A 93289-nucleotide genomic window follows, 5' to 3' on the forward strand; every position below is an offset into this window, starting at 1 on the left:
CGGGTGATTTTGAAGCAGTGACCAACTTTACCCTGGCTTATGAATAAGGTGAGTCCTGTTCTCATGTAGCTTTATTCGGGCTGCATTTGCAGCCCGATATTCAGGAGCACAGTCATGGTAAATATATCGCGTTCTCTGATGTTGAGTTTGTTATTAGGCATATCACCGCTGTCTCAGGCATCCGACCAGGGGCGGGGCCTGGTTACAATGAATGGTCAAATTCAGGAGTCGGCCTGTTCTATTCATACCGACGATATCTGGCAGGAGATTCCATTCGGCGTGATCTCGTATAGCGATCTTAATCAGGAAGGCAAAGCGGTCATCAAACCTTTTGCGGTTCGGCTGGTGAATTGCTCACTGGAACGGATTCGCGGCGGTTTATGGCAAAGCGTAAATATTACCTTTAGTGGCGAAACGGAGATATTCCGCCCGGATATTTTTAAAGTCAATGGCGAGGCGCAGGGGCTTGGACTGCGTATCCACAATCAGGCTGGCGATGTGGCGCGTGATGGAATACCGATGCCTGCCGTCATGATCCAAAATGAAAATAATGAATTACGTTATTTATTATCGTTAGTGCGCGGTGGAAAAACGTTGTCAGAAGGCGACTGGTACGGAATTATTCGTTTCATGGTGACCTATCAGTAGCGGGAAATATGAATGATAAAAACAGATGAGCCTCTCATCTAAATTATTTCCGGGATTGACGCTTCCCGCCGGTGAATTCTACCAGGCAATAAACGGATTTTAAAAAATGAAAAAAAGCAGACCGCCAGCTTTTTACCTGCGACGTCTGGGTATTTACATTGCTATTGCCATTTTGGGTTCTACATCACCGGTAGTGGCGGTAGAATTTAATATTGATATTCTGGACTCGGAAGACCGGGAAAATATCGACTTATCGCGCTTTTCCCGGGCCGGCTATATTATGCCCGGAACCTATACGCTCAGCATGCGTTTAAATGAGCACGGTATTTCTGACCAGGAAATTTCTTTTATTGAAAGAACCCGTGACGATGGGGTGGTTGTAGAAACCTGTCTGACGTCTGCGCAGGTCGAACTTCTCGGTCTGCGGGATGACGCGCTCAACATGATTCAATGGCTCGACGAGGGGCGTTGCGCTGATTTTTCCGCTCTTGAAGGCGTCGTCCTGCGCGGCGATCTGTCAGAATCTTCCCTGCAAATTGCGGTCCCCCAGGCCTGGCTGGAATATCAGGATGCTTCGTGGCTGCCTGTTTCCCGCTGGGAAGATGGCATCCCCGGGATGTTGGTTGACTATAACCTGAATACCAACGTCACCTGGCCTCGTCAGGGCAATCAGAGCCAGAGTGCCAGTATCAGCGGTACAACAGGTGTTAACCTGGGTGCCTGGCGCCTGAGGGGGGATTATCAGGGGAGCTATTACAATACGACCGGACGCGCGGATAAAAATTCACGTAATTTTGACTGGAGTCGTTTCTACGCCTATCGCGCGTTACCTGGAATGATGTCGAAACTCACCGTTGGTGAGGATTATCTCTCTTCCGATCTCTTTGACTCCTGGCGCTATACCGGTTTGTCGCTGGCGAGCGATGAAAGCCAGCTGCCGCCTAAACTTCGAGGCTACGCGCCTGAAGTTTCCGGCATTGCCCGTACCAACGCCAAAGTGACGGTCAGCCAACAGGGTCGAGTCATCTATGAAACGACGGTTGCCGCTGGCCCGTTTCGTATTCAGGAACTCAACAGCGCCCTGACCGGACGTCTGGATGTTCGCGTTGAAGAGCAGGATGGCTCCGTGCAGACATTCTCGGTTGAAACGGCTCAGGTTCCTTATCTGACGCGCCCCGGCCAGCTGCGTTATAAAATGACCACCGGTCGTCCGCGCGATTATAACCACAGCACTCAGGGACCATACTTCGCCACAGGTGAGCTCTCGTGGGGGCTTACCAACGCGTGGTCGCTGTACGGAGGTGGCATTTTTTCCCAGGACTACAACAGCCTGGCGGTGGGGGCGGGTCGTGATATGAACGCCTTCGGGACACTTTCTGCTGACGTGACTCATGCCAGCGCGCGTTTCCCGGGTGATAAAAACAGGCAAGGGCGATCCTGGCGCCTGAGCTACTCCAAACGTTTTGATGAAATCAACAGTGAAGTGACGTTTGCCGGCTACCGTTTTTCTGAGCGCAACTATCTCACTATGGGTGAATATCTGGATATGCGCTATCGGGAAGGCTACGTCGGGAATAGCAAAGAGCTTTATACCCTCCAGGCGACCAAAAATTTCGCAGACCTGCGCCTGTCGACGCACATCAACTGGTCGCATCAGACTTACTGGAACCGCCCGGCAACCGATCGCTACAGCGTGTCGCTGAATAAATATTTTGACCTCGGTGACTGGCGGCATCTGTCGTTGTCCCTCAACGCCGCCCGCAGTGAATTTAACGGGCGTAAGGACGACAGCGCCTATATCTCACTGACGATGCCGTTTGGATCGGGAACCGTTGGCTATAACGGCAGCATGAGCCGCGACCGCTATACACAAAATGCCAGCTGGAGCCAAAGGCTGGATAACAACGACTATTACAGCATCAACGCCGGCAACAGCGTCGGCGGTGGGGAAGGAACTCGCAGCCAGATGAGCGGGTACTACTCGCACCTGGGCAATATGGCGGATGTCACCACCAACTTTAACTGGGCGCAAAGCCAGTACTCCTCGTTTGGTATTTCCGCCAGCGGCGGTATGACCGCGACCGCTGAAGGTGTGGCGCTGCACCCTGGTGGGGTACAGGGTGGGACTCGTCTGATGGTCAGTACTGATGGGGTAAGCGGTGTTCCGGTGGGCTTTCAGGGCCATACCAATGCTTTTGGCATCGCGGTAATCCCTGGGGTGCCAAATTACTATCGAACCCGCGCTGAGATTGACGTTAATCGTCTGCCAGACGATGTCGAGTCTGGCGGAACGCCGGTTGTTGAACTCGCCCTGACTGAAGGGGCCATCGGGTTCCGTCGTTTTGATGTGCTGAAAGGCTCTAAGGTCGTGGCCATCCTCAGCCAGGAAGATGGGCGCCATCCGCCATTCGGCGCCACGGTACATAACGCAAAAGATCGCGAACTGGGGATGGTCAGCGACAGCGGACTGGCCTGGTTGACCGGCGTAAATCCGGATGAACGCTTAACCGTGCACTGGAGTGGTTCCGCTCAGTGTGAAGTCGTACTGCCACGGGTTATCCCTGCACAGCAGCTATTGCTGCCGTGCAAGCCGGTCACTCGCGGCTGAGAAAGTGAATGGTGATGTAATGAAAAGCAAAAAGATAGCGATGACGATAGTGCTGGCAAGCCTGGCGGCAGGTCTGGTTAACGAAGCCGGGGCAGCGATTGCGCTGGACAGAACGCGGGCGATTTTCCCCGGTTCGGAAAAGAGCATTTCCCTGAGTATTACTAACGACAGTACGTCAATGCCGTACCTGGCGCAGGGATGGATTGAGGATGAACACGGGAAAAAAATCAGCGGTCCTCTGGTGGTTGTTCCGCCGCTGCAGCGTCTTGAAGCGAAAGGGAAGAGCATGATGCGTATCAACGCCATGCCGGATGCCGCGATGTTACCTCAGGACAGAGAGAGCATTTTTTATTTCAACGTGCGCGAGGTGCCGCCAAAAAGCGAGCGACCCAACGTGATGCAGCTGGCGTTACACACCAAAATAAAATTGTTCTATCGCCCCAAAGCCATTCTGCCGGAGAAGTATAGCCGCTGGGATAACCAACTGGTGCTGCATAAAGTGAACGGCGGTTATCGGGTAGAAAACCCGACGCCCTATTACATGACGGTGATCGGGATTACCGCTGCGCCGAAAGTGGCGGTGGCCAGCGGATTTCAAACGGTGATGGTACCGCCGAAGTCCACCTCGATGGTCAATAGCGCGCACTATACCGTGCCGCATGTCACCACGATTAACGACTTCGGCGGTAAGCCAACCCTGCGGTTTAGCTGCAGCGGTAACATCTGCCGGGCTGCGGATACCCCGGCAAGCTGATGGACGCCGAAGCTGAACACAGGAGAAGCCTGATGAAACAAGGATTTGGTCATACCACCCTCATGTTGTGGCTTTTGATGGCTGGAGTCGTTTCCGCGGCGAGCGCCGCTAACTGGGATACCGATGGCCTGAATGGCGGCATTCGCGCAAGCGGAACGCTTGTTGCGTCACCGTGCGCGCTGCTGCCTGAGTCGGCAGAACAAGAGATCGATTTGGGCAGCACCGTTGCCTGGGGACTGGAACGGCCGGGTAGCGTTACGCCATCAGTACTGGTGTACATCAAATTAGATCGTTGCCCGGGAGAATACTCGTTTATGCGCGATCGCCAAATGATGCGCGGCGCCACGATGTTAAACGGACAGTCTGCGGTAAGACTGACTATCTATGGGGAAGCAGAACCGATGGATGACCGCTTTTTCCGGGTGCATGGTGGCGTAGAAGGGGTCGCGTTGCGCCTTAGCGACCGACAGGGAGAACTCTTACGACCCGCGATCCAGAGTCGACCGCAGATTCTCTATCCGGGATGCAACGATTTGGTGGTGCAGGCACAGCTATGGCGTCTTCCCGCGCCGCTGATGGCTAATGAATGGCGCAGCGTGGTGAATATCGGCCTGGAGTACGAATAATGAAAAAAAATATCGTGTGCGTACTCAGCCTGGCAAGCTTTCCTCTGCTGCTTTTGCTGGCTGGTGTGTCGGTCACTCATGCCGATACTGACGTTCATTTCTCCGGGAATCTGATTGCCGACCCTTGTGAATTACACGTGGATTCGGAAGATCAGATTGTCGATTTTCGTAACGTGCCTTCTAAGACATTTATGAAATATCCCCGCAGCGAACGCGAGCGTTTTTCAATCTGGTTGACGGAGTGCGATCTCTCGCTGGGCGACACGGTGACCGTAACCTTTATGGGAACTGAGGATAGCGCTCAGCCAGGGCTATTCGCCGTCAGCGGAACGGCGAGTGGTATTGCCATTGCGCTGGAAGATGAGAACGGTACGCCGGTAAAACCCAATGTCCCTATGCGGCCGGCAGCATTGAAGGCGGGAGATACTTTTTTAAATTTTCAGGCCTTTATTTCCGCACCAGTACATCATCTGGTCAGAGAAGGAGATTTTGAATGCGTCACTACTTTTCTTCTGGAATATGATTAAAACCCGGGCTGATGAGTTATTACTGCTTTACGCAAAATGTCAGTTGGTTAACTTTTCTGGGCTGCTATTTATTCATGTATCAAATAACTATTTGAATGTTCTTTATAAGAATCTGCTTGCTTCCTGTTGCTTTATTTTCAGGAAAGAAGGCATTAATAAGTCATATACTGGAGTGCATTAAATAATGTTTAAATCAGGATGTATAGCAGCGATCATCGCAGGTACATTTTTAACGGGTTGCGTCGCAAAAAACATTCCGTCACAGGTTACCTCTTCCATGGAATCCGTGGATCCCCCCACGACTTCAGACGGGGAGTTGGATATGGTGCAGTGCGAAAAAGAACTCAGGGCGCTGGAGTCGATTAACCCTATTAAACATGTCGAGCTCAAGTCTCGCTTTGAGCGAGTGATGCTCGGCGCTTCCGGCTATACCAACGTACGCAGTTCCGTTAATCCTGAAACGCGTAATGCCATTGACGCTTTGTATAAGTTTCAGGCGGTAAAATTATGCTCGGAGGTCCGCGCCGAAATGCTCAATAGTCTCGCCGTGAAGCCAACGGGTGAGAATATTTAATGGATCGTAGAGCAGGGAACGTTTTGGTCCTGATGATGGGTATCGTATTGATTTCATCTTCACGGGCGGATGTGTTGAACTATGCTCGTGAATGGACGTCACGCAATGATGAAAATAAAGCCATTACATCCCCGTCTCAGCCACAAGCGGAGGAAGACAAATCTTCTGCGCCGCGTCAAAAATCTGCTGTACAGCGATCGCTGCCCGGTGAGAAATCTAAAGCTCCGCCTCCGGCGGCAACAAGAAAAAAAAGAGTACCACCGGCTGTTGCCGCCGATAAGCGAATGACATCACCTGCGATTACGCCTTCTAAACCGACGGATAAGCAGGCGCCAACGGTAGCGGAAGACCGGGACAAGTTAGTGGCTGGGGCCAGTAAGAATCCCTCTTTACCCGATCCCCAGATTTTGGGGCGCTGGTTTAAGGCGTTAAGGCAACATGCGTCACTGAGTCCCGCAGAGATTGATTTACGCGAAAATTTCCAGCTATCGCGCAATGAGGTAGAGAGATTGAAGGCTCAACTCGCTTTGCGACACCGTGAAGTACAGCAGCAGTTCGTTGCCCTCCAGGCGGCTTCTGAACAGCTCGCCGCGGCAATGGAGAACAATGGCAAGCAACAACAGGAACTCCAGGCGCTCACCGTGCGTGCCAATCAGCTGGAAGAGAAAAATGCGCAGTGGCAAGTAGTAACCAGAAAATTGCAATCGAGCCTTAAGCAAGCACAGCATCCCGCACTGCCGGCAACCGACGATGAACTGGCCGATTTTGCCGCCGGGATGGCGATGGGGTTTGACATTTTGGGCGTACTCGAACAGCGGAATGAACAAGATGTTCATGTTGATAAGGCGGCCTTTCTGGCCGGTATTAGCGAAACGATACGCGGCGAACGCCGGCTATCTCAGGAGGAATTTGAGCGCCATCTTAACCGCGCCAATCAGCGAGTCGAGGATGCGATGCACAAGATCAAGCAGCAAAAGGAAGCGCGGGATAACGCATGGCTGGAGAAATTTCGCCAGGAGGAGGGCATACAAACTGCGGGTGAGCAGGCCTGGTATAAAGTCATCCATGCGGGAGAGCCGCTGTTCGAGGATGAGCACTCTGAAGCGGCGCTAACCATTTCGGTCAATCGCCGTCTGTCAGATGGTACCGTGATTGCGGACACCGATCTGACGGGCCTGGTATTACAGGAAAAATTGTCCGATCTTCCTGGATGGCTTCAGATTGTGGTGAAGGATATTCGTCTTCATGGTGAAGCAGAGTTAGCCGTTAAGGTTGATGAGTATGGCGATCCTCGAAAACACGGGAATTATATTGAACATTGGCGCATTCGGGTAATTGAATCGCATGCAATGTAAATAATTTCAGGCAAAATTTACGTTACTTTTAAAATATAGCTCGCATGGCCGAGAGAGTGAGTGGGGCATCAATTGTATAATTATTTTAGTGTTTATTTATGTAGAGATATTAATTGTTCGGGAAAGAGGAGAAAATATGATGGATGACACCAGAGGTACCTATTTGCCGGTTTATGTGGCAACTGAGAATAATTGTTTTTCTCAGGGGGTGGTCTTTCTCCTTGAGGAGTTATTTGAGGATGAGTTTAGCGGCAATATTACCGTATCCTTAGTCAAAAAATCGCAGGAAGCCGATCTCATTGTGCAAGTGCAATCTCCTGGGGAAAAAGCCTTTGACTGGGTCGATTGTCAACGATTTCGCGCCCACAATGACTATAAATTTAAGCTCCTCAAGAAAAAGTGGTTAAGCGTTTATCCACGTAGTGAACACTATGATAAAAACTTTCATTGCCCGGTTGTTAGTTCAGTTCTCGCGATGAGGAACTCAGTGGCGACCATCCGGCGAAAGCTGTTCATGCTGTTTTTCGCCGATCTCATGTGCGGGCCTCCGGACTTACGTAAACCAAATTGTAATAAATGTCCTGGCCCCTACCAGTTGACATGGCGTGAACAGCTAATGCTAGGCTATTTGAGCCAGGGCTTAGGCCACGATGAAATTTCTCGCAAAATGGGCTGTAGTATTAAGGCGCTCAGTGGCTATCGACGCTCGATTATGCGGAAAGTCAATATCACCAGATACAGTGATTTCGTTTCGTGGCTGGGTACCAAATCGGTTTCTGATAAATATGCTGAGGTTGTTAATAATCACGAACGTGATGCGGATGAAGATCAGCTAATATGGAAAACCACGTTGTCCGGTGATATGGAGAGACAGCTCGATGATAAAGAGCGAGCTTTACAAAGTATAAAACGCTTGACCAAAAAACGGTTACGAAAAAGCGAACTGGATGATGAGGTATGGCTGACAACGCGAGAAATAGCCAATGAGATGGATATCAGTATCTACAGCATGCGTTATTTATTATGCCAGATGGAATCAAACGGTAAAGTGATCAGTATCAAAACCGGAAAAGGGAGAAGTCATACTCTCCGCTGGAAGCTGGCAAGTTAATTCTTGTCCAGGACAACTGTCTCGGCTAATAAGCAGGGACGAAAATGAATATTAATAATGGGTGGGGTGCAAATTTAGGAATGTTCATCATGCCATTTCTGAAAATGGATCTCCCCCTTAAAAACGCATATGTACAGATAGACATAAAATGTAAATTATCTGCTAGATGAAATAACTCTGGTCCTGTAAGTGATACGACAGGTGAAAGTATGAAACTTAAATTAACGTCTTTTCTGGGTATTCTACTGTTTACCGGAAGCCAGCATTCAGCTCAGGCTGCATTATCTGTGGAACGCTCCCGGGTTATTTTCAATGAAGGGGAGAAATCTGTCGGATTGAGCGTGAAAAATAATAATACGCAGGATCCCTATCTCGCCCAGGGGTGGATGGAAAACGAGAAAGAAGAAAAAATAAACGGCCCTCTGATGGTTTTACCGCCCGTACAGCGTATTGAGCCCGACGGTAGAACGATGATCAGGGTACAGCAGGTTGCGGATGCCTCTTCACTGCCCAACGACAGAGAAAGCGTATTCTGGCTTAACTTACGCGAGATCCCGCCAAAATCCGACAAACCTAACGTTCTGATGCTGGCTATGCAGACGCGAATGAAAGTGTTCTGGCGACCAAAGGGGATTAAGGTTGATCCCCTGCTTGATGCGGTGCCCGGCGTAGAAACGCTGACCCTCGCTCGTAAGGGGGACCGCTATGAGGTTAATAATCCGACACCGTACCATTTTTCATTTGTTGAAGCGCGTGACAGCCTGAACGGAAAAGCGCTGGACGATTTCGAGCCCGTGATGGTTTCTCCAAAAGATAAAGCGGCGCTGACGCTACCCACCTTGCGGTTGGGAAATAATCCGACGCTGATGTTTATTAATGATTATGGCAGCGCGCGATTATTACCGTTTACCTGCACCGGGACGCTGTGCCGGGCGGGAAAAGTGGCACTACCAAAGGAAGGCTGATATGACGCGCCAACACTCAATAACATCCCGAGCGTATCTGATGATGGCTGGAGCCTTACTGTTTTTTTCCGGCGGACAGGCGAAGGCCGCTGAAGGAGATACCACCACTATCACCGTCAACGGCACCCTGATCGATGGGCCGCAGTGCGTTATTGACGGTAACAACACCGTAGACGTGAAGTTTGGTGATGATCTGATTACTCGTCTGGTAGACGGAGTGAATTATAAGAAAGAGATTCAATATGGCCTCACCTGTACTGGCCTGAACAGTAATGCCCTCAAACTGACGATTCGAGGGTCTCTGGCGAGTTTTGGCAGCGGTCTTTTGTTGACCAGTAAAGGGGGCCTGGGCATACGGCTGTACAGCGGAAGTGCCGGCACCACGCTCATGACTCCCGGCAATTATGTCAACTTCAATGGCACAGCCAATAAACCCAGGCTGTGGGCCGTACCCGTGGCTCAGAATAACGCCACGCTTACCGCAGGTCCGTTTTTCGGCACAGGCACCATGGTCATTGACTACCAGTGACGCGAGAGGAGAGAGACATAGTGACCCCCATAAATCTGCGTGGCCTGGTGCTTCCCCTTACGTTGTGCTTTGGCACCAGCGCGCTGGCCGACGCAACGGTTAACTTTAGCGGCACCTTAATAGAAGCGCCTCCGTGCGTGGTACATAACAATAACGTTATCACCGTCAACTTTGGCAGCGAGGTGATGACCACCCGTATCGACGGGACGCAATACCGGAAGCTGATTGATTTCGATTTAGATTGCTCCATGGCGGTATCGTCAAAACAGAAAGTGCGCATAACGGGGACAGCGGCAAGCTTTGACAGCACGGCGCTGGCGGGAGGTCAAAGCGGGCTGGGCATCGCCCTGTACAATGGTGATACCCGCCTTAACGTTGGCACCTGGCTAAATTTCACCGACCCCAATATCCCCAAGCTTTACGCCGCCCCCATCAAACAAAGCGGAGTGACTCTGAGCGGTGGGCCGTTCAGGGTCATGGCTTCGCTTGTCGTGGAGTATCAGTAAATGGCGCAGGGAAACAACATGATGAAATTGAGCGGATATGCCCCCTTGCTGTTGGTCGGCCTGATGATGACGTCATCTCTTCAGGCGGCAGACCCGGAAAACCTCGAGTTTATCGGCACTCTGGTGACGCCACCGGCTTGCTCAATAAGCGAAGGCGGCCCTGTGTATGTGGATTTCGGTGATGTCCGAATAAAAAAAATCGTGGAGGGAAAATACCGTGAAACCGTTCCACTAACCCTGAAATGTGAAGACAGCACCCTTGCATGGCAGCTGCGGCTTAGCGTACGCGGTAACGCGGCCGGGTTTGATGCCGACAATGCCACCGTGGTGACCCCTGAGCAGGCCAATCTTGGCGTGAAAATCTACCAGAACGGCCAGCCGTTTAAGCTGGGCGAGGCCATCAACATCAATAGCGTGACGCTGCCGAGTATTGAAGCTCTCCTTGTTCAGCGCAACGGGGTGGAGTTGGTGGAAGGATTATTTAGCGCCACCGCAACCCTGCGGGCCGAATACCAGTAACGCTATTTTATGCACAGGAGAGTGCAGGTGAAGAAAAAGCTATTTCAGGCAGCCTTAGCGGCAGCCATGATCGTGCCGGTTTCTGTACCCGTGTACGGTGAAAACTATCGGTGGAAAACGGTCACCGCAGTAAGGTTGGTACCTTTCGGTACGGGTACTGAGTGGATTATCACCACAGGTGATATTACCGTGAGTTCAGGTAGCGTCAGCCTGGATACACCAGCGAACTTAGGCAGTAATGGCGGGCTTTTGGTTGCAAATGCGCTGACTGCGAATGGCGACTTTTGGGGGACATCGGATGTTGCCACGAGTTATCCTCCGCCCGGCGTCCCGTATAAGGGAACCTGGCGAGAAGTGCTTAACGCGAGCGTCGATAGCGTCAGAAATCAAATTTCCATCCGAAATTATAGTGTAGTGGGAGGCTCTTCCACCGTCTGCTTTGGATACACGCTTCGTGAAGCTAATGGTAACTTCAATTTTTCCGACCTTGTTTATCCGCCGGGAGCCGGTAGCGGTATAAACTGCATGACGGCGCCACCGCTAAACGAGTGGTGCGCCATGTCTGTGCCTCAGGTAACGCTAAGTTTCGGTACGCTAATGCTTGACCAGGCGGCGGGCAAAACGGCTGATAGTACGGTGGGCGTTTCCTGCACGTCTTCCTCGGTGAGCTATGTGTTAAAGCTACAAACAGGCAATACCTATATCCCGCTCAGCAACGGCATGCGTGCCAATCTGGGACTTGGGGCAGCTAACTCAGCGCCGGGTAATACCACCTATTCCGGATCTCAGTCCTCGCTACGGTTAAGAGGAACGCTGGCTGGGACGCCAACCTCAACCGGCGCCTTCAACGGAACCGGCGTGATGATGGTGGTTTATAACTAATCATGGCCGCCTCGATACCGGTACGCTAAGGAGCACAACCCTGTACGTACCGAAGCGGTCTACACCCGCTCAATCCTTGCCGGCAGCCCCTGACGCACCGCCGCGCCGGAGACCCAGTCCAGCCAGGTATTGCTGACCTCGCGGGTTGGGTCGGCAAATCCCAAATCGTTAAGGTTAATGCCGGCTTTAATCTGCGCAGCGAACGGCATGGGCTCACCGTCGAGGGTGTGCCGCGCCGCGCCCATTTCGCGATGCCCGTAGCCGTGTTCAATCGCGATGACGCCGGGCATTACGCCACTTAACAGGCTAATGACGGCTTCAACCTCGCCGCCGGGCGTGGAAATTCGTACGCGGTCGCCGTGCGCCAGGCCGTAGCGCTGGCCGTCCAGCGGATTCAGCGCCACCAGATTGGTCGGCTTAAGATGATGCAGGCGCGGGATCACCGTCGAGGCGCTGGCCATGGTATTGGATTTAAACGAGATCAGCTTCAGCGGCCACTGCTGTCGCGGGAAAAGCGCTTCGATAGCGCGTCCGTCGGACAATCTGGCCGGATACCATGCCGGGCAGCCGCTGTAGCGCTCGCCGGTGATGGCGTGGCGGTGGGCGGCAACCTCCGCGTTCCAGATCTGCAGCGGTTTTTCCCACAATTGACCGACGCGATTCTCCGCTCGACCGCTTGTGTCCGGCGCGAAGCGCCCGCCGCGGGAGTAGACAAAGGCTACCCGGCTCACTTCGTCCGCTTTCAGGGTCTGGTTGATAACCGGCAGAATACGCTGCACCCCGGTCAGCGTCAGATCCTCGCTAATGGCTTCGGCAACCGGCGCGTTACCCATAAATGCAATGTTCGCGGCCATGCGCAGGTAATAGTCCTCAGCCCGGTGGAGTGGATAGCGGTTACCCTGAGCATCGGTAATGGCGTTTTCGCCAAATCCTGGCAGATTAAGACGCTTCGCCACCGCAATGCAAAATGCTTCCATTGACGCAGGCTCACCGTCAGCGGTTTTTGCGGTGGCGGCAGGGACGACCGGCCAGCGGGCGGTGGTGGCCTTACTGGCGACGCCGGCCCACGGCGCGCTGAATCCCCAGCTTTCGAAATTATGCGTATCCGGAACGATATAGTCGGCCAGGGCGGTGGTTTCATTCATAAATGCGTCAATGGCGATAAACAGCGGCAGCCGCTGCGGATCCTTTAGCTTTTCTTCCGCAACCGCGCGTAGCCCGGGCACGCCGTACAGCGGGTTGGTCATATTGGAAATCCACGCTTTCAGCGGATAGGGATAGCCTTCGAGCGCCGAGGTCAGCAGCTCGGTCAGCTGTCCTGCGACGAACGGATACCACGGGGCTCTGGCCGGGTAGGGGGAGACGCCCGCCGCCGCCTTGCTGCGATACTCTTCGGAGGATTCATACGCGGTTTTGCTGCGCGCGATGCTGAGCCCTTTCGGCTTCACTTTACCGGCAAAGCTCTCCAGGTTGTAACGCGGGCCGTCTGTCGCGCCGTTGAATTTGCCGCCGCCGACAAACACGCCGCCTTCCAGGCTGAGATTACCGATTAGCGCATTAAGCATCATGACCGCCCAGGCGCTGTAAAATCCGTTGCCGGCCATCATGCCGCCGTGGGTAATGACCGCGGCTTTACGGCCATGACGGGTAAAGGCATCCGCCAGCGCCGCGATCTTATCTTCCGCGACGCCGCACTGCTGGCTGTACTGTGTCAGGGTGAGCTTTTCAGCGGACTCTTTCAGCAGCTGGAAGCCGCTTTTGACCGTCACGCTGCGCCCGTCCGGCAGGGTTAGCTGGCGCGTTACAAAGAGCGCGCCGCGCGGGCAGCCGCTGGCGGCGACAACGTCACCGCTTTCGTTAACCACCACCGGTTCGCTGGCGCCCTCCGCATTCAGGTGAGCAAGGGTTAAATGCTGTCCGGCCAGCTCCGGCTGGTCATCGGTGATGACCAGGTGTGTCGCATTGGTCCAGCTCTTTTCAGCGGCCTGCCGCATCGCCTGCGCGCCCGGTAGCGCCAGGTAATCAGCGTTGTAGCGCCGGTTTTCGATAATCCAGCGAATCATCGCCATTGCCAGCGCCGAATCGCTCCCGGGGATCACCGGCAGCCAGTGCCCGCGATCGTCTGCCATCACCGTGGTGAGCGGCAGCGCCGGCGCGACCACCACATACTGAAAGCCATTGCGCAGGCGGGCGCTGGCGAGCTGCCTGGCCTGGCGTTTAAAGGGGTTGCCTGACTGGGCGGGCGACGTTCCCATAAACATGGCGAACTCAACGTTATCCCAGTCGGGCTTCACATGCGGGTTTTTATCCAGATCGCCCATTAAGGCGCCGGAGCCCGCGCGATAGGCCAGCCCGCAGTAGGAACCATGTGCGCCGAAGTTTTTACTGCCGAAGCTGTTCAGCGCAAAACGGCGTAAAAAGGTATCGCGCCCATCGTCGCTGGTGTTGGTGACCAGTCGCTGGTTGGTTTTTGGGCCGAATCCCGGATGCCGCGGGTCAACGGGGGCGATCGGATCGTGAATCGCGCGCAGACCATCAACGTGCCCCTCGCCAAACAGATCGCCGCCTTCAACCACCTCTTTCACCAGTTGTTCAAAGCTGATGCGCTGCCATTTCCCTTCGCCGCGTTTACCCGCGCGCTTCATCGGCTCAAGGAGCCGCAGCGGGCTATAGAGTCCCTCGAGCTGCGTGGCGCCGCGCGCGCAGGCGGTAGAGCGGGCATCAAGTCCGCTTTCACCCGCCAGCTGCGCCATGGCGGTTGAAAAAGGAATGGAAGAGTCGAGGTGGTGCTCATGAGAAAGCGGGTGATAAGGGTTGCCGGCAATGCGCAGTACCTCGCCTTTCTCGCTATCCACCCGCACCCGAACGCCGCACTGCGTCCAGCAGCCAAAACATTGGGTCATCGAGATAACCTGCCGAGAATTTTGTTGCCAGCCGGTATTTGCATTGGCTTCCGGGATCAGCGCATTAGCGAAAATACGATCGCGGGTCACTTTACCGGATGTACCGCTGAGCAGGCCGTCAAGGGCGCGCTTTGCCACCTCGCGATAGCTCAGGGCGAAAGACGCCAGACCGCCTGCGGCGAGGCCGACTTTGAGCCACTGACGACGGGTTAAATTAGCCATGTTGCCTTCTCCTTGCGAGTCCGTTTACGGTTTCACGGACAATAATGAGCAGCGCAATCCACAGGCCGAATGTGCCAAGGATAGCGAGCCAGCCGTCGGTACCGACCGGCAGGGTATAGGGATTAAACTGGGCATTAAATTTGGGGATGGTTTGCCCCTGAATCAGCAGCGTCCAGCGCATCAGCCAGCTCAGCGCCATGGCGCTGACGGTCAGCAGGGCGCGAACGGGCAGCGTCAGTGGATAACGCAGGGCAAGCGCGCAAAAGATCAATGAAATAAGCCAGCATGCCAGCCAGCCGATCGCGTAATGACGAGCTGAAGGCGAAATGACCAGCCACTGACGAATAGCCGAGCCGGAAAGGGTATCACCGCTGACCCAGATCGCCACGATGACGGCCAGCAGCATAAGCGCTGAGAGCTGCCATATCGCCAACTGCCTTTGGCATTGAAAATCATTGCGTACCGCGACAATCAGCAGGGCGAAAAAGGTTTGCAGCGCGCTAAAGAACATCGCCAGCACAAAGGCGTAGCTGAACCAGACCGGGCGGGCCTGAACCACGGAGACTTCGCGTCCGGTGTAAAGCAGCAGCCCCGTCGCGGTAAGCGCGCTGGCCAGCGCCAGCCATTTTGTGACACTGTCACTTTTATTGCGCAGCAGACCTAACTGCCGTACCGCAAACCACAGGCCCAGAAAGAGGGTGAATAGCGGCAGAAACAGCGCCCCCCAGGGCATCCACGACCAGGGCGTGGGATAGGCGTAAAAGTGCCAGAAGCGGGCGGTTTGATGCAGGTCCGCCGTCAGCGCCAGCGGCGCGGTAATCGCGCAGGTCAGAGCAATCAGCAGCGTCAGCCGTTCCAGCTTCGCATCGTGTCTTTTGCGCCAGTGAAGCAGGCAGCCAAACAGCGCCGCGCAGGCGGCAATGCCGATGAAAAAGAAATACTGCACCGCCCACGGCAGCCAGCTCACCTCCTGCGGACGGGCCAGCACTTCCTCAATGATCATGGTTTGGCTCATTCATACCTCCTGCCAGAGCGCGGGTTGGGCATGTCCCATCAGCGGGGTAACAAACGCCTCGTCCAGTCCGAGATAGAAAACGTGGGGGACGGTACCGTTTTCCGGCTTCAGCACCTTGATGGCGTCATGGTGCAGGGCGAGCGTCTGCGAGATACGGCTTTGACGGTCCTGGATATCGCCGACGATCCGCGCGCCGCCGACGCAGGACTCGACGCAGGCGGGGAGCAGCCCGGCTTCCAGGCGATGAACGCAGAAGGTGCACTTATCGGCGGTTTGTGTCTCATGGTTGATAAAACGCGCGTCATAGGGGCAGGCCTGGACGCAGTAGGCGCAGCCGACGCAGCGGGTGTTATCCACCACCACAATGCCATCCTGGCGCTGAAAGGTGGCCTGCACCGGGCAGACCGGCACGCAGGGCGGGTTATCACAATGGTTGCACAGCCGCGGTAGCAGGACGTTGGTGACCCGATCGCCCAACTGCACCTGATACTGATTGACGTGAGTACGAAACGCCCCCTGCGGCGTCTGATTTTCGATTGCGCAACTGACGGTGCAGGCCTGGCAGCCGATGCAGCGTCGCAGGTCAACCAGCATGGCATAGCGATGACCGGAGGCGCCTTCGCGGCGGGCCGGCGAAAAGGGAAATTTCGCCTCCGCCAGCGGCACCAGAGACGCGCCGGCGGTGAGAACGCCCAGCTGCGCCAGAAACTGTCGTTTACTGCTGTCCATATTTTTCCCTCGCGCAGCAATAACGAAACATTTGTCACGTCATTGTTTTGCATGTGATGAATAAACAATGTTGATGATTTACAGTGTAAAAATCGCGGCGGGGTCAGCTCTATTGTGGTTAACCACATACCCGGCGGGTTGTTGATCTAAAACAACATAATGAACAGGGATAATCGGGTGAGAGCGAAAAATGTGCAGCGTCTGGCGCTGCTGGTGACGGCGTTCCTGCTGAACAGCAGCGGGTGGGCGGCGTCGTGGAATATCGGCGTTCTGGCCATGCGCGGCGAGGTCTTAACCCGCAGCCACTGGCAGCCGCTGGAGGTGATGCTCAATCAGCAGCTAACGGATCAGCAGTTTCACATTCAGCCCCTCGATCTGCAGCAGATGCAGGAGGCGGTCAATAACGGCTCGGTGCAGTTTGTGGTGACCAATCCGGCGCAGTTTGTCCAGCTGAATAGTCATTCTTCGCTGCGCTGGCTGGCCTCTTTGCGCTCTTCGCTCGGGACAAGCAACGTTATCGGCAGCGTCATTTTGACTCGTCGCGACAGCGGTATTGCGTCGCCGGCCGACCTGATCGGCAAAACGGTAGGGGCCATCGATCCTCAGGCCTTCGGCGGCTATTTATTGGGATACAAGGCGCTGAGCGATGCCGGGCTGCGGCCGGAACGCGATCTGCATCTGCGTTTTAGCGGATTCCCCGCGGATGCGCTGATCTATCTGCTGCGTGAACGGGCAGTGCAGGCGGCGATTGTTCCGGTGTGCCTGCTGGAAAAAATGGCTGATGAGGGACTGGTAAATAAAGCCGATTTTACCGCGGTCATCGAGGGGCCGGCGGCGATACCTTGTTTAACCAGTACCCCGCTGTATCCCGACTGGTCGTTTGCCGCGCTGCAGGCGGTGAGCGACGCGCTGGCGGATCGCGTGACCCGCGCCTTGCTCAATGCCCCGGATAACGCCGTCTTTCACTGGGGCGCGCCCGCTTCGACCCGTCAGGTGGAAGCGTTGCTGAGCGAAGTTCAACAGCACCCTCAGCAGCGACGGCTGTGGCTGGAGGTGAAAAACTGGCTTATCCAGCACCGGTTAATCATGGGCGGCATCGGGCTGACGCTGCTGTTGCTGACGCTGAATTATATCTGGGTGATGCTGCTGGTGCGGCGGCGCGGCAGGCAGCTTGAACGCAACGCTATCCGGCTGCGCGAGCAGGAGCTGGCGCTGCAAACGGCAAGACAGATGAGCGTATTGGGTGAGATGACCTCAGGCTTTGCCCATGAGTTAAATCAGCCGCTTTCGGCCATCCGCCACTATGCGCAGGGTTGTACGATCCGTTTGCAGAAACAGGATCCGCAGCATCCCTTACTGCCCGCGCTGGGCCACATCGATCAACAGGCTCAGCGCGGGGCGGAAACGCTGCGCAATCTGCGCCATTGGGTCAGCCAGGCGCACGGGGAGCCAGGACGAGCGGAGAACTGGGAACGTATCAGCGTTCGTCAGGCTATTGACCATGTCTGGCAGTGGCTGCGAATGCCGCAGCAGTTTCCCGGGCTGTTGCTCAACAGCGATGTCGATCGCCCGTTAACGCTCGTCTTACCGCCGGTTCTGCTTGAACAGGTGCTGGCGAATCTGATCCTCAATGCGGCGCAGGCCGGGGCGAAGATGCTGTGGATTGATGCCGTTCGCGATGCCGGAGGCGTGAAGATCGTCCTGCAGGATAACGGCGGTGGTATCGCCGGGGCGCAGCTTGCTCAGGCATTCCAGCCGTTTGTGACCAGTCGACAAGAGGGGATGGGGCTTGGGCTGGTTATCTGTCAGCGGCTGGTCCGCTATGTCCGGGGGGAAATAAGCCTGGCAAATCAAACGGCGCCCGATGGACGACCCGGTGTCGCCGTGGAACTGACATTCATGCAACAAGGAGCGCGGAGCGGCAATGGCGATAATTCATCTACTGGATGACGACCTGGCGGTGACCCAGGCATGTGCTTTTTTACTGGAAAGCCTGGGTTACGAGGTAATGTGCTGGGCAGAGGGGGACGTCTTCCTCGCACAGGCCGATCTCTTCCGGACCGGCGTTGTCCTGCTGGATATGCGGATGCCGGCGCTGGACGGTCAGGCAGTACATGAGGCGCTGCGTCAGCGCGGCAGCACCCTGGCGGTGGTTTTTCTGACCGGACATGGCGACGTACCTATGGCGGTAGAACAGATGAAACGCGGCGCGGTGGATTTTCTGCAAAAGCCGGTGTCGGTGAAGCCGCTACAAACGGCGCTGGAACACGGCCTGGCGGCCTCAGGCGAGCGGTTTGCGCGGCAAAAGAACGTGGACTGCTATCAGCAGCTAACGCCCAAAGAGCGGGAGCTTGCGCTGCTGGTGGTGAAAGGGCTGATGAATCGGGAGATTGCGGAGATAATGAACATTGCCGTACGCACGGTGGAGGTCCATCGGGCGAGGGTGATGGAAAAGATGCAGGCGGGGAGTCTGGCGGAGTTAGTCAGCATCTTACAGCCGATTATCGCGTGATTTTAATGATTCCGATGAATGAAGCGTGGAGAGCTCCCGGCGGGAACAAAAAACGGCGGTTAATATCAGAACACAAAAATTGGTAGGGAAGATGGAGATGAATGCAATTGCAAATGATATTTATTTTCATTAGTGTTTGCATTCCGTAAGCTACTGTAAAGAAAAATTACATGTCTACCGCATCCCTGAAGCAGGCCGCGCGCCTCGCGCTGGTCATTTCGTTTTCCCTGCATGCTCCCTCCGCCTCGGCTAAGGATTTCACCGAGCGGGACTTCCGCGCTCAGGCTCTCGGCCACGGCGTTTACGAGCTGGCCTATGATAACGGCCAGAAGACGCTCTACGCTGCCTCCGCGCCCTCGTTTGATAAAGATAAAACCGCGGGACTGGTCTTTCGACTGGCGGCGGATTCTCTGCGGATTGATGAGAAAATCGTTACCGAACGCCGCGCCTTCGCGCTCTCCCTGGATGAAGAAAATCACATCCTGTATTTGGGTAACGCGCTGGATGGTTCGCTAACGCTTCTGGATACGCTGACCAATAAGGTGATTAACACTATTCAGCTCAGCGATGATTCAGATCCTGCGAAACAGGCCCACGTCCGCGAAGTAGTGCTGGATAAACTAAACCAGCGTTTGTATGTGTCAGGGATCGGGCGCAAAGGCCAGGGCCTGCTCTGGGTGGTCGATACCCGCAAGCAGCAGCTGATTGACACGCTGAAGAACATCGACCCCGTAGGGTTTGCCGTTGATGCATCGGGCGAAAAAGTCTATGCGGTCACCGGCAACGGGGAGTTGGCTACCCTGGACGGCAAAACGTCGACGTTAATTTCCCGCGTGAAGGTCGATCCGGCTGACGCTGAGCACTATTTCCTCAATATCGCCCTGAACAGCGCCGCCGGAGTCGGATATATCGCCGATACCAACACCCGCGATGTGCTGGTGGTGCGGCTGGACTCTGGCAAGCTGGTCGATCGTATCGCTTCGCCAAACTCGGTCGCTGTGCTCTATAACGCCAAGCGCGAAGAAATCTACGTGACCCATCGCAACGATCGCTCGATTAGCGTCATCGATGCGCGAACCCATCGTCTCAAGCACACCCTCAAAACGGCGGCGATGCCCAACAGCTTGGTCCTTTCTGCGGATGGCGGAACGCTTTACGCCAGCGTCAAACAGGACGAAAAAAGCGATCGGCCTGACTACGTTCTCAAGATCGATCTCACTCAATTCTAAGGACTTTTTGTGGCGATGAAGACACGCATAGACGTGGCGATGGCGCTCGCCTTCGTCAATCTGCCCGCGGCAGCCTACGCCGCTGATGGCGCAGGGATAAATGAAGAACAGATGGTAGTGACCGCCACGGGATTCAGCCAGGAGAGGCGCGAGGCGCCGGCGACGATCTCGGTGCTCGATGAGAAGGCGCTGAATACCCGTTCCAATCAGAACGTCACGGAAGCGTTGCGCGAGATGCCGGGCGTGCTGGTGGGCAACGGCCACGGCAGCCTGGCGACCGGCGATGTACAGATGCGCGGTATGGATTCGACCTATACCTCGTTTATGGTGAACGGTATCAAGCAGTCTACCCGCGAATCGCGACCTTATGGGCATCACATTGGGTCTGAAGCCGCTTTTATGCCGCCGCTGGCCGCCATTGAGCGGGTGGAGGTGATTCGCGGGCCTATGTCATCGCTGTACGGCTCTGACGCTATCGGCGGTGTGGTCAACGTCATCACCAAAAAGGCGTATAACCTCGAAAAATGGACGGGGGTGCTGGAGGATAATTACTTCCTGCAGGAGAAAAGCGAATACGGCAATACTAACCAGACAAACGCCTTCTTTATGGGGCCCGTCGTACCGGGCAAACTCGGCGTCAGCGTGGGGGCTGACTATCTTGACCGTCGCGATGATGACAGCCCGACTCAAGAACGTTTTGTTAAGCATCAGGCGGGGAATCTGGACGCCACAATTTCTCTTTCGCCAACCGATACCCAGCTCTGGGATCTGAACGCCGCCAAAGGCAATCAGGAGAAAACCCATAACGATAAAGCGTGGTACTGGGGCTTTGACCGCGATGCGGTCTCGCTGTCACAGCATGCCTGGTACGGTGATGACCTGGTGGAGGTGAAGAACTTTATCAGCTACGAAAAGGCCCGCACGGAGTACCGCGTGCCCGGCATGGACTCGCAGTTTATCAAGCAGAATAATTTTGAGGCCAATAGCGCGAACACCTTTACGCTGGCCGATCACAAGCTGACGCTAGGCGTAAACTTCACGCGCAATGAGCTGAATGACACCTTTGGTATTGCGGACAAGCAGGCGCCCGGCGTCACCCCGGTGAGTAAAATCACCCGTCACGGCTGGGCGGTTTTTGCTGAAGACGCGTGGATGATTGTACCGGACTTCACGTTGACCACCTCTGCGCGCCTGGATCATGACAGCTATTTTGGCTATCACGTTACGCCTAAGCTCTACGGCAACTGGACCATTGACGAAAGCTGGGCGCTGAAAGGTGGCGTATCCGCCGGCTATAAAAAACCGGACCTGCGCCAGAACAACGCCGGCTTTACCAGCGTCTACGGCGCTTATCCCTATTCTGAGATTGGTATCGGCAACGACGATCTCAAACCGGAGCAGAGCATCAACACCGAGCTGGGCGTGTACTGGCAGCAGGATGCGCTGGCGCTCGACGCCACGCTTTTTCATACCAAATTTAAAGACAAAATCAGCGACCATACCATCTGTACCGCCTCGGCTACCCGGCAATGCCAATACAACGGCTATACCGCGGATAGCGTGTCGCAATACATTAACGTCGGGGATGCGGAGATCTACGGACTGGAGCTGAACGGCGACTGGCAGGTGACCGCAGCGCTGAAAGCGAACGCCAACTATACCTATACCCACAGTGAACAAAAAAGCGGTGAGTATAAGGGTTATGCGCTTAGCGATTTCCCCAGCAGTATGGCCAACGTTTCGCTGACGTGGAACACCGCTTCCGATCTTGAACTGTGGACCAAGGCGAGCTGGCGCAGCAGATCGCCGGATATCGGCAAGTCCAGCTCAACGGATGCCTATGCGCTGGTAGATCTAGGCGTGCGTTATCGCCTGAGTAAGCACGTCACGCTGATGAGCGGTATCTACAATCTGTTTGATGTGAACCCGGTTTACACTACCGCTTACCGGCAGAAGGCGATGCTGGAAGGGCGACGCTATAATTTCGGCGGCCGCGTGGAGTTCTGAAAATCGTGCAGGGGCCGAATAGCCCCTGCGATAACATGCAAAAAAAGCTCTCAGGGCCTGAAGTCCAGAACCACATGATTGAATGTCTGATAGGTTTTTTCATCCGGCGCGGGCGGAATTTTGGCTTCTTTCAGCGCGGACATTACCGCCGCGCATAACGCCGGATCGCCGCTCTCGACCGCTGGATTATGCACCGTCCCGTCACGCTGTAGCGTTAAGCGCACCGAGCATTTTTGCCCCTGCCAGGACGCCGGCTGGTCTATTTTCGCGAAGATAGCCCTCTGAACCTGCGTCAGATAGCGTGAGACGTTGGCCTGCGGTGATTGATCTGAACCCGTTTGATAATCGCGAAACATCTTATCCACTTCTGCCGATACTTTCGCGTCTTCGGCGCTATCCGGCGCAGAAGCACTACCCGAGCAGGCGGAAAGAAGTAAAGAGAGAGTGCAAATGAGCACCGGGCGGATTTTCACGGACATGGTAATGCCTCCTTGCTGGTGATGATGCGTTTCTGACGCGAGACGGTTATCCTCTGTTATTCCGCGATATTATTCAAACGCCGATCGCCTGGTATGCGCTTTAAAGTGACAGTGTCACTCATTCTTTGCCTTTGCCGCGGGCGGCTACGCCATCCAGTCGCGGATAATGTCTCCGTATAGCTGCTCAGCCTCCTCCAGCCGGCTGAGCAGGCAGTACTCGTCGGTCTGATGGGCCATAGACGGCTCGCCGGGACCGAGAATAATACAGGGTGGATCGGCCAACGCAGGCAGCAGCAGCGAGGCGTCGGTAAAGTAGGGCACCACGCGCGGTTCAATCGGCTTAGCGTGCAGCGGCTGGCAGCGCTGATAAACCTGTTTAATCCACGCATGATCCTCCCGGCTCAGTACGGCGGGCAGGTCGACCAGCGTGGATACCGTGACGCTTTCGCCAAGCAGCGTGGTCAAGCGCTGCCGGATAGTGGCGTGCTGTAAATTGGGCGCGCTGCGGATATCGACATCAAAACGCGTGCGGTCCGGCACGGAATTAATATTGAGTCCGCCTTCGATGCGTCCGACGTTGAGGGTGGGCTGCTTCATCAGCGGGTGCGCCGCGCCAGGGGAAAAATGCTGAATCTTACCCAGCGCATCCGCCGCAAGATAGATAGCATTTATCCCCAGCTCCGGCATCGCGCCGTGGGCGGTTTTTCCCCGCGTTTCGCAGCGTAGCCAGAGCGCGCCTTTATGGCCGATCGCCGGATAGTTGGCGGTGGGCTCACCGACGATCAGCGCGCCCACGTCCGGCAACGTCGCGGAGGCGATCAGCGCCCGTGCGCCGTCGCAGCCGGTCTCTTCTCCGCCGGTAATCAGCAATACCGCGCCGCGTCCGGAGAGGATCGTTTCCCGCTGATGAACGCAGGCGACGGCAAACGCCGCTATCGCCGCTTTCATATCGCTGGACCCGCGGCCATAAAGACGCCCGTCTTCTATCTGCGAGCCGAAAGGATCGTACTGCCACCGGGCATTTCCCAGCGGCACGGTATCCAGATGACCGGTAAAGGCCAGCGGTTTACCGGTCTTCGCCCCGGGCAGCCTGGCGATAAGATTGCAGCGTCCCTCGCCGAACGACGACAGCGAAACCGCAAAACCGCGATCGTTAAGCCAGTCGGCGAAGAACCGCATGCAGTCTGCTTCGCTGCCCGGCGGGTTGATGGTGTTAAAGCCCAGCAGCTGCCGGGCGAGCTCAAGGGTGGCGGCCATCAGCGACGTTCCGTCAGCCAGTCAAGGCAGTTAATCCACAGCTGGCGATAGCCGGGCCATTGAGCAAACTCTTCCGGCAGCCAGTGTGCCGACATATCGCTGGTCCACACCAGCGAGCGACCCTGTTGATACTCGCGAATGGCCAGCAGCGGATGACCGGTACCGGCGACCGTCGCCAGCAGTTTGCCTTCCGGATGCATTTCTACTTCGTTATAGCCCAGCAGCCACGGCCATTCGCCCGGAATATCGTTGAACAGGGCGTGGGATTCCGTCACTTCGGCATAGCAACCCTCCGGGGTTTCAATGCGATCGTCCCACGCCAGACAGCGGACCGGCAGAACTTTCTCCACCGCGGTATGGCGATAGCGCGCGCCGCCGTTAATCCCCTGGAAGCTGTAATAGCCGCCAATCATCATCAGCGAGCCGCCGCCGGCCACGTAGTCATGCAGCAGCGTCAGACGGTTGGCGGTTCGGCGGCTTTTCAGCCAGGTGTCCGGATGCAGCAGCAGCGTATTGGCGCCAATATCCGAAAGAATAATCGCATCCCACTGCTGCAGCGCTTCCAGCGTCAGCGGAAAGTCTGTCGCCGCCGCGTGGGCGGGCATATAGGTAATGGCGTAGGCACTGTCAGCGAGCGCGGCCAGAAAATCCGTTGCGCCGGTGTGCCAGGTGGCGGTGGCAAACTGGTCGAAGCCTTTAACGTGCGTTGAGGTGCTGGTCCAGGATTCACCGACCAGTAAGATTTTTTTCTGCATTATGACTTTCCTTTTATCCGCCAAAGACCCGTTGGGGATTTCCAATCATCAAGGTTTCAAGCTGTTCGCCGCTGACGCCGTGGCGCCGCAGGCGGGGAACAAAATGCTTGAGTATGTAGCCGTAACCGTGGCCGCCGTAGCGGGTGAGCATGGTTTTCAGGAAGACGTCCTGCGACAGCAGTATTTGCTGGATATAGCCGTCGTCAATCAGTTCGCGAATCGCGCGGGCGTTCTCCTCGTCGGAGGGCGACTGCGCCGACTCGTCGGCGTAGTAATAGCTCATGCCGATCATGTCGTATTCGAGAAACGCCCCGCGCTGCGCCAGCTCCCGCTGGTAGCGCTTATCGGCAAAGCTGGGATTCATATGGCACAGGACGGTATGGCGTAAATCGGCGCCTTCCTGTTCGAGAATATCCAGCACCCGATGGCCCAGCCGCTCCCAGCCGGGCAGATGGACCTCGATCGGCACGCCGGTCGCGGCGCTGGCCCGGCCCGCAGCGCGCAGCGATTTCTCCTCATCCGGGGTAAAGCGGCTCGAGATCCCGATTTCGCCGATGAGCCCGGCGAGCACGTCCGGTTTCTCCTCCGCGCCGCCCAGATCGTAAATCAGCCGTTCGGTCAGCTGTTCGACGCTGCTGGTTCTTACCCACTCGGGGTGCGAAGGTTCCAGATAGAGGCCGGTGCCCATAATAACGTTCAGACCGGTCAGGCGCGCGATGCGCGCCAGCGCGTTGGGATCGCGGCCGATACCGATATTGGTCGGGTCGACCACCGTTTCTCCGCCAAGGGCGCGATATTTCGTCAGCTCTTCAATCGCGACGTCGACGTCAAACAGCTGGCAGTTATCGCGGCTCATCAGCGGATTCAGCGACAGTTCGCCGAGGTTTTCCATTTTCACCGGCATTTCGGCAAGATGGCGATCGCTACAGCAGCAGGGCGGTACCCATTTGCCGGAGGCATCCAGCAGTATATGCTCATGCATCAGGGTAACCCCCATTTCGCTAATCGGCAGCGGGCCAAGCACCGTCATCACGTAACCGCTGCTGACGCCAAGCGGCAGCGGGGTGGGGTGGCGAAAAATTGATCCTTTCATCAGCTATCCTTTTGCCGCGGAGCGCGTGGGGTTGAGAATGCGGGTGTTCAGCCAGATCGCCAGCAGGATAATGGTGCCGGTGGCTATCTGGGTGTAAAACGGCGAAATATGCGACAGGATCAGCCCGTTCTGAATGACCGCAATCGACAGCGCGCCCAGCAGCGTACCGATAATGGTACCGAAGCCGCCAAACAGGCTGGTACTGCCAAGCACAACGGCAGCAATAACCTGCAGTTCAAAGCCTTCGCCCTGGTTGGAGGAGCCGCTGCCGAGGCGCGCGGTAATGATCATCCCCGCCAGCGCGGCGGCCATCCCGCTGATGATATAGACCTTCATGGTGACCGCTTTGGTATTAATGCCGCTGCGTCGCGCGCCTTCGGCGTTAGCGCCGATAGCGGTCACGTAGCGGCCAAAGCGCATATGATTGAGAACAATATGCCCGATAACCAGAATCATAATGCCGATCAGCGCGGGCATGGGGATACCGACTACCCACGCGCGTCCTATAAAGGTAAACAGGCTGTCAGCCGGAACCGGAATCGAGTAGCCCTGGGTGACCAGCAGCGCGATGCCGCGAACCACGGCCAGGGTGGCGAGCGTGACGATAAACGCCGGAATACCTTCATAGGCGATAAAGAAGCCGTTGATGGCGCCCACCAATCCGCCGAGCAGCAGGCCGCCGAGCAGTACCACCGGCCACGGCAGCCCCCAGTTATTCAGGGCGATAGCGGAAAGCGCGCCGACCAGCGCGAGGGTGGAGCCCACCGACAGATCGATACCGCCGGTGGTAATGACCAGGGTCATCGCCGTCGCGACAATCAGCAGCGGGGCGCTCTGACGGATGATGTTGAGCCAGTTGGTGCCGGTGAGAAAGTTGCTGGTGATCAGCGAAAACACCACGCAGCAGAAGACGAAAAATAGCGCGATGCTGACCACGCCGGAGTGGTTATGCAGCAGGCGGCGCGGCAGCGAATGCTGGATCATGCGGGAGCTGCTTAAGTTCATGATACTCATCCTGTTACCTCAATGTGCAGCCGCAGAGCGGGCGGTGAATTTTTCGCCCACAATCAGGTTAACGATATCGCTCAGGCTGGTGTCGGCCACCCGTCTGTCGGCGACGTTGGTACCTTCATACATCACCATGATTCGGTCACAGACCAGGAACAGGTCCTGCAGGCGGTGGGTAATCAGAATCACGCTCACCCCGCGAGCGGAAACGCGGCGAATAAGCTCCAGCACCGCTTCGACTTCCGCGACGGCCAGCGCGGCGGTGGGTTCATCCATAATCAGCACCTTCGGGTCAAAGGCCGCCGCGCGGGCGATGGCAATGGCCTGGCGCTGGCCGCCGGAGAGATTTCGCACCAGCAGCCGGGTATCGGGAATGGAGATCCCGAGCCCTTTTAGCATCTCCCTGGCATCGGCGTGCATTCTTGCCTCATCGAGGAAGGGGATACCGAGGAGTGATTTCATCGGCTCGCGGCCCATAAACAGATTGCCCGCGACGTCGACCGTGTCGCAGAGCGACAGATCCTGATACACCATCTCGATATGGCAGCGGCGCGAATCGGCCGGATTAGTAAACTGCTGCTGTTCACCGTCGATACGAATCGTGCCGCTGGAGGGGATCACCGCGCCAGAGAGCACTTTGGTCAGGGTCGATTTCCCCGCGCCGTTATCGCCCACTAAGCCCAGCACCTCGCCCGGAGCCAGCTCAAGGTTGACTCCTCGCAATGAACGTATCGACCCGTAGGTCTTGGTGATATTAATCATCTCCACCCTTGGCGGGGTAGTTTGTGGCTGCTGCATCTGATAACTCCCATCGCTGTTGCCGGGAAAATGTTCGCCATCCTGCGGGAGAGATGCTATCCGACACGGTTTACATGCTAGTAAACCGGTTTACCTGCGGAATAGAGCACTCGCCAGCACTGTCAGGACAAACGCTATGTAAGATATTTGTTCGCCAGTAAGAACATTGCAGCATCCATGCCAGGGCAGGAACAACACAGCAGCCCTGTGATTTAACCTTATGTAATAAATAGAGTTTATTCATTACGCTCCGGTAAACCGGTTTACTGATTATAGTGAATAAAATGTTAATTGATCGTTTTTTGCGCCAAAAGCGGGCGCTTTTGCGCCATTTTGGGACGTGCTTAACAGATCTTGATCGAGTCGCGGCCAATCCACTCTACCGGCAGGCGGGTTTCCGCCGGGATGTCCCGATCGTCGTTCAGCAGACGCATCATGATGTTCACCGCGGTGCGGCCCAGTTCCCGGGCGGGCTGGCGGATAGTGGAAATCCGCGGCTGGGTAAAATCGGCATAGTTGGCGTCATCGAAGCCGACTAACGATAGCGCCTCCGGCGCCTGGAGCCCGCTGGCGCGCAGACCGTCGAGCAGGCCGAGCACCAGATAGTCGCTGGCGGCGAAGACGGCGGTCGGGCGAACCGGCTGGCTGAACAGGGTCCGCAGCGCCTGCTGGCCAAACTCGCGCTGGTAGTCACCGTACATGACCCATTCGGGCGGCCAGCTCAGGCCGGCCTGCTCCATCGCGGTGCAGAAGCCCTGATAGCGCTCGCGTACGCTCATCAGCTTGTCCGGGCCGCCGACGAAAGCGATATGGCGATGCCCGGCGGCGATCAGCTTTTCGGTGGCGATCCGCCCGCCCTGGACGTTATCGGCAAACACTTTCGGCACCTTACTGCCGGGAATATCTTCATCCAGCAGGACAATGCGTTCGTGACGCTGGACTTCTTTGCGCAGCAGGCCGTTATCGGGGCGGTTGGTGGTGAACAGCAGGCCGTCGACCTGGCAGGTATCCAGCCAGCGGATAAACTGGCACTCTTTTTCCGGGTTGTTGCGGGTGATACACAGTACCAGGCTGTAACCGCTGGCAGAAGCGGCCTCTTCGGCGGCATCGGCCAGTTCGGCAAAGAAGGGGTTGGTAATATCGGGGAGCACCAGGCCGAGCGTTTCGCTGCCGCCTTTGCTAAGACGGCGTGCCAGGCTATTGCCGCGATAGTCCAGTTCGCGAATGGCGGTTTCGATGCGATCGATGGTGTCCTGCGGTAGCACAATACTGTTGTTCATATAGCGCGACAGGGTTGCCTTCGACAGCCCCGCCAGCTTTGCCACATCGGATAACAATACGCGTTTTATACTCATTTCCTGCGCCATTTCTGCCAGAATCGGCTATCTGTAACATAGTTAAGCGCGGTGGATACAGCAATTTCTCTGCTAACAATAACCGGAAATAAATGCTTGACAAAATTTAATCTGCGGAGAATTGTATAGGCAGTTTACCGCATCATCCGGGAAGTCATTCCCAAACCCGTTTAACTCATTCCAGTCGCGCACCGACACGGACCGGTTGCCGGAATGAAATTAAGCAGGTATCCGCCGAACGGTCGATGATTGTTCTGGCCATATAGACGATATTTGCCCGCCAAAAAATAATCCTTCTGCGTTCGCATGCGGCGCGGAACTCTGCTGGCTATCAACTATTCCCGACGAGGATACTGATGATGTTATTTCACACCGGAAAACTGCGTTTACTTGCTGTTGCCACCACGATGCTGGCATCAATGAGTTTTATTTCTGCCGCCGGCGCCGCCGGTCCGACTTATGCGCTGGTACAAATCAATCAGCAGGCCCTGTTCTTTAATCTGATGAATAAAGGCGCGCAGGATGCGGCCAAAGCCAGCGGCAAGGATCTAGTTATTTTTAACTCTAACGATAATCCCGTGGCGCAAAACGACGCGATAGAAAACTATATTCAGCAAGGCGTTAAAGGCATTCTGGTTGCCGCTATCGACGTTAACGGAATTATGCCCGCGGTAAAAGAAGCGGCCGCCGCTAACATTCCAGTGATTGCGATTGATGCCGTATTACCGGCCGGGCCGCAGGCGGCTCAGGTTGGCGTTGATAATATCGAAGGTGGCAGAATTATTGGTCAATACTTCGTGGACTACGTGCAGAAAGAGATGGGCGGCCAGGCGCGGCTGGGTATTGTCGGCGCGCTGAACTCGGCCATTCAGAACCAGCGGCAGAAAGGGTTTGAAGAGACGCTGAAAAGCAATCCGAAAATTACCATCGCTAACGTCGTCGACGGCCAGAACGTACAGGATAAAGCAATGACCGCAGCGGAGAACCTGATTACCGGCAACCCCGATCTGACGGCGATCTATGCCACTGGCGAACCCGCTCTGCTGGGTGCTATCGCCGCCGTGGAAAACCAGGGGCGCCAGAAAGATATTAAAGTCTTTGGCTGGGATCTGACGGCGAAGGCGATTTCCGGTATTGACGGCGGCTACGTCACCGCCGTTCTGCAGCAGGACCCGGAAAAGATGGGGGCTGAAGCCCTGAATGCGCTGAACGCTATCACTGCAGGTAAAACCGTGCCGAAAACCATTCTGGTTCCGGCCACGGTGGTAACCAAAGCGAACGTCGATACCTATCGTTCGCTGTTCAAGTAGGTCAGCGCGCGCCGTTCACGGCTAACAGAGCGGTGAGTTCGTGGCCGTCGGGAAACGCGCTGAGCGTCCCCCGACGGCTAACGGTAATGGCGGCAGCGCGGCTGGCGTGCGCCAGCGCCAGCGCATCCGGCTCGACGCCGCGCAGGATCGCGGACGCCAGCATCACCGCGAGGAACGTGTCGCCAGCGCCGGTGGTGTCTAGCGCCTCTGCGGGGACGGCGGGGCAAAACTGGCGCTGACCCGCCTGAACCAGCCAGGCGCCTGCCGCGCCCTGGGTTACCACTAAGGTTTTCACGCCGTAAGGCTTAAGCTGCTCGGCCTCGGATTCATTGACCACCGCGATGTCGATGAGCGGCCACAGATGGCAAAAGTCAGGATTGACAGGCGAGGGGTTGAATACCGTTGTCATACCGCGGGCTTTGGCGTACTGGAATAGCGCCCGGGTTTTATCCAGGGAGAAATTGCCCTGCTGTAGCAGAATATCGCCCGCGGCGGCCTCCGCCATATGCGGAATAATATCATCAAGGTTGAACGTATCGGCTGCGGCCGTCGTGGTAATGATGGCATTGTCGCCATCAGCGCTATTTAAAATAATCGAGGTGTCGCTATGTTGATTGAAATGGCCGTCGGGTAGTAGCGTCAGTGGTTCATTTTTTATCTGCTGACGGATCCACTCGCCGTTGCTGTCATTTCCCGTGGCGGCAATTAATCGTGTGTCGATTCCGCAGCGGGATAATATAATCGCCTGATTCGCGCCTTTACCGCCGATATCCTGCGAAACTTTAATGCCGTGAATGGACGCGCCTTTTTTCGGTATATCCGGAATGGACCAGGTTTCATCTACGGTAATATTACCAGTAACGTAAACACGCATAGTGTTCCCTTAACAGGATGGATAAGATGGTTTCTATCTCAGCAGAAAAAACGAATGCAATACAAGCTATTTTTTCACGTAATAAAGTTGTTATTGGTGTTATTCATTGCGATCCTTTTCCCGGCACGCCGAAATATCGAGGGAAATCAGTCTCCGGTATTGTTGAACGTGCGCTTCGCGATGCCGAAAATTATATTTCGGGCGGCGTTCACGGCCTGATTATTGAAAACCATGGTGATATTCCTTTTTCCAAACCTGAGGATATCGGTCATGAAACCTCTGCGCTGATGGCGGTGATTACCGAGAAAGTTCGCGAGCGTTTTGGTGTGCCGCTGGGCATTAATGTCCTGGCGAACGCGGCGATCCCGGCGATGGCGATCGCCCTGGCGGGCGGGGCCGATTTCGTCCGCGTAAACCAGTGGGCCAACGCCTATATCGCCAACGAAGGATTTATTGAAGGAGCGGCCGCTAAGGCGCTGCGCTACCGCAGCATGCTGCGCGCTGAACATATTCGCGTCTTTGCCGATAGCCACGTCAAGCACGGTAGCCACGCCATCGTTGCCGATCGTTCGATTCAGGAGCTCACGCGCGACGTGGATTTCTTCGAGGCCGACGCGGTAATTGCGACCGGCCAGCGCACGGGCGATAGCGCAACGATGGAGGAAATTGACGAGATCCGCGCGGCGACGGAGCTACCGCTGCTGGTGGGCTCCGGGGTGACGCCCGCCAACGTGAGTCAGATCCTCGGGCGGACCCAGGGGGTCATTGTGGCCAGTACGATGAAGGTCGATGGCGTCTGGTGGAACGATGTTGAGCTGGCCCGGGTGAAGCATTTTATGTCGGTCGCTCAGGCCGCGCTGGAGGATGCGTAATGGAAGCGTTTAGCGAACGCCTGCTGCGTGAACATCAACCGGCGTGGCAGGCGATGCAGCAGCACCGTTTTGTGACTGATATCGAACAGGATCGTCTGCCGACAGCCGTCTTTAACCGCTATCTGGTGTTTGAGGGCAACTTTGTCGCGACGGCAATCGCGATTTTTGCTCTCGGGGTTAGCAAGGCGCCGGGTATTCATCAGCAGCGCTGGCTTATTGGCGTCCTGAATGCCCTCGTTGACACGCAGATTGCATGGTTTGAACAGGTGTTATCAGAACGGCGGATAGCTCCCGCTGATTATCCGGACGATCTGCCCGGCGTGCAGCGCTTTCGCGACGGCATGCTGCGGACGGCCCGGCAGGGAAGCTATGAGCAGATCGTTACCCTGATGTTCGGTGCGGAGTGGATGTATTATTTCTGGTGCCGACGGGCGAGCGAACATCGCCAGAGCGATGCTGACGTGCGTCGCTGGGTGGAAATGCACGCGGAGGACGAATTTTATCAGCAGGCGCTCTGGCTGAAGAACGAACTCGACCGCTGCGCCATGGCGCTGAGTGAAAGCGAAAAGCAGGCGCTGTCGGCGCTTTACGGTGATGTGCTGCAGTGGGAAATTGATTTCCATCACGCTGCGTACGAGGAGTAGTCGTGCGCTAAACAAAGGGGTCGCCGAAGCGGCGCCCCCTGAACATTGATACTATGATTGGACGCATACTCAGGTTAATCACCGTTTCAGGGAAATCATGAACTATCAGGATGAATTGCAGAGATTATTGTTAAACGACCCGATAAGAATGAACGCGCTTTACGCCGTTCAGGCGCTGGAACTCAGCGATGGCTGGATTGGCGCCGGCTTTGTCAGAGATGCGGTCTGGGATCATCTGCACGGCTACGGGCAAAGGCCAGTTTCGGGTGATGTGGATGTTGTCTGGTTCGACGCGAAAAGCGGCAGCGCCGCCGACGATAGGGCGCTGGAAGAGAGGCTGAGCCAGCAATCATCCGCCTTTAACTGGTCGGTGAAGAATCAGGCCAGAATGCATCAACGTAACGGTAATAAACCTTATCACTCCACGGAGAATGCGTTGTTGTACTGGCCTGAAACGGCGACGGCTATCGCGGTCAGAATGGGACGTTCAGGGCTTATTGAGGTTATCGCGCCCTACGGGCTGGACGATCTGTTTGCACTCCGTCTGCGGCCCACGCCGGTATTTGCGCAGCATAAGCTGGCTATTTTCCGCCAGCGCGTCGCGGAAAAACGCTGGCTGCAGCGCTATCCAGGCCTGCAGCTGATTGTCCCGACCTGAGCCGTTTTCGCCATCACTGCGGGTTAACGCCTGATTTTATGTCATGCCCACTGGGCAGAGTACCGATTTTCCTGCCGTATCCGGGCAAATATCCTGCACGTTGACGCTTATTGATTATACTTTGATGGCAGGTTGTGCTGCTTCAGGCGGTTGCCGCTCTTGGGTAGCAGAACCGACATCCTGGAAATGGGCTTAGCCGGTCTGATGAATATTTGATCGTGAAACAGTAATGGAGGTATGGAACGATGGGATTATTAAATTTTGTCAAAGAAGCGGGCGAGAAAATATGGGACGCCGTCTCCGGCGGCAGCAAGGAAGATAAGGCCGACAAGCTGAAAAAACATATTGATGGTCTTAATCTGCCCGGTGCCGAAAAGGTCAATATTGATGTTGCGGACGACGGCACCGCGACGGTTACCGGCGATGTCGGTTCGCAAGAAGATAAGGAAAAAATTCTGGTGGCGGTAGGTAACGTCACCGGCGTTGGTCAGGTTAATGACAGCGTGAAGGTGGCGCAAAGCGGGGCGGAAAGTCGTTATTATACGGTGAAATCCGGCGACACCCTGAGCGCCATTTCAAAAGCGATGTATGGCTCCGCCAATGAGTATCAACGTATTTTTGAAGCCAACAAACCGATGCTGACGCATCCCGATAAAATCTATCCGGGCCAGGTGCTGATTATTCCGGCGAAGTAAGCGCTGAATTCCTTCGGCAGTAGCAGGCCGATGGAATTATCTTCAAGGCCGGCCAGTGACAATATAGGTTTTGTTGCTGGCTGGGGTTGTCCCAGGCGTTTTCCGGACGTCAACGAGTTAAATTCGGTGATGACAGGGATGCGATTATTGCATCCCTGGATCGTTGGATCAGAAGAAATCAATTCGCGTATTGATACCGACGGTGCGGCCCATATTAACCTGCGCGACGGCGCTGCTGCCGTTCATATATCCATAGGTACGGTAACGACGGTCGAACAGGTTATCGACATAGACGGAAATATTCATCCGTTCCGTCGCCTGCCAGCCAATGCTGCTGTCCAGGGTGGCGTAGGCGCCTTGCCGCAGCTGGTTGTCGCCATCGAAATAGTGCGGCCCCACCAGATTAACCGCCAGCCGGGGCATCAGTGCGCCATAGCGCGTATCAATCACGCCATTCACGCTGCTTCCCGCGCCGTAACGCGGTACGAACGGCACCCGGTTGCCGTGGTACAGCTCGCTGTCGTTGGTGAATTCGGAACGGATCATGTTGCCATTGATATCCCATGACCAGCCGGGGGCAAACCGCCATTTCGCTTCCAGCTCAACGCCGGTGGCGTCGGCTCTCCCCGCATTGCTTAAGGTCTGCATTCCGACCGGGCCAGAGTAGAGCTGCATATCTTTGGTGTGGGTATAAAAGGTGGCGGCTTGCAGCGTGACATCGGCGGTTTCGTAACGGGTGCCAATTTCATAATTGATGGATTTTTCCGCGTTGAACGGTTTGGCATCAAGACCTGCGGTAGGCACGATATTGTATCCGGAAGGTTTATATCCCTGGGCTACGCGGGTATACACCCGCCAGTCGTCGGTCAGCAGATAGCCTGCGGAGAGCTGTCCGAGCACCCGGTCGTCATTGCTTTTACCCTGGTCGCCAAATGGGTTTCCCAGCATGCTGCCGTGATACTGCGTGCTGGCTTTATCATGCGAGAAACGCACGCCGCCGCCGATGTCAAAACGTTCGGTTAAATGCCAGGTCAGATCGCTGTAGGCGGCAAGGGTTTCAGCGGTGGTATAGCCGGTGCTGCTTAAATAGGGCATCGTCGGCATATCGTAGGAGGAATTTAGCTTTTCGCGGGTGTTCTGCCGGTACAACCCAAATACCATATCCACGGTACGCGTATCGCCGAGGGTGGCGGCGCGTAGCTCCTGCACATCCTGGTTCCAGCGCTGAGGCATATTGACGATCAACGAGCCGGAAGGGAAGGTCCGGGAATAATTCTGCTGCTGCCAGGCGCCGATCAGATTGAAAACCCAGTCATCGGTAGCGTATTTACCGCTTAGCGTCTGGCTGTCAGTACAGCGCCGTAGGTACGGGTCCGGTGAACCCTCGCCGAGAGACAGCGTACGGCTCTTGAGATCATTCCATGCCACGTAGGCATCCTGTGTAGCGCGAGTGCATTCGCGCGAGGCGGAAAACCCCATTTCCCAGGGCTGGTCGTCCGGCGCCAGACGCAGTTTCACATTCCCGATACTGGCGCGGGTACCGCCTAAATCATCGCTACCGGTCGAGGGGTTAATCATCTCGCCGTCATCAACCTGGCGTAAAAGGGTCACGCTGCCGTATAACAGGCCATCCTGAATCGGGCCGCTCAGGTTGAGTTTGCTTCGATAACTGTCACGACTGCTGACGCCGCCTTCAATATAGCCGCGCGGCGTGCTGTCCGGCTGCTGGGTGACGATGTTAATGATCCCGCCCTGGGCGCTTTTGCCATATAAGGTGCCCTGCGGTCCTCGCAGCAGCTCCACGCTTTGCACATCGGTCAGCGCCTGGATGGTGTTGGTCGAAAGCTGCGGGACGCCATCGACATACAGGGTAACGGCGGGGTTATAAAAGTCCTGGGCCGAAGAGATGCCGCGTAGCGAGATCGTTGAAAAAAGCATGTTGCCGCTATTTTCAATATTCAGCCCTGGCAACACTCTGGGGAGTTTGTCACTGGCGGTAACGCCCGCGTCGCTTAACTCCGTCGCGCTGATAACGGTAGAAGAGACATTATTGGCTGATGCCGAGCGGGAAGACTGTTTGCTGGCGGTGACCACCAACGTGCTTTCGTCTTGCTGTGAGGTTTGGCTATGAGCAGCGGCCGGGAGTAAAAATCCCCCCAGAACCAGAGGATAAAACCGTGTCATTTTCATTGTTATGAATCCCTGAAAAACGGCGAGACGCCAAAATACCGATAATGGTGAATTGAAAATGATAACTATTTCTAATTGCACTGCTACCCGAAACGGGTTTATTTCCACCTGTTTCGGGTAGCGGGGCGCTTATTGGGCTGAATGGCGATAACGCTCAATGGCGAGCGCCGTCAGGCGCTTTTTATCTACCTTGCCGACGGCGGTGAGCGGCCAGTGGGTCAGAAACTCAATTTGATCGGGAATCTTCCACGCGCTGATTCCCATTCGGACCAGCTTTTGACGCAGCTGTTGATAGTCAGAGGGAGTGCGTTGCGCGATGATAAACGCGCATATCCGCTCGCCAAGCAGCGTGTCCGGCGCGGCGACCACGGCGCAATCCTTTACGTCTTCCAGACGCATCAGCACCGATTCCACTTCCGCAGCGGCTATTTTCTCTCCGGCGCGGTTGATCTGCTCTTTTATACGCCCCTCAACGTACAGATTTCCCGCCTCATCGAGCCTGACATTGTCGCCCGTACGGTAAAATCCTTGCGCGGTAAAGGCCCGCGCATTGTGCTCGGGAGCGCGATAATAGCCCGTAATAGTATAAGGACCGCGCGTTAATAACTGTCCCGTTTCGCCGGGCGCAACGTCGTTCTCCTCTTCGTCAACGACGTGAATTTCATCCAGGGGAGACATAGGGCGCCCCTGGCTGTGGAGAACGGTGGCCAGAGGATCGTCCAACCGGGTAAAGCAGAGCAGGCCTTCCGCCATACCGAATACCTGTTGCAGGGGACAATCAAACGTCGAGATAACCTGCTCAGCAAGCGTTGGGTCAAGCCGGGCGCCGCCCACCTGAATGACGCGTAGCGAAGAGAGATCGCTGTCTTCCCACTCTCTGGCCTGCACCCAGAGCTGCGCCAGCGCCGGTACCAGGGCGACGTGGGTCACGCCTTGTTCAGCGATTAAAGGCATCACCTCATCGCAGCTGGCGCTGTCGGTCAATACCACCTTTCCGCCGCAGGCAAGGGTTCCCAGAATACCGGGGCAGGCCAGCGGAAAGTTATGCGCCACGGGGAGGACGGCGAGATACACGCTCTGTGGCTTAAGGCCGCACAGTTCGGCGGAGGCGCTGAAGTTATAGCTATAGTCAGCGTGCCGTCGCGGGATAAGCTTTGGCGTCCCGGTGGTGCCGCCTGAGAGCAGCAGCAGCGCGGTGCCGGCAGCATCGGGCTGCGGCCACGCCTGCCGTTCGCCGCGCAGCGAGAAGAGCGGCGTAAAATCGTCGCCTTCGGTCTCACCTGCGACCAGAACTTGCCGCAGGCAGACGTGTTTGCGCGCCATCTGGCGGGCCAGGTCCGCGTGGCTTTCTCCGTGAATCACATAAGCGGCCGGTTGCGCCAGCGCGATCAGCGCGTCAATATCCAGCGCCCGCTGCGAGGGCATCGCCAGAACAGGGATAACGCCCAGTCTTAACAGCGCGAACAGCAGGATCACAAATGCGTTGCCGTTGGGGAGCTGGATAAGCACATGTTCTCCCGGACGCAAACCCAGCGAGTATAACCCTGCAGCAAGCTCATCGACCCGAAGATCGAGCGCGCTGTAGGTCAGCGAGCCTTTGGCATCAACGACAGCAGTTCGCGAGGGATAGCGAGCCGCCCAGTGGCGCAGCTGTTCAGCAATGGGGAAGGGATACTGTTTTATCAGAGAATCAAAAGAAGAATGCATGCGTCACCTTTCTGAAGTGCAGGACCGATTTTGCAAAGCGGTCGTCGCAGAAAATACGTGGGGAAAATGGTGAATAATCTGCGTAAAAAAGGCCCTGGATTGTTGCAGCAGATAAAAATGGTCGCCGTCAATCACCACCTCGCCTGCGATATGGTTCAGCCACGGACGCCAGGCCTCCATCTCCGGCCGGGAGGCTTCACGATCGCGGCTGCCGCACACGAGCAGAGCAGGCGTGCGCAGCGGCGGAAAATCGTCGAGCGAGTCGTAGTGATAGTGCTCAGTAGCGTAAAAATCAGCGCGCAGAAGAGGAAGAAATAGCGACAGTAGCTCCTTGTTTTCCTGTAGTTCAGGCGAACATCCGCCGATATCGATCAGTTCAGCGATAAAGTCGGCATCATCGCGGTCGCTGAGCCTGCGCCGGGAATGCAGATGAGGGGCATGGCAGCCGGAAATAATCAGCCCTTGCGGGGGAAGCCCCCGTTGTTCCAGAAGCCGGCAGGTTTCAAACGCCACCTGCGCGCCCATGCTGTGCCCGGCAAGTAAAAGCGGGGCGTCAGGCGATACGCTCTCTTCCAGTTCGTCCGCCAGCAGCGACGCCAGTTGCGTAATGCTGCTGAGCGGCGCCAGATGGCGCAGGCGATCGCGCCCCGGCCAGGTCACCAGGGAAAGCGCGATCTCCGCCATGGGGTGGTCTCGCCAGCGGCGAAACGCGCTACTGCTGCCGCCCGCGAAGGGGCACATCACCAGATGCGCCGTACTGGCGTTGCGGGCGGGCCATAACGGTATACACATGGCAGATTGCATCACCGGGACTCCTCATCGTGGCGGTAGAAAGCCGTTAACCGGTCGTGACGCGGCGGCGTCAGATGTCGGATCTCCGCATGGCCGGTCTTACGTAAAATCTGCTGCCATAAATGTGATAACGCGAGCTGATGAGCGGAGTGGCAGGCCGCCGGCAGATTTCCACCCGCCAGATGGCAGCGCAGCAGCTGTAGCAACCTGCCGACCCCCTCCGGTCCGGCGGTTTCACAGCAATCACGCCAGCTCAGGGGAGCCGCGCTGCGCGTCTGACCCGGCGGGTCGCGCAGGATCTCCGGCCTGCGGTAGAGACTACGAACATTCGCCTGATGTTCTGTGACAAACAGGCTGGATGACCAGACCACGGGGCCGTAGCTTGCCTCCAGCGAAAGATGACCTTCCGGCCAGCCCAGCAGCAAACGGTGCATAATCAGGCTGTGCATATCAGGATCGTCAGGATCGAGATAGCGCTGAAGTAGCAGACAGGCTTCTCCCGCCGGCCAGAAAAGTCTCAGACAGTGAAAGTCGCTAAAGCTACCGACCACTTCGCACGCCACGCTGGCGGCATCAACCTCTAGCGCCAGCAACAACAAATCCAGCGTGGAGTAGAGCAATTGTCGGCTGGTGGTTGCGTGAGCAACCGACGGCGCCTGATCCAGGCTGCGACGTAACCGCTGCGCATCCCCGAGCCAGGCGCGACCCGCACGCGCGTGCGGATAAAACGTGTTGACCCAATAGCAGCGGCCCCGTTCCTGCGCCAGCGCTTGTAAAGAACGGACGTCATCCGGGTGGAGGGGATGTTCCTGAATCACATGCACGCCGCGGGTCAAAAAGTGCCGGGCAAGCTTGGTTCCGCTCCCGCCGGCGACGGTTGAGCGCACGACGATACAGGCGATATCCGGCATCTCGGCGATCTGTTCCGGCGAGGTATACAGCGGGATTCCAAACGCACAGGCCAGCTCTCTCGATCGCGCGCTTCCCTGGGACAGAAGACCAACCAGTTCCAGCCCCTCCTGGGGCTGCATAAAGGCGTTGAGGTACATTTCGCCAAATTTAGCGCCCACAATCAGTACGCGTTGCTTAGGGGCGGCGGACGGCATCATAACGTGTTCTCCGGTTGCGTTGAGGTTGCGCCGAGCCAGCGCTTGATATGCTGCGCACAGGTCTGAACGTGGGGGGGATCCAGCATGATTTGCCAATGGCTGGCTTTAATCGCATAGCTGTCGGCGCGGTCTATCCAGGTTTGCCATTCGGTTTCCGCTGGCGTCCAGCGCGCGGGTCTCATCGCGGCATGCACGATGAGACAGGGGAGCGGAACGGTTTCGTCCGGCGTATGCTCGGTCAGTAAGCGCAGCAGATGCGCGATGTTGTCGATCCACGCTTCCGCCGCCTGTAGCGTCAGGTTTTGCGCCATCATTCCCGCCGTTCTGGCAAGGTCGATAAAATCGGCAAGCTGGCGGTCGGGCGTCAGCCGATCGAAATGTTCCGGCAGCGCCAGCGGCGTATCGCCTTCGGCTAACAGCCGCAGCAGGGCCGTCCGGTTTGCGCAACGAAAATCCTGTCGACACACGGGATCGATTAACGCCAGCCGTACCTGCTCGCCTTTGGCATCCAGGCGCTGCGCGGCGCCCGCCGCAAGAAAAGCGCCATACGACCAGCCCGCCAGAACATAAGGGCCGTGCGGCTGCTGGCGGCGGATACTCGCGACATACTCATCGATCATCCGATCAAGCGTGGCAAAACGCTGCGGCGATTTTGCCTGCAGGCCGAAAACGGGCATATTCAGCGCGCTGGCGAGCGGCAGCCAGGCGCTGATATCGCCGTCTGAAGCATGGAAAACAAACAACGTTTCGCCGCCACCGCCCTGGCAAATGGGCACAGGATTCTCCTCTGCCGACGAACAGGCCTGCAGATGGGCGCAGAAGTCGCTGAGCGTTGAATGGGTGAACAGATCCTGAAGGCTGGCGCTGGCAATTCCTCTGCGGTTCAGCTGCGCGACCATCCTTGTCGCCATCAGGCTGTCGCCGCCCAGCGCGAAAAAGTCGTGATGTCTGGACACGGGGCGAGACAGCAGCGTTTGCCAGAGTTCAGCGACCTGTTTTTCCAGCGCCGGATCTCCCCCGGAGCTCGGTGTCGATTCAGCTGGCGCAATCTGTGCGTCAGGTGGGGCCGATAGCGGAGTAAATAACGTTTCTCGCTGCCGGATCTGCAACGCGGGCAGGGTGGCGCCAAAACGCTGCTGCAGATAGCGGCTCACGGCTGCTTTATCCGGGCGATTCACCCCAGGCGAACGTGCGACCAGCAGATGCTGGCGCAGCGGCGACGATTCCTGCGGCGGCCAGGCCAGTTCGTTGGCAAAACCGGCCTGCACAAGCACTTCCTGCCATGCCGAACGGGTGAGCATAGGTTTTTCATCCCGGCGGCGGAAATCGCGGTATCCGCTTAACCCTTCGATAAAGCCGACGCTCGCCAGCTGGAATACGCTGTTTCGTTCCGTCGCTTCAACGATCAGCAGACGTCCGCCGGCTTTCAGCAACCGCTTTAATCGGCGCAACGACTGTACGACATGGCTGGCGTCGTGAAGCACGTTGACGGCAATAATCAGGTCGTAACCCGCCTCGGGGTGGGCGGTAAAATCCAGCGGCTGGTTGATATCGAATAAGGCGTAAGACACCCGCGATTCATCGTGGAAACGGGTTCGGGCGTCGTTGAGGAACTGCGCGGAGACATCCGTGAAGTGGTATGACAGCCGCGTGTTTCGCGTGGCCTTCAGCACCGGTTCCGCGGTGGCTGCGGTTCCGGCGCCCACCTCGAGGATCCGTTCTGCGCCGCAAAGGGCGGCAATCTGCGCGGTATAGCGATTCAGACAAGCGCTGGCGGGGTTTTCGCGATACAGCGCGTCGGTTACGCGCAACGACTCGTTGAACAGCAGTTCCAGCGGCGAACACTGCCCGGAGAAGAGGTCGTCGTGCCGGGCGATGCAGGCGTCAAGATACTGCGCCAGCGCCTGGCTCCAGTGGGTTTGCGGGCAAGCTTCGTGAGGTTCGGGAATTTCGCTGAGCGGAATGCGGCAGCGCCAGCTATCCCCCTCGCGCACTAACCATTCTCTTTCCGCCAGACACTGCAGCCACTGGCGTAGCAGGCGCCGGTGTGACGCTTGCGCGCCCAGCGCCTGTACTATTTCGCCAAATGGGTGGGCAACCTCCGGGGTGGTGAACAGACGGTGGCGATGTAGCGTTGCGGCAATCCCCTGCAGCGCACGCGCCTCCAGCCAGCGCCAGGTCGCTTCCAGCTCGTCAAGTTGCGTCTGTTCAGGCAACGGCAGCGCCAGTGAGGCGAGATCGTGCTCATCATGTAACGGCGCTGAGGGCGGTGGATCCTCGGTCATAACGATATCCAGGGTTAACGCGCCATTTTCGCTTAATTCCGCTCTGGCCTGTTGGATGCAGGGGTATTCCTGCGCCGCTTGCTCAATATCCCGCAGATCGTAGTCTGTCTGCGCGTTCAGCGGCCAGCGGCGGCGGGGAATGTGTTCGGCAATCCCGCTGTCCATGGTCTCCAGGACTTCAGGGGTGGCAATGGCGGCCTGCAGGATGGCGCAGTAGTCATTAAACATCGCTTCAGCCGCGCCCGGTTCCAGCACGTTATCCATGCAGTACCAGCTAAACGTCAACGCGCCATCGCTCTCCATCACCTGATGATCCAGCCAGACCTGCGGCGTTTGCGTAAAGACATAGCAGGGTTCGCCGAACAGATGACTCATTGCCCGGTCGATAGCCATTCCTTCCAGCGTCATCCCCAGCATGCTGGTAAACACCACCGGCATCAGCGGTTGACGCTGGGATCCGCGCTGGCGCCCCAGCTCGCGGATCGCCTCAACGCCGTTCACTTCGCTGTGCGCCATGTTTTGCCAGAGACGCTGCTGGGTCCGTTGCATCTGCTCCTGCAGCGTTAGCGGCGTTGAGAAGTTAAAATCAACCAGCGTGACGGAGGTAAAATCCCCGATCAACTGATTGATTTGCGGGTGGATCGGCTGGCGATTGAAGAACGTCAGGTTCAGCGTAAATGCCGTGGTACGGCTCCAGCGCTCAAGGGTGGCGGCAAACAGCGTGAGCAGCGCGGCGGAGGGGGTGACGCCCTGCTGCTGCCAGCGTTGTTTCGCCGCCTGCCACTCTTGTCTATCAAGCGTCGAAGTGAACGTGGTGAAGTGCGGGGTTTCCGGCGGAGTCTCCACCACCGGCAGTTCCGGAGCTGAAGGCAGTTGCGGCAGTTTTTCCTGCCAGTAATCCCAGGCATCGTGCCATGCTGTTGTTTGTCGGCGCGCCTGTTCAGCCATCACGTAATCGCGGAAGGTGATATCGAGCGGCGGCAGCGTTTCTCCGCGCCATACCTGGGCCAAATCGTCCATCATGACTTTAAAGCTCTGCACATCGAACTGCAGAAGATCGAGGTTCATGTGCAGGCGGTAGCGGCAATCGTCGATTTCGCTGACCACCAGCTCAAAGAGCGGCCACTGGTCGGCAGGTAAAACGCGATAGCTCAGTTCATGGCGCCGTTTTTCCAGCGCCTGGCACTGCTCTTGCGGGGAAAGCGCGCGCAGATCGTCGCGCGGGATACGATACGTCGGGGTTGTCGCCAGAACGCGCTGTTGTCCATCTGCATCCACCACCATCCGCAGCATATCGTGGCGGGCAATGAGCTGGTTCCATGCTTTCTCCAGTACGGCGAGATCGAACTCATCGTGGCGTTTATCCCATTCAAACAGCACGTGACAGGCAACGCCGCCATAGCCAATAAGATGGGTTCTGCCCAACCAGTAGGCATGCTGAATCGGCGTCAACGGGAAGGGCGCGTAACGCTCAGCGGCATCGTGCTGCAACGCTTCCGGCGGCGATACGGCAGGCGCCGTCTCTGCCTGAGAACAGATAAGCTGTGTGAGCCCGTGCGGCGAGAGATCCTGCCACGCCCGTTCCGCGTTGATGCGTACACCCAGGTCATGTTGAATATCGCTGCTGAGTTCAAGAAAGAGCAGCGAGTCCATTCCCAGCTGTAACAGATCCTGATCTGCGTTCAGCGAAGCAGGATCGTTCAGTCTTAGCTGCACCGCAATGCGATTTTTCAGCCATGTCATCACCGCCGCTTTATCGCTGATGCTACCGTGAAAAGCATGGTTATCAGCGGGAGTCGCGGCCGGAATCGCGGCGTGTTCTGTTGCTGCGGCGTTAAACAGAGCCTGCTGCAGCGGGGGCATTTTGTCGGTGAAAACGCGCATGGCCAGTCGCCAGGCGGCGCCGCGCATCACCGCTTGTTCAAGGTGCCAGCGCCCCTCGGCATCGCTTAACGCGCCCATGCCACGATCGGCAAGGGTCGTCAGCATCTCTGTCGTAGCCGCCCGGCCGCTTTCTCCCCATGCGCCCCAGGCGATGGAGAGCACTTTCGGCGTATCAAGGGAGGAGAACTGCTGGGCGAGCCCGTCAAGATAACCGCAGGCCAGCGCATGGGCGCTCTGGCCTGGCGCGCCGAGGGCGGCGGCAGCGGACGAGTAGAGAATCAGATAACGGGCGTCGTGGTTGCCCAGCGTTTGTAATAGCTGGCTTGCCGCCTGCGCTTTGACCGCGAAAACGGCGGCCAGCTGGTGGTCATCGAGTTCCTGCAAGGGCCCATCAGCCAATACGCCAGCGGTATGAATCGCTCCGGCAATGCCGCCGCTGGTCGCCAGCTCATCAAGAACACGGGCCAGCTCTCCGGCATCACCCACATCACAACGGCAGACGCGAATCTCCACGTCCGCTATGTCGCCTGGCCATGACGCATCCACGCGCGGCGCCAGTAGCGCGATGCGGCGCGCCCCTTTTTCTCTGAGCCAGTTCACGGCAAGGCGGCCCAGTCCGCCAAACGCCCCGGTCACCAGATGCCAGCGGTTATCGCCGGCAAACACCTTCGCCGGTAATTCGGCGGCGCATCCCGCGTTGGGCGCCAGCGAAGGGAGCCAGAAGCCGTTATCCCGGGCTGCAAGCCAGCGTTGTGACAATGAAACAGCGCTTAATCCTTGACGCAGCGTTTCCCACGAGGCGTTTTCAGCCATATCGATAGCGGCGATTAACCGTTCCGGCTGTTCGTTGGCCGCGACGCGAAGCATAGCCCACAGCGCGTGATGGGCCGCTGATAGCGCCTCATTTTCATCGATTTGCCACGCGCGGCGGGTGACGACAATCAAGCCGCCTGGGCTGGCGGTGAGGGCCTCTTTCACCTGCTTCGCTAACGCCAGCGTCTCCTCGCTCTCGTCGACAATCATCAGGACAGAAGGGGCCTGCGGATCGTGAAGAATGCCGTATTGCGCCAGCGCCTCTTCGTAGGCAAGGGTACCGGCGCTGAGGCGGAATACCAGCGGGCGGCTATTACTGTCGATGCTGAGGGGCCTCCAGCGCCAATGATAATGCGTCTGCGGCGCAGGAAGAGGCGCGTCGGGCGCCAGCGGCAGCCACTTGCCGTCTGGATGACGGGCTTCCACGCGCATCTCGCCGCGGGAAAAGGCTGCGTTTCGCCAGCTTAAGCGCACCTCCCCCAGCCATTGCGGGGCGGTAACGAGGGGCGGTTTCACGGGGGAATCGTCGCCGTGCCGCGCGGAGAGGCGCCGCCAGGCCTCCTGCCAGCGGGCGGTAAACCGTTCCGGCTGACCTGCGCAATCGGACCAGTCGGCGAGATAATCAGGGTTATCCGGCAACGTCTGTTCCAGCGCGGATTCTGATGACGTGGACATCTCCTGGCCGGGCAGGGTGGCGAGAATGATATGTTCGCTCATACCGGCGGTCGGGCTGTCGTCCTGCGGTAGCCACGCTACTTTGCTGAATCCGGCGCTTCGGCACTGCTGCTGCCACTGATGGGGGGTGAGGAAGAGCTCGCCTTCGCGGGCGTCGATATCCTGTAGCGGGAGGACCAGCGGGCCGAAAACGAAATCAAACAGACGCATTGGCTGGGTGATTTCGCGCATCAGCAGGCGCCCGCCCGGCTTGAGCAAGGGACGCAAATTATCGAGGGTTCGACCGATATGGCGCGTGGCATGGATCACATTAGCCGCGACGATAAGATCGTAAGACTGCGCCGCAAAGCCCTGAGACTGCGCCTCTTGTTCGAGATCCAGCTCGTCGTAATGCACAAAGTCATAGTCGGCGAATTTCTGCTGCGCACGGCGGGTGAACAGTGCGGAGATATCGGTGAAGTGGTACTCCAGCGCCGGTACGTCTTTGAGTTCAGGCAGCAGCCATGCGGTGGTGCCGCCGGTTCCGCCGCCGACTTCAAGAATGCGCAGCGGCTGATGGGGCTGACGCGCCTGGACGATACCCCGTACTACCCCGGCGGCAATCTGGTTGAAATAGCGGCCAAAGCTGAATTCCTGATATAGCACCTCTACGCCGTCGGAAGCGCCTTGCGGGAAGATAATCGCCACCGGCTCTTCCGCGCCGCTCATCATGTCGTATAACCGATCGCCGGCACGGGCGATGGTATCGGGGATAGCCTGATAACCTTCACAATAATCGGCGAGTTCCGTCAGCAGAATGTCCCGCTGCTGATGTTCAATGGGGCGGGCGCGGTAGTAGCGCCCCTCAGCGCAGCGGTAGTCGCCGTCGACCACGCAGTTATTTAGCAGGCGCTGAAGCAGCTGCTGGTAGCGGGGCATCAGTCGTCCATGGCGCATAATGGTGATGGCGTCCACGCCGTTATCTATCGCATCGCCCGTACAGCGTTGTACCAGCCGATCGACATAGATGGCGTGCAGTCGCGTGGCGCACTGTTTAAGCGCCTCCAGACGTGGGAGTTCGAGCGCTGTCGCGGCGCTGTTGGCCACCGCTAATCCAGCGGCAAGCACAGCATCGGCAGAGCGCTGTCGCGGCGCTGTTGGCCACCGCTAATCCAGCGGCAAGCACAGCATCGGCAGGCTCACAGGCGGAGGTGGCGCGTTCTTTCCAGTAACGCTCGGTCGCAAACGGATAGCATGGCGCGGAGATACGTTGCCCACCGCCTGCCAGAAGATCGGCCCACGGTAAGGTGACGCCGGCCGCGTATAGCTGGAGAAGCGCCTGATTCAGGACAGCGCTCGCCTCCTGTTTACGCCGGGCGCTGGCTATCCAGTAAGCGTCATCGCGGTATTCGCGCTGTCCGGAGGCAATCAGCTGGGCGTCGGGCCCCATTTCAACAAAAACGCGGGCACCGAGCTTGCGCGCCGCCTGAATACTCTGAATAAAACGTACCGGCTGGCGCATATGGCGGCGCCAGTAATCCGCCTGGTTGAGCGTCGCCTCGTCAATGAGTTCGGCGGTAAGCGTGGAAATCAGCGGTATTTGTCCCGGCTCGGCGAGCAGACCCGCGCAGGCCTCCTGGAAGCGATCGAGTATTGGTTCAAGTAAAGCGGAGTGCGCCGCGCCGGTTACGCTCAGGCGACGATAGTCGATCTCGTGTTGCGAAAGCGCGGCGCAAAACTCCGCGATACGGGCTTCCGGCCCGGAAAAGACCGTATGCCGGGTGCCGTTGTTGGCGGCGAGATCCAGCTCGAACTGACGGGCCAACGGCATCAGCGCCTCTTCTTGCGCAAATACCGCCACCATCGCGCCGCTTGCGCACAGCTGCATCAGCGCGCCGCGCCGACATACCAGCGGCATGACCTGCTCAATGGTATAGTGTCCGCAGACAACGGCAGCGGCAAATTCGCCGACGGAGTGACCCATGGCGAAGTCGGCCTTCAGTCCTTCAGCGCGCCAGTGGGCCGCCATCGCGATTTCGAACGCGACAATCGCCGGCTGGGCCCAGGCCATATTGTCAAGCTGCGCTGAATCGGGATTAAACATCGCTTCCCGTAGCGAAGGCGTGAGCATGTCACGACAGGCGGCAAAACAGCGCTCCAGCGTATCGGCAAACGCCGTTGAGTGCTGGTACAGAGACTGACCCATAGTGCGCCAGTGCGAACCCTGCCCGGTAAACAGCCACACCTGTTTGCCGCTGGCGCCGTGGCCGCTATAGACCGGCGAAGTCGATTTCGCGCCAGCCCAGGCGCTGAGCGAGGCGGCGGTGTCATGATTTAATGGCGCCGCCAGGCGGAAGGGAAGATCGAGACGGCGCGCGCGTAATGCCGTGAAGGCCAGATTGTTGGCATTCGAGTTCTCCCTCAGCGCCGCGGCATAGTCCGCTGCCAGCTGCCGCAACGCGGTGTCGCTGGCGGCGCTGAGCAACAGCGCGGAACTCTTGCTGCCGTCATCCGCGGCGGGGTAGCTTATGTTGAGTTCGTCGGGCAGCGAAGCGACGATCATATGGCAGTTGGTGCCGCCAATACCGAAGGAGGAGACGCCCGCGTAGCGCACTTCGTCCTGCCACTCCTGCGCCGTCACCGGCACGGTAAAGGGGCTTTCCTCGAGCTTAAGCGCCGGGTTTGGCGTGTGAAAATTCAGCATTGGCGGAATTTTTCCGCGACTGACCGCCAGAACGGTTTTCAGCAGTCCGGCAATGCCCGCCGCGGTATCCAGGTGACCAACGTTGCTCTTCACGGAACCCAGCGCGCAGCGCTGTTGCGGCGGGCGGGGAGCGTAGACGTTGCGCAGGGCTTCTATTTCAATCGCGTCTCCCAGCGGCGTGCCGGTACCGTGGGTTTCAATGTAGCCGATCTGCCTGTCGTCGATGGCCGCCAGCATTAACGCCTCTTCGATGACCGCTTGCTGTCCTGCCACCGACGGCGCGGTATAACCCACTTTTCTGTTTCCGTCGTTGTTGACCGCGCTGGAGAGGATCACCGCGATAATTGGATCGCCTGACAGCAGCGCGTCCTTCAGGCGACGCAGCACCACGCAGCCGAGACCGTTGCCGGCCCAGGTGCCCTCTGCCGAGGCGTCAAAAGGGCGACAGTGCCCATCGGGAGAGAAAATCATCCCGGGCTGGTAGCGGTAACCCGCCTGCTGGGGGAAGGAAAGCGCCACTCCGCCGGCTACCGCCATATCGGATTCGCCTGCGCGCAGGCTTTCGCAGGCCAGATGGACCGCAACCAGCGAACTGGAGCAGGCGGTCTGTACCGATAACGCCGGGCCGTGCAGATTGAGTTTGTAGGCCGCGCGGGTGGCTATATAGTCCTTGTCATTGCCCATCAGAGACTGCAGGCCCTTGACCTGTGCGACCTCTGTCACGTTCAGGGCTTCGCGGCCGGGATAGGTGCTCATCCGCGAAGAGGCGAAAACGCCGGTCTTATGGGGGACGGCGCCCGGGGCGTAACCTGCATGCTCCAGCGCATGCCAGACCGCCTGTAAAAACAGGCGCTGCTGGGGATCTATCGACTCCGCTTCCTGCCGCGAATAGCCAAACAGGGTGGCATCGAAGCAGTCAGCGTTGTCTAAAACCGTTCCAATATTGACGTAACAAGGATCGTCAATAATGGCGGTATCCAGCCCGGCGGCCAGAAGCGCTTCGCGCGTAAAGCGTCGGCTGCATTCGCGGCCTTCCAGCAGATTTCGCCAGAAGGTTTCGCCATCCGGCGCTTCAGGAAAATGGCAGGCGTAGCCGATGACTGCGACAGGTTCGCAGTCCGGGTAGCGTTGAGCGATCGATGCATCAATGGAATCTGCTGTTGGCGCAGAAGAGAAGCGCAAGTTATCCATAATCGGTCCCGTTTCCTAAAATTGACAAAGTCAGTGGCGCGCCATGCGTTAGCGATGGCGTCCGGGAAAAGTCAGTTTGTTTCGCGTCAAATGCGCCGCTGACGACGGCGAACCGGCCGCACGCGTTTGGTTTTCTCCTCCAGGGCTACGCCGGCGAGATAATTGGCCAGCGCGACAGGAGAAGGGTGAGTGAACAGGTCAAGCAGCGTCAGGGTGGCGAATTCGTGACGTTGTAACAAGACGTGCAGCTGCACCAGATTCAGCGACGTGGCGCCCGCCTCAAAAAAGTTCTCTGCGGGTGCGACAGGCTCGCCAACCACCTCGCGAAAGGTGTCGCAAATCAGGCTGACGCTGCTCTTGTCCGCCGCGATCCGCGGCTGAGCGCGCTCAGGGCGCAGCCGGCGGGCGCGTCGCTCCGTGACCTTAAGCGGGGGAACCAGGTCGGCGAGCGGCAGCTGCCAGCTGCTGTCATCCTCCGCCATTCGGTTAAGCAACGCGCAATACTGTGCAAACTGGCGCTCCACCTGCCCGTCAGGAAACAGGGCGGCGACAAAATCCCAGTTAAAGCGCAGTTCCCCTTCGGATTCATAAACCTGGTGATCGAGCCAGACCTGCGGCGTCTGGGATATACCCCACACCGGTTTGAGCAGATTGCGCCGGGCAAGGAAGTTATCCTGCTCAAAGCCCAGCGCGCTGGTAAAGACGACGGGCATTGGGACAGCCGGTACGTTTTGCCGCCGCGCCAGTTGCCGCATCACGCGTATTGCCGACACATCGCGGTGGTTGAGGCTCTCGCTTAGTCGCTGCTGTAATAACCGCGCGCTTTGCAGCCAGCTCTCGCCGGGATGCCAGCTCAGCAGCATCAGCGAAGTAAAGTCGCCCAGGATCTGGTTGATTTGCGGGTGCAGCGGTCGTCTGTCGAAAAGCGTAAGGTTAAGCGTGAAATCGGGCTGTGCGCTCCATGCAGCAAGAACCGTTGACCACACGGATAACAGTACGGCCGACGGGGTGAGATGAGCGTCAGCCGCCCGCTGTTTCAGGCGACGCCAGCGCGCGCTGTCCATTGCCCCATTGAGCCGTGCGAAGCGCGGCGTCTCAACGTCCTGAGGCAAGCAGCGTAGCGGTAACGCAGGTGCCGGAGGAATATCATCAAGCTGCGTTTGCCACCATGCCAGAGAGTCGGGATTGGGCGTCCGCAGCGCGGGTTGCTGCAGATAATCCCTGAAGGTAACGGGAAGCGGCGGCGGCAGCTGCTGCGGATAGCGATAGCCGTGTTCCAGCTCTGACAACAGGATCTGCATGCTCAACCCGTCAAGCAACAGGTTATCCAGACACAGCCACAGGCGGGCGGGCATCCCGTCGACGAACCCGACCTGGAGATCGAATACCGGCCAGACTTCAGGGTTGAGAACCTGATGCGCCAGTCTGTCGCGTACCTGCTGCGCCTCTTCGGGGCTGTGCAGGATGTGCGCGGGTATCACCCATGGGGGAGTCTGTTCGAGAACCCGCTGTTGTCCATCCCGCACCACGGCGCGCAGCATATCGTGGCGGGCGATTAACCGGTTCCAGACCTTCTCCAGCCGGTGAATATCCAGATCGGCAATTTCAAATTCAACAAAGAAGTGTGAGCCTACGCCGCCAAGGGCAAAGCCCGGCTGACGCCCGACCAGGTAAGCCTGCTGCACATCAGTCAGCGCGAAAGGCCGGTAGCGTTCTTCAGGGGAGTGGACAAAGGGTTGTTCAACAGGGAGGTCGGTTTTACGCAGCGTGGCGGCAAAATCAGCCAGCCGGGGGTGATTAAACAGGTCGCTTAATCGTGCTTCATAACCCGCCTGGTGGAGCTGTCCGATCAGCCTGGTGGCTAGCAGGCTATCACCGCCATGCTGGAAGAAGTCGGTTTCTCTGCTGACGGCGCCCATCGACAAGAGCGGCTGCCAGATGACGGCAACCTGCTTCTCAATATCGTCCAGGGGTAAATCCGCTTCAGTCCGGTTTTCAGCTTCCGGGGTATGACAGCGCTTTAGCGTCTGATAGTCAATTTTGCCGTTCGCCGTCAGCGGTAAGGCGTCAAGTAAGAAGATCCGTTTCGGTACCATCCACCCCGGCAGACGTTCGGCGAGAGCGGACTGCAGCTGACGAGGATCGCGGCGTACCTGGCTAACGGGGCATTGTACGAGGAAGCGCTGCAATCCCTCGACTTCATCGCCGTGCTGGCAGTTGAAAGCGGCGGCGGTAAATATCGCCCCCCAGTCAGCGCTATTGTGAAGTAAGGCTTCGGGCTGACCATCGGTTAACAGAAGCGTGCTGAGCAGGGCGGAGGGCGTTAACTGACGAAACTCCAACACGTAGAGCAGCGCGCCTGGAACGGCCAGCTGCTGTAATGCCGCGAGGAGCCCGGGCTCTTCCGGCAGCAGACGATGCAGGGCGTTATTCAGCCAGATAATGTCCGCCGAATGAGCATGCGCCGCCAGCGTGTCTGCACTCCAGAGGGCCAGACGGGCGTCAGACCACGGTGCAATCCGCTGTCGGGCGCTCAGCAGCAGCTCCTGGCTGTGCTCAAGCCCGACATACTCAATCTCGTCAGCGCTGAGCCGGGTTAGCAGGCACTCTGCGGCGCGGGCGGTGCGGACACCCACCTCTAGCAGGCGTACCGGGCGCTGTAAACGCCGGGAAAGCTGTTGACAGATTGTCGCCAGTTCCTCGATATACAGGGCGCTGGCCGGATGGTCGAAAGCCAGACTTTCCGGCGACCACCGCGCATCGTTCAGTAATGACAGTTCGTGGCGAGCGCCGCGAAGGATCTGCGTTAAGGTGAGGTCATGCCCGCTGAAAGAAGGAGGGTCATTCTCCGGCGCTTCCCCCGCACAAACCTGATAACCCTCAGCGGCGGGCTGCAGCCGCTGTTGGGTCACGAGAAAGGCTAACCAGCGTTCCACCACGGCCCGCCAGCGAGGCTGGATAGCGAGAGCATTCATCAGGGGAAGAGGATCGGCGCCAGGAGTTTGACCCGGTTTCAGTTTTAACAGGCGATGCTGAAGAAAATCAGCGACCTGGCCGGCGGAGATTTCCGGGGGGCAGACGCAGCAGGGCAGCGTTCCGGCAAGCCCGCGCCAAGCCTGGGGCAGCGCCGGGTCCCGATGATGGGTAACACAGAAAGCCGAACCCTGAGGCACAACCCAGGCCGCCAGGGTCTTTTCTTTTTCGCCGATCGCCACAACGGTTGACTGTTTCACTCCCGCCAGCTGGCTGAGCGCGCTTTCGATTTCACCCAGCTCGATGCGATATCCCCCGACTTTGACCTGCTTATCGCGACGACCGAGGAACTCTAACGTACCGTCTGGCCAGTAGCACCCGAGATCGCCGGTGCGATACCAGCGCGCGTTCGATTGCGTTACAAACTGCTGCTCGCTGCGTACAGGATCGTTAAAGTAGCCTTCCGCGACCCCGATACCGCCAATCCACAATTCGCCCGGAACCCAGTCCGGGCAGTCCCGGCCCAGTTCATCCACCACCCGGTAACGTTGGTTGGCCAGCGGAAAACCATAAGGGATGGCGCGCCAGTGGTCGGGGACCCGGTTAATTTCACAGGCGTTAGACCAGATAGACGCCTCGGTGGCGCCGCCCATGGCGATAAACTGTCCCTGGGGGCGGAAGGCGTGATAGCGGGCAGGAAGATCGAGGCCGATCCAGTCGCCGGAAAGCATGACCGCCCGCAGTTTCTCCGGCGCGGCGTCGGCGAAACCTTCACACCAGGTCAACAGCATATCGAACAGCGCCGGGACGCTGTTCCAGAGCGTAACCTGATGACGCTGGATCAATTCGCACCATGCGCGGGGATCACGCCGTTGATTTTCCATAACGATAACCAGCGAGCCGCCGGCGCTCAGAACGCCAAAAATGTCGTAAACCGATAAATCAAAATGCAGGGCGGAGAGGGCCAGCACTCTGTCTCCGGGACCCACCTGGTAACGGCTATTGATATCGCAGCAGGTATTCAGCGCTGCACGGTGAGAAATGACCACGCCTTTCGGCGTGCCGGTCGACCCGGAGGTATAGATAATGTAGGCCGGCTGCGTCGGCGCGCGCGCCGCCTGGTCGGCTAGCGGCTCCGCCTCAATGGCCTGCTGCCAGGTCAGGTGGGGAATATCGTCTGACCAGGCGCTGGCGTCGTGCTGGCAGGTGAGCACCAGCCGGACGTTGGCGTCAGCGTAGATTTTCCCGCGCCGCGCGGCGGGCTGGTCGAGCGAAACCGGAACGTACACCGCCCCGGACAGCAGCACGGCGAGGACCGCAACCAGCTGTCCTGCGCCTTTCGACATTGTAATAGCGACATTGTCGCCGGGCTGAACCCCGCACGCGATTAACCTGCCAGCGCAGCGGCGCGCGTTCTCGGTCAGCTCACGATAATTCCACTGATAATGCGCGTCCGTTACCGCCAGCGCCTGCGGTTGCCGGAGGGCGATGCGGAAAATGCCTTCATGCAGCAAGCCCTGAGGAACGGGGGCGTCGGTTGCGTTAACCCGTTGACGTATCTCCCGCTGGCTTTGGGGCATCCTGTCCGCGAACGACTTCTTCCAGGCGCTTTCATCATCGCAGAGTTGGTTAATCAGCTGGCAGTAGGCGTTGAACAACGTCTCGACCAGCGCCGGAGGGAACAACGCGTCATTGCTATCCCATTGTAGCCAGACCTCGCCCCGATGCTCGAACGCCAGATGATCTATCCAGACCTGCGGCGTCTGCGAGATGCCCCATTCCGGTTCGCCCAGCGGCGACTCGGCGCGGCTGCTGTACAGGGAGCGCCCCAGATTGCTGGTAAATACCACCGGGGCGCCGTGGGGATGGCTTTGCTGGCGTTTGAGTTCACGAAGGAGCTCGACTCCGGACCAGTGGCGATGCTCCCAGTCCTCAGTAAACGTGAGCTGGTTTTTACGCGCCAGGTTGCTGACGGTATCGCCATCGCAGGCGGTATCCAGCAGAAGAATATTGGTGAAGTCGGCAAGCATTTCGTCAACCGCCGGGTGCAGCGGCTGGCGGTCAAATAACGTGATATTGAGCAGCAGCCGCGTCAGGCCGCCCCAGCGCCCCAGAACGGCAGCAAAACAGGTCGCCAGCGCCATTGTCGGCGTCACGCCATTCTCACCGGCCCGTTGGCTAAAGGCGTTCCAGCATGTTGTCGGGACAATCATGCGGCGTCGGGTATTACGGACTTCACGCAGCGTGGCGGGTTCGCAGGCTAGCGGTAAAACCGGCGCGGGTGGCAGCATCGATGCTTTCGCCAGCCAGTACGCGCGCGCTTTGTCGAGCAGCGGCTGATTGATCTTCTGCTGGTGCAGCAGATAAGCGCGGAAATCATAGCGGGGGTCGCCGGGCGGCAGCGACTCTCCGGCCAGCAGGGCGTTAAGTTCATCGAAAAACAGCGTAAAGCTGGAAGCATCCATAATCAGCAGGTCGATATTGACATGGAGGCGGTGGCGATTGTCCGGCAAGAGCGTCAACTGGAAATCAAAGGTTTCGCCCATTTCCACGCGTAAAAGACGGTGGCTCAGGCGCTGGCGCAATGTTTCCAGATAGGCCTGGCGGCTTGCCTCGTCGGTCTGGCGTAAATCATGAACGGTGACGCCGTTCCAGTATGGCTGCGGTAGCCAGACCTGCTGCCCGTCGGCGCGAAAGGCGATATGCAGCATCGGATGGCGTTGCAGTAAGATCGTGATGGCCTGCTCCAGCTTTGGCGCCGTCAGATAATGGCCGGCAAACTCCTGATACAGATGGCAACCGACGCCGCCCAGCGTCTGTCCGGGCATTCGGCCCGTCAGATAGGCATGCTGTACCGGCGTCAGCGGGAAGGGGATACCCTCGCTCATGACTGGCCACGCCGCGTCCGCCGGGGAGCTTGCATCATCCGGTTTTTCACCCGAACGGCTGCGCATCAGCTGGCGCCATGCTGCCAACGTGGGGGCGGCATACAGCTCGCGAAGGGTGAGGCGGTAGCCCTTTTTACGAAACCAGTGTAACCATCTCATTAATCTTATGGAGTCCAGGCCCGCCTGGATCAGATTGCTCTCTTCCTGTAACTGCTGCGGCGCTACATTCAGTTCCTGTATTAACAGTTCGCGTAATTGTTGATAATCGGCCGCTTCGCCGTTGTCCGATAACAGCGGATCCTGAGAGGGGGCGCCAGAAATCATTCTTCCTCCTGATGGCACGTCATACCAAAAGTATTGCTTATATGAGAATAATTATTATTAACAATTGAGTGCTACCCGAATCGGGTTTATTTGTGCCCGTTTCGGTTTACGGTCGGCAAAAAACAAGGCCCGGATGGCGAATCCGGGCCTTGTTAACGGAGGAGTTTCTGGGGTAAGCCCTAGTTAGATCAGACGTTTGAAGGTCGACGGGGTGACGCCAAACTGCTTCTGAAATGCGGCGGAGAAATGGCTGGCGTTGGCATAGCCTAGATCCGCCGCCACCGTCATAACGGAAGTATTGCCATTGGCCAGCCGTCTTCTTGCCTCCTGCATGCGTTCAGCCTGAAAAAGACCATAGACGCTGTTGTTGAACAGAACGCGAAATCCCCGCTTAATTTTAAGCACGCTTAAACCGGACTCTCTGGCGAGTTCGGTGACCCCCGGCGCCTGCGTCAAATCGGCCAGCAGCAGATCCTTTGCCCGCAGCAGTTTCTGGCGTTCCATCGGATTGAAGTGGCAGGAGGAACAGCTGGCGTCCTCGCGATGTTCATCCAGCACCAGGCTGAGCATCACCAGACTTTGTCCCTGTAGCCATAACGTCGACGGTTTTTGTTCATGACTGAAGCCGCCGTGCATCCGCATCAGCGCGTGCCGCAGGGCCTGAGCCGTTAGGTGAGTTTCGGCATTACAACGCTGCTGCTGGCAACAGCAGTGGGAGTCGATCTTATTTTTAATGACCGAGCTAATATCCGGCACCCACAGCGCGAGGGCTTCAGGGCTGAAAGAGAGCGTAATGCTCTCGAACCGGCCGCAGTAGGAGGCGCTGCCGCGGCAGTCTGGCGTATGGGTAATGTAATGACGATCGCGCGCGAGTTCCCAGTCGGTGTGGCGGCTGAGTCCCTGGATCGCAAAGCGCGATGTGCCTTCCAGAATGCAAGAGAAGTTAATCCTGCCCAGGTCGTCGTGCAGCTGCAACGTCTCGGGCTGAGCAAAGTGGCCCCGCCAGAGCAAAATATCCATACCTTCCTGCAACGAGCAGCGCAGCAGCTCACACTGGGCAGGAATAGTGCCGTCGTTCGCGGGTTTTCCAACCACTAGCTGGTGAATAGAGATGGCAGATTGCGTTTGTGGTGACTCCGTCATGACCGGGTTATCTCCCTGTGGCTTAGACCAATGCGGGTATAAATAGAACCGAATGGGGTAGATGAGTAATTGATAATGGTTATTATTCACATTAATTCCCGGAACGCCACCTTGAAATAGTGTTTTTGGCGTCCATAAAAATTCATCAGGAAAATCAGCTACTCCCATGTCATCTCACTCATCCAATACTGAATCGCTGTCCCGATTTCCTCTTTGGCAGGTGATTACCCCGGTTCGCAGGAAGGTGCTCCTGGCTATGGCGCTGGCGGGGCTGGCGGCCTTCACCAGCCTGGGGGCGCTGCTTTTTCTGGCATGGTGCCTGCGCGATCTGCGCGGGGCGCCTGACATCATCCCCGTCTGGCCGCTGAGCGGCGTAGTCGGCTGCGTGATAGCGACCTTTATCCTGCGCCTGCAGGCGTTCAATACCTCTCATTATGCGGCTTTCCATCTGGAGAATATTCTGCGCAGCAGATTAGCCCGCAAGACCCTACAGCTTGCGCCGGGCGCGTTACAGCAAATGGGCAGCGGATCGGTGGCGAAAGTAATGCTGGATGATGTGAAGTCGTTACATATTTTTGTTGCTGACAGCACGCCGCTCTATGCCCGCGCCATAATCATGCCGCTGGCGACTGTTGTTCTCGTATTCTGGCTGGACTGGCGACTGGCCATCGCGACGCTGGGGGTACTGGCGTTTGGTTCGGTGGTGCTGGTACTCGCCCGTCAGCGCTCGGAAAACATGGCTCAGCGTTATCATCAGGCGCGTGAACGGGTCAGCGCCGCGGTGATTGAGTTCGTACAGGCCATGCCGGTGGTGAGGACCTTTGATAGCGGCAGTACCAGCTTTTTGCGCTATCAACATGCCCTCGAAGAGTGGGTCGATGTGCTCAAAAGCTGGTATCGGCAGGCCGGATTTTCAGCGCGCTTTTCATTCTCAATTCTGAACCCGCTGCCGACCATATTCGTTCTTATCTGGTGCGGATACGGCCTGCTGCACGCTGGCAGTCTCGATTTTATCGCCTGGGTAGCCGTTTTACTGATAGCCAGCGGAATGGCCGAAGCGGTAATGCCGATGATGATGCTTAATAACCTGGTCGCGCAAACGCGTTTAAGCGTTCAGCGTATCTATCAGGTTCTCGCGATGCCGGAACTCTCGCGCCCGCGAGCCGATCGACAGCCGAAAGAGGCGAGTATCACCTTTGAGCAGGTAAGCTTTCATTATCCGCAAGCGCGGACTGGCGCCGCGTTGCAGGAGGTGAGCTTTCACGTTCCTGTCGGGCAAATTGTGGCGCTGGTAGGGCCAAGCGGCGCCGGGAAAAGCACCGTGGCGCGGCTGCTGCTGCGTTACGCCGATCCCGACAAAGGCCATATTCGTATTGGCGGCGTGGATCTGCGCGATATGCGGATAGAGACCCTGATGAAGCAAATCTCGTTTGTGTTTCAGGACAACTTTCTTTTTGCCGACACGATCGCCAATAACATCCGTCTGGGTGCGCCGGATACGCCGCTGGAATCGGTGATAGCGGCGGCCAGAGTGGCGCAGGCGCATGAGTTTATAAGCGCGTTGCCGGAGGGTTACAGCACGCGGGTCGGGGAACGAGGGGTATTTCTCTCCGGCGGGCAGCGGCAGCGCATCACCATCGCCCGGGCGCTTTTGCAGGATCGTCCCATTCTGGTGCTTGATGAAGCGACGGCGTTTGCCGATCCGGAAGGTGAAGCGGCGCTTATCAAAGCCCTCGCGGCGGCCATGCGCGGCCGGACGGTCATCATGGTCGCGCATCGTCTCTCCATGGTGACTCAGGCCGATGTGATATTGCTGTTTTCCGACGGTCAGCTCCGGGAAAGCGGGAGCCACGGGCAGCTGTTGGCGCAGGGTGGCCTGTATCAACGGCTATGGCAACGCTATCAGCAGGCGCAGCAGTGGGCGCCGGGTAGAACGCAGGAAGAGGCGGTGCAAAATGAAAGACACTAACCCGGCGGATAATCTGGCCTGGCGCGCGATCTGGCGCCAGCTTATCTCCAGCGTGGGCAGTCAGGCGGGAACGCTGCGGCGCAGTCTGGTTGCTCTGCTGCTGGCGGCATTGATGCAGGGGATCGCCTTCGCCTGTCTCTATCCGATCGTTGATGCGCTGCTACGGAATGAAGCATCGCGGCTTCTTCACTGGGCTTTGGCCTTCAGCATTGCGGCGTTGGTGACGCTGGCGCTCCGCTGGTATGGGCTGGGCTTTGAATACCGCGGGCACCTGGCGCAGGCCACCCATGAGCTGCGCCTGCGCCTGGGCGAACAATTACGCCGCGTGCCGCTGGAGAGGCTCCAGCGCGGCAGAGCGGGCGAAACGAACGCCTTGTTGCTGGGCTCCGTGGATGAAAACCTCAATTATGTGATTGCGATAGCCAATATTTTACTGCTGACCATCGTCACGCCGTTGACGGCGTCGCTGGCGACATTGTGGATCGACTGGCGGCTGGGGCTGGTGATGCTGCTGATCTTCCCCTTGCTGGCGCCGTTTTATTACTGGCGCCGCCCGGCGATGCGGCGACAAATGCAGACCCTGGGCGAAGCGCACCAGCGGCTGAGCGGGGATATTGTTGAATTTGCGCAGGGGATGATGGTATTGCGTGCCTGCGGTAGCGATGCCGATAAAAGCCGGGCGCTGCGGGATCATTTTGATGCTCTGGAAAACTTACAGACCCGCACTCACCGCCAGAGCGCGGGCGCGACGATGCTGATCGCCGGCGTTGTGGAGCTGGGACTACAGGTGGTGGTGTTGTGCGGAATTATCTGGGTGGTCACGGGCACATTGAACCTCGCCTTTCTGATTGCCGCCGCCGCGATGATTATGCGTTTCGCTGAACCGATGGCCATGTTTATCAGCTACACCTCGGTGGTGGAACTGATTGCCAGCGCCTTACAGCGTATTGAGCAATTTATGGCGATCGCGCCGCTTCCCGTTGCCGAACGCGGGGAGATGCCGGAATGTTACGATATCCGCTTTGACAATATTCATTACCGCTATGACGACAGCGGCGATCCCGCGCTCAATGACCTCTCTTTGACCTTTCCGGCGGCCAGTATGAGCGCGCTGGTGGGCGCTTCCGGCGCAGGTAAAACCACGGTCAGCAAACTGTTAATGCGCTATGCCGATCCGCAGCAAGGGCGGATTTCTATCGGCGGCGTCGATATTCGTCGCCTGACGGCGGAGCAGCTCAACAGCCTGATTTCCGTCGTTTTCCAGGATGTCTGGCTGTTTGATGACACATTGCTGGCGAATATCCTGATTGCGCGCCCGCAGGCGACCCAGCAGGAAGTGGAAGAGGCCGCCCGCGCGGCGCAGTGTCTTGAATTCATTACCCGCCTTCCTCAAGGCTGGCTGACGCCAATGGGCGAGATGGGCGGACAGCTATCGGGCGGCGAGCGCCAGCGGATTTCCATTGCCAGGGCCTTATTGAAAGATGCGCCAATCGTCATTCTTGATGAGCCGACCGCCGCGCTGGATATCGATAGCGAGCTGGCGGTACAGAAAGCTATCGATAACCTGGTTCACAACCGGACGGTGATTATTATCGCCCATCGCCTGTCTACCATCGTCGGGGCCGGAAACATCCTGGTGATGGAGGAGGGCAAAGTGGTTGAACAGGGCACCCATGCGCAGCTGCTCTCTCTTCATGGGCGTTACCAGGCGCTGTGGCACGCGCAAATGGCCGCCCGCGTCTGGCGCGCCGAAGGGGGGTCCACGTCAGAGGAGGTGGCGCATGAGTGACGTTCCGTCGAATGTGAAACCGCTGACGTTAACCACCGGGCGGGTGATTTTCGCCATTGCCGGCATCTATGTGACCCAGAGTCTGGTATCGGCGCTCTCGATGCAGTCCTTGCCCGCGCTGGTGCGCGCTGCTGGCGGATCGCTTGCGCTTGCCGGGGCGACAACCCTGTTCATGCTGCCCTGGGCGCTGAAGTTTATTTGGGCGCCGTGGGTCGAGCGCTGGCGGCTACCTCCTGGCAGCCCGCAGCGCCGTTCCCGCATGCTGATCCTGCGCGGGCAGGCTGCGCTCGCGGCGATCCTGGCGATTGCCGCCGCGATTGGCGGGACAGGGCGAGAAGGCGGATTGCCCGAAACGCTAGTCGTCGCGCTATTTGCGCTGTTTATGGTGGCAGGTACGGTCGCCTCCACTATTGATATCGCCAGCGACGGTTTTTGCGTCGATCAGCTGACCCGCGCAGGGTACGGTTGGGGAAACAGCGTGCAGGTCGGCGGCAGCTATCTGGGAATGATGTGCGGCGGCGGGGTGTTTCTGATGCTATCGGCGACCGTCGGCTGGCCTGCGGCCATGCTGATGATGGCGGCGCTGATCCTGGTCTTATCCGTACCCCTATGGCGCATTGCCGAACCAACGCGCGCAGCATCTGTTCCGCATGTTCCGGCACTGGGTTATGCGCTTAGAAGGCGACAGGCTCGTCTGGGCTTAATGCTGGTATTGATGCTGAATTCAGGCATGCGGTTTGTGCTGCCTCTTCTGGCGCCGCTGCTGTTGGATCATGGTCTGAGCATGTCAGCGCTCGGCGCGCTGTTCAGCGGCGGTAATATTGCGGCGGGCATAGCCGGAACGCTGGCGGGTGGATTGCTGATGAAATACCTCTCACCCGGCAGAGCGCTGTTTGCGGCTTATGGCGTGCAGGGCATCGCGCTGCTGGCGGTAGTGATGACGCTGCTGATAGCGCCGGGTCCTCTACTGCTGCCGATTCTCCAGGGGTTGATCGTTGTTCAATCTGTTTCGCTGGCCTGCGCGTTGGTCTGTCTTTACGCCACGCTGATGGCGCTTTCTTCGCCTTTGCAGGCCGGTGTCGATTTTACGCTCTTTCAATGTACTGACGCCGCCATCGCCATTCTGGCCGGCGTAGTCGGCGGCGTTGTCGCGCAGCGCTTTGGCTATGCGGCCTGCTTCCTGTTTGCCGGCGTATTCACGTTGCTGGCGGCGTGGATTGTTTCTATCCGACTGCGTTCGGCAGAAGAACTGATGACAAGCTCAATTGATTGATCCGGGAATAACACAGAGAGGTAAGGGATGAAAATCAGTGAATTTTTACACCTGGCGTTACCAGAGGAGCAATGGCTGCCGATGATTTCTGGCGTCTTACGTCAGTTCGGAGATGAAGAGTGCTATGTCTATGAGCGCCAACCTTGCTGGTACATAGGTAGAGGATGCCAGGCGCAACTGCAGATTAATGCCGACGGCACCCAGGCGACATTCATTGATGATGCCGGAGAACAAAAGTGGGCGGTAGATTCGATTACCGACTGCGCGCGTCGTTTTATGACGCATCCGCGGGTAAGAGGATGCCGGGTATATGGCCAGGTTGGGTTCAACTTTGCGGCTCATGCGCGGGGAATGGCCTTTGATGCCGGCGAGTGGCCGCTGCTAACGTTAACCGCTCCCCGTGAAGAACTTATTTTTGAGAAAGGAAATGTTACCGTTTACGCGGACTCCGCCGACGGATGCCGCCGTCTGTGCGAGTGGGTAAAAGAGGTCGATACGGCGACACCATGCGGGCCAATGGTTGTGGATACCGCCCTGGACGGTGAAGCGTATAAACAGCAGGTTGCGCGCGCCGTTTCGGCGATCCGCCGCGGCGATTACGTTAAAGTCATCGTCTCACGCGCGATTCCTCTGCCAGCGCGAATTGATATGCCCGCTACGCTGCTATATGGACGACAGGCCAACACGCCCACCCGTACGTTTATGTTTCGCCAGCAAGGACGCGAGGCGCTGGGTTTTAGTCCGGAACTGGTGATGTCGGTGACGGGAAACAAAGTGGTCACTGAACCGCTGGCGGGCACCCGCGATCGCATGGGCGATACGGCGCATAATCAGGCAAATGAGAGGGAGCTGCTGCACGACGGTAAAGAGGTGCTTGAACATATCCTCTCGGTCAAAGAAGCCATTGCCGAACTGGAGGCGGTTTGCCAGCCCGGCAGCGTGGTGGTCGAGGATTTGATGTCGGTTCGCCAGCGCGGCAGCGTCCAGCATCTGGGGTCTGGCGTCAGCGGCCAGCTCGCGGAAGATAAGGATGCCTGGGATGCGTTTACCGTGCTGTTTCCGTCAATTACCGCGTCAGGTATCCCTAAAAAAGCGGCCCTCAACGCGATCATGCAAATTGAAAAAACGCCGCGGGAGCTCTATTCAGGCGCAATCCTGCTGCTGGAAGATACGCGCTTCGATGCGGCGTTAGTACTGCGTTCCGTGTTTCAGGATAGCCAGCGCTGCTGGATACAGGCGGGGGCGGGTATCATCGAGCAATCTACGCCGGAACGCGAACTGACGGAAACCCGGGAGAAATTAGCGAGCATTGCGCCCTATTTAAAGGTGCCCGCGTGACGGTTATCGACCCTGTTTAAGGTTAAAAGTGCCAGTAAGCTGGCACTCTCTTTTGCCGGGTTCAGGCGCTTATTGTGCGTCGGCCAGCGCCAGTTCGGCTTCTTGCTGTTGCGTGTTCTTACGCTGTTGCTCAAGCTCCAGCGCGCCGCGATGAGAGAGGTAGCAGAACAGAATGCAGCAGACGATCCCGCCCATCAGCAGATAGAACCCGCCGTGCCAGCCCATTTTATCCACCATCACGCCAAACAGGCTGGTGCCTAACGATGCGCCAAAGATGTAGCTCATAAATCCGCGCAGTCCCACGGCGGAGCCGACGGCAAAGCTGGGAACAATTTCCATGGTCTGCACGGAGGCCAGAAACTGCGGCACGTAGATCAGGCAGCCCACGATCGCCGCGAATACCGTCACCATCAGCAGGGATTCGCTTTTCCAGTAGCCGATCAGGCAGACAAAAATCAGCGCCATACAGATCATGGCAAGCGGCATGCGCCGTCCTTTGAACAGCTTGTCGGAGAGCCAGCCCGCCAGCAGGGTCGACGGAATCGCCGCCCATTCAAAGAACAGGAACGCGACGCTCATCTGCTCTTTGGAAAAATGTTTCACCGTCAGCAGATAGATAGGCAGCCAGCTGATCATGCCGAAACGCACCATATAGACAAACACGTCCACAAGGGAGACATACCAGGCGTTTTTGTTGCGCAGAACGTAGGTGCAGAAGATCTGGAATGCGCTCATATTTTCCGGCGCTTTTACCGCGTGTTTAGCGTTAAGCACGACCTTTTCTTCCGGCATCATCTCTTCCAGCGCAGGCAGGCCTTCCTCGCGCGGCGAACCTTTACCCAGCGCCAGTACGCTGATGGCGAACACCACCGCCACGCAGGCCGGGACAATGTAGCTGGCGCTCTGCCAGTGCTCGGTACCGAGAATCGCAAACGCGGCGCCGACGATCGGGGCGACAATCCCGCCGCCGACGTTATGGGAAATGTTCCAGAAAGCCCCCACGCGACCGCGCTCCCGGCGAGGGAACCAGTTAGCGATGGTGATAAAAGAGGGGCCGACGCCCATCCCCTGAAACAGACCGTTCAGAACGACCAGCGCAGCGAAGATCCAGAATGCGGTGCTGAACCCCAATCCGACGTTGACGATCGCGCACAGCACCAGGCCGCAGGCCATAAAGACTTTCGGGCTGGCTTTATCCGCCAGGCTGCTCATAACGCCTTTGCTGATCCCGTACGCAATGAGCATACAGCTGCTGAGCAAACCGATCTGGGTGGCGCTCAGATCTAACTGCTCTTTCAGATAAGGCGTGGATAAGGTGAAATTGTTGCGCACAATATAGTACGCCAGATAACCCAGAAATACGCTTAGCAGCGCCTGCATGCGGTAGCGGCCATAAGTTGCCTGAATTTTCTCAGCCGGCACTTTATTTGCCGATGGCCCTTTTTTTAATATTGATAACATGTCGTCACCTGTATTTTATATTGATATGAACATCAGGAGTATTCGGCATGAAGAGTGAAATAAGTGGTCAGAAAACTCAAATCGTCGAAATGGGTCAAAACTGACTCAAATTAATGAATTCAGGGGTTATTTTTAACGCATTGAGCATCAATGAAATAGCGAATAATTAATTTCCCGCTAATTTTATGTCAGGCGTGTGCGGATATTAACAAATTCCACATTCATTATCTGGTAATGTTTGCTGATATTCCCGGCGGCCAGCGCGGCTATTTCGAGGCTAGCGGTGATTAATCCGCTAGAAGTCATAAACGGGTAAGTTTTGTCTCAACGCTCTTTTTTCGGTATTTCAATATTTATGAACGGGATCACAAACATGTTTCTGCGGTGGAGTCGGGCGCCCGGCAAAACGCTCTCGTTGCTGCTGCTGGCCGCCGGATTCAGCTCCTGTGCGGCGCAGGGGAACGAACTGGTGATGGCGACAACATTTTCCCCCAGCGCCACCGCGTGGATTATCGCACGCTGGCAAACGGAGCCGGGGTCGGTGATGATTCGCACCCTCAACCGCACCAGCGCCTCGCTGGAACAGCTGCTTGATACGGCAAATGCGGAGAACGTTGATCTGGTCCTGACCTCATCACCGATGCTGCTGCAGCATCTTCAGGAGCATCAAAAGCTGGCGCCGTTCAGCGGCGCGCCGGCGGCCAGTCAACGCCTGGTGCCGGAATCCATCCGCGCCACCTCCGTTGCCGTGGCGATGTCGGGGTTTGGCTTGCTGATTAACCGCTCGGCGCTGGCGACGCGGCATCTGCCTGCGCCAGCGGACTGGGACGATCTCACCGATCCCCGATATCAGGGGGCGCTGCTGATGAGCAGCCCGTCGCGCTCGGACACTAATCATCTGATGGTGGAGTCGCTGCTGCAACAAAAGGGCTGGCTTAAGGGATGGCAAACGCTGCTGGCAAGCGCGGGAAATCTGGTGACGATTTCATCCCGCAGCTTTGGCGTGGCGGATAAGATCAAAAGCGGGCTGGGCGTAGCCGGTCCGGTGATTGATAACTACGCCAATCTGTTGCTGAACGATCCGCACCTTGCCTTTATCTATTTTCCGCAGTCGGCGGTGTCGCCTACCTACGTTGCGGTGCTCAAAAATAGCCAGCACGCCAGCGAGGCGCGGCGGTTTATTCGCTATCTGCTGAGCCCGGAAGGCCAGCGGATCCTCGCCGACGCGAATACCGGGAAATACCCGGTGACGCCGCTGACGGCAGGCAATCCACGGGCGGCGCAGCAGGCGGTGCTGATGAATCAACCGCCGCTGAACTATCGCCTGATCCTTAAGCGTCAGCGCCTGGTTCAGCGGATGTTTGATACGGCGATCAGCTTTCGTCTCGCCCAGCTGAAAGATGCCTGGCGAGCGCTGCACAGCGCGGAGGCTCGCCTTAAGCGTCCGCTGCCCGAGATACGCGCGCTGCTAACCGGCGTCCCGGTCGATCCGGCAAGCAGCGAGGATGAGGCCTGGCTGGCTAAGTTCGATAATAAGAGCTTTGCGGAGCAGCAAATGATGGAGTGGCAGCTCTGGTTTCTCAACAACCAGCGGCAGGCGATCAATAAACTGGAAGAGCTGAAATGATGGCCCGTTCCATACTGCAACGTCTGCGGCAAATCAGTATCAGCAGCAGCCTGCGCGGGGCCTTTCTGATGGGCGCGCTGCTGACGCTGATTGTCAGCAGCGTCAGCCTCTATTCATGGCATGAGCAAAGCTCGCAGATACGCTATTCGCTGGACGAGTATTTTCCCCGCATCCACTCTGCTTTTCTGATTGAAGGCAATCTCAATCTGGTAGTCGATCAGCTGAATGAATTTCTGCTGGCGCCGAATACCACGGTGCGCCTGCAGCTGCGTAACCAGATTATTCAGCATCTGGATAAAATCGAGCGGCTGAGCCAGGGCTTGTCGCCCGCGGAACGCCAGCAGCTGGCGGTGATTTTACAGGACAGCCGCGCGCTGCTGTCGGAGCTGGATCGCGTGCTCTACAACATGTTTCTGGTACGCGAAAAGGTGGGGGAACTCTCGGCGCGTATCGACTGGCTGCACGATGATTTTACCACTGAGCTGAATTCACTGGTGCAGGACTTTACCTGGCAGCAGGGAACGCTGCTCGATCAGATAGAAGCCCGCCAGGGCGACGCGGCGCAGTACCTGAAGCGTTCCAGAGAAGTCCAGAATGAACAGCAGCAGGTCTATACGCTGGCCCGCATTGAGAATCAAATCGTTGACGACCTGCGCGACAGGCTTAATGAACTGAAATCCGGAAATGATGACGGCATGCTGGTGGAGACGCATATCCGCTATCTCGAAAACCTGAAGAAAACGTCGGATGAAAATATTCGCGCTCTGGACGACTGGCCGAGCACGATCACGCTGCGACAAACGATTGATGAGCTGCTGGAAATCGGCATGGTGAAAAATAAGATGCCGGATACCATGCGCGACTACGTGACGGCGCAAAAAGCGTTAGTGGACGCCAGTCGCGCCAGAGAAGCCACGCTGGGGCGCTTCAGGACGCTGCTTGAAGCCCAGCTTGGCAGCAGTCATCAGCAAATGCAGATGTTTAATCAGCGTATGGGACAGATTGTCCGCGTGAGCGGCGGGTTGATTCTGGTGGCGACGCTGCTGGCGCTGCTGCTGGCGTGGGTGCTGAATCATTATTTCATCCGCTCGCGGCTGGTGAAACGCTTTACCGCGCTGAACCAGGCGGTGGTGCAGATTGGTTTAGGCCGGACGGATGCCACCATTCCGGTTTATGGCCGGGATGAGCTGGGGCGTATTGCCGGTTTGCTTCGCCATACGCTGGGTCAGCTTAACGCGCAAAAACAGCAGCTTGAACAGGAGATTGGCGAGCGAAAAACGATTGAGGCCGATCTTCGTGCCACCCAGGACGAGCTGATCCAGACCGCTAAACTGGCGGTGGTGGGTCAGACGATGACCACCCTGGCGCATGAGATCAACCAGCCGCTGAACGCGCTGTCGATGTATCTGTTTACGGCAGGACGGGCGATTGAGCAGGGACAGACGGCGCAGGCGCGGGCGACGTTAAGTAAAGCGGAAGGGTTGATTAACCGCATTGACGCGATTATCCGCTCGCTGCGTCAGTTTACCCGCCGCGCTGAACTGGAAACGCCGCTGCATCCGGTTGATTTGCGTCAGACGTTTACGGTGGCGTGGGAACTGCTGGCGATGCGCCATAAGCCGCAGCAGGGGACGCTGGAGATACCGGATGAAACCGTCTGGATCCGCGGCGATGAAGTGCGGGTTCATCAGGTGCTGGTCAACGTACTGTCGAATGCGCTCGACGCCTGTCCGAACGCGGCGAAAATAACGGTGAGCTGGCAAATCCACGGCGACACCCTGTGCGTGTTGATTGCCGATAACGGTCCCGGCTGGCCTGCGGCCTTGCTACCGTCACTGCTGAAGCCGTTCACCACCAGCAAAGATGTGGGGCTGGGGATTGGGCTGTCGATTTCTGTTTCGCTGATGACGCAAATGGAAGGGACGCTGCGCCTGGCGTCGACGTTAACGCGCAATGCCTGCGTGGTGCTGCAATTTAATTTAACGGATGTAAATGATGTTGAGTAATGAGTGTTCGATTCTGCTGATTGATGATGATCGCGACGTGCTGGATGCCTATACGCAGCTGCTTGAGCAAGCGGGTTATCACGTCCACGCCTGCGATAACCCCTTTGATGCGCGGGCGTGGGTGCAGAAGGACTGGCCCGGCATTGTGCTGAGCGATGTCTGCATGCCCGGCTGCTCCGGCATCGATTTGATGACGCTGTTTCATCAGGATGACGAGCAACTGCCGATTCTGCTTATCACCGGTCATGGCGACGTACCGATGGCGGTGGATGCGGTGAAAAAGGGGGCCTGGGATTTTCTGCAAAAGCCGGTCGATCCGGGTAAGCTGCTCTCGCTGGTGGACGCCGCGTTGCGCCAGCGGCAAGCGGTGATCGCGCGTCGCCAGTACGGCCAGCAAAAATTACGGGTTGAGCTGATCGGGCGCAGCCAATGGACGGAACAGTATCGCCAGCGTTTACAGCAGCTGGCAGAGACGGATATTGCGGTCTGGCTTTACGGCGAAGCGGGAACCGGGCGTATGACCGGCGCACGTTACCTGCACCAGTTGGGGCGTAACGCCGAAGGCCCTTTTATCTACTGCGAACTGACCGCGGCCAACGCCCATAAGTTGAATGAGGCGATCGCGCAGGCGCAGGGCGGAACGCTGGTATTAAGCCACCCGGAGCACCTGACTCATGAGCAACAACATCAGCTGGTACAGGCGCAGAGCCATGAGAAGCGACCTTTTCGCCTGATTGGTATCGGCAGCGCGTCGCTAGTGGCGCTGGCGGGCAGTAGCCAGATCGTGGCGGAGCTCTATTACTGCTTCGCGATGACGCAAATTGCCTGCCTGCCGCTGTCAAGGCGGCCTGATGATATCGAGCCGCTGTTCCACCACTATTTGCAAAAAACCTGTCAGCGGCTGAATCATCCCGTCCCGGAGGTGGATACCCATCTGTTAAAAGGGATGATACGTCGGGCGTGGCCGAACAACGTCCGCGAACTGGCGAACGCCGCCGAACTGTATGCTGTGGGGGTATTACCGCTCGCGGATACGGTGAATCCGCTGATGCACGTCGGCGAGCCGACGCCGCTCGATCGACGGGTTGAGGACGTAGAGCGGCAGATCATCACCGAAGCGCTGAATCTCCATCAGGGGCGCATTAATGAAGTGGCGGAGTATCTGCTTATTCCGCGTAAAAAACTCTATCTCAGAATGAAGAAATATGGCCTGAGTAAAGAGCACTACAAGGGCTTTTAGCGAAAATTGAGGGGGAGGGTGTCTATTTCCTTGCCCCTGATTTTTTGCGTTTTATTAATCGTATGACAAATAGTGGTTGTTATCTCTGCACGTGAATTATATAAATATCCAGCACGTTAAGTACACCCATACAAATAATAACGTATTAAAAATGATACTTTAAAAAATAATAAGATTTCAGTACTAATTTTGATGCGTTAAAAGGTGCCACTATAAATCAGGTTATGTGATCGCTGTTAGTGAATCAGCATAGTTGCATTTTATAAAATAGCCAAACAAACACAGCGTTTTTATTACCTGAATCAGAGTCAAATTAATTTGACCCTACTCTATATTACTGAGGCCATATTATGGAAACCGTTCAAAATACCCTCGTTGCTCGCGAGAGCAGCGGCTGGAGAAAAAGTGATACCGTGTGGATGCTGGGCCTGTACGGTACCGCAATTGGTGCAGGGGTGCTTTTCCTGCCAATTAACGCCGGGGTCGGCGGTTTAATTCCGTTAATCATCATGGCCATTCTTGCCTTCCCGATGACCTTTTTTGCCCACCGCGGTTTAACCCGTTTTGTCCTGTCGGGCAAAAATCCGGGAGAAGATATTACCGAAGTGGTGGAAGAACATTTCGGCACCGGTGCAGGTAAGCTTATCACGCTGCTTTATTTCTTCGCTATTTATCCGATTCTGCTGGTTTATAGCGTTGCTATTACCAACACCGTCGACAGCTTTATTACTCACCAGCTTGGTCTGGTGTCTCCGCCGCGCGCTATTTTGTCGCTGATTTTAATTGTCGGCATGATGGGGATTGTCCGTTTTGGCGAAAAAATGATTGTTAAGGCCATGAGCGTGCTGGTGTTTCCGTTCGTGTTCGCGTTGATGATATTGGCGCTGTATTTGATCCCGCAATGGAACGGCGCGGTACTGGATACGTTGTCGCTGAGCAGCGCTTCGGCAACGGGAAATGGTCTGTGGATGACCCTGTGGCTGGCCATCCCGGTCATGGTCTTCTCCTTCAACCATTCGCCGATTATCTCCTCATTTGCGGTGGCTAAACGTGAAGAATATGGCCAGGACGCCGAGCGCAAATGCTCCCGTATTCTGGGCTTCGCCCACATCATGATGGTGCTGACGGTGATGTTCTTTGTGTTCAGCTGCGTACTGAGCCTCTCCCCGGAAAACCTGGCGGAAGCGAAAGCGCAGAACATCTCCATCCTCTCATATCTGGCGAACCACTTTAACGCGCCGGTGATAGCCTGGATGGCGCCGATCATCGCGATGATTGCGATTACTAAATCCTTCCTCGGCCACTACCTCGGCGCGCGTGAAGGCTTCAACGGCATGGTGATTAAGTCACTGCGCGGAAAAGGCAAATCGATCGAAATCAACAAACTGAACAAGATCACCGCGCTGTTCATGCTGGTGACCACCTGGATTGTTGCCACCCTGAACCCCAGCATCCTGGGGATGATTGAAACGCTGGGCGGCCCGGTCATCGCGATGATTCTGTTCCTGATGCCAATGTATGCCATCAACAAAGTACCGGCCATGCGCAAGTACAGCGGCCACATCAGTAACGCGTTTGTGGTGGTGATGGGACTGATCGCCATCTCCGCTATTTTCTTCTCTCTGTTCAGCTAAGTTTTCAGCGCCGCCTGTCACCGGCGGCGCATCCGTTTTGCTATGTAACCGCGTGGGTGCCATATGATTAGCGTTTTCGATATTTTCAAAATCAGCATCGGGCCGTCCAGCTCGCATACCGTTGGGCCGATGAAAGCGGGAAAACAGTTTGTTGATACCCTGCAGGAAAAAGGCCTGCTGCATAAAGTGACTCGGCTGGTGGTGGATGTGTATGGTTCCCTCTCATTGACGGGTAAAGGTCACCATACCGATATCGCCATTATTCTTGGTCTGTCAGGGTATCTACCGGATACCGTTGATATCGACGCCATTCCGGGCATTATTCGCGATGTCAACACCATGCATCGTCTGTTTATTGAAGAAGGCCAGCGCGAGATACAGTTCCCGGTGGCGGAATGCATGCGCTTTCACAATGAGTTTCTGCCGCTGCACGAAAACGGGATGAGCATTACGGCGTTTTGCGATGGCAAAATCGTCCACTTCCGGACTTACTATTCCATCGGCGGCGGTTTTATCGTCACGGAGGAAAACTTTGGTAAGAACCTGGAGGCGGAGGTTGATATTCCGTTCCCGTTCTATTCTGCCCGCAACCTGCTGGCGCACTGTCAGAACAACTGCCTGTCGATTTCCGCCGTGATGATGAAAAACGAGATCGCCCGCCACGGCCGGGAGACCGTTGAGCAAAATATGGCGAAAATCTGGGAGACCATGAGAAACGCCATTAACCGGGGGATGAATACGGAAGGTATTTTACCGGGGCCGCTGAAAGTGCCGCGCCGGGCTTCTGCGCTGCACCGCGTGCTGGCACCGCAGAGCCAGTCGATTACGCCACTGAGCGCGATGGATTGGGTCAATATGTTCGCCATGGCGGTGGGGGAAGAGAACGCGTCGGGCGGGCGAGTGGTAACCGCGCCGACCAACGGCGCCTGCGGCATTGTCCCGGCGGTACTGGCCTATTACGATCGTTTTATCAAAGAGGTGACGCCGGAAATCTATATGCGCTATTTCCTGACGGCGGGCGCAATAGGCATTCTGTACAAGATGAATGCCTCCATTTCCGGGGCAGAGGTCGGTTGTCAGGGTGAAGTGGGCGTGGCCTGCTCGATGGCGTCAGCCGGACTGGCCGAGCTGCTGGGTGGCAGTCCGGAGAAGGTGTGCATCGCCGCGGAGATCGGCATGGAGCATAACCTCGGCCTGACCTGCGATCCGGTGGCCGGCCAGGTGCAGGTGCCGTGCATCGAGCGTAACGCGATTGCGGCAGTGAAGGCGATAAACTCGGCCAGTATGGCGATGTACCGTACCAGCGATCCGAAAGTCTCACTGGATAAAGTTATCGAAACGATGTTTGAGACGGGCAAAGATATGAACGCCAAGTACCGTGAAACCGCCCGGGGCGGTCTGGCGATTAAAGTCGCGGTGTGTGAATCCTGAGCCCCCTAAAAACCGCCTGCCTGAGCCGCAGGCGGTTTTCTCTTCCCTGGACTTTAAAATCGCCTGAAGCCTGTTATTTTTTCTCTCCGTCGGACGGCGTAAAAGACCACACCACGCTGTTAGAAGCCGATGAGGTGTACCATTCGTTAATCGTGGCGTCAGCCTCGTTGGTCTGGGCAGCGGCGGGCAATTTCTCTTTTGGCTGATGCGTTTTTTTCCGAATACGGATACGGGAAGGGGTTTCGGCATTGAGCTGCGCCTTAAATGTACGCATGTGCGAGTCAAATAAAATCGACTCCAGCTGATGCAGCCGATCGAGACCGCGCAAAATACCAATCAGCGTACTGAGGGTAACGGATTCGCCTAATTCAACGCGTTTAATGGTTGCCGCGCCGACCTGAGCGCGTTCGGCCAGCTCAATCTGTGACAGGCCCAGCTGTATACGCGTTTCTTTAATTCTTCGGCACAGTTCAGAAATAATTTCACTGTCGGGCATGGTACTGAAACGCATCTTAATTCCTCTACTGCGTAATAAAACCTGACTAATTATTTAGCAAGCCAATTTATAAATAAAGCGAATAATTTCTCTTTTGCGATAGCGGCGACAATGTTTTTTGCCAATGCCATCAAAGAGTTGGGTATAGGGTCGCTCCTGCGAATCCCGCGGTTTCAGGCGCCGAATAAAGAGGCTTCGGATCAATCGCCTGGGGCGATACTCCGTGGCGCAGGGATGAGCCTCCGTCTCTGCCATAATGCAATTACGGCGAATTATGGTTATATATATCCCTTTCTGCGGCCCGGTTTCGCCGCAGCCACTCTTACGGATGATAACGATACGCCATGAATCTTCGTGAAAATATTGTGAGCCAATTCAGCCTGCTGTCGCCCGAACTCCAGCGCGCGGCGGAATTTTCCCTGCAAAATGCCAACCAACTGGTGGTGCAATCAATGCGCGCCTTCGCCGCGGAAGCCGGCGTTAAGCCTGCCACGCTGCTACGCCTGGCGCAGCGTCTGGGCTATAACGGTTGGCGGGAGCTGAAAAGCGCATTTATCGACGATCTCGGCTTAGGAAATGATACATATGTATCTAAGGCTGAAAAATTGATCGCCAAAGGGACGCAGCCCGCGCTGTACGAAGAGGTGTTCCTCGCGCATCAGGCCAATCTGGCATTCACTCAGGCAGAGAATCAACACGCTATGCAGCAAGCGGTTACGTTGCTGGATGAAGCGAAGCAGGTCTATATTTGCGGCTTCCGCGCCAGCTTTCCTATCGCCTGGTCGTTGTTTTATGTCTATCGATTGTTCAATCGCCAGGTGTCGCTGATTGACGGGCTGGCCAGTAATATCGAAGTCTTCACCCGTGAGATCAACGCGGAAGACTGCCTGCTATTGACCAGCTTTTCTCCCTATTCCCGCGAATCTCTCGACGTTCTCAATGCTGCCAGGCAGGCCGGGGCACGGATTATCGCCATCACCGACTCTCCGGTTTCGCCGCTGGCGCAAGCGGCGGACTGCACGTTGCTTTTCTCCCTCAGCAGCCCCTCTTTTTTCCCTTCGATAGTGTCCGGTATGGGCGTCGCCGAGTGTTTGCTGGCGATGCTGGTTGCCCGCCACGGTAGGGAGGCGGTGAATAAAATTGAGAGCGCAGAACGTTATCTGCAACGCTCCGGGGCGTATGTGATGCCCGATAAGTCCTGATAAATGATTCATTTGCTTTTATCATAAGAAAATTAAATACATTTGAATCATTATTGAATTGACGAGATTCAAATGGATCCTGCAAGATGCTTTCAACTTACGCGAAAGCGATTTCTTAAGCAGGATAAAAGCATGAGTCAAATCATTCACCGCAGCCTCCGTACCACCCCGGCAGTGGCAGTCAGTGCCCAGGGCGCTTACATCACCGATGCCAGTGGTCAACGCTATCTGGACGCCTGCGGCGGGGCGGCGGTTTCTTGTCTGGGTCACGCCCATCCGGATGTGCTGGCGGCGATGCACCGGCAGATCGATCGGTTGGCCTATGCCCACACCAGTTTTTTCACTAGCGATACGGTGGAACAACTGGCAGAGCAGCTTGTCCGCACCGCGCCCGGTTCCCTGAACTATGCCTATTTCGTCTCCGGCGGATCGGAAGCGGTTGAAACGGCGCTGAAGCTGGCGCGCCAGTATTTTGTGGAGATCGGGCAGCCGGATCGCACGCTATTTATTGCCCGTAAACAAAGCTACCACGGCAATACGCTGGGTGCGCTGGCCGTTGGCGGTAACGAGTGGCGCCGCCGCCAGTTCGCGCCGCTGCTGATGGATGTGGTGCGCGTGTCGGCCTGTAATGAGTACCGTGACCGTGAGGCGGGTGAAAGCCAGCAGCAATATACCGAGCGCTTACTTGGCGAACTCGAAGCGGCAATTCTGGACGCCGGGCCAGAAAAAATTATCGGTTTTATCGCCGAAACGGTGGTTGGCGCAACCACCGGCGCAATGCCGCCTACGCCGGGTTATCTGCAAGGCGTTCGTCGGCTGTGTGATAAATACGGCATTCTGTATATCGCCGATGAGGTGATGTGCGGCATGGGCCGTACCGGCACGTTGCACGCCTTTGAACAGGATGGCGTTGTCCCTGACATCGTGACCATCGCAAAAGGTTTAGGCGGGGGTTATCAGCCCATTGGCGCAGTGCTGGCCAGTGAGCAAATCGTCGCCGCGCTGCAGGCCGGTAGCGGAATGTTCCAGCATGGTCACACCTACATCTGCCACCCGACCGCCGCAGCGGCTGCGCTGGCCGTGCAGCAGGTTATCGAGCGAGATCGTTTGCTCGAGCAGGTGCAGCAGCAGGGCGCGTATTTGCAGCAGGCGCTGCATGATGTGCTCGGCGGATTACCGTATGTCGGTGATACGCGCGGTCGCGGTTTGTTCGCCGGCGTGGAGCTGGTATGCGATAAAGAGCGCAAAACGGCATTCGATCCGCTGCTGAAGCTGCATGCGGCTATCAAAGCGCAGTGCATGGCGCACGGGCTGCTGGTCTATCCGATGGGCGGAACCATTGATGGCCAGCGGGGCGATCATATTCTGATTGCGCCGCCGTTTATTGTCAGCCGGTCAGAACTCGATTTCGTGGTGGATACCCTGCACAAGGTCATCAGCGAAGAGACGCATAAACTGATGAGACGTCAGCCATGAACCGTTTACCTGCGCTGTCAGAACAGCAGTGGAGCGATGAACAACGCCAGCTTGCGGAGGAGATTATCAACGGGCCGCGCGGCGCGCTGCTGCCGCCGTTTGAACCGTTGTTGCGCAGCCCGGAACTGATGGCCCATGCGCAGCGAATGGGGGAGTATCTGCGCTACCGTAGCGCGCTGGGGCAGCGGTTGTCGGAACTGGCCATCCTGCTGACCGCGCGTCACTGGTCGCAGCCGGTTGAATGGGCCATTCATGCGCCAATAGCCAGGGAAAAAGGGATCCCGGCGCAGGCGGTGCAGGCAATCAATGAACGGCGTCAACCAGAGACGCTGGCGGCTGATGAATGGGTGGTTTACCATTTTTGCCAGCAGCTGCATCAGCATAAAAAAGTCAGCGATGATATCTGGCAACAGGCAATCGATCTCTGGGGGGAAAAGGGTGTTGTCGATCTGATTGGCATCAACGGTTATTACAGCTTTCTTTCAATGATTATGAACGGCGCGCAGACGCCAGTACCCGACACCAGGGATTTTATTCTTCCCGCATAAATAATTCGCACGCCTTCATTTTTATATCGCGTGCGAATGTAGGGATACTGTTTTTATTCTCAACGCCAATATCAGTTTTAGGGTATTGCGTGAAAACTCCTGTCTGCTGTCTTAATTACGCTGAGGATTATTATGTCTGCATTATTGAAAAAATTAAAGATTACCCTGGCACTGGTTGCCTGTTCGGCGAGTTTTGCCGTCATGGCACAAGATAAATTATTAGTCGGTGTGGATACTGCCTTCGTTCCCTTTGAATTTAAACAAGGCAATAAATATGTTGGTTTTGATATCGATTTATGGGAAGCCATTGCGAAGAAAATGAATGTCAGCTACGAATTACGCCCTATGGATTTTGGCGGTTTAATTCCTGGGCTGCAATCGCGTAATTTAGATGTGGCAATGGCCGGGATCACCATTACCGATGCCCGCAAACAGGTCGTTGATTTCAGCGAGGGTTACTACGATGCGGATCTCTTAATGGCGGTGAAAAGTGGTGATAATTCCATCACCAAATTCAGCGAACTGGCCGGTAAAAAAGTGGGGCTGAAGCAGGGCACCGCCGCGGCCAGTTTTATGAAATCCAAATATAAAGCCAACTATGTCGAATTCCCCAATATTGATAACGCCTATCTCGACCTGCAGGCAGGCAATCTGGACGCGGTCGTTCACGACTCCCCGAACGTGCTCTACTACGTGAAAACCGCAGGTGGCGGTAAGGTAAAATCGACCGGGGAAACGGACAGCATTCTGCCGCAGAAATACGGTTTTGCCCTGCAGAAAAACAGCAGCCTGACGCCGAAGGTCGATGCCGCGTTAAAGGCATTACGCGCGGATGGCACCTACGACAAGATTTATTTCAAATGGTTTAACAAGCAACCTAAATAATCCCCGCCGGGCCGGGTAACCCCGGCCAGAACCGAGAGTAATAGACTGCATTATGAATTTCGAAACGAAATATATATGGGAATCCCTGCCGTTATTATTACAGGGGCTGCAGCTGACAATATTGATCTCTATGGTCGGTTTGGCGGGCGGCTTTATCATCGGTCTGCTGGCAGGAATCTGTCGTGCACTGGGAGGCGGTATTGCGAAAACGTTATCATTAATTTTTGTCGAATTGATTCGCGGTACGCCAATTATGGTACAGGTGATGTTTATCTATTTTGCCTTGCCAATGATTCTGCCTGTTCGTATCGACCCTATCACGGCCGCGATGGTCACCATTATTATTAACTCCGGCGCGTATATTGCGGAAATTACGCGCGGCGCAATTTTGTCCATCAATAGAGGATTTAAAGAAGCCAGTCTGGCGATGGGATTATCGCAGCGCGCAACGCTATGGCATGTGATTATGCCGCTGGCCCTGCGCCGCATGATCCCGGCGTTGGGCAACCAGTGGATTATCAGCATTAAAGACACCTCGCTGTTCATTGTTATCGGTGTCGCGGAATTAACGCGGCAGGGGCAGGAGATCATCGCCGGGAACTTCCGTGCCCTTGAGGTCTGGACAGCGGTAGCCCTGATTTATCTTGCCGTCACCCTGTGCCTGAGCTTTCTGCTGAAGCAACTGGAGAAAAGGATCCATATTTTATGAGCATGGTTGAATTTAGCGCGGTCGCTAAACATTTCGGCACCACCCAGGTGCTGCACGATATCAATCTGAAAATTGATGCCGGTGAAGTGGTCGTGATTATCGGTCCTTCAGGTTCAGGTAAATCGACGCTGCTGCGTTGTATCAACAAGCTGGAAGAGATCTCCTCTGGCACTTTGTTGGTTGCCGGAATGCACCTGACCGATCCTCACGTAAACGAGTGCGAAATCCGCCGCGAAGCGGGGATGGTATTCCAGCAGTTTCATCTGTTTCCGCATCTGACGGCGCTGGAAAATGTGATGTTTGGGCCTATTCGCGTACGCAAAATGAGTCAAGCGGCAGCCCGCGAACAGGCGCTGGCGCTGCTGGAACGTGTCGGCCTGGGCGAACGGGCCGAGCACTATCCGTCGGAGCTTTCAGGCGGCCAGCAGCAGCGCGTGGCTATCGCCCGCGCGCTGGCGGTGAAACCGAAAATGATGCTGTTTGATGAGCCAACCTCTGCGCTCGATCCGGAGTTGCGCCATGAAGTATTAAAAGTGATGCGTTCACTGGCGGATGAAGGGATGACGATGGTTATAGTGACGCACGAGATTGGCTTTGCACGCGATGTGGCCTCTCGATTGATTTTTATCGATGGTGGAACCATTGCTGAAGATGGCCCACCTGATATCCTGCTGAATGCCAGTAGCAATCCGCGCCTGAAAGAATTTTTACAGCACGTTTCCTGAACATAAGTGAATCCATCACATGAAGAAAATCGACATCAGTGGTTCCCCGTTTGAGATTGGCCTGCGCCTTGGCGAGCTTGGCCGTGAAGCATGGCATCAGAAACTGATGCTCACGTCATTGTGGCAAACGGTGATGACCCTGCAGGCATCCCCTGAGACCCGGTTAATGCGCGCTGAGGTGCAGCGGCATTATCCGCACATCTGGCAGGAGCTGGAGGGGTTGGCGCAGGGGCTGGAGGCTACTGTTGATCAGGTCTTTGCCTGGAACTGCCGTGGCGATCTGGTGCGCTCAACGTCGGATGGCTGTACGACGGTGGCCGGGGTAAACGCCGCAGGCGAGCGGATTATCGCGCACAATGAAGACGGTTTTCCTCAGTTACGGGATGAATGCTTGCTGGCTACCATTACCCCGAGTCGCGGTCTGAGCTTTACGAGTTTTGCCTATCCGGGGTCGATTTGCGGCCACACCTTTGCGGTGAATGAAAAAGGTGTCGTTAACACGGTGAATAACATCCGTGCAGTGCATCGTCCGCAGGGATTACCGCGTCAGATCCTGGCTCGCGCCTCGCTGAATGCGAACACCCTCGACGAGGCCATCACTATACTTACCGGCCAGCCGCGATCCGGGGCGTTTCACCATACGCTCGGGCAGCTGGGCGATACGCGGCTGTTCAGCGTTGAGGCCACCGGTCAAGGCTGTTCCGTTCTCCCCCTGACGACGGTAACCGGGCATGCCAACCATCTGGTGCATGCGGCACTGGCTGGCGTTGAGCAGATCGTTACCGACAGTTCAGCGTCGCGGCAGTTACGCCTCGTGCAGTGGCGGGAAACGCAACCTCCGTTTGACGCCGCGGCGGCAAAAGCCATTCTCTCAGATACCCATGACGCCGAACTGCCAATTTACCGGCTGGCTGCCGACGATCCGGATGAGGAGAACACCCTCGCCACGGCAGTTTTCACCCTCGATGCCAACCACGTCAGGTGGCAAATTTTCGACATTAACCGCGACGATGCTAAATTTCAGGGAGAAGTGCGTGGGTGAGATAGCCGGTCGTCAGTCATAAAGGGCAGGGTAACGGCGTTCGATAGTACCGTCCGGATACTGCCCGATATAGGCGTCTTGAGCGATGTCCTGAAGCGCGGTGTCCGGAATTTCAGGTTTGTGTCTCTACCGAGAGGCGTTCGTAGGTAGAGCAGGGAAGCCAGCCGGGTCAGCGCGGCACAAACCGGCGCACCGTTATGCCATTATACTATCTGTAGCGCTCGTAGGTCACACGCCAGCCTTCACCTTTATCGACAGGCGACAGTTCAAGTTTATTTCCTGTTAAATGAAAAGCGCGCTCCATTTTTTGACCAATTAATCCACTGGCAAGTGCAGAATTCACCGTTAAGATGAAACGCCCGGCAACATCGTCAATTTTAATATCACCATAAAGTGCTTCATAACCGTTTACCGTATAGGCGGAGTCAGGTACTGTTTTGTCCGGATTGCTTGCTTGCGCAGACAAGGTTCCGGCATCGGTGATAATAAGTTGTCCGGTGTAAGGTATCTCTTTCAATTCTTCACCAGTCCCGGTTTCAAATTTGACCATTTTCCACGCGCCAATCAGGGCAGACTGGTTGCTGTCTTTCCCTGATAAGGCACCTTTCTCTGTACAAATCGGCTGGACATTATTGCCATTGGCCATGACGGGTATAACACGGGTGGCCATAAAAAGAATGACCGCAACCTTGATGTAAAAACGCATATATATTCTCCATTGTTTTATGATTAGAAATGTGAACGGCTGATTATAGGATTTTTATTCCTGTGACCTTTTGAAGATAGCTGAGTAGCGTATTCTGATGAGCGATATGACTAATTCTCCTTGCCGCTGATGCGATCATTCGGCTTCGTCCCGAATTGGGTGTGGGAATGCATATTCACTGTTGATTTTTACAATCAGAAAACTGACCAGGGCCAGTATCAGAATGACCCAAGGTAAACCATTGACGCCGGGTCCCTGAAGGATAATTCCTCCGGTAATCCCCCCCAGGGCAATCGCCGCGTTCCAGCTCACCACCGTCATGGAGATCGCTACATCAGCACCATCTTCCGCAGCATCGGCAAGTGCGGTATTCAACAGCGTTGCAGCACCACCAAATGTCACACCCCAGACAGCGCTACCTACAATAAGAATGGCGGGTGTATAAGAGAACAGCCCCAGGAATAATGAGACGATGGAAAATATAGCCAGCGATGCCAGTACCATTTTACGTAAATGGCTATCAATTATTTTTCCGGTAAAGATAAGACCCGCGAGAGCGGACAGGCCAAAAATTAATAAAATACCGTCAACATGGCCCCCCATACCTGATAATGACGAAAACGGTGCGATATAGGTGTAAAGGATATTGTGTGCAAGCATCCAGGTCAGTACGACCGCGAGAACCGGCCTGACCCCCGGGGTCGCCAGTACTTTCCTGAACGGTATTTTTTGATGTTTTTTCTGCCCCGCAGAGTCCGGAACGCTGAGATGAATCCATATCATTAGTAACAGCGAAAGTACTGACATAATACCGAACGTCAGGCGCCAGCCAAGATAATGCCCAAGCCAGGTTCCCAGCGGAACGCCTAGTGAGAGCGCCAGCGGTGTCCCAGCCATGGCTATCGCCATAGCCCGACCCTGATGAAGCGGGGCAACAATTCGGCGTGAGAACCCCGCCAGCAGGCTCCACGCCAGTCCCGCAGCCGCCCCGGCCCCCAAACGCGCTAACAGGGTCAGGTAAACATTTGATGAAAGTGCGGTAATGGTATTAAAAATGAAGAATCCCGCTACGGTCATTAATAAGACATATTTCCGATTCCACGACCGGGTAACGATAGTTAACGGAATAGCGGCAAATAATGACCCGAGGGCGTAGACGGTGACCCACTGGCCTGCGCTAGCCAGCGAAATATTCATTCCCTTACTGATTTCTGGCAATAATCCTGCGGGAATAGTTTCCGTCATGATGCAAATAAATCCGGTCATCGCAAAAGCCATTAATGGCATATAGGGAAATGTGTCTTTCATTTTCTGCATTCTGCAATACCGTTAATGTTTAATTAAGCCTGCCAGGTGCGCAGGCTTAGCGCCTAATAGAGTAGATTGTTAGTCAATTAAAGTGCCATGTTCAGTATTGTTTCCGCCACTTCAGCAGTAATTTTTCCATGTTCACCTAATGCGATGTGCCCATGTTCTTTTAACTTGCCAATAACAGCTGAAATATCTTCCGTTCCCAGACCATAATCAGAAAGTCGGGTTTTAACGCCCATCAGTTCAAAAAATCCCACGGTGGCATTGATAGCCTCATCGGCCATTTTTTCGCTATCAGACTCAGGAATATTCCAGACACGCGCACCGTACTGAGCCAGCTTTTCTGCTTTTTCCTTTTTGCACAAGCGCCATAGTGCAGGCATAACGATAGCGAGGGTACGGGCGTGGTCGATTCCGTATAATGCAGTAATTTCCTGGCCAATCATGTGAGAGGCCCAGTCAGTTGGGACACCTGCGCTCAACATTCCATTCAGGGCCATCGTCGCAGCCCACATGATGTTAGCTCTGGCGTCGTAGTTCTGGGGATTTTTAAGGGCTACTGGTCCTTCTTCTTTCAGCGTGCTCAGCAGTCCTTCCGCCAGGCGATCCTGCACCTTAGCGTTAACCGGGTAAGTGATGTATTGCTCAAGAACGTGGACAAAGGCATCAACAACACCGTTTGCGGTTTGTTGTTCAGGCAGCGTGTAAGTCATTTCCGGTTCGAGCACTGAAAATTTCGGCATAACGTAAGGGGAGGTGAAAAAGAGTTTATCCTGGGTGGTTACCCGATTAATCACCGCCGTGTTATTCATCTCTGAACCCGTGGCCGCCAGGGTCAGCACGCATCCAAAAGGGAGAGCTTGTTTCACCACGCCGCCATAACTCTTGACGATCTCCCATGGATCATTTTCGTAGAGGGCTGCGGCGGCAATAAATTTAGTCCCGTCGATCACTGAACCGCCGCCCACGGCCAGAAGAAAATCAATTTTTTCTGCTCTGACAATCTCAACGGCTTTCATCAGGGTTTCATAATGAGGGTTTGCTTCTACACCGCCAAACTCATAAACCAGGGTGTTTGTCAGGGACTCTTTTACGCGTTTCAATATACCGTGTTTTATAACGCTGCCCCCGCCATAGACAATCATGACCTTTTTACCCTGCGGGACTTCTTGTGCTAACGCAGAAATTTGATCGCGACCAAAAAGAATTTTTACCGAATTATGATAGATAAAATCTTGCATAATGATTACCTCATTTTCAGAATTAAAAGCCGTCACTACAACGAGGACATATTCACGTCGTGGAATATAAAGTACCATTTTGAATTTTATTTATTAATCAACATAAATTTCACTTACTTGTGAAATTTATTTGATAATTAATGACAGGCTGGTACGCTGACGTCTCCAGTAGGGACCGAGGAGGAGGAATCGTGTGGATGAATTAAAGGTTTTTTTAACAGTGGCCAGGCTGAAAAGCTTTACTAAAGCCGCAGCTGAAATAGGTGTGACACCCTCAGCCATCAGCCACACGGTGAAATCTCTTGAGGAAAGGCTTGGGATCCGCCTGCTGGCCAGAACCACCCGCAGTATCTCCACTACGGAAGCAGGTGAAAGGCTCATTAACGAAGTTGGCCCGTTAATGGAACAGGTTGATGATGCTATTAGTCGGTTGAGTGAGCTTAGGGAAAAACCCACTGGCGTCATACGCCTCACGGCGGCAGATGATGTTATCCAGTATTTGATCCGTCCTGTATTACCGGACTTTCTGAGTCGCTACCCAGATATTCAGATTGAAATCGGCATTGACTATGGATTTACAGATATTGTTGATCAGCGTTTTGATGCCGGGATTCGCCCGGGCGATGTTCTGAATAATGATATGATTGCCGCAAAAATAAGCCAGAACTGGCGCCAGCTTGTTGTTGCTGCACCAGATTATTTTAAGCGTTATGCTAAGCCCAGGAAGCCGCAGGATCTTTTGAACCACAACTGCATTAACGTCCGCTATTCTGATACGAGTGGATTGTACGCCTGGGAATTCGAGAAAGATGCTCAGAAATTCAGTCTGAAAGTCAAAGGGCAATATATTGCGAACAGCACGATTCATCAGCTCGATGCAGCATTAGACGGGCTGGGGATTGCCTATATTCCCGAGTATGTTGCAGATGGATATATCAAAAGCGGCAAGCTGATTGCTGTTCTGACCGAGTGGTGTCCATATTTTGACGGCTACCATATTTATTATCCTCACCGCCGACAGGATTCTCCTGCGTTTATGGCTTTTCTGCAAGTTTTGCGCGACAGGTACAATAATGGAATAAGATAAATTTATGAGTAAAGGATTATGTCCACGATAAGCACCTGGGTCGATTTCTGAGAGGCGGCCATGAGGGTAGGGAAGCGCCGTCCCGTCAAGTCAGCGTAATGCTCTGCCAGTGTTACAACCAATTCTGATTAGAAAAACTCATCGAGCATCAAATGAAACTGCAATTTATTCATATCAGGATTATCAATGCCATATTTATGAAAAAGCCGTTTCTGTAATGAAGGTGAAAACTCACCGAGGCAGTTCCATAGGATGGCAAGATCCTGGTATCGGTCTGCGATTCCGACTCGTCCAACATCAATACAACCTATTAATTTCCCCTCGTCAAAAATAAGATTATCAAGTGAGAAATCACCATGAGTGACGACTGAATCCGGTGAGAATGGCAAAAGCTTATGCATTTCTTTCCAGACTTGTTCAACAGGCCAGCCATTACGCTCGTCATCAAAATCACTCGCATCAACCAAACCGTTATTCATTCGTGATTGCGCCTGAGCGAGACGAAATACGCGATCGCTGTTAAAAGGACAATTACAAACAGGAATCGAATGCAACCGGCGCAGGAACGCTGCCAGCGCATCAACAATATTTTCACGTGAATCAGGATATTCTTCTAATACCTGGAATGCTGTTTTCCCGGGGAGCGCAGTGGTGAGTAACCACGCATCATCAGGAGTACGGATAAAATGCTTGATGGTCGGAAGAGGCATAAATGCCGTCAGCCAGTTTAGTCTGACCATCTCATCTGTAACATCATTGGCAACGCTGCCTTTGCCATGTTTCAGAAACAACTCTGGCGCATCGGGCTTCCCATACAATCGATAGATTGTCGCACCTGATTGCCCGACATTATCGCGAGCCCATCTATACCCATATAAATCAGCATCCAGGTTGGAATTTAATCGCGGCCTCGAGCAAGACGTTTCCCGTTGAATATGGCTCATAACACCCCTTGTATTACTGTTTATGTAAGCAGACAGTTTTATTGTTCATGATGATATATTTTTATCTTGTGCAATGTAACATCAGAGATTTTGAGACACAACGTGGTTCCCGCCATGTGAAAATCCGGCCAGACCAACATCATTCTGGTGCTCCGAAAGAAGGGATATTCGCCGCCGTGACCAGCCTGAAGCGGGTCGCATAATCTTTGGCAGCTTCGTAGTCGAGGAACATGGCATCGAGCGTGCCAATAAATTTTGAGCTTGATAGGATTTTGATGTTATGCTATGGAAAAGAATTATTTACAGGTCTGGAGGTAATTTATATGACGCCAAAAGAAATACTTAGCCAATGGGTTGACGCATTTAATAATGCAGATGTAGAAACTATTTCAGAATTATATGATGATAATGCAATAAACCATCAGGTAGCCAATGAGCCAGTTATTGGGAAAGAGGCTATAAAGAAAATGTTTGAACAAGATTTTTCTTTTCCAGAAATGGTTTGTATAGTTGAAAACATTTTCGAAGATGGACAATGGGCAATTTTAGAGTGGCGTGCCCCATTAGGTTTGAGGGGTTGCGGTTTTTTTCAAATAGTAAATAATAAAATTATATTTCAAAGAGGCTATTGGGATAAGCTATCTTTCTTAAAACAGCACAATTTACCTATTGAATAAAATTCATATATACCTTATATGAATAGCTTGCAAATTTCTTAAAGTGTGCATTAAGGGAAGCATAATAACTTCCCTTAACCAATCTGTGGATTCTTTACACCATCGTATAATGTGATCCTGCTTTTCCAGGTAGCCGCGGGTGGCCTCAAAATAGGTGAATGTCGATTCCGGTTTTACAAATCGAAGCTACATCAGGTGGCTCGTCGCGTCGTCGACGTATACCAGTGCGGTACAGGCGGGTGCTCGGTTCTGCTTAGTGCCCCGATTAATGCAGGAGAGTTATGAAAGCGAAGGGTTGTTGCGTTTAGTAGAAAGGTTACGCCAGTAATCCCGTTGAAGGGGAAGGGCTTAAACGGGAAGGATGACCGCACACGCAGTTTTATGAGTAAAGTTGAAAAAGCCCTGATAAACAGGGCCGTGTTTCAATGAGGGAAAACAAACAAAGGGTAATAATCAGGGCATCCATGCTTAGCGCATGGTCAGGCCACCATCAATCGAAATTGACTGACCTGTTACGTAGGACGACGCATCACTGGACAACCAGAGGACCGCATCGGCGATTTCTTCCGGATTACCATGACGCTGCAACGGAACGGCTTTCACCATGGCTTCCAGAGCTTCCTTCTGGCCCGAAGCGACCATCGCATCGACCATTGGCGTCCAGATAAGACCCGGACAAACTGCATTCACATGGATGTTCCGGCCGGCGTATTCAAGTGCGGCACTCTTGGTCAGGCCAAGCACACCGTGCTTCGCGGCGTGGTAGTTTGCACGTTCTGCGCCGCCCACAATTCCGCCGATAGAAGAACAGTTAACGATGACACCACTTTCCTGCTTGCGCATCTGCTGAAGTTCATACTTCATGCATCCCCACACGCCCCGGAGGTTCACGGCATTAACGCGATCAAAGTCCTCCACGGTGGCGTCCGCGATTTCAACAAGTTTATTCTGTACACCGGCATTATTAAAAGCGATATCCAGATGGCCGTAAGTGGAAACAGTGAACTGAACCATCGCTTCGACTTCATCAAGGTTTGCCGCATTACAGGTAAACGATTTAGCTTCAAAACCACGGGAAATCAAATCATTTGCGGCCTTATTTACCAGCTCTGAATTAATATCCGCTAACACAACGGCAGCGCCCGCTTCGGCATAAGCTCGTGCAGTTGCAAAGCCAATACCGGACGCGGCACCGGTGACCAGCGCAACTTTATTTTTCAGTGAAAGATTCATAATTTTTTCCTCTTAATATTAAGTCAGCAGAATGACCATCCGATTAATTCAGGCCTTCATTCTGCTTGTTCACATATACCTGCGTGAGGTTATGATTAAAGGTTTTTGCTAAAGAACTCTGCCAGTTTATTTAAGGCAGGGTTAACAAATTTTGGCTTGTCATATAAATCAAAATGTGAAGCGCCTGGAATAATAACCAGCTCCTTCGGCTCTTTCGCTCTGTCATAGGCTTGCTGGCTGAATTTTCTTGTTTCAGCTTTTTCTCCGGCAATTAACAGCACCGGACGGGGGGAAATCAAATCTATATGCTCCAGTGGATAGTAGGCCATATGGAGTCCGGTGCTCGTGACGACATAACGGTTATTGGCATTCGGATGCGCGCCTCTCGGCGTCAGGTAATAATCGGTCGCCTCCCGGACAAAGTTAGGCGTACTGGCATTTAACTTATCCCGGGAAGGCAGCAACTGCTGAACCAGCACCGGCACACCGCTGGCCTCTTTGTTCAGTTGTTCATCCACGCTTTGCATTAACTTCGTTCTGTCGCTTGCCGTAACCGGCAGGCCTTCAATACCGTTGCGGGTCGCATCGCCAATGTCGTAAGTGACGACACCGGCAACAGCCCTGACGCGTAAATCATTCTGCGCTTCGTGCAGCGTATAGCCTCCACCGGCACAGATCCCCAGAGTACCAATGCGGCTGGCATCAACCTGCTGCAGGCTGGCAAGATAGCCTATGGCGCTGCGGATATCCTGTACGCGATCGGACGGATTTTCCAGGTCACGCGGTAATCCTCCGCTTTCACCATAATGCGAGGCATCGTAAGCCAGAGTAATAAATCCGCGCTTTGCCAGCTGCTGTGCGTAAAGCCCGGACGTCTGTTCTTTCACGCCGCCCCAGGGATGAGAGACTACGATCGCCGGATATTTCCTGGCGCTGTCATAATCAGGCGGAAGATATAAATTACCCGCCATGGTGATGCTGCCATTTTTAAACGTCACTTTTTGCGACCCCAAAACATTGACGCCCTCCGCAACAGTTGAAGGGATTTTTTGTGCAGCCAAAACAGAACCTGCCATCAGCATTGAAGCACACAAAAGAGAAATCTTAATTAAGGGCATAATATTACCTCATTAATGATGATTATCAGGAGGAGTCACCGGAGACGCTGAAAGCAAAAAGCGGACGGCGTTGGATATATCAGAATCCGGTTAAATTTCTTATTTCAGGTGTTCAGGCCCCGCCGGAGAATATCAATTCAGATATAATCTTCAGACAGTCAGATAAAAACATTTATTGAGAAGTAGCCAGTGGTTAATAATGTACATGACGCGGGCTCAGTTAACCACCCAGCCTCGTTTCTTGCATTCATAAATGAAATTCATTAATGTCCGTGATATCTTATCCACATGATCTGGAGACACTGTCGTCGTCCGGATGGACACACAGCCGGTGAGAGTGGAAGATGGCAAGAGAAGGCTTCAGTGAATTAATCGCACTCATAGCAGTTGCCCAGACGGGCAGTTTTACTCGTGCAGCGGCTCAGTTGGGAGTCACACAACCAGCTCTCAGCGCAAGCATACGCGGGCTTGAGGAACGGCTGGGAGTGCGTCTTGTACTGCGCAGTACACGAAGTGTTGCGCTCACGATGGCGGGTCAGCATCTCGTCGATCGTCTGGTACCGGAGTTTGATCAGATCACGAATGAGCTGGAATCGCTCAATGACTTACGCGACAAACCTACTGGAACACTGCGCATTACCGCCATTGACTACGTGATACGCTCGGTTCTGTGGCCCCGGCTAACCCCTTTTCTGAAACAGTATCCGGACATTACCGTTGAGCTTATCAGCGAGTATGAAAGCGTTGATATTGCGGCCCGGGGATATGATGCCGGCGTCCGGTTTGGGGCCGATCTGGCCCAGGATATGATTTCCGTTCGCATCAGTACAGATGTTAAGAATGCGGTTGTTGGTTCAGCAGAGTATTTTACGCGCCACCCGATCCCGCAACATCCGACCGAACTGAGCCAGCACAGCGGGGTACGTTTACGCATGTCCACGTACGGCGGGTTGTATGACTGGGAGTTTGTTGAGGGCAAGCGTGAGTTCAGCGTCAAAATCAACGGGCCGGTAATATGTAATAACGTTTACGACATACTGGAGGCAGTCAGACGGGGTTTCGGTCTGGCTTATCTACCGCTGGATATGGTACAGCCATTGCTTGACAGCGGAGAACTGGTTTCTGTGCTCCAGGAGTGGTGCCCTCTCTGGCCAGGGCTGCACCTTTACTACCCAAACCGGCGACAGCATTCCAGAGCCATGAGCCTGATGGTGGAGGCTCTCCGCTTTCATGCTAATGACTGAACCGGACGTCACTTCAGCCCTTAAAACCAGAGCACTGGATAACCACTTCATGTTATTAAACAGATTTTCTCCAGAGAACAGGTGACGAACCATGTCAGGCGAAATATTCCGGGATCTTATCGCATTTATTACCATCGCCCGGCACAGAAGCTTTACCAGAGCGGCCGCTGAGCTTGGCGTTTCGCAATCAGCATTAAGCCATACCATTCGCAATCTGGAAGAGCGGATCGGGCTGCGTCTGTTGATCAGGACCACACGCAGCGTTTCCCCGACGGAGGCCGGAAAAAGGTTGCTGGAACGCGTGTCGCCCAGGCTGGACACGATTGCCAGTGAGCTGACCTCCATCAGGGATTTGAGCCGCACCATTGCGGGCACAGTGAGAATGACTGTCTCCGATTTTGCCTATAAGGCTTTTGTATGGCCACGCCTCAGCGAAACGCTGCGCCATTATCCGGACGTCAGGCTTGAGCTCTCTCTTGATGCAGCGCTGACCGATATTATTACGGAGAGATTTGATGCCGGTATCAGGGACGGTGATTCGCTTGGCAAAAATATGGCATCTGTGCGTATCAGCCCGGATTTACGTTATTCAGCAGTTGCCTCTCCCGGTTATGTTCAGGATAAAGGACTGCCGCCTTCACCCGGTGCTTTGGCTCAGTATTCCTGTATTAATACCCGCTTTACGCCTGGGGGAAGCACAACGCCATGGATACTGAAGGAAAATGAAACCGGGCAGATTTTCCGGCCTGCGGGCCATCTGGTCTTTAATTCATATTATGCTGCGATGGATGCGGCGCTGGCGGGTTACGGAATTGCCTTTTTACCGGAGATACTCAGCCAGCCATGGCTGGATGCAGGAAAACTTCTGCCGATCCTGCCTGAATGGTGGGCAGAACGACCGGGTTTTTATATTTACTATCCGGGTGAACGTCAGCTGTTGCCTGCGCTCTCCATGATTGTTGAAACGCTGCGATATGAGCCGCCAGTATAATGCCATTTCTGCTCACAACCGCCTGACCTGGGAAGCAATGGACGGCCAGTCGCTGAGATTTATTCTCCGTTGGCTTTCTCCGTCTGCGCGAGGGACCATCTCCGGTAGGGAGTGCCTGCGAACGGTTATTATCGCGTTTATCCTGAACAAGCTTGATAAATTCAAGTGTCCGCCCGAGGTGTTTGTTGTCCACGATAGCACCCAGGTCAATTTCCTGAAGGCGATCATAGGTGGAGTAGGGAAGGACGACTCCGTTTAGCCGGAGTTCTTTCCGGCCATCCGGGTAATGCCAGACCTCTATGTATTTCCCGATGGCTTTGCGACTAATTTCACTGTCTTCAATAAGATAGAGCACTTTGTCATACTGAACCGTCAGAGATTTTGAAACGCGGCGCGGTTCCCGCCATGTGAAAAAGGCAGCCAAATCATCATCATGTTCGAGTGGCCGATGCACATCAAAGTCATGTCGGGGAACTTTGGCAAAGCGCCGGTTATATCTGGATCAACTCACCACAACAGGCAAGACGATAGCGTGGCTGCTGAATTTTCGGCGCACGTTGTTTGCGGGGGATCCAGAGACCGGCTTTGACCATGAGTGAACGGACGGTCTCTTTGGACAGGTGAACATCGTGCAGTTCTGCGAGTTTCACACATGCAAGCGTCGGCCCAAAGTCGGTATAGCGATCTCGGATTATATTGAGCGCGTACTGTGCAAAACCATCAGGCAGCTGGTTATTTCTGGGTTTTCCTCGACGGCGGTTAGTCATACCAGGCGGGCCAGATTCACGGTAACGCGACAGAAGACGCCGGCACTGACGAGCGGAGATACCCAGGCGCTGCGCGGGCATCTGCGTTGTCAGGTGCCGGTCGACAACATGGGTTAACTTCATCTAAAGTAAAAAACTGCGCTGAATGGGCCAGAGCAGAATCTTTCTGGTGGCCACTGCCAGCGGGAACGGATGTTATCCCGGTTGCTCTGCTTCAGGTGATGGCAGTAATAAAATCTGCATAAATTTTACTCCCCTTCGTCTTAACTCACTGCGATGATTATGGTTTTGGAGATTTAACTTAAGGAAAGATGATGAACATACGTTATCCGGTACGGAAAGCCGACGGACGGGACTATAATTACATTAGGATGGATGATGAAAAAGGTGGTTTTGTTTTTTGCTATTGTATCTTTCTCTGCTGTGGCTGGTATTACTGACATCACGACAAAGCCAGTTGCATTAACAGCGTTGAAAAAAAACAGTGCTCAATATATTGATATTTGCAAAACGGTCGATGATTTCTGTAAAGACGGGACTTCTATCTGGAAAGAAAAAAATTCCAATGACATCTTTTATTTAACCACTTCACATCTTCAGTTAATGAAGATAAAAAAAGAAGGTGATGTGTATTCTAAAATAGTTTCATGGGATTTTACTAAAGAAGCTAATAATGAGGATATTCCTGATGATGAACTTACCAAAAGCGATGTATATATATATCCAGCTTTATATCCTTTAAGTAAAGTAAAAACGGCCGTTGCGTTAGTATCGAAATGGTCAACAACTTATTCCGGAGGTGGGCGCGAGGAAGAATACGCAAATTTCATAATGATTAATGATGATGGTACATATCAACCAGCCTTTAAAAATATTCCATTTTCATCAAGAGAAATGATAAAAGCTTGCTTTACCGAAGATGATTATGCAAAACAATCACATTGTCACGATGAGAGTTGGAGCATCTTAAGCCTTAAAATCACCGATGATTCGAAGGATTATTACTCATGGAAGTTCATAACAAAATCATATAATTGGCCTGCATTTAAAGAAAAGTCATCGACTCAAGTAAGTATTAACGAGAGCATTGCATATCCATTCCAACCGCAGCCACAACATAACAAATAACCCCCCATCCTTATGGGATGCGCATAATGTAGTACGCATTATAATAAGCAGGCCGCAGCGAAGCGGCCTGCTTACACAGAACGTTATAGTGCAAACCTCAAGTCTCAAATGGATCTTTTACAGAAAGTCATCGTCCGGTTCTGGCTCTCTTGCCAAAAATCTCCTCTGACTGCGACTGGAGTTGCTTAAGCGCTTCGAGCATGTCGTCGTTATTCAGTGACCGCTGGGATTTTTTCCCTTCCTGTCTGGGCCGTCGCCGGGAAGGGCCATCACCAGAAGGAACGGACTGAGAGCGCGTGTTATCTCGTTTGCTCTGCACCAGACTGATAAATTCCAGAGCACGGCCAAGTCGTTTATTATCCACAATTTCGCCCTGGTCGACTTCTGACAGCCGGTCATAGGTAGAGTAGGGAAGTGTCTCACCATTCAGGCGTAACTCTTTACGACCATCGGGGTAGTGATACACGTCGATGTATTTACCAATAGCACGGCGGCTCAGCTCGCTGTCTTCAATCAGGTACAGCATTTTATCGTACTGTATCGTCAGCGATTTTGAGACTTTGCGATGTTCCCGTACTGTGAAAATAAGATCCAGATCTTCGTCATGTTCAACCACACGATGCACGTCAAAGTCATGTCGGGGCTCTTTGCCAAAACGACGGTTATAGTCAGCAATATAGGCTTCAGCAAAGGCATTTGCAGCCTCCATTGAGTTGATACCCTGTAACCAGCGCCAGCGGTTTGCCATGCTTATCAATATAATGGCGTGTGGCTTCGAAGTAAGAAAACGTGGACTCAGATTTGACGAACAAAAGCTCCATGATTTTACTGGTTGCATCATCAACGTGTACAGGCTGGTCCTCGGCCTTCAAACCAGTCATGATCGCAGCCATCGATTTGTATCAATCCGCCCGTACACGGACGCCGGTAACGTGGCTGAGGGATCCTTGCGGCGCGTTGTTTGCGGGGGACCCATAAACCAGCCCGGACCATAATACGCCGTACGGTTTCTTTGCCGAGAAACTCCGACATTGTCTGTCGCTGATACCGAGGTGTTCAGCTGCACGACGCGTGGTCATACGACGTTCGATAACGTCCTGGATAATCTTGACCCGGTTGATCTCTTTCAAAGTAAACACTCCTGAGCTTTCTGCGCTCATGATATGCCTCCCGGTAGTTTAAACGGACCAGTGAAGCTTACCATAACGCGGACATCTGAATTGAGCTACAGGCGGACATTACTATTGAGCCCCTACAACCTATGTCAAGGCTCAATTGAAATGTCCGTTATCCAGCTCAATTAAAATGACCACTT

At 55.6% G+C, this 93289-nt stretch carries 69 protein-coding genes and 5 pseudogenes (1 of these 74 only partly in view); 44 read left to right on the forward strand and 30 right to left on the reverse strand.

Going from position 1 to position 93289, the window contains the following annotated elements; all coding sequences use genetic code 11:
• From ABLU87_RS14950 to ABLU87_RS15015, 14 genes are all read left to right on the forward strand, one after another.
• Window positions 1-47, forward strand: partial view of a fimbrial protein gene (locus tag ABLU87_RS14950; protein ID WP_025106302.1) — the 3' portion only. It extends 499 nt beyond the left edge of the window; only the last 47 of its 546 coding nucleotides appear in the window; the start codon falls outside the window, past its left edge; it ends in the stop codon at window positions 45-47.
• A 67-nt stretch (window positions 48-114) separates the two neighbouring features.
• Window positions 115-648: a fimbrial protein gene (locus tag ABLU87_RS14955; RefSeq protein WP_025106303.1), complete on the forward strand. Its 534-nt coding sequence runs from the start codon at window positions 115-117 to the stop codon at window positions 646-648.
• A 106-nt stretch (window positions 649-754) separates the two neighbouring features.
• Window positions 755-3256, forward strand: a complete 2502-nt coding sequence (locus tag ABLU87_RS14960) for a fimbria/pilus outer membrane usher protein (protein WP_122116795.1) — start codon at window positions 755-757, stop codon at window positions 3254-3256.
• 19 nt (window positions 3257-3275) lie between these two features.
• Window positions 3276-4010, forward strand: coding sequence for a fimbria/pilus periplasmic chaperone (locus ABLU87_RS14965; protein ID WP_025106305.1), 735 nt, complete (start codon window positions 3276-3278; stop codon window positions 4008-4010).
• Between the two features lie 32 nt (window positions 4011-4042).
• Window positions 4043-4636 carry a type 1 fimbrial protein gene (locus ABLU87_RS14970; protein ID WP_122116796.1) on the forward strand — a complete coding sequence of 198 codons (594 nt, stop codon included), beginning with the start codon at window positions 4043-4045 and terminating at the stop codon, window positions 4634-4636.
• Window positions 4636-5163, forward strand: a complete 528-nt coding sequence (locus tag ABLU87_RS14975) for a fimbrial protein (protein ID WP_047723937.1) — start codon at window positions 4636-4638, stop codon at window positions 5161-5163. The genes ABLU87_RS14970 and ABLU87_RS14975 overlap by 1 nt, the downstream gene beginning before the upstream one ends.
• A 184-nt stretch (window positions 5164-5347) precedes the next feature.
• On the forward strand, window positions 5348-5737 hold the full coding sequence (locus ABLU87_RS14980) for a hypothetical protein (protein WP_025106308.1): 390 nt from the start codon (window positions 5348-5350) through the stop codon (window positions 5735-5737).
• A 32-nt stretch (window positions 5738-5769) separates the two neighbouring features.
• The gene (locus ABLU87_RS14985) at window positions 5770-7092 is read left to right on the forward strand and encodes an FKBP-type peptidyl-prolyl cis-trans isomerase N-terminal domain-containing protein (protein WP_227633866.1); all 1323 of its coding nucleotides are present in this window, start codon (window positions 5770-5772) and stop codon (window positions 7090-7092) included.
• 136 nt (window positions 7093-7228) lie between these two features.
• A complete protein-coding gene (locus ABLU87_RS14990) occupies window positions 7229-8203 on the forward strand; it encodes a LuxR C-terminal-related transcriptional regulator (RefSeq protein ID WP_122116799.1) in 975 nt (324 codons plus the stop codon).
• Window positions 8204-8412: 209 nt separating this feature from the next.
• On the forward strand, window positions 8413-9168 hold the full coding sequence (locus ABLU87_RS14995) for a fimbria/pilus periplasmic chaperone (RefSeq protein ID WP_047723935.1): 756 nt from the start codon (window positions 8413-8415) through the stop codon (window positions 9166-9168).
• A gap of 1 nt (window position 9169) precedes the next feature.
• Window positions 9170-9697, forward strand: a complete 528-nt coding sequence (locus tag ABLU87_RS15000) for a fimbrial protein (RefSeq protein WP_049083945.1) — start codon at window positions 9170-9172, stop codon at window positions 9695-9697.
• Window positions 9698-9717: 20 nt separating this feature from the next.
• A complete protein-coding gene (locus tag ABLU87_RS15005; protein WP_122116800.1) occupies window positions 9718-10203 on the forward strand; it encodes a fimbrial protein in 486 nt (161 codons plus the stop codon).
• An 18-nt stretch (window positions 10204-10221) separates the two neighbouring features.
• Window positions 10222-10722: a fimbrial protein gene (locus tag ABLU87_RS15010; RefSeq protein WP_025106314.1), complete on the forward strand. Its 501-nt coding sequence runs from the start codon at window positions 10222-10224 to the stop codon at window positions 10720-10722.
• A gap of 27 nt (window positions 10723-10749) precedes the next feature.
• A complete protein-coding gene (locus ABLU87_RS15015; RefSeq protein ID WP_048262843.1) occupies window positions 10750-11604 on the forward strand; it encodes a hypothetical protein in 855 nt (284 codons plus the stop codon).
• Window positions 11605-11663: 59 nt separating this feature from the next.
• Here ABLU87_RS15015 and ttrA read toward each other — a convergent pair whose 3' ends face one another.
• From ttrA to ttrB, 3 genes are read right to left on the reverse strand one after another with little or no spacing between them, the layout of a single operon-like run.
• Complete coding sequence (gene ttrA / locus ABLU87_RS15020; protein ID WP_348865970.1) at window positions 11664-14729, reverse strand: tetrathionate reductase subunit TtrA; 3066 nt, start codon at window positions 14727-14729, stop codon at window positions 11664-11666.
• Window positions 14722-15744 (reverse strand): tetrathionate reductase subunit TtrC, encoded by a 1023-nt coding sequence (gene ttrC, locus ABLU87_RS15025; RefSeq protein ID WP_122116802.1) that lies wholly within the window; start codon window positions 15742-15744, stop codon window positions 14722-14724. The genes ttrA and ttrC overlap by 8 nt, the downstream gene beginning before the upstream one ends.
• Window positions 15745-16473: a tetrathionate reductase subunit TtrB gene (gene ttrB, locus ABLU87_RS15030; RefSeq protein WP_025106318.1), complete on the reverse strand. Its 729-nt coding sequence runs from the start codon at window positions 16471-16473 to the stop codon at window positions 15745-15747. It lies immediately after the preceding gene.
• 177 nt (window positions 16474-16650) lie between these two features.
• Here ttrB and ttrS point away from each other — a divergent pair, with 177 nt between their 5' ends.
• From ttrS to ABLU87_RS15050, 4 genes are all read left to right on the forward strand, one after another.
• The gene (ttrS, locus tag ABLU87_RS15035; RefSeq protein ID WP_122116803.1) at window positions 16651-18423 is read left to right on the forward strand and encodes a tetrathionate respiration histidine kinase TtrS; all 1773 of its coding nucleotides are present in this window, start codon (window positions 16651-16653) and stop codon (window positions 18421-18423) included.
• Window positions 18398-18985: a tetrathionate respiration response regulator TtrR gene (ttrR, locus tag ABLU87_RS15040; protein WP_014838517.1), complete on the forward strand. Its 588-nt coding sequence runs from the start codon at window positions 18398-18400 to the stop codon at window positions 18983-18985. The genes ttrS and ttrR overlap by 26 nt, the downstream gene beginning before the upstream one ends.
• 170 nt (window positions 18986-19155) lie before the next feature.
• Window positions 19156-20214, forward strand: a complete 1059-nt coding sequence (locus tag ABLU87_RS15045; RefSeq protein WP_122116804.1) for a YncE family protein — start codon at window positions 19156-19158, stop codon at window positions 20212-20214.
• Between the two features lie 9 nt (window positions 20215-20223).
• Window positions 20224-22221, forward strand: coding sequence for a TonB-dependent receptor (locus tag ABLU87_RS15050; RefSeq protein WP_100248290.1), 1998 nt, complete (start codon window positions 20224-20226; stop codon window positions 22219-22221).
• Between the two features lie 50 nt (window positions 22222-22271).
• Here ABLU87_RS15050 and tolA read toward each other — a convergent pair whose 3' ends face one another.
• From tolA to ABLU87_RS15085, 7 genes are all read right to left on the reverse strand, one after another.
• Window positions 22272-22700, reverse strand: coding sequence for a cell envelope integrity protein TolA (tolA, locus tag ABLU87_RS15055; RefSeq protein ID WP_154919111.1), 429 nt, complete (start codon window positions 22698-22700; stop codon window positions 22272-22274).
• Window positions 22701-22844: 144 nt separating this feature from the next.
• A complete protein-coding gene (locus tag ABLU87_RS15060) occupies window positions 22845-23957 on the reverse strand; it encodes a M20 family metallopeptidase (RefSeq protein ID WP_048252245.1) in 1113 nt (370 codons plus the stop codon).
• Window positions 23957-24712: a glutamine amidotransferase gene (locus ABLU87_RS15065; protein ID WP_014838512.1), complete on the reverse strand. Its 756-nt coding sequence runs from the start codon at window positions 24710-24712 to the stop codon at window positions 23957-23959. Before ABLU87_RS15065 ends, ABLU87_RS15060 begins: the two co-directional genes overlap by 1 nt.
• A gap of 13 nt (window positions 24713-24725) precedes the next feature.
• Window positions 24726-25805, reverse strand: coding sequence for a phosphotriesterase-related protein (locus tag ABLU87_RS15070; protein WP_122116851.1), 1080 nt, complete (start codon window positions 25803-25805; stop codon window positions 24726-24728).
• A gap of 3 nt (window positions 25806-25808) precedes the next feature.
• Window positions 25809-26810, reverse strand: coding sequence for an ABC transporter permease (locus tag ABLU87_RS15075; protein ID WP_014229399.1), 1002 nt, complete (start codon window positions 26808-26810; stop codon window positions 25809-25811).
• Window positions 26811-26828: 18 nt separating this feature from the next.
• The gene (locus ABLU87_RS15080; protein WP_162557591.1) at window positions 26829-27575 is read right to left on the reverse strand and encodes an ATP-binding cassette domain-containing protein; all 747 of its coding nucleotides are present in this window, start codon (window positions 27573-27575) and stop codon (window positions 26829-26831) included.
• A 380-nt stretch (window positions 27576-27955) separates the two neighbouring features.
• Entirely contained in the window at window positions 27956-28978 is a 1023-nt protein-coding gene (locus ABLU87_RS15085) for a LacI family DNA-binding transcriptional regulator (protein WP_038424520.1), read from the reverse strand.
• Window positions 28979-29322: 344 nt separating this feature from the next.
• Between ABLU87_RS15085 and ABLU87_RS15090 the strand changes: the two genes are divergently transcribed.
• Window positions 29323-30276, forward strand: a complete 954-nt coding sequence (locus tag ABLU87_RS15090) for a substrate-binding domain-containing protein (protein ID WP_014229396.1) — start codon at window positions 29323-29325, stop codon at window positions 30274-30276.
• Window position 30277: 1 nt separating this feature from the next.
• Here the strand turns inward: ABLU87_RS15090 and ABLU87_RS15095 are convergent, their stop codons facing one another.
• Window positions 30278-31150, reverse strand: coding sequence for a PfkB family carbohydrate kinase (locus ABLU87_RS15095; protein WP_064374677.1), 873 nt, complete (start codon window positions 31148-31150; stop codon window positions 30278-30280).
• Between the two features lie 26 nt (window positions 31151-31176).
• On the opposite strand from ABLU87_RS15095, the gene ABLU87_RS15100 reads away from it, so the two are divergent.
• The 4 genes from ABLU87_RS15100 (at window position 31177) to lysM (ending at window position 34019) form a co-directional block, all read left to right on the forward strand.
• Entirely contained in the window at window positions 31177-32022 is an 846-nt protein-coding gene (locus ABLU87_RS15100) for a BtpA/SgcQ family protein (protein WP_047723922.1), read from the forward strand.
• A complete protein-coding gene (locus ABLU87_RS15105; protein WP_102802893.1) occupies window positions 32022-32666 on the forward strand; it encodes a TenA family protein in 645 nt (214 codons plus the stop codon). Before ABLU87_RS15100 ends, ABLU87_RS15105 begins: the two co-directional genes overlap by 1 nt.
• A gap of 97 nt (window positions 32667-32763) precedes the next feature.
• A complete protein-coding gene (locus ABLU87_RS15110) occupies window positions 32764-33324 on the forward strand; it encodes a nucleotidyltransferase family protein (protein WP_122116850.1) in 561 nt (186 codons plus the stop codon).
• Window positions 33325-33569: 245 nt separating this feature from the next.
• The gene (lysM, locus tag ABLU87_RS15115; RefSeq protein ID WP_009652149.1) at window positions 33570-34019 is read left to right on the forward strand and encodes a peptidoglycan-binding protein LysM; all 450 of its coding nucleotides are present in this window, start codon (window positions 33570-33572) and stop codon (window positions 34017-34019) included.
• Window positions 34020-34187: 168 nt separating this feature from the next.
• Here lysM and fyuA read toward each other — a convergent pair whose 3' ends face one another.
• The 7 genes and pseudogenes from fyuA to ybtA all read right to left on the reverse strand — a co-directional run bounded on the left by fyuA (window position 34188) and on the right by ybtA (window position 56676).
• On the reverse strand, window positions 34188-36209 hold the full coding sequence (fyuA, locus tag ABLU87_RS15120; RefSeq protein WP_064378015.1) for a siderophore yersiniabactin receptor FyuA: 2022 nt from the start codon (window positions 36207-36209) through the stop codon (window positions 34188-34190).
• A 129-nt stretch (window positions 36210-36338) separates the two neighbouring features.
• The gene (gene ybtE / locus ABLU87_RS15125) at window positions 36339-37916 is read right to left on the reverse strand and encodes a yersiniabactin biosynthesis salycil-AMP ligase YbtE (RefSeq protein ID WP_122116849.1); all 1578 of its coding nucleotides are present in this window, start codon (window positions 37914-37916) and stop codon (window positions 36339-36341) included.
• Window positions 37917-37919: 3 nt separating this feature from the next.
• The gene (locus tag ABLU87_RS15130) at window positions 37920-38723 is read right to left on the reverse strand and encodes an alpha/beta fold hydrolase (protein ID WP_048262810.1); all 804 of its coding nucleotides are present in this window, start codon (window positions 38721-38723) and stop codon (window positions 37920-37922) included.
• Window positions 38720-39817, reverse strand: coding sequence for a Gfo/Idh/MocA family oxidoreductase (locus ABLU87_RS15135; RefSeq protein WP_196942027.1), 1098 nt, complete (start codon window positions 39815-39817; stop codon window positions 38720-38722). Before ABLU87_RS15135 ends, ABLU87_RS15130 begins: the two co-directional genes overlap by 4 nt.
• Window positions 39814-49348 (reverse strand): annotated as a pseudogene (gene irp1 / locus ABLU87_RS15140) (yersiniabactin polyketide synthase HMWP1). The gene ABLU87_RS15135 and the pseudogene irp1 overlap by 4 nt, the downstream one beginning before the upstream one ends.
• Before the next feature lie 86 nt (window positions 49349-49434).
• Window positions 49435-55533, reverse strand: coding sequence for a non-ribosomal peptide synthetase (locus ABLU87_RS15145; RefSeq protein WP_122116846.1), 6099 nt, complete (start codon window positions 55531-55533; stop codon window positions 49435-49437).
• Window positions 55534-55716: 183 nt separating this feature from the next.
• Window positions 55717-56676 carry a yersiniabactin transcriptional regulator YbtA gene (ybtA, locus tag ABLU87_RS15150; protein WP_032694987.1) on the reverse strand — a complete coding sequence of 320 codons (960 nt, stop codon included), beginning with the start codon at window positions 56674-56676 and terminating at the stop codon, window positions 55717-55719.
• Between the two features lie 256 nt (window positions 56677-56932).
• Here ybtA and ybtP point away from each other — a divergent pair, with 256 nt between their 5' ends.
• From ybtP to ABLU87_RS15170, 4 genes are read left to right on the forward strand one after another with little or no spacing between them, the layout of a single operon-like run.
• Complete coding sequence (gene ybtP, locus ABLU87_RS15155) at window positions 56933-58645, forward strand: yersiniabactin ABC transporter ATP-binding/permease protein YbtP (protein WP_183129313.1); 1713 nt, start codon at window positions 56933-56935, stop codon at window positions 58643-58645.
• Window positions 58632-60434 (forward strand): yersiniabactin ABC transporter ATP-binding/permease protein YbtQ, encoded by a 1803-nt coding sequence (gene ybtQ / locus ABLU87_RS15160; protein ID WP_122116844.1) that lies wholly within the window; start codon window positions 58632-58634, stop codon window positions 60432-60434. The genes ybtP and ybtQ overlap by 14 nt, the downstream gene beginning before the upstream one ends.
• Window positions 60427-61707 (forward strand): yersiniabactin-associated zinc MFS transporter YbtX, encoded by a 1281-nt coding sequence (ybtX, locus tag ABLU87_RS15165; RefSeq protein ID WP_014229379.1) that lies wholly within the window; start codon window positions 60427-60429, stop codon window positions 61705-61707. The genes ybtQ and ybtX overlap by 8 nt, the downstream gene beginning before the upstream one ends.
• 27 nt (window positions 61708-61734) lie before the next feature.
• Window positions 61735-63045 (forward strand): salicylate synthase, encoded by a 1311-nt coding sequence (locus ABLU87_RS15170; RefSeq protein WP_038424513.1) that lies wholly within the window; start codon window positions 61735-61737, stop codon window positions 63043-63045.
• Between the two features lie 69 nt (window positions 63046-63114).
• Here ABLU87_RS15170 and pgtP read toward each other — a convergent pair whose 3' ends face one another.
• Window positions 63115-64506 (reverse strand): phosphoglycerate transporter PgtP, encoded by a 1392-nt coding sequence (gene pgtP, locus ABLU87_RS15175; protein ID WP_009652152.1) that lies wholly within the window; start codon window positions 64504-64506, stop codon window positions 63115-63117.
• A gap of 373 nt (window positions 64507-64879) precedes the next feature.
• Between pgtP and pgtC the strand changes: the two genes are divergently transcribed.
• The 5 genes from pgtC to ABLU87_RS15200 all read left to right on the forward strand — a co-directional run bounded on the left by pgtC (window position 64880) and on the right by ABLU87_RS15200 (window position 72444).
• On the forward strand, window positions 64880-66133 hold the full coding sequence (gene pgtC / locus ABLU87_RS15180; RefSeq protein ID WP_102802884.1) for a phosphoglycerate transport regulator PgtC: 1254 nt from the start codon (window positions 64880-64882) through the stop codon (window positions 66131-66133).
• Window positions 66133-68139, forward strand: coding sequence for a two-component system sensor histidine kinase PgtB (pgtB, locus tag ABLU87_RS15185; RefSeq protein WP_102802915.1), 2007 nt, complete (start codon window positions 66133-66135; stop codon window positions 68137-68139). The genes pgtC and pgtB overlap by 1 nt, the downstream gene beginning before the upstream one ends.
• On the forward strand, window positions 68129-69379 hold the full coding sequence (locus ABLU87_RS15190) for a sigma-54 dependent transcriptional regulator (protein WP_122116843.1): 1251 nt from the start codon (window positions 68129-68131) through the stop codon (window positions 69377-69379). Before pgtB ends, ABLU87_RS15190 begins: the two co-directional genes overlap by 11 nt.
• Window positions 69380-69729: 350 nt before the next feature.
• Window positions 69730-71013 (forward strand): HAAAP family serine/threonine permease, encoded by a 1284-nt coding sequence (locus ABLU87_RS15195; RefSeq protein WP_014229376.1) that lies wholly within the window; start codon window positions 69730-69732, stop codon window positions 71011-71013.
• A gap of 63 nt (window positions 71014-71076) precedes the next feature.
• Complete coding sequence (locus ABLU87_RS15200) at window positions 71077-72444, forward strand: L-serine ammonia-lyase (protein WP_122116842.1); 1368 nt, start codon at window positions 71077-71079, stop codon at window positions 72442-72444.
• A 73-nt stretch (window positions 72445-72517) separates the two neighbouring features.
• On the opposite strand, the gene ABLU87_RS15205 is transcribed toward ABLU87_RS15200, so the two are convergent.
• Complete coding sequence (locus ABLU87_RS15205; protein ID WP_102802882.1) at window positions 72518-72955, reverse strand: helix-turn-helix transcriptional regulator; 438 nt, start codon at window positions 72953-72955, stop codon at window positions 72518-72520.
• A 329-nt stretch (window positions 72956-73284) separates the two neighbouring features.
• On the opposite strand from ABLU87_RS15205, the gene ABLU87_RS15210 reads away from it, so the two are divergent.
• The 7 genes from ABLU87_RS15210 to ABLU87_RS15240 all read left to right on the forward strand — a co-directional run bounded on the left by ABLU87_RS15210 (window position 73285) and on the right by ABLU87_RS15240 (window position 79527).
• Window positions 73285-74142 carry a MurR/RpiR family transcriptional regulator gene (locus ABLU87_RS15210; RefSeq protein WP_025106346.1) on the forward strand — a complete coding sequence of 286 codons (858 nt, stop codon included), beginning with the start codon at window positions 73285-73287 and terminating at the stop codon, window positions 74140-74142.
• A gap of 132 nt (window positions 74143-74274) precedes the next feature.
• Window positions 74275-75618 carry an aspartate aminotransferase family protein gene (locus ABLU87_RS15215; RefSeq protein WP_014229371.1) on the forward strand — a complete coding sequence of 448 codons (1344 nt, stop codon included), beginning with the start codon at window positions 74275-74277 and terminating at the stop codon, window positions 75616-75618.
• Entirely contained in the window at window positions 75615-76166 is a 552-nt protein-coding gene (locus ABLU87_RS15220; protein ID WP_014229370.1) for a hypothetical protein, read from the forward strand. Before ABLU87_RS15215 ends, ABLU87_RS15220 begins: the two co-directional genes overlap by 4 nt.
• 132 nt (window positions 76167-76298) lie before the next feature.
• Window positions 76299-77051 (forward strand): glutamine ABC transporter substrate-binding protein GlnH, encoded by a 753-nt coding sequence (gene glnH, locus ABLU87_RS15225; protein ID WP_044112285.1) that lies wholly within the window; start codon window positions 76299-76301, stop codon window positions 77049-77051.
• 52 nt (window positions 77052-77103) lie between these two features.
• On the forward strand, window positions 77104-77760 hold the full coding sequence (gene glnP / locus ABLU87_RS15230) for a glutamine ABC transporter permease GlnP (protein WP_001008622.1): 657 nt from the start codon (window positions 77104-77106) through the stop codon (window positions 77758-77760).
• Window positions 77761-77762: 2 nt separating this feature from the next.
• On the forward strand, window positions 77763-78485 hold the full coding sequence (gene glnQ, locus ABLU87_RS15235) for a glutamine ABC transporter ATP-binding protein GlnQ (RefSeq protein ID WP_014229367.1): 723 nt from the start codon (window positions 77763-77765) through the stop codon (window positions 78483-78485).
• Window positions 78486-78504: 19 nt separating this feature from the next.
• On the forward strand, window positions 78505-79527 hold the full coding sequence (locus tag ABLU87_RS15240; RefSeq protein WP_021543413.1) for a C45 family peptidase: 1023 nt from the start codon (window positions 78505-78507) through the stop codon (window positions 79525-79527).
• Window positions 79528-79735: 208 nt separating this feature from the next.
• Here the strand turns inward: ABLU87_RS15240 and ABLU87_RS15245 are convergent, their stop codons facing one another.
• The 3 genes from ABLU87_RS15245 to ABLU87_RS15255 all read right to left on the reverse strand — a co-directional run bounded on the left by ABLU87_RS15245 (window position 79736) and on the right by ABLU87_RS15255 (window position 82785).
• Window positions 79736-80233, reverse strand: a complete 498-nt coding sequence (locus tag ABLU87_RS15245) for a lipocalin-like domain-containing protein (protein ID WP_196942029.1) — start codon at window positions 80231-80233, stop codon at window positions 79736-79738.
• A 135-nt stretch (window positions 80234-80368) separates the two neighbouring features.
• Window positions 80369-81541, reverse strand: a complete 1173-nt coding sequence (locus ABLU87_RS15250) for an MFS transporter (RefSeq protein ID WP_227633868.1) — start codon at window positions 81539-81541, stop codon at window positions 80369-80371.
• A gap of 86 nt (window positions 81542-81627) precedes the next feature.
• Window positions 81628-82785 carry an iron-containing alcohol dehydrogenase gene (locus ABLU87_RS15255; RefSeq protein WP_122116852.1) on the reverse strand — a complete coding sequence of 386 codons (1158 nt, stop codon included), beginning with the start codon at window positions 82783-82785 and terminating at the stop codon, window positions 81628-81630.
• A 193-nt stretch (window positions 82786-82978) separates the two neighbouring features.
• Here ABLU87_RS15255 and ABLU87_RS15260 point away from each other — a divergent pair, with 193 nt between their 5' ends.
• Window positions 82979-83872 (forward strand): LysR family transcriptional regulator, encoded by an 894-nt coding sequence (locus ABLU87_RS15260; protein WP_025106358.1) that lies wholly within the window; start codon window positions 82979-82981, stop codon window positions 83870-83872.
• Between the two features lie 128 nt (window positions 83873-84000).
• Here the strand turns inward: ABLU87_RS15260 and ABLU87_RS15265 are convergent, their stop codons facing one another.
• Both ABLU87_RS15265 and ABLU87_RS15270 read right to left on the reverse strand, forming a co-directional pair.
• Window positions 84001-84816, reverse strand: coding sequence for an APH(3')-I family aminoglycoside O-phosphotransferase (locus tag ABLU87_RS15265; protein WP_089649309.1), 816 nt, complete (start codon window positions 84814-84816; stop codon window positions 84001-84003).
• 145 nt (window positions 84817-84961) lie between these two features.
• Window positions 84962-85063: pseudogene (locus ABLU87_RS15270) on the reverse strand (amino acid ABC transporter substrate-binding protein); the annotation flags it as partial.
• A gap of 76 nt (window positions 85064-85139) precedes the next feature.
• On the opposite strand from ABLU87_RS15270, the gene ABLU87_RS15275 reads away from it, so the two are divergent.
• Window positions 85140-85493, forward strand: coding sequence for a nuclear transport factor 2 family protein (locus tag ABLU87_RS15275; protein ID WP_122117846.1), 354 nt, complete (start codon window positions 85140-85142; stop codon window positions 85491-85493).
• A 120-nt stretch (window positions 85494-85613) separates the two neighbouring features.
• Here ABLU87_RS15275 and ABLU87_RS15280 read toward each other — a convergent pair.
• The 3 genes and pseudogenes from ABLU87_RS15280 to ABLU87_RS15290 form a co-directional block, all read right to left on the reverse strand.
• A pseudogene (locus ABLU87_RS15280) lies at window positions 85614-85745 on the reverse strand (ISNCY family transposase); the annotation flags it as partial.
• 216 nt (window positions 85746-85961) lie between these two features.
• Window positions 85962-86726, reverse strand: a complete 765-nt coding sequence (locus ABLU87_RS15285; RefSeq protein WP_196942030.1) for a glucose 1-dehydrogenase — start codon at window positions 86724-86726, stop codon at window positions 85962-85964.
• A 95-nt stretch (window positions 86727-86821) separates the two neighbouring features.
• Window positions 86822-87844 carry an alpha/beta hydrolase gene (locus ABLU87_RS15290; protein WP_122117844.1) on the reverse strand — a complete coding sequence of 341 codons (1023 nt, stop codon included), beginning with the start codon at window positions 87842-87844 and terminating at the stop codon, window positions 86822-86824.
• A gap of 344 nt (window positions 87845-88188) precedes the next feature.
• On the opposite strand from ABLU87_RS15290, the gene ABLU87_RS15295 reads away from it, so the two are divergent.
• On the forward strand, window positions 88189-89088 hold the full coding sequence (locus tag ABLU87_RS15295; protein ID WP_025106362.1) for a LysR family transcriptional regulator: 900 nt from the start codon (window positions 88189-88191) through the stop codon (window positions 89086-89088).
• A gap of 91 nt (window positions 89089-89179) precedes the next feature.
• Complete coding sequence (locus ABLU87_RS15300) at window positions 89180-90079, forward strand: LysR family transcriptional regulator (protein ID WP_122117845.1); 900 nt, start codon at window positions 89180-89182, stop codon at window positions 90077-90079.
• Window positions 90080-90128: 49 nt separating this feature from the next.
• Here the strand turns inward: ABLU87_RS15300 and ABLU87_RS15305 are convergent.
• Window positions 90129-91000 (reverse strand): annotated as a pseudogene (locus ABLU87_RS15305) (ISNCY family transposase); the annotation flags it as partial.
• A 224-nt stretch (window positions 91001-91224) separates the two neighbouring features.
• Here ABLU87_RS15305 and ABLU87_RS15310 point away from each other — a divergent pair.
• Window positions 91225-91974: a hypothetical protein gene (locus tag ABLU87_RS15310; RefSeq protein WP_025106365.1), complete on the forward strand. Its 750-nt coding sequence runs from the start codon at window positions 91225-91227 to the stop codon at window positions 91972-91974.
• Window positions 91975-92101: 127 nt separating this feature from the next.
• Here the strand turns inward: ABLU87_RS15310 and ABLU87_RS15315 are convergent.
• Window positions 92102-93134, reverse strand: a pseudogene (locus ABLU87_RS15315) (ISNCY family transposase).
• Window positions 93135-93289 lie beyond the last annotated feature (155 nt).

Source organism: Klebsiella sp. CB_Kp196 (genome assembly GCF_040061575.1).
GTDB lineage: Bacteria > Pseudomonadota > Gammaproteobacteria > Enterobacterales > Enterobacteriaceae > Klebsiella > Klebsiella michiganensis.

Coding starts and splice junctions, on each gene's coding strand:
- ABLU87_RS14955 (WP_025106303.1), top strand. CDS start 115: ATGGTAAATATATCGCGTTCTCTGATGTTGAGTTTGTTATTAGGCATA.
- ABLU87_RS14960 (WP_122116795.1), top strand. CDS start 755: ATGAAAAAAAGCAGACCGCCAGCTTTTTACCTGCGACGTCTGGGTATT.
- ABLU87_RS14965 (WP_025106305.1), top strand. CDS start 3,276: ATGAAAAGCAAAAAGATAGCGATGACGATAGTGCTGGCAAGCCTGGCG.
- ABLU87_RS14970 (WP_122116796.1), top strand. CDS start 4,043: ATGAAACAAGGATTTGGTCATACCACCCTCATGTTGTGGCTTTTGATG.
- ABLU87_RS14975 (WP_047723937.1), top strand. CDS start 4,636: ATGAAAAAAAATATCGTGTGCGTACTCAGCCTGGCAAGCTTTCCTCTG.
- ABLU87_RS14980 (WP_025106308.1), top strand. CDS start 5,348: ATGTTTAAATCAGGATGTATAGCAGCGATCATCGCAGGTACATTTTTA.
- ABLU87_RS14985 (WP_227633866.1), top strand. CDS start 5,770: ATGATGGGTATCGTATTGATTTCATCTTCACGGGCGGATGTGTTGAAC.
- ABLU87_RS14990 (WP_122116799.1), top strand. CDS start 7,229: ATGATGGATGACACCAGAGGTACCTATTTGCCGGTTTATGTGGCAACT.
- ABLU87_RS14995 (WP_047723935.1), top strand. CDS start 8,413: ATGAAACTTAAATTAACGTCTTTTCTGGGTATTCTACTGTTTACCGGA.
- ABLU87_RS15000 (WP_049083945.1), top strand. CDS start 9,170: ATGACGCGCCAACACTCAATAACATCCCGAGCGTATCTGATGATGGCT.
- ABLU87_RS15010 (WP_025106314.1), top strand. CDS start 10,222: ATGATGAAATTGAGCGGATATGCCCCCTTGCTGTTGGTCGGCCTGATG.
- ttrA (WP_348865970.1), bottom strand. CDS start 14,729: ATGGCTAATTTAACCCGTCGTCAGTGGCTCAAAGTCGGCCTCGCCGCA.
- ttrC (WP_122116802.1), bottom strand. CDS start 15,744: ATGAGCCAAACCATGATCATTGAGGAAGTGCTGGCCCGTCCGCAGGAG.
- ttrB (WP_025106318.1), bottom strand. CDS start 16,473: ATGGACAGCAGTAAACGACAGTTTCTGGCGCAGCTGGGCGTTCTCACC.
- ttrR (WP_014838517.1), top strand. CDS start 18,398: ATGGCGATAATTCATCTACTGGATGACGACCTGGCGGTGACCCAGGCA.
- ABLU87_RS15045 (WP_122116804.1), top strand. CDS start 19,156: ATGTCTACCGCATCCCTGAAGCAGGCCGCGCGCCTCGCGCTGGTCATT.
- tolA (WP_154919111.1), bottom strand. CDS start 22,700: ATGTCCGTGAAAATCCGCCCGGTGCTCATTTGCACTCTCTCTTTACTT.
- ABLU87_RS15060 (WP_048252245.1), bottom strand. CDS start 23,957: ATGGCCGCCACCCTTGAGCTCGCCCGGCAGCTGCTGGGCTTTAACACC.
- ABLU87_RS15065 (WP_014838512.1), bottom strand. CDS start 24,712: ATGCAGAAAAAAATCTTACTGGTCGGTGAATCCTGGACCAGCACCTCA.
- ABLU87_RS15070 (WP_122116851.1), bottom strand. CDS start 25,805: ATGAAAGGATCAATTTTTCGCCACCCCACCCCGCTGCCGCTTGGCGTC.
- ABLU87_RS15075 (WP_014229399.1), bottom strand. CDS start 26,810: ATGAACTTAAGCAGCTCCCGCATGATCCAGCATTCGCTGCCGCGCCGC.
- ABLU87_RS15080 (WP_162557591.1), bottom strand. CDS start 27,575: ATGATTAATATCACCAAGACCTACGGGTCGATACGTTCATTGCGAGGA.
- ABLU87_RS15085 (WP_038424520.1), bottom strand. CDS start 28,978: ATGGCGCAGGAAATGAGTATAAAACGCGTATTGTTATCCGATGTGGCA.
- ABLU87_RS15090 (WP_014229396.1), top strand. CDS start 29,323: ATGATGTTATTTCACACCGGAAAACTGCGTTTACTTGCTGTTGCCACC.
- ABLU87_RS15095 (WP_064374677.1), bottom strand. CDS start 31,150: ATGCGTGTTTACGTTACTGGTAATATTACCGTAGATGAAACCTGGTCC.
- ABLU87_RS15100 (WP_047723922.1), top strand. CDS start 31,177: ATGGTTTCTATCTCAGCAGAAAAAACGAATGCAATACAAGCTATTTTT.
- ABLU87_RS15105 (WP_102802893.1), top strand. CDS start 32,022: ATGGAAGCGTTTAGCGAACGCCTGCTGCGTGAACATCAACCGGCGTGG.
- ABLU87_RS15110 (WP_122116850.1), top strand. CDS start 32,764: ATGAACTATCAGGATGAATTGCAGAGATTATTGTTAAACGACCCGATA.
- lysM (WP_009652149.1), top strand. CDS start 33,570: ATGGGATTATTAAATTTTGTCAAAGAAGCGGGCGAGAAAATATGGGAC.
- fyuA (WP_064378015.1), bottom strand. CDS start 36,209: ATGAAAATGACACGGTTTTATCCTCTGGTTCTGGGGGGATTTTTACTC.
- ybtE (WP_122116849.1), bottom strand. CDS start 37,916: ATGCATTCTTCTTTTGATTCTCTGATAAAACAGTATCCCTTCCCCATT.
- ABLU87_RS15135 (WP_196942027.1), bottom strand. CDS start 39,817: ATGATGCCGTCCGCCGCCCCTAAGCAACGCGTACTGATTGTGGGCGCT.
- ABLU87_RS15145 (WP_122116846.1), bottom strand. CDS start 55,533: ATGATTTCTGGCGCCCCCTCTCAGGATCCGCTGTTATCGGACAACGGC.
- ybtA (WP_032694987.1), bottom strand. CDS start 56,676: ATGACGGAGTCACCACAAACGCAATCTGCCATCTCTATTCACCAGCTA.
- ybtP (WP_183129313.1), top strand. CDS start 56,933: ATGGCGCTGGCGGGGCTGGCGGCCTTCACCAGCCTGGGGGCGCTGCTT.
- ybtQ (WP_122116844.1), top strand. CDS start 58,632: ATGAAAGACACTAACCCGGCGGATAATCTGGCCTGGCGCGCGATCTGG.
- ybtX (WP_014229379.1), top strand. CDS start 60,427: ATGAGTGACGTTCCGTCGAATGTGAAACCGCTGACGTTAACCACCGGG.
- ABLU87_RS15170 (WP_038424513.1), top strand. CDS start 61,735: ATGAAAATCAGTGAATTTTTACACCTGGCGTTACCAGAGGAGCAATGG.
- pgtP (WP_009652152.1), bottom strand. CDS start 64,506: ATGTTATCAATATTAAAAAAAGGGCCATCGGCAAATAAAGTGCCGGCT.
- pgtC (WP_102802884.1), top strand. CDS start 64,880: ATGTTTCTGCGGTGGAGTCGGGCGCCCGGCAAAACGCTCTCGTTGCTG.
- pgtB (WP_102802915.1), top strand. CDS start 66,133: ATGGCCCGTTCCATACTGCAACGTCTGCGGCAAATCAGTATCAGCAGC.
- ABLU87_RS15190 (WP_122116843.1), top strand. CDS start 68,129: ATGTTGAGTAATGAGTGTTCGATTCTGCTGATTGATGATGATCGCGAC.
- ABLU87_RS15195 (WP_014229376.1), top strand. CDS start 69,730: ATGGAAACCGTTCAAAATACCCTCGTTGCTCGCGAGAGCAGCGGCTGG.
- ABLU87_RS15200 (WP_122116842.1), top strand. CDS start 71,077: ATGATTAGCGTTTTCGATATTTTCAAAATCAGCATCGGGCCGTCCAGC.
- ABLU87_RS15205 (WP_102802882.1), bottom strand. CDS start 72,955: ATGCGTTTCAGTACCATGCCCGACAGTGAAATTATTTCTGAACTGTGC.
- ABLU87_RS15210 (WP_025106346.1), top strand. CDS start 73,285: ATGAATCTTCGTGAAAATATTGTGAGCCAATTCAGCCTGCTGTCGCCC.
- ABLU87_RS15215 (WP_014229371.1), top strand. CDS start 74,275: ATGAGTCAAATCATTCACCGCAGCCTCCGTACCACCCCGGCAGTGGCA.
- ABLU87_RS15220 (WP_014229370.1), top strand. CDS start 75,615: ATGAACCGTTTACCTGCGCTGTCAGAACAGCAGTGGAGCGATGAACAA.
- glnH (WP_044112285.1), top strand. CDS start 76,299: ATGTCTGCATTATTGAAAAAATTAAAGATTACCCTGGCACTGGTTGCC.
- glnP (WP_001008622.1), top strand. CDS start 77,104: ATGAATTTCGAAACGAAATATATATGGGAATCCCTGCCGTTATTATTA.
- glnQ (WP_014229367.1), top strand. CDS start 77,763: ATGGTTGAATTTAGCGCGGTCGCTAAACATTTCGGCACCACCCAGGTG.
- ABLU87_RS15240 (WP_021543413.1), top strand. CDS start 78,505: ATGAAGAAAATCGACATCAGTGGTTCCCCGTTTGAGATTGGCCTGCGC.
- ABLU87_RS15245 (WP_196942029.1), bottom strand. CDS start 80,233: ATGCGTTTTTACATCAAGGTTGCGGTCATTCTTTTTATGGCCACCCGT.
- ABLU87_RS15250 (WP_227633868.1), bottom strand. CDS start 81,541: ATGAAAGACACATTTCCCTATATGCCATTAATGGCTTTTGCGATGACC.
- ABLU87_RS15255 (WP_122116852.1), bottom strand. CDS start 82,785: ATGCAAGATTTTATCTATCATAATTCGGTAAAAATTCTTTTTGGTCGC.
- ABLU87_RS15265 (WP_089649309.1), bottom strand. CDS start 84,816: ATGAGCCATATTCAACGGGAAACGTCTTGCTCGAGGCCGCGATTAAAT.
- ABLU87_RS15275 (WP_122117846.1), top strand. CDS start 85,140: ATGACGCCAAAAGAAATACTTAGCCAATGGGTTGACGCATTTAATAAT.
- ABLU87_RS15285 (WP_196942030.1), bottom strand. CDS start 86,726: ATGAATCTTTCACTGAAAAATAAAGTTGCGCTGGTCACCGGTGCCGCG.
- ABLU87_RS15290 (WP_122117844.1), bottom strand. CDS start 87,844: ATGCCCTTAATTAAGATTTCTCTTTTGTGTGCTTCAATGCTGATGGCA.
- ABLU87_RS15295 (WP_025106362.1), top strand. CDS start 88,189: ATGGCAAGAGAAGGCTTCAGTGAATTAATCGCACTCATAGCAGTTGCC.
- ABLU87_RS15300 (WP_122117845.1), top strand. CDS start 89,180: ATGTCAGGCGAAATATTCCGGGATCTTATCGCATTTATTACCATCGCC.
- ABLU87_RS15310 (WP_025106365.1), top strand. CDS start 91,225: ATGAAAAAGGTGGTTTTGTTTTTTGCTATTGTATCTTTCTCTGCTGTG.